Below are 83238 nucleotides of genomic sequence, written 5' to 3'. Positions count from 1 at the left end.
TTTTTCCCAAGACTCTCCATTACGCATTAGTATACTGTCTAACACTTTTCCTATTTTGGCATAATCATATTGCAAGCTCGTTTTGTCATGATCCTTTGTTGTTTTGTTTAAGAATGCAGCCGTAATGGAATTATGGTTATTAATTAAAAAATCTCCACCAAAATATAACATCTTTGCATCGTCATGGCGATCTTCATCTTGTCTTTTATTTAGCAGATGAGTGGTTCCAGCGTCCATATTAGCTTGATTAGAAGTATAAAGGCCGTCATAATCAGAGTAGCGAAGGCCAAAAGTAGAAAACAAATTAATTCTGGCTGATTTATAGTTTAAACTTGGCGTAACCCTTGTTTCATTGGGTATGCCGCCAACTAAACTTAACTGTCCGTTTAACCCCGATTTTTTATTCTTCTTTAAGATGATGTTGATGATCCCCGCAGAGCCAGCGGCATCATAACGAGATGAAGGATTGGTAATGACCTCCACGCGCTCTATTTGGTCTGCAGGCAACTGGTCTAAGGCATTTCCTTGAGTAAGTCCAGAACGCCTACCATCAATCAGAATTAAAACATTACTGTTTCCCCGTAAACTTACACCCCCAGAAGGACTTACGCTTACCGATGGTACACCATTCAGTAAATCTAAGGAAGACCCTGCTTTTGATAAAACATCCCTTCCAACCTGAAACACTTTTTTATCTAGCTTTAAACTAATGGAGGGTTGTTCGCCACTTATTATAATTTCTTTTAGTAATGTAGCATCAGGCTGAAGATTAACAATTCCCAATTTAATGGACATGGCCGAATTGGCCAAGGGCTTAACCAAGGTTTGATAGCCTACTAATGAAAACTCTATTGTTAGACTATCTGTTGAAACAAATTCTAATTTAAATATGCCCTTTTCATCTGTAATTGTTGCTGCCAACAATCTGTTTTTTACATCTTTTAGGCGAACAGTTACGTAGGTAATTGGCGCTGCTGAAGATTGTTCTTGCACCGTTCCATATACAGATCTTGTTGGCGACGTGTTTACTGGTTGAGCTTTTCCGGTTGAATAACTAAACAGGATGCTGATGAGTATAAAAAGACGTTTCATGACACAAGTTTAATTGGCATTGGGTATCAAATGAGAGAAAACCATGTCAACTGCTCTATTTCCTTTTGAAATGCATTTTTCTCGTTGACGTATATACTATATTTGGGGAATGAGAAATTGTTTTTTTCTTTTTGTAATGCTGTGCTGTCTTTCTTCATGTAAGCCAGATATTAGCTTTAAAGATTACCCGCCAGTGTATAAAATAGGCGATGACCAAACATGGGTAAGAAACGATTTTAATGATACGGGCTGGACAGCTGAGCGGGGCAATACCAACAGCCATATCTTCTGGGTAAGAGCAAAATTAGATTTGATAAAAAGGCCAGAAGCACAACTGGGCTTAAAAATAGAGGGTTTCGGCGCCTTTGATGTTTATTGGGATGGAAAATATATAGGAAGCAATGGGCAGGTGATTGGTAAAAATAGACCAGAGATTCCAGGCAGTTCGACAAGTTATTTTGGCATTCCAGATTCATTGGCACAAATAGGGAGTCATTTAGTAGCACTTCGAGCCTCTCAAGCTCATTTGCCTAAAGTTCATCGCATTATAAATGTTGACCTAAGCAGTTATGAAAGTTTACTCAGACAACCCTTAATTGTCACGTCATTTATGAATTTAATGGCTGGTGCTTTTTTAATTGCGGCCATCTATTATCTTTTTTTATATGTAAATAGTAAGGTCAAGCAATTTACGGTTTTAATTTTTGCCGTCATTTGTTTTCTATTTTTTGCATTGCTCATTCTGGAATATATTAAGTTTTATGTAAAGATACCTTACACACATTTCTTCTTACGGTTGGAATTGATAGGTTGGCTGACTTTTTCGCTGGCCATGTTGGTGCCTTTATATTTTACTATTCAGTTTAAGTTTAAGCGGAAGAAAATATTGATGGGCTTACTTTTTGTTTCATTAGGGGCTATCTACATTTTTAACTTTGGCCATTATGATATCACAGCTATTTATTATAGTCTAGCCATGTGGGGCTTTTCTTTGGTAATCGTTTTTAATGCCATCTATCAGAAAGAAAAGGGGGGCATAATTGTACTAATAGGTTTGCTTTTGGGCATACTGATCAATCAATATCTATTCTATGATTTTAGCCTGTTTATCAGTTTTTGCCTTATTGTGTTGTGTATGCTCTATCTACATACCATTCAAATGAAAGTGATAGAAGAAGAATACCAATCCTCGCTGTTGCTATCTTCTAAATTGAAAATGGAATTGATCAAGAAGAATATTCAACCCCATTTTATAAAAAACACACTTACTTCTTTAATAGATTGGGTAGAAGAATCGCCCAAAGAAGGGGCGGCATTTATTCAGGCATTAGCGGATGAATTTGATATCATAAATAGCATATCAGAACAGGCGTTGATCCCAATTAAACAGGAAATCGAGCTTTGCAAAAAGCATTTGTCTGTCATGCAATTTCGTAAAGAGATCAACTACCAATGGGAAGAAGGTGGTATCGATGAGCATGAGCTTATTCCTCCTGCATTATTGCTTACCATTTTAGAAAATGGAATTACCCATAGTGCGCCACTTGCAGATGGAAGTTTTAAATTTAAATTATCATTTTCTTCGACAGTCGGCTATAAGCAATATACTTTTGAAACTTTTGCCGAAAATAGAATTAAAATTAAATCAAGAAATGGTGGTAATGGATTTATTTACATTAAGGCCAGGCTAACAGAAAGTTATGGGGATAATTGGATGTTTAAATCAAATGAAAATACTCAGGGCTGGATTTCGATCATTAGAATTTATACAAAATGAGGGTATTGATCATTGAAGATGAAGCTCGAATAGCAAAGAGGTTACAGCGTATGGCCGCTAGTTTTTTTGAGCAGACCTCTATAATTTATATTTGTGATTCTGTTCAAAAGGGAATGACTTATATAGAAGAGCACCAGATTGATCTTTTGTTATTGGATTTAAATTTAAATGGCGAAAATGGATTTGATATCTTGGAATCTGTAGTTTCAGAATCATTTCATACGATTATTGTTTCCGCTTATACCGATAAAGCAATTATGGCTTTTGAATATGGGGTGTTGGATTTTGTACCTAAGCCATTTGATGAGCATCGTCTAGGCCAGGCCTTTAAAAGGCTAAACAGCAACCTGAAAAGAACTGATGAACCGGTTAAATTTTTAGCGGTTAAAAAAGCGGGAAGCATTAAGTTGATTGCTATAGAGGATTTGCTTTACATTAAAGGGGCTGGAATATATAGCGAATTGCATTTGAGAAATGGGAATAGGGAGCTGCATGATAAATCGTTGGAAACATTAGCCCAATTATTACCCACATCTTTTGAGCGTATTCACAAATCTTATCTGGTGTCTTTAGCGTTGGCAGAAAAAATAATTATCCAAACGGGAAGTAAGTATGGGTTGCTAATCAAGAATGGCGAGCTACTACCAATTGGCAGAGCTAAATATAAAGAGCTAAAGCATAAGGTAATTTAGCCTAAAATAAAAAAGGCGGTAACCAGCCGCCTTTAACTATTAACTAAAACTAAACTAAAACTTTTTATTTGATGTTCTTCTTTGCCAGGATGAAATAGCCCGCAATGAAAAGTACAAGCCCATAGGTTAAGCTGACCCACACTTCTTGGGTAAATATTGGTAAATCTTCAGGGCGGGCACCTTTGCTTGCCGCTGTCATTCTTAAAGCTAATGTGGGGGCGCTATAAGGAATGAGATAAGCATATTTCCAACCTACATTTGCGGTAATGATCCCCATAATGGTTCCCACAAATCCAATTCCCATTGGTTTTAGAAAATCTGACCAGACAAGGCTAAGTATAAACTGTAAGGACAAAATACCTAAAGATGCCAAGAATAGCTTGCTATAGAATTTGGTCAATATGATGGCCGGATTGTAATCATTGAAAGTATATTTTGGAACTAATGCCTGCAATAAATAGCCCGTAGAATAGGTCAGCAAGGCAAAGAGTAGAATGCAGATCAACAATAGCATGGTGGCATAAAGATACTTTGCCGCATAAATGGAAAATTTATTTAGGGGCTGGGAAAAAAGTGTTTTCCAGGTGTCGTTTTTATGCTCGATGTTGTTAACAGAAAAAGCCATGAACATTACGTAGAAAGGCAATATCAACATACCCATTACGCCAAGTGCAGCACTGCTATATCGAAACCAAAGCATCATGCCCGCATAGTTGTATTTTAATATTTTTTCGGAACTGGTATAATAGCCAAAGGCAATAAGCCCACAGATAATCAATGGCACAATAACAGCGGCCCAGAAAGCTAAGGTTTTGCGAGATTTGTAGAATTCTGAAATAAAGGATATATATAAGGAACGCATGGTTGATGGTTTGGAATTGCTACTTAATGATTAATTTTTAGAGGTGATGTCCAAGAACAAGTGTTCCAAATCTTTTCTCTCTATACCTATACTGTAAACAGTTAGTCCATTTTGTACCAGTAAGGTGTTGATTTGCCCTACGTCAGCCTTGTTCTTATAGCTTATATAAATGGTATGTCCAGTTTCTTTTAAAATTTCTGCACCATGGATACTTAAGATATGTTGGGCTGCTTCAATTTTATCTGTTTCTATTTTTACGATTGGTTTGCTCAGGTCGTGCAGTTCGTTAATGGTTCCTTGAAATAATAGCTGCCCTTTGTTGATAATCCCTACATGTGTGGCTGTTCTTTCTATCTCGGCCAATAAATGGCTGGATACCAGAATGGTTTTGTGGTGTTTGGTAGCCAATTCGATCATCAGATTCCTAATTTCTATAATTCCATTAGGGTCTAGGCCATTTGTGGGCTCGTCCAACAAGAGGAGCTCGGGATCTGAAATTAATGAAAGTGCAATCCCTAAACGCTGTTTCATACCCAATGAATATTTGCCGGCTTTTTTGTTGGCGGCCTCACTTAATCCAACTAAGCTGAGCATTTCAGCTACCTTACCCTTGTTAATGCCCAAGAGCAGGCATCGGTTGGTTAGGTTTTCTTTTCCAGATAAATGGCCATAGATGGCTGGTTGTTCTACCAGAGAGCCCATTTTACTCAAGCTGGCTATTCGATGGCTATTAATCTCCTTGCCAAATATAAATACGGTATCTGCTGGTGATTTTAAGAGATTCAATAAAATCTTTATGGTCGTTGTTTTTCCGGCACCATTAGGCCCCAAAAAACCATAAATACTTCCTTTTGGAACCTGTAATGATAAATCTTTTACCACTACCTGTGAACCAAAATGATAATTTAGTCCTACCGTTTCTATGGCAAATTGGCTCATCCTATTTTAGAATTACCGTAGCAGCCTTAACAATTGTGTTGGCAGTGGTCGCAGTAGTTTTTGCGCTAATCTCTTTTTCTTCAGAATTATTGATGTTAATGGTGAATGCAAATAACATTACCATAAATATTGGGAATAATAAAAGTAAAAATGGCGATACGTTGGTTAACTTTTTCATGACTTTATAGTTTTATTATTAGTGGTTCTTTTAATTTGTCTGTTACCTGTTTTTGTTTTGTTGAACAAATAGAATAATTATCGGAAACCTGTGAAAATGTTTTAGACCAAGCGTAAAATATTATAGATAAACGGTAAAAAGCGCTAGTTTTATGAATCATTGGGCTAAATTGCCCTTTGGTAGAAAAAAAATGCCTGTTGGTCGAAAGGAGTTGTGCTAAAGTGCCTTTAATGGCTACTTTGGTTGATTGTTTTTCGTTGGTATATACCTTGAAATCATAAAATAACAAGAAACGCTCGGCCATAAAGCCATTTATAAATGACAAGACATCATCATAATGAGAGATAAGAGTAAGGCATCGATTATACTAAACGCCATTTTTTGGGGGATCATTGTTGTTATTATAGCTATTGCACTGTTTTTTTCAAAAGAAAAACATACCGCAAAAGATTATATCATCACTTTTGGGGTGTTAGGGATCTTAAATGTCTCTACATTTTATATCAACTATGTGCTGTTGATCCCTGAACTCATTAAGAAACGTAAGAAATATTGGATATATGTCTTTTCTTTTATATTTCTTATTATAGTGGTAGCTGCTATTAAGACAGCAATAGCAGTTTTAAATCCAGAAGAGACCTTGGTCTATCGTTCCAATGGAAAGCGGGAGACCATGAGCTTATACATTTATGTTATAAACTGTGTATTTAGCGCTGGTTTTTTTCTGGTTTCCAGCTGCATTATCCACTTTACGGTCGATTGGTTCTCTAATGAGCGCATACAGCGTAATCTGGAAAGTGAAAAGAAAGATATGGAGCTGCAATTTCTGAAGTCGCAACTTAATCCACATTTTTTATTTAACTCCTTAAATAACATCTATTCGCTGGCTTATCAGAAATCAGATAAAACAGCAGATGCCATATTGAAACTTTCTGAAATAATGAGATACATGATATATGAGAGTAATGACAGTTGGGTGAGCTTGGATAAAGAGGTAGAGTATGTACAGAGTTACGTAGAGTTACAAAAGCTGAGGTTTAAGGATGGAGCAGCCGTTGAAATTAGCATCAATGGAGAAATAGATGGACAAAAGATCGTGCCCCTCATATTGATTTCATTTGTAGAGAATGCTTTTAAGCATGGGGTAGCCAATGACCATAATGACCCGATCAGGATCAATATCATCGCCAACCAGAAAATCCTGCATTTCAGTGTAAGCAATAAAAAAAGTACAAATAATAAAGATGCAATAGGAGGAGTAGGCCTGAACAATGTAGAGCGTAGATTACAATTACTATATCCCGATCGTTATAAATTAAATATTGTAAATTCGGCTACGCATTATACCACAGAACTAATGTTAGATTTATGATTTTAAAATGTATTGCCGTTGATGATGAGCCTTTAGCGCTCGATATTATTGCTGACTATGTGGCCAAGGTGCCCTTCTTGCAATTGGTAAAACGTACAGAAAGCGCTATTGAGGCCATGCAATTGGTGCAGGAAGGAAATATCGATCTGGTATTTCTCGACATACAGATGCCGGAACTGACAGGGATACAATTTTTAAAGATTGCCGGTAATAAGGCGAGTTATATCCTAACAACAGCCTATTCCCAATATGCCCTGGAAAGTTATGACCTTAATGTCTCCGATTACCTATTGAAGCCTATTGCTTTTGATCGTTTTTACAAGGCGGTAGAAAAGGTGCGTAACCAACATCAAAAACAAGAATTAGCAGTAGTTGCCCCCGTACCAGAACCAGTTGCCGCACCTGTTACTACAGCAATACAAGATTTTATCTTTGTTAAGACAGAGCACAAAATTCAAAAGATTGAGCTCGATGATATTCTCTATATAGAGGGACTAAAAGATTACATTTCCATATTTACCAAAAATGAAAGGGTAATTACGCTTCAAAATATGAAGAAAATGGAAGAGACCCTACCTAAGGGTGATTTTATTAGGGTGCATAAATCCTACATTATAGCCGTAGATAAAATAGAGAGTATCGAACGTAGTCGTATTACCATTGCCGGCAAAATCATCCCGGTAGGAGATACCTACAGAGATGCCTTCTTTAAACTTATCGATGCTAAAAACGTTTAGCATGCTTGTCATCTTGAGAACAAGGCGAAGAATCTATTTGGTTTAGATGCCTCTTGTCTCGAAATGACAGCCGTTTTATTGCCCAATTTGTTTCTTAATTGCATTTTCTGCCTGTAGCACCAACTCTTCAGCATGGTGTTCACCGCTCTCTATAGGTGCTAAAACCGTCCACTTTATGGGCAGTAGCGTGCTTAAAGGATAAGCGCCATAACGTACAATTTTCCAAGAGTTCTCTATGGCCACTGGAACAATCAATGCATTGGGGACTATTTTGAGTAGGGTAGCAATTCCGCCTACTAGAAAAGGCTTCATTTTTCCATCTTTTGAACGTGTGCCTTCTGCGAAAATGACCGTACTCCAATTACTTTCTTTCATTCGTTTGCCCAATTTTATAATCTCTGAAATGGCTTGTTTGCTATCTTTTCGATCGATGTTGGCACCACCACCATACTTAAGGTTAAAAGAAATAGATGGTATACCTTTGGTCAGTTCTATTTTAGAAATGAACTTTGGATGATGTTGACGTAGAAACCAGATCAATGCAGGAATGTCGTACATGCTTTGGTGGTTGGCCACAAAAATAATAGGCCTGTCTTTTGGTAATTGATAAATGTTCTTGAAACTGGAACTGTTAAGTAACGTGAGTTGCGAATAGGTAAGGAAGAAATTGAGGACATCAACAGATGATTTATGGGCCGAATAGCCAAAAAATCTATAACAGACCCACTGTATGGGGTGAAAGATGCCTAAAAATAAGCCGAATACAAGATAAAATATAGGGGTTAAAATATAGCCAAAAAACTTTTTCATCAGGATATAATTTTTTTCTCAATGGTTGATGAAGCAATCGTGAGCAAATTTATTTTTAAGTGTATGCTCATGAAGGTCATCATTTTTTATATGGGGTGTACTTAAATAAATCTACGTATGCAAAGGTAGGAAGTTTTGCCTCTTTTATACTACCTGCCCATTTAACAGATTTAGTAGCCCATAAATTAAAGATAACCTGCATGGGCTTATGGGGTACGGCACTTGTAGTACGATGAATGAGCTGTCCATCTATTTCCCATTCTATTGAATCTGGTCTCCAGTGAATTACATAAGTATGGAAATCTTTGGAGCTATCAAATGATAAGCTAATTTCTTTGTCGTGGGAACGGCTATCCACCCAATGGTTTAGGGTAATTGTTTTGGGGTATTTACCGCTAATTTCAAAATCAATCTCGGTATTATGTGCTGCGTTAGGCCGGTATAAGAAAAAAGCGGTAATACAGCCTAAAGCATCCGATGCTTTTAACCGAGCTTCAAAACGCCCATAGAGAAACATTTTTTTTGTACGGAGTTCTGCACCGGTAAAGTCTTTTTCTTTATACCTTTTTGAGTGGAGCTCAAGTATCATGTTGCCGTTTGCCAAATTCACATTATGGTCTGAAAAATGGGCCATATTATTTTCGAAAGTATGGTTTTCTGCATACCAATTGCTATCGTAATGGTTATTGAAATCTTCGGTAAAGGCTCTTTTTTGTTTGAGGGGACTTTGTGTTCTGCAGGCCAAAAATAAAGCGGAAAAAATAAAAAGGAAACAAAAACGCATTTTTAAACCAGTCCTTTCTCTATCATAAGGTGTACTTTAAGAATAGCAGCTACACTTATGCTATCTGTAATTTCACCATCCATTACCATTTGGTAGGCTTTTGTGAAGGGGACTTTCATGAGCTGTAAGTCTTCGGTTTCTTCGGGTTCGGCTTCACCTTGTATTAAATCTTGTGCCAAATAAATGATGGCCAATTCGTCGCTCACCGAATTGGAGAGGTGCATTTTTTGTACTTCGGTAAGTTGATGAGCAATAAGGCCGGTTTCTTCAGCCAATTCTCGTTTGGCATTAAGTTCCAGATCGGTACCTATAGGTCCGCCACCTTCCGGGATTTCCCAGCTATAGGCTTTTAAAGGGTACCGGTATTGCCCAACCAACCAAGTGTTATGCATTTTGTCCAGAGGTAATATGCCAATGGCGATATTTTTGAAGTGTACTTCCCCGTAAATGCCCTTTCCTCCCGACGGGTTAATGACCTGATGTTCGGTTACGGTAATCCAATTGTTATTGTATTTTTCTTCGCTATTAAGGGTTTGCCAGGGGTTTTTGTGGATCATTGAAAGTGATATGTTTTACGATGCAAGTTAGGCATTTCTGCGAAATGTAAATTCCCTAGCTAAATATTTGTCTCTCAATGTTGTCTTAATTGCTGGAAGTAGTAGGTGGAGGAGGCACAGTAACTTTGTTCATTTTAACCTTAGTGAAACGGTAATTTAGGTTAAAGGTCACATTGTTGGTGTTGTTACTGCCATAGCTGTTTGAGAAGAAGTTAAGCCCCTCGTTATAAATGGAGTTTCTTCTGCTCCTAAAAGGATCATTAGCACTTATTCGAGCCGAAAGTGTATTCTTTAGAAATGATTTTCTTGCGCCAAAGCTAGTGCTTATAGAAGCTTGGTTTCGGCCCTGTGCCGTGACGTTATTGGCATAGTTAAGATTGGCCTCGAAAGCGGTTTTATAAGGTAACTGCATAGAAAAGCCGGCTCTTGAACGAATGCTTATACCATCTCTATTCAACGAGCTATTGAACGCCGAAGTATAATTGCTTTGTATAATGCTCAGGTTGCCATTGGCCGATATTTTTTTGGTCGGCCTGTAATTGCCAATGAACATGAACGCAAGGGAATAATTAGTGCCTACGTTGTTAAAGGTGCTTTCAGAAATACCATTCGGATTAACAAAACGATATCTTTCTATCACACCGCTGGCGCTTGAGTAGGAAATTCGGGGGGTAAATGACCATTGCTTACCGAATGCACCAAAGCTAATATCGACCTGATGGGTGTATGATGGAGCCAGATCTGGATTTCCGTAAGAAATGTTAAGGGTATCGGAATTGTTTACCTGAGGGTTTAAGGTGTTTTCTCTTGGGCGGTTAATTCTTACACTATATGAAGCGCCAATATTGTACCTTTTTCTGAAAAAGCGATTTACAGATAAAGAAGGAAAAAAGCTTATATACGGATCTACATTATAGGTCTCTCCCGTAGATAAGTCGAAATTTACATTGGTGTATTCACTACGTATGGCCACTTTTGTAGACCATCCGTTTTTACGATAGTTATAAGAGAGGTATCCGGCTAAAATATTTTCATTATAGAAAAACTTGTTGCTTAGCTTGGTATTGGTAACGTACTGTTGTGTTTTGTAATTAAAATTTTCTACCAATAAATCATTATCGTTTTTGCGATAGTTGTAAGCAATACCAAATTCTAAGCGGTCTCTTTTTTTGAAAGTGGGCTTATCATAATCAAGGTTAAAATTAATACCATGATTGCCTATTTCGTTATCGTTTTGTTGTAGGCTTGGATTTAGGTTCGTAGGAAAAGCATATGTTCTTTCGTAACTCCTCAGCGAGTTGCTGGAGTTGGTGTTAAGGGTAAAACCTGCGGTCAGTTTTCCTCCGGCAGTATCGGTGGTTAAGCTATAATCGGTATTAAATACAAAGTTGTTGCTACTGGCATCGCCCAGGTTGATCTGGTTGCGTAAACGCTTGGTAATTTCTTCTTGGTTAATATAGTAAAAATCGTTGCCCGACCAACTGTCGCTACCATTCACATTATAACTGGTATTAATGCGGATATTTTGTTTTTTACTGATATCCCAATCTAGTGCAGCCCTAAAATTGCCCCCATTACTTTCATTTCGGGCATTGTTAAATTGGTTGTAATAAAAAGTGGTATCGGGGAAGAAATTGGTTCTATAGCTTTCGTTATTGCTTTTGCCAATGTTGGTCCTATAGGCACCCCCACCGGTAATGCTATAGTTTTTTCCACGATAAGAAGCATTGGCATTGGTATTGGTGTTGCCCTGTAAGCCTGCAGCAATGCCTACGTTACCATTAAAGCCCACCTTAAAGCCTTTTTTCATGACAATGTTGATAATGCCCTCTCCATCTGCAGAGTACTTGGCGGGCGGGTTGGTCATCACTTCTATTTTTTCGATGGCATCAGAAGGGAGCACGTTTAAAAGATCGGCAATATTGGAAGTCATATAGTCTGATGGTTTGCCATCTATAAAAACCCTTGTACTCCTTTTGCCAGATATGGTAGTATTGCCGTCAATATCAACTTCAACCATGGGTACGTTTCTCAGCACATCGGTAGCTGTACTTCCTTCGGCCAATATACTGGAGCCCACATTGTAGGTAATGACATCGGCACCCACTTCAATAACTGGTTTTTCGGCAGTGATCACTACTTCATTAAGATTGTTTTGTTCTGCGGCCAGTTTTAAGGTTCCCACATTTTTGTCGAGGTCCTTGGCGGTGATGATCACCTCATTTACATACGTAGTGCCAAACCCTACGTAACTTACCTTTACTTTGTAGATTCCGCTTTTTAAGTTGGTGAATTTAAAGAAGCCATTCTCATCTGTTTGGAAAGTGAATAAAGGTTGTTCTGCTCCTGCTTCAAAAATAGCAACAACAGCAAAAGGAATGGGAAGTCCCCCTACTTCTTCGGTTACTTTTCCTCTAATAATGCCTTTTTCTATCGTTTGAGCTTGGGCGGAAAAGTTGATAAGTATAACATGCAAGGCTAAGATGAGTATATTCTTCAACGTTTGTTTTGGTCTAAGGATCAAGGTAATATATGCAAGATATTAAGAAACAGCATAAAATTCAACTTTATGCTCCTATTTGGTTATACTATAAACCTAAAGATAGCATGTAAACATTATCAAACAAGAGTGATTATTAGCTAGTTCTTATAGCATCTTGCCATGCAAATAGATAGGTAATGTTGTTGTTTTGCATACTTGCTATTTCAAAGTGATCTTTTTTCGTGTTTTTGATATGAAAAATCCCATAAGGTTTAATTTTCTTACGGGATTTTTTTCTTTTCTTTAAAAATTTTTAAATGTTGTATCGAAACTTTTAAAACGTTTCTTCGTCAGGTCTCGGACCTTCCTGATTAGCTTTTTTATTTTTCTTCTGGCTGAAGTCTGATTTTCCGAAACGATAAGAGAAAGTTAAGGAACCCATATTGCCAGCCCTAGCTCTACTAAAGTCTATAGAAGAACCTGTATTTTCAAATTCCATCTGGAATTTACGGGTGTTGAATAGGTTTCTAATGTTGAAGCTTAAACTGGCTTTTTTGTTCATCAAGTCCATTTTAGCCCCTGCATCAAAACCGTACATGGCCTTAAAGGTACCTTGCGCAGTTACTTCATTTGAACGATAATCGGCTCTTAGTTGTAAGGTAAGGTTATAAGGTAATGAAATGTTATTGGTAAGGTTTGCATTGTAGCTCACCCCTTCATTATCAAAGGTTCCAAGACTTGGTACTCCTGCAATCTTTCGGTGATATAAGTTGAAATTGGTCGTGAAATTCCATTTCTTCACTACATCAAATTTTCCAATTAGCTCAATACCGCTGTTTTTAGCATTCGTGAGGTTTTGTGGTATGGTTAGGCTAATTCCATCTTCAAGTTGATACCTTATACGTTGGATTACATCATTGGTTTTACGGAAGTATACTGAAGAGACCAACGAGAATTTTTTGAAAAATCTGCTGTAGCTAAACTCAAAAGCGTGCACATCTTCAGGTAGTAGATTAACGTTACCCATGCGGTAGTTGTATGGATCTGAAACGTCTAAGAAAGGATTAGTGTCCCAACCACGGGGACGATTAACCCGGCGGCTGTAGCTTAATTGAATTTGTTGTTCGTTTTTAAGCTTTTGCGTTAGGAAAATACTCGGATACAAACGGGTATAAGCAACTCTTCCAGGTGTATAACTGATGTTTCTGTTCATGTCGTAAGCACCCATTTGTGTTTCTAATGCAGCATCTTCGCCCCTTAGACCTATTTGATAGCCAAAGTTTTTAATTTGATTTTGATAGTTGACATAAAGGGCATGTACATAATCTTCACTGTTAAAATCATTACTTAAGGTACGGCTAAATTCGTACACATTGTTAATGAGCGAGTCGGCAACGGTACTGCTATTTGAATTGCGGAACTGACTTCTATAACCAGCTTCTATGCGTGAATTTGCATTTAGTGGCAAAGTATAATCCAGCTGCACGTTGTAATTTTTGTTGTCGCTAGGTCTGTTGGTCCGTTGTTGAAATAATAGGGGAGAAATAGAAGCCCCATTTTCGAAGTATTTGCTCGTGTTGAATAGCTGATATGAATTATTGCTTCCTTGGGCATAGCTTGCATTAAAAGAAAGCTCTTCTCCCTTTTTCTTGAATTTTTGGAGAAAATCTAAACTCAGGTCATAATTGTTGCCTTTACGATCCCTGTTGTTAACCCTATTAGATAGGTTTACGGGAGAATAGGATTTACTGTATTCGTTAATACTTAAGTTTTCATCTTCTGTGTTATCTCTAGAATTGAAGCCTCCCGAAAGACTTACCGTGCTTTTATCAGTAACATTATAGTCTATACCCACTTTTGCATTGTGGCCCTTTTCTAATTCGTTAGAAATGTTGTTTTGGTTTATATACCCAACACCTTTGAACTCGTTGTCATAAGAAGTGTTGTTGTAGCCACTACCAGGTCTGTTCCCATAACGATAGCTGTAATTTGCATAAAGGTTAATGTTTTTGTTTTGAAAGGCAAGATTGGTCGAAGCATTGTAGTTGTCTCTGTTCCCTGCGGTTAGTGCTACATTGCCGTTAAGACCCAGTTTTTTATTTTTCTTTAGGATGATGTTAATAATGCCCGATTGTCCTTCGGCATCATATTTGGAGGAGGGATTGGTAATTACCTCAATACTCTCTATGGAGCTTGCTGGGATAGAAGCAAGAATTTGGGCTACATCGCCGCCACCAATGAGTGATTGTTTGCCATCAATTAATACCCTTGCGTTCGAACCCCTCAACGACACATTTCCGTCCATGTCTGTTTGTACTGAAGGTACATTTTGTAGAACATCTGTGGCAGAACCACCTTCGCTTACTACACTTTGGTCTACCGAGAAAACTTTCTTGTCAATGCCCAGTTGCATGGTAGGTCTTTGAGCCGTAACATTAACTTCATTAAGCAGGTTTCCTTTGCCCGTTTTCATTTTGATGGTACCCAAGTTTATGTTTTTAACGGAATTGGTAATGGCTACAGAATCCCTGACCATGGTTTGGTAGCCTACATAGCTGGCCTTAAACGTATATATGCCATTAGCTAGGTTGGGAATGGCAAAATTTCCTTCTAAATCTGATTGAACAATTCTAACGGTTGCTTTTGTTTTTCTGTCGGTTAGTACGGCAGAAGCGTAAGGTATGGTTTCATTGGTTTGTGCATCGATAATTTTTCCACTGATTTTTCCACTGTTATTTGTTTGACCATAAATTTTTACAGTTATCATACAAATAACAAGTGCTAATAAAAGAACTTTGTATTTAATCCTATCCATTTAATTCGGTTTTATTTATGTGGGCACAAATCTCGTGAATTAAGGCTTTAAAAGATAGGCGTAACCATTTTATTACAGCGGTTTTATGCTCAATTACAGTAATATTTTTGATAAAGAAGCAGTAGCTTATGATAGCTATAGAAATTTGGTAGATGAGCTTTTGGCTCAAGGAAAAACTACCGGTCCAGACAATTCTGAAGCGATGTTACATTACACCAAAATGAATGTACAGCGTATGAACAGGGTAGACAAAACCACCGTGCTAAGCGATGAGTTGTTGAGTACCCTAAACAATTTAAAGGGAAAATATAATTTGTTGGTCATTACCGAGGGTTGGTGCGGTGATGCGGCCCAGATTGTGCCGGTAATTAACAAAGTGGTATTGGCTGCACCTGATCAATTTACATTGAAGTTGACGCTACGGGATAAGAATCTTCCATTGATTGATGCACACCTAACCAATGGCGGAAGAGCTATTCCGGTTTTGTTGATTTTGGATGAAGAAGGAAAGCTGTTATTGCCCAAGTGGGGGCCAAGGCCAGCTATTTTACAAAGTCTTTTGGCAGATTGGAAAAAAGAAGGTGTTGAAATGCCAGAGTTGGCAGAAAAACTTCACGGTTGGTATGCCAAAGACAAAACCCTAACGACCCAGCAAGAACTTAACGATTTGTTGAAGCAGTTACGTTAATAGTACGTCATTTCGAACGCTAGAGAGAAATCTATCCGACAGCTGTACTAATAGCACAGATTTCTCCTCATGCTTCGTCGAAATGACGGCAGGGCAATTATTTCAGTCGTTCAATAATCTCTGCTAAAACTAACTTCTGCTGCTCACCACTTGCCATATTCTTTAAGGTGAGCTGGCCACTCTGAATTTCTTCCTCTCCAATTAATATAACATAGGGGATATTTTTGGCATCTGCATAGCTCATTTGCTTTTTCAGCTTAGCTGATGTTGGGTAAAGTTCGGAAGATATATGGGCATTTCTCAATGCTTGGAGGATGGGCAAAGCATATAATTCGGCATTTTCATCAAAATTACTGATCAATACTGTGGTACCTTGTGCTGCCGATGAAGGAAATAGATTAAGTTCTTCCAGCACATCATAAATTCTGTCTGCTCCAAAAGAAATGCCTACACCTGTTAAATCTTTTAGGCCAAACATGCCGGTTAAATCATCATAACGGCCACCACCACCAATGCTGCCCATGGCAACTTCATTGGTTTTTACCTCGAAAATACAGCCGGTATAGTAGTTTAGCCCACGGGCTAAGGTAATGTCTAGTTCGATAGCTGTTTTAAGTTGTGGGTTGTGGGTGGTGAGTTTGGATACATAATCAAATACAGTTTCGATTTCTGAAATGCCTTTTAGACCAATTTCAGAATTGGCTAAAACAGACTTCAAACTTTCCAACTTTTCATTGTTAGCACCTTCCAATAAAATAACAGGCTTCAATTTATCGATATCGGCTTCCGTAAATCCACGCGCTAAGAGTTCTTTGGTTACCCCCTCAAAACCGATCTTATCTAACTTGTCAATAGCAACGGTCATATCTACAATCAGCTCAGGTTTGCCAATAATTTCGGCAATACCGCTTAATATTTTGCGGTTATTGATCTTAATGTCGAAGTCTTTTAAACCTAAGTTGGTTAAAGCTTCATGGTAGATTAAAATAAACTCTGCTTCGTTTAATAGGGAAGGGGAGCCTACCACATCGGCGTCGCATTGGTAAAACTCTCTATAGCGTCCTTTCTGCGGTCTATCTGCACGCCAAACAGGTTGCACTTGGAAACGCTTGAATGGAAAAGATATTTCGCTTTGGTGCATGACCACATAGCGGGCAAAAGGTACGGTTAAGTCGTAGCGAAGTGCTTTTTCTGATAATTTAGAAATTGCAAGCTGCGAGTTGCGGGCGGTAAGGAGTGTTTCGTCAACTTTAGCTAAATAATCGCCAGAATTAAGGATTTTAAAAATCAGTTTATCACCCTCGTCGCCATATTTACCAGTTAGGGTTTGCAGGTTTTCCATGCTGGGTGTTTGTATTTCTGCATAACCATATTTGCGGAAAACAGTTTTGATGGTGTCGAAAATATAGTTGCGTTTCACCATTTCCTGTGGTGAAAAATCTCTTGTTCCTTTGGGTAAGCTTGGCTTGGTAATTGACATGTGGCAAAAGTAGTTAATTAAGGCGAAAGGTAAAAGGTATAAGACTTAAGGTTGGGCTGTCATGTATGGGGAATTTGCTCGTCATTTAGATATGGTTCTCGGCGTATTTAGAAATCTGGCAAATCGCAGTCTCTCTTCTTTAGATTTCTCTTCCTTACAGCCATCAAAATGATGTGCATAAGGGTTAATTTTCGAAGGTGGGCCATTATCTTTCCAAGACTTACGAAGTTTCAAAAACTTCGTAAGTCTTCAGTCCTATTATTTTAATCGAGCTGATTGCTATTTCTTTACTAAAAGGCTTAATAGCTTCTCCATGAGGGAATATTTGCAGGCTTTTGTTATTTAAACTCGATTGGAGTGGAAATACTTTTGCTTGAGATTGCTTCGTTCCTCGCAATAACGAACATGGCAAAAGATTGAAACGAAAAGCGGGACTGGCATGAATAGTAGTAACAAGATTGCTTTTTTTAAAAAAGAAAAGGCTCCCAATTTGGAAGCCTTTTGAATATTATCGCTTGTCATTCTGAACGAAGTGAAGAATCTGATTAGATTTCTCGTCGCTACGCTTCCCTCGAAATGACAGCGAGGGGAATGACAGTTGTTTGATTATGCCAACAACCTAATTGGTTCTTCTAACAAACCTTTTAAAGTTTGCAAGAAAGCTGCACCAGTTGCACCATCTACTACACGGTGGTCGCAGCCTAAGGTTAACTTCATTACATTTCCTGGTACTACTGCGCCATTTTTAACTACTGGTACTGCTTGTATGGCACCTACAGATAGAATTGCACCATCTGGCGAATTGATGATCGAGGTAAACTCATCGATACCAAACATACCTAAGTTAGATACGGTGAAAGTTGAACCTTCCCAATCTGAAGGTTGTAGTTTTTTAGCTTTTGCTTTAGCACCGTACTCTTTAACCTCAGCAGAAATATGAGATAAAGATTTACCGTCAGCAAAACGAACAACTGGTACTAATAAACCATCTTCAACTGCCATGGCTACACCAATATTGGTGTGTTCATTAAAACGGATTTTATCGCCTTGCCATGAGGAGTTAACCGCCGGATGTTGTTTTAAAGCAACAGCCACTGCTTTGATTACGATATCGTTGAAAGAAACTTTTACCGGAGCTACTGCATTGATTGCCGTACGGGCTGTCATTGCATTGTCCATGTCGATACTGATGGTTAGGTAAAAATGTGGTGCAGTAAACAAGCTTTCGCCTAAACGCTTGGCAATTACCTTACGCATTTGCGAAACGGGTTTCTCTGTATATTTCTCTTGGCCAACATAGGTTGGGATCACTGGGGCAGCAGCTTTTTCGGATGAAGCCGCTGGAGCATCAGTTTTAGCAGGTGCAGCGGAAGGGGTAAAGTTTTCGATATCTTTTTTAATGATACGACCACCTTCTGCACTACCAGCAACCTGTGCCAAGTCAATTCCTTTTTCCTTTGCAATTTTCTTAGCCAAAGGCGATGCAATGATACGGCCACCGTTTGAATTAGAAACAACCTGAGCTTTTTCTTCTTCTTTTGGCGCTTCTTCTTTCGTTGATGATTGTTCACTTTGGTCTTTAGTCTTTTGACTTTCAGCTTTAGACTCAGCACCACCAGCTAAAATGCCAGACACGTCTGTGCCTTCTGGACCAACAATGGCAATAATACCATTTACTTTGGCAGCTTGGCCTTTTTCAACACCAATATGTAATAAAGTACCAGTTGCATAGCCCATTACTTCCATGGTGGCCTTATCGGTTTCTACGTCTGCAAGTACATCATCGTCTTTTACTTTATCGCCTACTTTTTTATGCCATTCGGCAATAACACCTTCAGTCATGGTATCACTTAGCAAAGGCATACGAATAACCGTAATACCCTTTGCAGAAAGTTCTGCTTCGCTTAAGCCGCCACCTTGTGCAGCTTCTGCTTTAGTTTCTTCTTTTGGAGCTTCGGCAGCTTTTGGGCTTTCGGATTGCTGACTTCCAGTTTCTGCAGCTAAAGCAGCTTTGTAGTCTTCGCCTTCCTTACCAATAACGGCCATTGGCGCATCGATAGGTACGGCTTGTCCTTCTTCAATGCCAATATATAACAAAGTCCCATCCCAATAGGACTCCATGTCCATCGTCGCCTTGTCTGTTTCAACTTCTGCTAAAACATCTCCGCTTTTAACTTTATCGCCTACCTTTTTGTGCCACTTCGCCAAAACCCCTTCGGTCATGGTGTCGCTCATTTTAGGCATCTTAATTACTTCAGCCATTTATATATCTTTATTTGAATGCTTGTCTTTTGCTCTCTTGTCATCCTGAACTTGTTTCAGGGTCTGTTTAGCTGATGCTGAAATAAATTTGCTTTGCAGCTACTTCGTGGTCAGCATGACGTGAGTGCTTAAAATTAAAAATTAAATTTGTTGAAAAGGATAATCTTTTTGAACGTAAATATCGGTGAACAATTCTTCAGGTTCTGGCCATGGAGATTCTTCTGCGAATTTTACGGAAGCATCTACAATCCCTTTTACTTTTTCTTCGATTTCGGTAATCCAAGCTTCGTCGGCATATTTTTCTTTAAGGATAACTTCTCTTACTTGCTCAATTGGATCTTTAGCTTTATACTCTTCCAATTCTTCTTTAGTACGGTATTTTGCAGGGTCAGACATGGAGTGTCCACGGTAACGATAGGTCCTCATTTCTAAGAACGTTGGGCCTTCGCCAGCACGGGCACGTTGAATGGCTTCGTCCATGGCATTGTGTACTGCTACAGGGTCCATACCGTCTACAGGGGCACAAGGCATATCGAAACCTAAACCAATTTTATAAATGTCGGTCATGTTGGTGGTACGCTCTACCGAAGTCCCCATGGCATAACCATTGTTTTCGCAAATAAAAACTACAGGTAATTTCCATAGCATGGCCATGTTAAATGATTCGTTCAAAGCACCTTGACGCACAGCACCGTCGCCCATGTAACAAATATTTACATTTTTGGTGCCTTTATATTTTTCGGCAAAAGCAATACCAGCACCTAAAGGCATTTGCCCTCCTACAATACCATGTCCTCCGTAGAAATTATGCTCTTTACTGAAAATGTGCATAGAACCGCCCTTGCCTTTTGAGCAGCCAGTTGCTTTTCCGTACATCTCGGCCATGATACTGTCGGCACTCATACCTAACGCTAAACCATGAGCGTGATCTCTATAAGAAGTAAGCATTGAATCACCAGGGCCCATTGCAGAAATTGCCCCTGCGACTACGGCTTCCTGACCAATGTATAAATGACAAAATCCCCTGATCTTTTGCTGACCATAAAGTTGCCCAGTCTTCTCTTCGAACTTGCGCATTAGCAACATCGACTCAAACCACTTCAAATAGGTATCTTTATTAATTTCTACTGCACTCATGTTTTGATGTTATAATTTTATTTACGAGAGCAAATCTAATTTATTTTCTTGTATTTTTTTGTATTGGAATATGTAAAAACATCATGAGGTAAGCATTAAACCAACAGACTTATTGGTTTTTATACCGTTTTTTGAAATGGTAAATTTTACACGGTCTATTTGGTGGTGTGTTTAAGGATGCTGATTTTAAATAAAACAGAAATATAATTTTGTTTTACTACACTTTGCCCTAATTTTTTATTTGTAGGTGAAATAATTATTATTTTGATAAATTCTTTTCATTCATGAAGATAGTTGTTCAAATAAATTCTGGAATCGGAATATTTTTGTTTAAAACTATCGACCAAACACTTAACTTCGGCTCTGTTTGGCGAGGTTAGAAATAGGCAGTTTGAATCCACCTTGGATTCCTCATTTGTGAGCTTGTTGTGGTCTTGGTCAACTTTATAGACCTCGTATAAAACAAGTGCAGAGCCATTTGCATAGATTTCTTCTGAAAAGAGAATCAAATAGGTTCGATCATGTAACCATTTATTTTGCTTTTCGGTGCAGCTAGAAAACAAGAGTATAATTAAAAAAATAATGAATTTGAACATAATTGCGTTAAGTTTTAACTTAAAGCTAGGCAATAATAATTTAAAATTAGGCATTTGTGCCTAAATAATATTTAAGCTTCTATCCCACATTTGGCTATGTCAATGGAGTCAGATGATATCAAACAGCTAGAAGCTTTCGGAAGTAACCTAAGAGCAATTAGAAAGGAAAAGCAGCTCACCATGGAGGCACTTGCTAATTTAGCAGAAATTGAACTCTCTCAAATTTATAGGATTGAAACAGGAAAAATCAATCCCAAGCTGACTACCCTGATAAAAATTGCGAACGCATTAGGGATAAGTCCACGGGAATTTTTTAAGTAGTTTATCCAAGGATAATTGGTTTTGGGCTGTTGAAAAAAATAAAAAGCTGGCTTTTTGGTGTGTTATGCCCTTAATTGTAAGTGAATTAAATTTTTAACATGTTAATATTTGGATAAGCCAGTACGATACTTTAATTTTGCTACCCTAACAATAAGCCCGTAGTGGTGTACGTTAAGTGTAAGTGTTGTTTACCCAAACTTAATAGTATAACTATGATTAAAAAGTTTTTGTTTTCTGCTTTAATTATTCTCTCTACTTTTTCGGCAACATTTGCCCAAAGTAAAACCAAAGAAGCTAGCAAAGTAGAAGACCCTGACAATTTAGCCTCGCAATATTTTTCGCAAGTAATGGGCGTTGCGGTAAATGCAACTTCAAATTTAAAGCTTTATAAATTCATATACGAGTGGATAGGCACTCCTTATCGTTTTGGTGGCAACACTAGAAAAGGAATTGATTGTTCTGCATTTACAAAAGCAATTTACGATAAGGTTTTTAATACCGATATTCTTCGTAATTCTCGTGATATTTTCAGTATGGTTAATCCTTTGTCTAAAGATGAGCTGAAAGAAGGAGATTTGGTTTTCTTTAAAATAAAGAGTCGCAGTATTTCCCATGTAGGGGTCTATTTAGGCGAGAATAGATTTGCTCATGCATCGAGTACCAGAGGTGTTGTAATCAGTAATTTGAATGAGCCTTATTATAGTAGGTATTTCTATAAGGGTGGTAGAATTCTGGAACCTGGAGATCAGGGATTTATTGAAGAATAATTTTGATAAAAGATTAAGAAACAAAGAATATAAGATATAATCCTTTCCGGTTTCGGAAAGGATTTTTTTTGGAATATGATGAGGAAAATTTTAGGACTGATAGGATGTATTGCGGTGACCTATCTCTTGCTAAGCTGCCAGAATAAACCTATTGAAGCTAAACAGGCAGTTAAAACCGATACAGCGAAAGTAAGGAAATTAAAAGATACGCTCCATATTGTAGCTGTTGGCGATATGATGCTTGGGTCTGCTTTTCCAAGCCAATTGACCCTTCCTCCAGATGATGCCATCAATAGCTTTAAGGCTGTTGATGCCTTTTTAAAGGGCGATATCGTTTTTGGGAATTTGGAGGGATGTTTTTTGAATACGGGAAAATCGGATAAATGTAAAGGGATAAATCCAAATAACTGCTACGCCTTTAGGATGCCCGATCGTTATGCTGGAATATTTAAGTCGAGCGGTTTCAATGTGCTGAGCGTTGCCAATAACCATGTAGGAGATTTCAACCATAAAGGAAGAAAAAATACCACCAAGGTATTGGATTCCCTTCAGATCCATTATGCAGGCCAGCTTGAAAAACCATTTGATATTTTTGAAGTTGATAGTATTAAATATGCCTTTTGTGCATTCGCACCTAATGAGAATACTGTAGACATTAGGGATATTGAAAATGCTAAAACATTGGTGGCCAAATTAAAAAAGCAGGCAGATATTGTAATCGTATCATTTCATGGTGGAGGTGAAGGGGCCAAATTTGAGCATGTCACCCGTAGAACAGAAATCTTCTACAAAGAGAATAGAGGTAATGTGTATGCTTTTGCCCATGCGGTAATCGATGCAGGTGCAGATGTGGTATTGGGCCATGGTCCACACGTTACGAGAGCTGTTGAAGTTTATAAAAATAAGTTTATTGCCTATAGCCTTGGTAATTTTTGTACCTACGGTATGTTTAGCTTAAAAGGGCCAAATGGCATTGCGCCTTTGCTGCAGCTCAAGATAAATGCCAAAGGCGATTTCCTGTATGCCGATGTAGTTTCTGTAAAGCAGGATAAGATTAATCGCTTAACTTTGGATGATACTCATGCCGCCTTTCAGAAAATTAAGTCACTTACAGATACAGATTTTAAGGGGCACAGGTTGAAGTTCGAGAACAATAGAATATCCTTAAATGAAGAATAAACTTACCTTACATTATGTGATTGGAATTACCGCGTTTGCAATTGCGCTGTACGCTTTGTATTTGCTTTATCTAAATCCAGAGCGTACTAAATCTCTAATCATTACCATTATTGGTTGCACCTTGGTTGGCGTTGGACAAATGTTGATTATTAGACGGAAAAGTTCGAAGGATAATTAAGATGGGTACGGGTTAATTTTGCATGTCTCAGGCCCCTGGCTAATCCTCTTCGTTCTACTAAAATTGACCTTGGCTTATTCGGGATGAACAAATTAGTCTATTTTTTACGTTTAACAGAACAGGAGGCAATTTGTACCGATTTGTCGGTAGTAGTGGATTTTATTTAAAAGTTTGTATAGTTTTAAAGGTATAGATGAGCTTCGCTATCGCTACGGCTTTGCATACTTTTTTCATCTACAGGAAACCTAAGTATACCGAAAGCATGAATACCTTAGAGGGAAATGGATTAACCATGAATAAAAGTTTGTCTGCAAAGCGATAGACTATATATAGTAGTATAAAGCTGATATTTTTTGAGCCTGATCGTAATCTTTAAACGTATTTTTATCCAGAAAATTCACGTTAAGTAACTTAGGCTTCGTCTTTGGTATTTTTGATCAATCCGATGCCTGACATGAAAAAAATAATGCCAATAACACCGACGACAATAAGTTCTCTAGTTCCAGTGCTGTGGTTTAGAAATCCCCAACCACAATAAATTAAGCCAATGATGCCGAGAATGGTTAAAATAGTGCCAAAAATTCGTTTTACGTTCATATTAATAGATTATATCCATTTAATAACAGTACATATTATTTTTTGTTTTGATGTTGAAATAACATAAGGAATCTGTTTGGTAAAGAATGTAGTATTAGTGGGTTAATGGTTATTTTTTAGTATTATTGGCTATCAAACCCAAATGATATGGATTATATAGGCTATGGCGTACTTGTATTTGCGCTAATCATTCTTTTCAGTTCTTTTGTAACCGTTAAACAAGGCACTATTGCAGTGATCACTGTTTTTGGTAAATATCGTAGACAACTTCGTCCGGGACTGAGCTTAAAAATTCCCTTGATAGAGCAGATTCACTCCAGAATTTCCATACAGAACCGTTCGGTAGAGCTATCTTTTCAGGCAGTAACGCAAGATCAGGCCAATGTTTACTTTAAGGCCATGTTGCTCTATTCTGTTTTGAACCATGATGAAGAGACGATTAAAAATGTAGCCTTTAAGTTTGTGGATGCCAATAATTTAATGCAGGCGCTGATACGTACTATCGAGGGGTCTATACGTGCTTATGTGGCTACACAAAAACAGGCCAATGTATTGGCACAGCGTAATGAGATTGTTGAACATGTAAAGCATCAAATAGATCAGGTATTGGAAAGCTGGGGCTATCATTTACAGGATCTTCAATTAAATGATATCACTTTTGATGAAGAAATTATGCGTTCAATGAGCAGGGTAGTGGCTTCTAACAATTTAAAGGCCGCAGCCGAAAATGAAGGACAAGCCTTGCTAATTACTAAAACTAAAGGCGCCGAGGCTGATGGGAATGCCATTAAGATCGCTGCTACTGCAGAACGTGAAGCAGCTCAGCTACGCGGACAGGGTATTGCCTTATTTAGGGAAGAAGTGGCTAAGGGGATGACCAATGCCGCCCATGAAATGCAACAAGCAAATCTAGATACTTCGGTTATCTTATTTACCATGTGGACAGAGGCGATCAAACAATTTGCTGAATATAGCGAAGGCAACGTAATTTTCCTAGATGGAAGTACTGAGGGTATGAACAATACCATGAAGCAAATGATGGCCATGCAACAGAGCAGCGCTAATCAAATCGCGGCAGATAAAAAATAAGTTCTTTAGTCGGTTAACTGTTTAAAATGGTTAATCGACTAATCTATAACCCGCAATAGTTAACAGCTATTAAAGGTCTATCCTTAAGTTGATGGTTTCTGTGGCCTTAGTTTCTTCCCCATTAGGTGAAATATTATAGGCCCTGATGATAAACTGATCGGAATTGATAATCTCAAGGTCGGTGCGCCAGCTCCATATTTCTGGCATTTCGCTGGTTCCATATTGGCCGGTAACAGAAAAACCATTACTGGTTTCTTTGCCCTCGGCAAACATAATGCCTGTGCCCATGTGAAAACTATCTAGCCAACTGCATACACACTTGTCGTTTTCAAGGTCATAGCCCCATACCATAAGCCCTTCAAAGGTCTTCCCATTTAAGGTGCCCCTGTATTCATATCGGATAAAGCGACCGTTGAGCAAGCTATATATTCTACCTTGCATAGGCGATTCATCGGCCAAAACATCTTTTTCGAACCAAGTACGGGTACTGCCATCCCAAGTACCCACCAAGTTGGCCAATCTTGAGTGTGGTCCACTTTCTTTTGAATTTTCGAATTTACTTTTGCCCATTATTTCCAAGATACATAATTTATTTAGATTTACATTTTATATCATATAAATGAAACCAAAGAAAAGACATTGTGTTTTAATAGCCTGCATTTTTTTAGGATGCCATGCTAAGCCAACTAAAGAAAAAACAACGGTGCCAACCATCTATAACAACGATGAAATTGGATGGCAAATTGAAATTCCGTTAGGTTATCAATTAAGGCATAATGATAACATCAAGCGTAGCGATGAAAAAGGAAGAGATGCTATTGGGCAGGTATATGAGGGGGAAATAAATACAAAGCAACTGCGGCATTTGGTCAGCTTCCAAAAAAACCAGCTTAATTTGATGGATTCTACCATTGAACCTTACAAGGAAAGCTATAAAGGGGAATATGCTGCAAGTAATAAGCTTACCCAAAAACTGATTTATGATACCTATAGCAAACAGAAAATAAAAATAGATACCTCATCGGCGGTTGAAACGATAGGGAAGCATCAGTTTAATGTATTTTATATTAAGATTTATGGCCCAAATGGAGATGGATTTATGAACCAGATAATGTATAGCACTTTGTTGAAAGGATATGATTTTGGGGTAAATATTACCTATAATAATGATAATGACAAGGAGCTGCTTTTGAATGTACTAAAACAATCTAAATTTGTAGATTAAACAACAAAAAATGTCGTCACACCATATTGTAAGAGAAAAGCAGGAACCAGCACTTTATATACATGAACTGGACAACTTTGAAGAGGAGTTTTTGGGCCAGTTGCTCGAGTGGAGCCCAACCTTGGTTGTTGCAGCTACAGCGTACGAAAAAGTAGTCTCTTTAGGCTTAAAGGTAGATGTAGTTATTGGAGAAGTTAAGGGTGTTCCATTGCAAGAAAATACAAAGCTTGTGGAAGGGCAATTGGATGGCTTGGCTACTGCATTAAACTACTTGATGAAGGAAAAGTATCCTGCCGTAAACGTCATTAGTAAAATAAAATCTTTTGATGACCTTACCTGCTATTTGCCCGATATGAACCTGGTGCTGTTCACCGAAAAAAGTAAACATTATGCCGTTAAAAATGGCTTTAGCGTATGGAAGCCAGCCGGTACCATGCTCTTGATCGATGTGATCGCCTATTTTGAAGCTGATAACTTGATGCAACAGGAAACGGGAGAATTTCTGGTAGTAGAAGATGGGCTAGTGTCATTCCATTTTCAGGTGCCCTATTTGTTTATTGGGGAGCTGCTATAGAAGTGCTTAGATGTTGGTATCATAGCGTATCGAGTAACAAGTAACAAGTACAGCATAACAAGTATTAAGAAGGGGATCTATGTATCAATACCCAACCAACTTATAATTAAAATGATTTATATAAGAAAAGCAAAAGAAGAAGATCTGCCTATCATAAGGCAATTGGCTGAACAAACCTGGCCATCGGCCTATAGCGATATTATTTCCCAAGAACAGATCGTTTTTATGTTGGAGAAAATGTATAATAAAGGAGAGCTTTTAGGGCAATTACTTCATGGACATACTTTTTTAATAGCCTCCGAATTAAAAAAAGATGTGGGATTTGCAGGTTTTTCCATAATTGACCACGAAAACCATATTTATAAGTTGCATAAGCTTTATGTGCTTCCTGAAATGCATGGTAAACGTATAGGTAAAATATTGATGAACGAGGTACTTGACTTGGTGAGAAAGGAAGGGGGGCAGTATCTTCAGCTAAATGTAAACCGAGACAATAAAGCACAGCACTTTTATGAAAAAGCTGGCTTTAAGATAAAAGAAACCGTTGACCTTGATATTGGTAATGGCTTCTATATGAATGATTATGTAATGGAGAAATATTTGAGCGAAGAATGAAAAAGGTAGCATTGCTTGCACTCTTAATTTGTAGTTTATTTGCTAAAGCGCAGCTGCACATAAATCCAGGAGTCGATACCACAGACATAAGAAATAAAAAGGTACTCGCGTTTTATAGCAGTTATATTAACGACTTTAAAAGTAAAACTAAATTGCCTGATTACAAGAAATATTGGAGTGAACAGGACTGTAAAAATTATAAAAATCCTGATCCTTCGGTGTATGGTATTGGTGGCGATTATCCGACATATTTGATGGCGGAAAGTAAAACGATTTATTATTTAAAACCCTTAAAAGATGGGGTTTTCAATATTAAAATGTTAGGGTCTTGGACTGATAGCCTGAAAAATAATGCCGTCATGTACATGACGAATCAATTCATAAAAGTTGTTGATGACCATCAAATTTATTTTATTCAACCTATTGATTTTTATAAGAAAGATTGGAACAAACAGGTGTTCGGACAGGTAACTTACTACTTTCCCAAATATCATCAGTTCAATAGAAAAAAATCGCAACTTTTAAGACAACAGATTAAAGATTTAGAAAAACAATGGAGCTTGCCCCCTAAATCAATTACCTACTTTTTTGCGGATACCTATGATGAAATACAGCAACTTAGAGGATTTGATTTTACAATTGGAATGGGTAACGCTGATAAACCTATGGGTATTTCAAATCAGGCTGACAATACTGTGTTTTGCGCAGGTAATGGCGAGAATTACTTTCATGAAGTGGTGCATGTTTACCTGAATCCGCTACATCCTAATTCGCCGCTTAATGAGGGTTTGGCGGTGTTTTATGGCGGTAGTCTAGGTAGAGATCTTTCTTGGCACACTAAAAGGTTACAAGACTATTTGCAATTACATTCAGAGATAGATCTTTCCAAACTTCAAGATTTCTATTACATGGATAATTATACCAATCCAAATAGTACGATACAAGGTATTTTATGTAACGCTATTTACAAAAGGGATGGTTTTCAAGGGTTAAAAAAACTGATGACTTATACTTCGTTAAATGATATTTTTGAGAAAGAATTTAAAATCGATTTGAAAAATCTCAATCAAGAACTTCGTAAACTAATCGAGCTACAATAAAAAACCGTTAACCTTCAATTGGTAATGGTTTCTGTAGAAATGATGATGTGGTGGAGAAAGTTTTATAAATGCTAAGTTATGCTCTGTTCATTCTTCTTTTGTGTTCTTAAGCTGCTTGGTACGAAAGAAATGGGGGAGTGTTTTTACTGGAGAATTCTTTAATCAACATTGTTGAAAAGAATTAGGACATTTTCTAAAAACAAGTCATCTTAGCTTTTAGGTAGATTATCCGTATCTGCAAACATTATTTACGTCATCTATGTAATTTTTTGAGATAGGAATGATTTCATCGTTGACCACTAGACCTTTAATGTTAAATTTAGCTATTTTGTTTTTATTTACCACAAAGGCCCTATGGGTTTGAATAAAGATGCTCGTAGGGAGTATTGCCAATATTTGTTTGATGGTAGACCGATTTCTGTACACTTTTTTTTCGGAGAAAAATAGGAGATAATTTCTTTCGGCCTCTATATAATCAATGTTCTCTATAGGTAGGTATACATTATACCCACCATCCTTTACCAAAACTGAAAACTTGTGCTTTTCTTGTTGACGAGATTGGTGAATAGCAAGCTCTATAGATGTTAATAGATCAGTGTTTTTAAATGGTTTGGTAATGTAGCAGTAAGGTATGGTGGCTATAGCCTTTGTTACAATCTCAGTGTTATCATAAGCTGTGAGATAAATAAAAGGAATCATATACTTTTGCTTAAGCTCTTCTGCGAGGTTTATCCCGTCCCTCTCTTCTTTGCCCAAGTTAATGTCCAAGATAGCAAGATCTAATTTTTCCTTTTCTAATAAGGAAAGTGCTTCGCGACTATTTTTAGCTTCTAGTATCTTATACCCGTTCTCAAGAAGCAATTTTTTTGTCAATCTTCTGTTTAAAAAATCGTCTTCTACCAATAAAATAGAAATCTCTTTCATTCGTTATTGTTTTAAAAATAGATAGTTAATTCAAATCCTCTGGTCTGTTTCGTTATTGTTGTGCCATCAAGCTGGTCTATCAGCCCTTTTATAATTTCTATTCCTAAGCCTTTAGGCGCTATTAAGTTAAAGTCAAAACCGATTCCATTGTCTGCATAGAAAAGCTTATTTTTTTTGGTGCTTTCATCTTTTAAAATTACAACATTTATATTGCCAATATTTTGCTTTATAAAGGCATGTTTGATGCTGTTACTGATTAATTCAACAACTATTAAACCAATTGGAAGTGCTTTTTCTAAGGATATTTCTTCTATTTCACATTGTATTTCCAGGTTGATTTTCTTTTTACCGTTCTCATAGGAATTTTTAACCAATTCTGAAAGTTCATTAATGTACCTGCGCAAATCTATATAGTTGACACGATCAGAAGTATTGAGCTTTTTATGAAGCAAAGCCATAGAATGGATGCGATTTTGGTTCCCTCTGATCAATTCTTCGATATTGTTGAAATCAATAGATTCTTTCTGTATTTCTAAAATACTGATAACATGCTGCAAATTGTTTTTTACCCTGTGCTGTAGTTCCGATAGTAATACCTGTTTTTGTTCTAAGGTTTTAACCAATTCTTTTACCTGTTTACTGATAACCTTGTTTTGAATGTTGATTTTTTTATTTTTTCTTAGTAGTAAAACAGAAACCAAGACAATCATTACAAGTAAAATGACAATGAAAATCAATTGTTGGTTTTTATTCTTTATAACAGTCTCTTTTTTGTCGTTCTGATACTGTTCGGTAATTTTTTTTATTGCTGCTGCTTCCATTCTGCCGAGTTCCTTCACATAGGTATCGTGATATTTCTTTAAATAATGGTAAGCGGAGTCCTTGTGTCCCAAAGTATCGAATAACCGGTATCGTATCCTTAGAAAATGATCTGCTTCGGGTAATGAATTTGTATTAAAAACCCATGATGCAGAATCGCTGTATAAAAGGGCCTTTTCAGCTTCTTTATGATGCAGATAAGTAGAGGCGATATTGTTATACATGGCTGCAGCACCTTCGTAATCTCGTTTATGCAGAAAGTCATTTGCGGCGAGTGAAGAATATTTAACGGCTTCCAAATAATTATCTCGCGATAAAAGGCCGCCAAGCAACAAACAGGCATCCGTACGCTCTCTTTTGTTCTTATATCTTATGGCGTAATCCAACCCTTTATACGCATAATATATTGCAGAATCTATTTCTTTTACAAATCGATAATAAGAAGATAAACGAATACAATAGACACTATATACGTTTTCTAGATGGTGAGTTTTATAAAGTTCCTTAGCCCTGTTCAGATAATTTTTACACAGTTCAAAGTCATTCGAATGTTCATACATGGTAGCAGCCATTAAGCAGGCTTGATACTCTTTTTCAGGTAAATGGTATTCATTGGCCCGGGCCATGATGTCAAATGAAATTTCAAGGGCTTTGTTTGTTTTTCTTTTTCGAGCAAAGATATAAGCTTTATAGAGTAGAAGCTTAAGTTTGGTATCCTTATCATCTTTCTTTGTATGGCTTTTCGACAGCGAATTATATAGGAGGTCTGTCTCTTTTTCTCCCTCGGTAAAATTATTATAGAAAATAAGGCTATCTATCCTATCAATCTTTTTTTTGAGTGATATGGCATCTTGAGCGGCCGAAAAATGGCCGGAAATAAGTACAAACAATAGGAAAGCGTATTTCAGCACATGCAATTTGGTTAAATATTTTCAGCACCGAGACAAAAAACTAATGATAAATATATGCTTCGTTGAGCTATTATATGCTTTTTTTATGATAAAAATTGGGTTGGCCTTTTAAAAAAGCCAACCCGAAGTTTTAATATGCTTAAGCTAACTATTTTAGTTTACAGGAACAAGATACCACAACTGTCCGCTTACATTTTGATTGTTATCCATAAATGCGTTTCCGCCATAGGCACCTTTAACCTGATTACCTTCTAAAGAATGTTCATTGCCTTTGAACATGGTTTTTAAACGATAATAGCCATTTCCAGCATCTTCGAGTTTCCACAGTTGGCCATTTACATTTTTACAATCATCCATAAATGCAGCACCGTTTTTAGCCTTTCCTTTCACTTCATTTCCCTCTAAACATTTTTTATCTCCATGCAGTTTGGTTTGCAAACGATAATATCCGTTTCCAGCGGGTACAAACTTCCACTGTTGACCTGTTGCACCTTTTTGGGTCGACATAAAAGCAGCCCCGTTCATTGTTTTGCTATCTGCCCCATTACATTCTAAGGCTTCACCATCACCTCTGAATTGTGTTTTCAGCAAATAATAACCTTTATAGTTGGGGTCAAATTTCACACCTTTGGTTTGTCCGAATGTTTGGAAAGTTCCGGCTACCATTAGTGCCAACAGCGCAATTTTGATTTTTTTCATTTTCTTTTTTTTTATTATTGCCTACTCTGGTTAGTATTTTCGGCTTCCTACTTTTGGGTTTTTATGCAAATGTATATACCCATATTATGGTAAAATAATTGTTGGGATAAAAGCATATTTTTTGGGATAAAAATCTATAAGCAGATATATTTCAGGTGTGTGGCAAAATTTACACTTGTTTTGTGATGTTGAATGAAATGAATTAAAGGGAGTTTTGGCTCTTGTGACTAGGCTAATTGTAAAGCGCTAGCAGAACCCCTTTTTTTTGCTAAAAATGGAGTGCCACTGCCCAGTATGAAGGTAGGAAAGATTGTGAAGAGGGAATAAATAGTTTTTTTGGAAATCGGTATATTTCGGTATATTAATAAAGCACAAACTCATGTTAGTTTATTAATAAAGAAGGAATAGTTTATTTGGGGTAGCATAAACTCTATCTTCTGGAGATACATAGAAAGAATATGGATAAAAAAGGTGCTCGGACACGTGAGAAAGAAAGCGAGGTAAACTAAGACAACAAGATGTAGCACTTTGATGAAAAGGCTGCCTTTCAAATAAAAAACCGTTAACCTTCAATTGGTAACGGTTTCTATATGAACGATGATGTGATGGAGAAGAAGGTACCCCCTTTCCTTGGGGCATCCTTGAAGAGAACTAAATTAATTTCTAATCATTACTTGTTTTTTGATCAATTCTTTCTCACCGTCAATTTTAATATGAATAAAATAATTATCAGATTTTAAATGGCGTGTATCTAAATTAAGCTTATAGCCATTACTTCTTCCTTTTAACAATAGCTTGCCACTAATATCATATAATGAAGCTTCATATTCTTTCATCGCTGATTTTTCTGATGTCGAAAGGCTTTTAAATTTCTCCGCATCTGGTTGGATATTTAAATAGCTGTTCGCTGGATTTGGGTAAATTACCATGCTACGCCACCAGCCACCACAATAGCGTTCAAAAGTAGCTGTTCCTGTTACTGTAAAGCCACATCCAAGATCTATTTCTACAGTTACCTCGCTAAAGCCACAAGGTGGACTAGAATTGAAATAATGTTCGCTGCCAGATTCTGCGAGTGAGCCGTTTAAATACCATCTAACAGCGGTATAACTATAATTATAAGGATGTACTGAGGCACTTAAGGGCTCACTTCCATAAGCAGGATTAACTGCAAAATGAATTTCTGGCTGGAAAGGGGCAAAATACTCTGATACATTAATTGAGCAGTCGCCGCCAACTACTTGTACACTACCTGCTGTTCCTGTAAACGAAATTTCGTTGCTCGTAGTGGTTAATGTTGATGATGTGCCATCAATCAAAAGATTGCCATCAACTGTCCAAGTGAATGTTCCTGTAGCGCCCTGAACAGTGGCTGTGCCACCACATTCGTTACTGTTATTGGGCGTAAGCGTAATTGTTATAGGACTTAGATTTTTGGTAACTGTGTAAGTGCGACAACTCAAGGTAACAGTTCCAGTGAGTGTACCATAGCCGTTAGAAGTTCGCTGTACTAGTACAGGGTTTGTTGTATTTGAGCCACTTATACTGTAAGTACCCGTTACACTCCAAGTAATCGTAGCACCTGTAGGTAAATTAACAAGGCTATAGTTTGCTGTGGTACAAATTTGTGAGGGTCCTGAGATTGAAGTTATATTCTTCTTATAGAAGTATTTGGTAGAACTTGGCAGATACGATGCCGGAACATCATTAATATTGTGTCTGTAAAGCCCCCAAGCCCCCCATTTTGAAGTACATTGGTAAGACGGCCCGGTAATTACAGCACTGTGGTCGCCAGCATAGGAAACCCTAAGCTCGAGTTCATTTGTATTAGTGGTTACCTGCGTATAACTGGCATCATTCCAAAAGGAATCGTCATCTGGCGTATTCAACCAAAAGGTAGCACCTCCATCTCTTTTTACCCAAGCGTAATTGTGACAATTGTAAGAACTTGTTGGTTCATCAAGTTTTACGACATTTGGGTGCTGTGCTTGTTGTTGACTATTTGCAGAATTGATTTGTGCTTGTGTAAGCGGGGGCGGATAAATGGGATATATTTGAGTGCAATTAGGCGTATATTGTTGAGGGAAGCATTTGATCGTAGCACCCAATATTAAAAAGAAGATAGCGGTATATGTTATTTTTTTCATCTTTACTTTTTTATGGTCATATAATTCTGCAATTCTCCTATAATTTTGTCTATTAGATCAAAATCCGCTATTAACATTTTTTCTACGAATAGTTTTTTCTTAGCATCATTTTCGATTCTAGCATCCTCTAAAGACTCTTTGTATTTATTTCCAACGAAAGAAGTAGTCATCTTCCCATAAAAACCAAAATAATCCGCATATTTCGCTTTATCTTCATATTTCTTCATTATTGTTTTCAGCACTTCAAAGCGTTTCTGTTTGTCAAATCTTTCAATTAATTGTTTTTGGGAAAGCAGTAATTCTAATGCGCATATATCAAAAGTATAACTACCTTTATCAGGTACATTGATGATCGTATTGATATCTTTGTTTTTGTAATATTCAAATAATATATCTTGCCCATCCGGTCGCTTAATAAATTCAGTAAGTCCATTAAATATTCCTATAATATTTTTGATCCCTTCATAGGGACTATTAGAAGCGGTATAACTACTTAATAAAGGGTATTTAAGACAGACTTGTAGTAGGGATCTTGTATCGATTTCTTTTAGGATATTTTCCGGGATTTGACAGGCATCGACTCTTTCTTGTGTAGATTTGAACATTTTCCATTCTTTACTGCCAGGTTTAACAGGGTAATCATAATCAATTAATTTTTGACCCCACGACTGGAAAAAAATAGATAAAGCAATTAAAAAGAAAATGAATTTTTTCATTGTTTATTGATTAGAAATAGTAAGAAGAATGGCGGAGAAAAAGAAAGAGAGCGGAGCGGCTAATTTTTATTTAATTGAAGTTAGTTTTTTTTATTAAAAAATCAAAAATTTGAATAAAAATCTATATTTCCATTCAATGTCATAGTGGTTTTAACCGCTAAATGTGCAACTAATATTGATGGTATTTGTGTATATAGGCACTTTATGTTTAATAAATTAACTTAAAATAAAAAAACCGTTAACCTTTAATTGGTAACGGTTTCTATGTGAAACGATGATGTGATAGAGAAAATTCTCCAGATCTGTTATCGTTAGAATATTTTCCCAAAAGGAGAGAAATCTAACGGGATGATTTTTAGATTTCTCCCTTTGTTTGAAAGGCCAATGTTAATGACCTCTAATCGGATCTTTTGGTTTGGCTACATTCGGATATTTGTAATTTTTCATTTCTTCCTGTAGTAGCTTAATGGTTCTGTCCAATTGGGGGTCTTTACCTTCCAATAGATCTTTAGGGGTTTGTTCAACAAAAATATCAGGAGCAACGCCTTCATTTTCTATGATCCATTTTCCTTTGGTATCATAAATACCAAAGTTTGGAGAAGTGATACGCCCGCCATCTAATAATGAAGGATAACCGCTAATGCCCACCAAAATGCCCATTGTTGTACGTCCTACCAACTTTCCTAAGCCTTTTTCCCTGAACATATAAGGCATCATGTCTCCTCCAGAGCCTGCGTTCTCATTAATCACCATCGCTTTTGGCCCATAAATACCATTGCCGGGCGTGGTGAAACTTTTACCATCTCTAATGGCCCAATAGCTCATGAGCTCGCGGCTTAATAGATCAATTACATAATCAGCTACCCAGCCACCACCATTGTTGCGTTCATCAATCAATAAAGCTTTTTTGTCCATCTGCGAGAAATAATAACGGTTAAAGTAAGTATAGCCGTCTGGACCTGTATTAGGCATGTACACGTATGCAATTTGGCCATTGCTTAATTCGTTTACCCTTTTCCTGTTTTTCTCTACCCATTCCATTCTTCTCAGTTCCATTTCTGCACTCGGGGTAATAGGTACCACCACCACCTCTCTTGCACCTTGTAAACTGGGCTTTGTGTTTACTTTTATGGCTACCTGTTTGCCAGCCTTAAAATCGAAAAGACTATAGATAGAGGTTTCGGCATTTACGGGAATACCATTTATGGCTACAATATAGTCGCCTTCTTTAATATTTAAGCCTGGCTCTGCTAATGGCGCTTTAAAGCTCGGATTCCAGTCTAAGCGATTAAAAATCTTTTCGATTTTATAAAAACCATTTTCAATTTGATAATCTGCTCCTAACATTCCCACTGTAACGGAAGTAGCAGAAGGTTCGTCGCCAGGGTAAATGTAGTTGTGGCCAACCACCATTTCGCCCATCATTTCGTTAAGTAGGTAAGCCAGGTCAGATCTATGGTTCACATAGGGCAGAAATTTTTCATACTTGGTTTTTACGGCAGGCCAATCGGCGCCATGCATGTTTTCGGCATAGAAATATTCCTTTTCCATTTGCCATACCTCATTGAACATCTGTTTCCATTCGGCTGTTGGATCTACCAATAGCTTGATACCTTCTAGCTTAATTTTGCCGGTTTCTGGAGTAGCGGGTTTTTGAGCAGCAGGTACTACGAAATAGCTTCCGCGAGAAGCATAAGTCATGTTTTTGCCATCGGCACTCACACCAACACCATACACGCCCTGTACCAGGCTGGTAATTTCCATTTTGCTAAGGTTGAGCGTATTTAACTCACCATTACGTATGAATAATAAATGGCCTTCTACACCACCGTCAATACCTGATAAACCACCTGCTGGAATTGGCAATGAAATGATGCGGTTGCTCAGGTCATCCAAATCAATCTCAATTGGTTTCTTGGTCTCTACTGGTTTAGCGGGTTCGGCAGCAGCTTTAGAGTCTTTCGTAGCTTTTTTGTCGTCTTTTTTCGGTTCCTCTTTCTTTGCGGGAATAGGTTCTTCTGTCACTTTTTCCTCATCACTTTCAGTTTTGTACAATGAAGGTGTTTTCTTTGAAAGGATTAGTGCATATACATTGTAATTCACCGGACGTTGATAAGCCGACATGTGCAGGCCACTATTGGTTAGGCCTACATCGGTACTGGCCATAAAGAAAAGATACTTGCCGTCTTTGCTAAAAGTAGGATAAACGGCGTTACTCATTCCATCGGTTACCTGAGTATGTGTTTGTTTGTCTAAATTGTATAGAAATACGGCACTAACCGAGTTAGGTAAGGTAGCTACATAAGAAATCCATTTTGAGTCTGGTGACCAACTAGGTAATAGCTGATTGTAGGTTCTGGCCGTATGTGAACCCAATTTATCTTGTTTAACCAACACAGGCTTTTTAGTGTTAATGTCGATGTAAAACAAGTTCAAATGGCTGTCACTATAGAATAGTTTTTTGCTGTCTGGCGACCATGTTGGCTGAAAATAGAAATGGGAATCGCCCAGATCGATGTATTCGGGCTCAGCTTTGGTCGCTTGATTTAGCAACACCAACTGGTATTTGCCATTTTTATCAGACAGATAGGAGATATATTTTCCATCTGGCGACCAGCTTGGGTATTTTTCATAACTGCCGGGCGAATTAGAAAGATTACGGGCATCTCCTTTTTCTTTAGGGACAGAAAAAATCTCTCCTCTACTTTCAAACAAAAGCCTTACGCCTTTAGGCGAGATATCAAAACTCCGGATATCGCTGGCCAAATCTATATACCTGCTGCGCTTGTAGGGGGCATCGGCCTGTACCAAGATTTTTAAGGTGGTGATTTTGTTGTTTGCTATATCAAAAAGATGGATACGGCCTCCTTGTTCGAAGGTTAGCGTATTTTTGTCGCTAGTTAAAGATTTGATGTCAAAATCTTTAAAGTTGGTCAATTTTTCAACTTTTTTAGATTTTACATCGTAGCTATAAAGATTAAGGGTTAGGTCTTTGTCGTTCAGATAGTAAACCTTATTGCCCACCCATTGAGGTTTCACATTGTTTGCGCCATCTCCCGGAATAGTCTCAATGTTCTTGGTTTGAGTGTCAAAAATCCATATTTGTGGCATGCCACCACCACGGTAACGTTTAAATGCTACGTTTAAACGATCTGATGGATCTGTATTTTTAATGTATGCCCAATAACGCTTGTCTGCTGAAGGTGAACCTTGGGTAGCTTCGGGCATTGGCAGTGGCTGCTCACTGGTACCATCAATTTTAATGCGATGTAATCGGGGGCTCAATGCATAGTTAAAATCACGGGTAGAGGTAAAATAAACCTCATTGTTATTCAGCCAGCCTTTTACCAGGTCTGCACTGGGATGATAGGTTACTCTTTTAGGCTCGCCTCCCTCTACCGGGATCACATACACGTCCGTGTTGCCATCGTAATTTCCCGTGAATGCAATTTGTTTGCCATCCGGAGAAAATATTGGACTCTGTTCTACAGCTGGATTTACGGTCAGTCTTCTGGAGTTGCTCCCATCTCTATTGGCGATCCATATATCACCTCCATATACGAAGGCTATATTTTTATCGCTAACAGTTGGACTTCGTAATAATAAGGTTTCTACATTTTGGGCAAAAGAGGCTGTCGTACTCGCAAAAGCCAATAGCGCCCCACCCATGAGAGATCTATTAATCGATTTATACTTCATGTTGTATTTTTTATTGATTTAACTTGGGAATTCGGTTTGGTGTATCAGTACCATTGATGATGCTTACTGCACTTTTGGCAATAGCTTTAATGGTAGAAAGGATATTATCAACATCTAGGCTGCTATATTCATCTTTTACGGTGTGATAAAGCTTATCTGTATCAATTTGATCGGTACTTATGGTGTGCGCAGGTACGCCCAATGCGGCTAAAGTTGCATTGTCACTTCTGTAAAAAAGGTTCTGTTGTGTATAGGGGTCTGGATGGAAGGTAAATTCGGTACCTTCTAGGTTCTTCTGTAAGATCTTGCCCAAGTCAGATTTTTCGTAGCCTGTAATAAAGGCGGTATTTTTACCAAATTTGCTATCCTTGCCAATCATCTCAATGTTGAACATGGCAACTACTTCATCTGGGTTTAATTTTTGGGAGAAATAGCGAGAACCGAACATGCCCATTTCTTCTCCAGTAAAGGCCACAAAGATGAGGGTACGCTCATTTTTGTTCAGTTTTTTATAATACTTGGCCAGTGCAATTACGGCAGAGGTTCCAGAGGCATCATCATCAGCGCCATTCATAATGCTATCGCCCTCCACCGGTTTAACAATGCCCATATGGTCATAATGTCCTGAGAAAATAACCAATTCCTTTGCTTTAGATTTTCCAGGAATGATCCCTGCAACATTAAATAGAGGCATTTTGGTAATGGTGTTTTTTAACGTTACATTAAAACTGTTCGCTATGGTATCTTTATCTAGTACAAAAACAGCTGCAGCGGGTTTTTCAGCATTTAGGTCCTTTTCGTCAACAATAGCGCCTTTACCTAGGGATGATTTTAAGCGATTGAAAATATCGACAAATTTAATGTCTACCAATACCAACTGTTTTTTATTACTTTTGACCAATGCCCTATATTGAGTAACAAAATCCTTGTCGGGATTAAGTTTAATCCAACCATCACTATTGCTTTTATCGAAACTTAAGCTCTCGGTATTGTTGCCTATTACCAATAGGTTCTCCTGGCTAACGGGTTGCCCATCAATGCTTACACTGGTTAAGGTAGGTTTTACCTGATATTTGTGAAAAGTTTGTCGATAGCCAGTTTGCCCATTTAGTGGTTTTAATCCAATTGCCGCAAATTCTTTTTCAATAAAAGTAGCTGCTTTCTCAATACCAGGGGTGAAGGTTCTACGTCCCTCCATATCGTCGGCGCTAAGGGTTTTGATTAAGTGGTCTACATAATCTTTGGTAATGATTTTATCAACAGTCTGTGCAGCTGCAATACTTGTGACAGAGGCGAAAAACAAAGTATAAAGTGTTTTCTTCATGTTTTATATAATAAGTTAAGTTAATTGTGCTATTTAACCTGGCTATTCAGCCAGTTATCCCTAAAACTTTTCATCAATGGTGTTAGGGCTTCACCTGTACTTTCTATCGCTACCAATTCCAAATTAGGGTTTTCTATAAAAGTTAATTTGGCTGTTTTCTCTATTCCTCTTCGACTGTAAACGATTTCAATTGTTTCACCCGGGTTGTGTTTTTCTGTAATTTTATCGAAGTCATCTATCGCCTTTATCTCTATACCATCTGCCTTTAATAAAATATCTCCAATGTCCAGGCCAGCCAGATAAGCTGGGGAACCCACTAAAGTAGCGGGAACGACAACTTTTCCATTGTTTATGGTTAGTCGACGTATATCACTAAAGGCTTTTCCTGGTGATGCTTTGCGCAATATTAGGCCTGCATTTAATAATAGGGACGTATAATTCTCCTTTTTGGTTGCATAAACAAAATCATTGAAGAACTGGTGGGCAAAATTTTGGTTTTTGGTTAATGAGGCTAAGGTCTTTTCAAGATCTGGAATGGTATAGGCAATTTCGGTTTTGCCGTATGCTTTCCAAAGTGCCCGCATATAATCGTCAAGCGTAAGCTTGAAATCTGTCCTCAATCTTAAGTCTAAAGCCAGGGCCACAGCTGCCCCATAGGTGTAATATGAAGTAAAGATATTGGGTTGGTTGGTTTGGTCTATAGCAACGCCTGCATCGGCAAAAACAGCATATTGACTGGACTGTATTGGGGAGAAATATTTTGCACCTGGAGCGTTGGTTACCGCGTTGATTAAACCATTAAAGTTTTGCAATATGTTTTCAAGTGTTCTAAAATTGGCCCTTTTTAAGGTCAGGTTACCATAATACTGTGTAAACCCTTCGGCTATCCAAAGGGCTTCACTGATATTCGATTGCGTAAAATCAAAGGGTTCCAAAGACTTTGGACGAAGGCGTTCTACGTTCCAGGCATGGAAAAATTCATGAGAGAAAGTGCCCAATAAATTACTTTCATAGCCTAGTATTCTTGGGGTACGCTGTACAATTACGGTCGAGTTTCTATGTTCCATTCCGTCGCCTGCATAATCTGGATGTACGTCGTGTAAAAAATAGTAATGGTTATTGTCGAAATGTGGCAGTTCGCCCCAGATTGCCTTTTGTTCTTCCACTACTTTTTTGATCATATTTGCGTAGTTATCAACGGTTGACTGTTCATCATCGGAATGAGCGATCAGATGGATGGTTTGTACTTTTCCATCGGGATTTTTTACCTCCCAGCTACTTGTTTTGTGGGCGGAAATCTCAATTGGACTATCCATGAAATATTGAAAATCCTTTGCATAATAACTTCCATTGGGTAAAGGCTTCAGCTGTGTAGCTACTTTCCAGTTATTGTTGGCATAGTTAAATTTGACCGTTCTGGGTCTTTTGTCCATCCCTACGGGAAAAGCAAAAGTAGCTGGTATATTCATGTGTGCATGCGTTTCGTCAAAACCGGCATAAGTGCCATCAACCCAATTGCCAAAAAGGGTATAGGTAATTTTAACAAAGGCGCTTGGTTTTACGATCTCATAAATATCACCTGATAATTGTTTTATTAACAGGGCTTTCCCTTGAGAATCAAAAGCTTTTAAATGATAGACATTTTTGCCGAATTCATGAGTGGCGTATCTTCCCGGAGAAGAGCGGCTAAATCTAACTTTTAAAGGGACAGTAGTAGGTACAGCTGGAATTGATAGGGCGATTTGCGCTTCATGATGCACCAGATTTGGGAAGCTCACTTCATAACTTATTTCTTTTTGGGCTTTTAAAGTAAATGAGGCCATGATCATCCCCACCACTATAACAAATTTCTTCATCGGAATTGGATTTAGTTTTTGAATTTAGGCATAGCCGCGGAATAACACAAATTGTGAGCATATTATTACGATGGAGAGTGTTGAGCTAAGTTAGATGGACCATTAATCTGGCATCATGTATCTTTTTTCTTGAGCTAAATTAGGGTGGTGTTAAAGGACTTCAGTTTTTAATATATAAGATACCCTTATAAGAGTCCTTTTTATCAAACTCAGGCCCTCTCTCCGCATGATCTGATAAGATAACGATCTTCGCTTTTGGCTTTTGTGCTAAAATCAGCTGTACGATGGAGATCCCAATTTCATCTGCTTCATTTAGATTTTCTATAAAAGATTCTTTAAAACCCTTATCAAAGTAAGCACTATGGAAAGTTAAAAAATGATGTACACTTAGATTTTTAGCTTTCTGGTTCAGTGTTTTTTTAATGGATATTATATTCTGATTAGCAATTTCATGGATACCTTTATTATTAGAGCTTTTACCAGAAGGAAAAAAATATAGCATAAAACGATCAGTTAGAGAAAAAAAGTAAATGGTAAAATCGCTGCCTCTCCCAAATATTTTTTTTAACTGATTATTTTCTTTGTCTATTATAAAAGAACTAAACTTTAATTGGTATTCATACTTGGCTGCAAAGTTATTTAAATACCTACCGGGAAGTAGTTGTTGCATTTGTTCAATATCTTTGGTTTTATAAGCTGTTTTTTGATCAAATACAGCTCCAGAAAAAATGTTGGGTAATGATTGCGCCGTATTTATATATTTTGACAGGGACCTGTGTTCCTGAAATCCATTTTCCCCTAAGTAGGCTAACAATCTCGACTCGCAATTAAAATATTTTTTAAGTACTTCCTTTGAGGAAAAAGCATCTAATATAATGATATATATATCCTTATTGGCATCTTTGTCATTTACAATGGTCGAAATTGGAGGTGGGTTTTTGCCATATTTAAATAGGAATGACGTTGAATAATAGCCAACCATTAATGAACAGCAAAAAACAATGTTTGTAATTAATATGAGACCGCCTATTTTGATTAGATTTTTAATATTTGTGAAGAGTACGATCAAGAAAATACCCAAGATGATTAACGCTTTAATACTTTTGTCGTTAATGGGGTATAATAAGGAGTTGAGGAGGGGGTTAACAAGGATAAAGAGAAACAGGAACCTAAATCGAATAAGAAAGGAACTCGTAAAAAAGGATATTAAGCTAATTAACAATAATACCCCAATGGTTATGGTCTGGTTAAGGTAGTACTGTTCTACCCAAAAACCGATATAAAGCGAGATAAATATGCTATAAACTAGAGACCATATGTCTACTTTTCTTTTAAGTGGTTTTGAGACACAAAAATAATTCTCTAGTTTCGATAACTTGTTTTGTATCAATAATTTCATAATGTTTGTTTAGGCTTTCCACAAAATATGATCTCGTTAGGGAATAAGCATAATTTGGATTTTTTATGAGTTGGTGTCGAGGATCTTCAGCGTCAATAAACTCTATTAAGAGATAAGATCCTGACTTGGCAGAATCGCTGAAAAAGGAGATTACATCATCGAAAGATAAATTGTCTTGATGAATTAAATGGTGTATCAAACCCAGACACAATTGAAAATCACAAATAGATTTTAATCTTGATTTTAGGGAAAGTCGCTCCCCATCAAAACCCAAGTGTGGACTTAGATTTAAAACATCTGTATAAACGGGAATTATATTTTCATTTTTACAATCCTGATAGAGCTGATTTACGGCGTTATAGTCGCTTTCAATGCTGATGACTGTGGCATTTTTAAACTCCGCTAAAAAAAGCTTGGAAAATTTTCCATCGTTTGCGCCCCAATCCGTAGCATATGATATCGGGTGCTTAATCGACGAGTTTTTCAAGAGCTTTTTTATTGACGACACTTTTTTGTCTACATACCCATCTTTTAATACCGTTTGCGAATAATAATCATCCCATTTTGTTTTATCCTTTGGTAGAGAAAAGCTGATAATATGGTTTTTTAATAGATAAAGGTTGTTTTTTATCAACCGATGATTAATTGTTAATTTATTTTCTGAAGTATTTTTTAACTGCCTTATGGCCGATTTTTTATAAAAGGTATAATGGATATTAAATCCTGGATTTAAATAATTCCGCCAATTAAAGTTATACTTGAAAATCCACTGTTTATCAAAGAAAAGTTTAATGAGGTCAGTTGTATAGATGTTCTTGTTTTCTGTAAGGTAGAGCAGGGGGAAATAAAACTCTACAAGGAACTGACGATAGCCTTTCCATCCTTGAGTAGCGTCGTATTTTTCTATCGAGCCTAAATCGAAATGTTTAAAGGAATTGTTGCCGTTATAACAGATGTTATAGGGGGTAGCATCTTTTAAACTTATGTTTTTTTCTAAAAGAAAGGTTAAAAGGTTAATGTAAAAGAGAGAGAAATCTTTAAGAAGACCAAATGGCAATTCGTAAGGATAAATTATAAAAGGAAATTTTTCTACTTCGAATAGATGATCTTGTCCAGCCAATTCAAAGCTTTTAATGGTTGGAAATTCCTTTAGGTCATTTTTTTCTAAAAGCTCAATGCCTATCTCAGGTACAGCCCTTACTATTTTTCCATCAACTTCATAAACACTGTATTCGGGATCTTTTCTAGACGATTTAATCCGTAGCTTACTTAGCTTCATTGTCGTTTTTTTTCTTTTTGGTAAAGAAGCCTACCACATAGTTCTTAAGAATGTAATAAGAACCTGCTATTCCTGCCAATATCTGGGCTATTATAGCGCCATTGCCAGGGTCAAGGTATAAAAGAATGTGTGACAGAATCATTAAAAATAGCTATATAGATATCAAATATATCATTAATATCAAACATAAATAATATTTAATGCAATCAATTTGGAGAACATAGATAAATGAGATAGCCTAATAGTATCTCATCATGCAATGCCTTAATTTAATGTTAAAAGTTGCTTCGTTAAGGCAAAACGAGCGCATCAATCATTATGATGCAGCTGTTCTATTTTTTTTGCCACTGTAGTTTGTATACGAGTTTCCTGGATCTGATCGGCAACACTGATCTCGAAATCACGATCTTTATCTGATAAATGGTTTTGCACAGCCTCGGAATTTTCAACAGCGTGATCATAAGACCCACGTGCACTCATTAATTTTACAAAAACAGGGAGGCACTCAAAAAATACGAATAATAAGCCTATAAAGGTAACCGCTAATGAAGTATTGAAATCTTTACTTCCATCAGGGTTAAAGCTTAACTGGCCCAATGCCCAGTTTCTGTCGGCAAAACCGGCAATATTACTCAAGCTGTCTAATTGTTTAGAGGTAAAAAGTTTTTCGGTCATTAACCCATCAAATTGCTTCCTGCCGTCTACAAATTTTTCTAATTGCCTAATGTCGGCAGTTAAAGTATCCAGATTTTGTTCACGTTGCTTTAGTTCAGCTTCTTTACGTTTGGCAAATGGCCCATATCCCATAACGCCCGAAGTTTCTGTCGTCTTATTGCCAAAAATCTCATAATTCAACTTTTGCCGATCATTTTTGATGGCCTTGGCCAAGGAGTCTCTTTGGGACTTTAAGTCGTTCAGCTTAGTGAGCTCGATTGTGTATTTTTTGTCGAACGATTTGTTCAGCGTGTCTATTTTTGCCCTCTGGCCATTTAAATAGCTGAATTTCAATCGCTCTTTTATCTCTTTGTCAAATATTTTTAGCTCTAAAGGACGAGAAATCACTATGCCGATCATAATGGCGAGAAGGATACGTGGTGTGGCCTGTAAAATCTGCTTATTACTACTGGCATTTTTATTAATACTGGACACAATATAGCGGTCCATGTTAAATATGGCTAAGCCCCATATTAGTCCAAAAAATAGGGCAAATAACCCAGCAAAATCTCCTCCCTTGAAAACAAAATACATAGCGTAGCCACCAGAAAGTGCTGCAAATAGGCCGGTAAAGAAAATCGTAGCCCCAATGCCAATATATTTATTGTGCTCTGTTGAATGCTTTTCTAAAGTAGATAGGTGAGCACCAGAACAAAACCAAAAAAAACGAGATACTCGGTTCATTTTTTCAACCCAAATTTAAATGATCAATAATTAAACGATCGGTAAGTTCAATTGTTACAAAAGTCTGGTAAATAAAAAATTGGGAGACTGACAAAGTGTTCAAAAAGTAAAAAATATGATGAAGATTTGATGAGAAATAAATATAAAAACCATAATTTGTACCTTTGAAAAAAACTCAGTTATAATGAAAGAGATTACAGTACAAGAATTAAAACAAAAAATAGATAATAAAGAAGACTTCCAACTAATTGATGTTAGAGAGACTTTTGAGTATGAAACCTCTAACCTGGATGGAGAGAATATTCCATTAGGGGGGATTTTAATAGAAGCAGATAAGATTGCCAGAGATAAACCGGTAATTGTTCAGTGCAGAAGTGGCAAGCGTAGTGCTGCTGCAATTATGCAGTTGGAGCAGGTCCATGGTTTTGATAATTTATATAACTTAAAGGGAGGAATTTTAGCTTGGCAAGAAGCTTTTGATCCTAACATGCCAGTTTACTAATGAAGCAAAAAATATTTATCAACGCTTTCTATAATTTGGCGTTAATATTATCAATTTTTGGAATAATGTGGGGCTATGATAATAAAAGCCCATTAATTTCTATTTTCTTTGTTGCTGTTTTTGCTGCATTTCTTTATTTTAAGATAAAGTTAATGAAGGATTTAAAGAAAGAATTTAAGAAAAAGCCTTAATAAATCTTAATTAAAATGAAAAGCCCAGACCTATATAGGTCTGGGCTTTTTTATGGTAAAATTGCATTAGGCTGGTTCTGCTATTCAAATAAATTGTCTTTTGCACCAGTTAATCCTAATCCGGGCAAGTGATTTAATACATACTTCCCATCTTTCATTTTGGGGGCATCGAATGGGTTATTCTTGGTCAACCAAGGGCCATCTAAATCAGCCCAATCACAAAGCGGAGCTAAAGCTGCTCCCGCTAACGTTGCAATAGAGGTTTCACTCATGCAGCCTATTAGAATCTTCATGCCGAAGCTTCGGGCCTTTAAAATGGTTTGATGTGCTTCATACATGCCGGTACTTTTCATCAATTTAATGTTAATGCCATGATAAGCTCCCTTCAGTTGATCCATGTCGGCTAAACGCTGCATGGCTTCGTCGGCCAAAATTGGAATAGGGCTACGGTGGGTTAGCCATGCATTACCATCTAAGTTATTTTTGTCCATCGGCTGCTCAATTAAAACTACACCTTGGTCATGGAGCCAATAGATAAGATCAATAGCTTTTTTCTTTTCGTTCCAACCTTGATTGGCATCTACATATAAGGGAACGTCTGTAATGCTTCTTATCGTTTGTATAATCTCTTTATCGTTATCCCTGCCCAGTTTCACCTTAATTACCTTGAAACCTTTGGCATCGGCTAACTTTTCTTTAATCACTTCTGGTGTGTCAATACCTATGGTATAGGAGGTAACGGGCATTTTATGAGGGTCGGCCCCGAATATTTCATAGCAAGATTTGTTCAGTAATTGTCCATTCAAATCGTTAAGTGCAATATCAATGGCCGCCTTTATTGCAGGGTGCCCAGTAGCCAGGCTATCTAAATATTGATTGATTTCTGCAAAATTGAAAGGGGATTTTAAGCGGTTCCAATCTACCTTATCCAAAAAGGCGTGTGCGGTCTCATAGCTCTCGCCCATGTAGGGTACCATACTGGCTTCGCCATAGCCTACATAACCTTCATGAGTGATTTTTAAAAGTAATAAGGGGGTACTTGTTCTTGTAAATTTAGAAATGGAAAAAAGATGTTTTAATTCCAGTTCAAACTCTTTGCAACTAATTTTCATTTGAAATCGTCTAAATAATTAAAAAGGTTCGATAGCCTTACATTATATTTGTTAACGCAAAAAACTATAACCATGAAAACTAGCTCAAGAATACGGTATTTTCTTTATTTATCCATATTAATTGTTGGTTGTACCACGGGAAAGAATGCTTTGCAAAAAGGAGATTATGATGCTTCGGTAAGCAAAGCTGTAGACAGGCTAAAAAGTGCTCCAAAAAATTCAGAAGCGATGGAAGTTCTACCGGTTGCTTATGATCTTGCATTGAAGACACATTTGCGAAAAATTGAGGAGGCTAAACTTTCTGCCGATGCCTTGAGGTGGGAAACAATCATGTATAGTTATCAGAAAATTAACCAATTAAGCGAAGAGATCAATAGCTGTCCAAGCTGTCTGAACCTGGTGCCCAATCCGCAGAAATTCATCAAGGAATATGAAGATGCACGTTATCAATCGGCCGAGGCCCGCTACCTGCTTGGAGAAAGGTTGTTAAGAGAAAATAACAGACAGAGTGCCAAGACCGCTTATAGCCATTTCCTAAAGTCGCAAAGTTTCTATCCAAGTCTTAAGGGAATAAAAGAGAAAGTGGAGGAAGCCTATTGGGCTGCGGTACTGAAAGTAGTGGTGCAACCTGCCATCATCAATAGCAATACCTATAGATTGAGCAATCAGTATTTTCAACAACAAATCACCAATTATTTAGCCACATACAGACAAAACTCTTTTGTGCGCTTTTATACCGAGCAAGAAGCCGTAACACAGAACATTAGGGCAGATCAATTGATTGAACTTCATTTTGATGATTTTATAGTGGGCCAAACTTATGTGAAGGAAAGGGTAGAAAAGCTGAAAAGAGATAGCGTGGTTATTGGTGAGGGACGGGCCGGAAAGGTTTACGGAACGGTAAGGGCTACGCTTAGTATTTTTGAAAAGAAAGTGGCTTCCTCTGGTCTATTAAATTTTGCCGTAGTCGATCTGGCTACCAATAAACTCCTACGTAATCAGAAGTTAGCAGGTACCTATGTGTGGCAGGATAATTGGGCAAGTTTTAAAGGAGATGAAAGGGCATTAGATAAACAGCAGTTGGCATTGACCAGAAAAAGGGAAATAATGCCGCCACCCCCAGCTAATTTATTTGTAGAGTTTACCAAACCTATTTATGCACAATTGGTAGATCATATTACTTCGTTTTATAGTCGGTACTAGAAGACTTACGAAGTTTCTGAACGGCGAAGCCCTCAACTTTACCGTAAAAAATAACAACTAAACAAAAGTTAAACTTCGTAAGTCTATGATTTTGAATGATGAAGTATTGAATGATTGAACAAACTAACAAAGAGTGCTTTCTGTTAGTGGGCAATTAATCAGTTAAACAATTTCAACAGTTAACCATCTTTAAATCAATATGACAATAAAACAATTACTCAGTTGGCAATTATTGTTAATATTGCATCAATGAATCATAGTCTTTACAATCCTTTTAAAAGTTTCGATTTTAGAAACGATAAATGTTTTTTAAGCGGTAATCCAACATCGCCTTTAGCCATACGTGTATTGCCAGATTGGCTAATAAATATGGCTGGGCTTACCGGTGAGGAGCAGATCAAACTATTGGATGAGAGCATTAGGAGTTATAAAAGTTTAATGGTTCCAGTTAATGCAGATCTCTATGCAGAAATGATTTTACCACTAGAACAAAAAATCGAATCTGCTTTTGAATTAGGTTATAAAGGCATATCGGCTTTGTCGGAGGTAGATCTTTTTCATTGGATTGGCAAGATGATGTATAGCTTCCTGTATATCGAAATGCAAGGGGCTATTCGTTTAAAACAGCTAAGTGGAGATGGTATGAATATGTCTCAAGGCCTGATGCATAAGTTTGGCAATCTGCACTTGATGTTACAGGGCATTTTTAGAGAAATAGCGTTCGAAGAATTTAAACCTTGGTCTATTGTGGTGGTTCCGCTAGAAAATGAGGAAACGGGTTTTAGCTTTAGAGACGAGATTAATACTTTAATATTCTCTTTAAAGTTTAAGGACTTCGGTATCGTGGCTTGTTTGCAAGACAATGGCATGAATAAAAGATACCATCAACAACTGTTAGAGCTTATTCAGGATAAGCCCTTAACCGACCAACAATTTGAAGAATTAGCCGCGCGTTTCTTCTACTCTGCTTATTTGTTTAATCGCTTGCCAGAATACAATGTAATCGAAGCAAATAATGTGGCGTACATCGATCCAATGCCATTAAGAGGAATACAGAATAAGCCTATCTTCGACGAATGGCAGCATAAAACCTATGGCCAGGTCCTTGAAAATTTTTGGAAACCCTACGAGCTCACCTTATTCGAAATCATCAAAGACCCAAGGGCACCACTGAGTTTTTTTGAGCCGTCTTTATTGCCAGATGCTGGCTAGTTGTCCAATAAAATGAGGCATAATACCAGGCACCAAAATCACCGTTAGAATCAATCCCGTTAATGCCCCAAAAAAATGAGCATCATGATTAATGTTGTCCATTGATCTTTTGGACATGTACATGCAATAGAATAGGTATAGGACGCCAAATATAATGGCAGGCATTGGAATGAACATGACGCCTATCAAACTTAGCGGTTGAAATAGGATATAGCTGAAAAGTACTGCACTTATCGCTCCAGAAGCTCCCAAACTATTGTATCCAAAATGGTCTTTATGCCTAAATACGGTTGGTATGTCACTTAATACGAGCCCTAAAAAATAAAGAAGGCCAAATTGCCAATGCCCTATCATCCTTTCCAACTGGAAGGCAAAAAAGAAGAAGGTGAACATGTTAAAGAACAAGTGCATCCAATCTGCGTGGATCAGTCCACTGGTAATAAAAGTGTATAGCTTATTCCCCTTAGCTACACTATAGGGATGTAGCATGAATTTGCCGAATAGCTGATGATCATTGAAAGCATATATGCTGGTGACTATGGTAAAAAGAAAGATAATCGAGGCTACGGGAGCTGTATTAAAAGATTCCATTATATTATTTTATAGCTAGTTGAATGTTTTTTTCTAGCCTACCAATTGGGTAGCGCATAAAAGTGGGCTCAAAATAGGCAGAATTTCTGTAAATAAAGTCTAATTGGGCATAAGCATTTTTAGCTAAGTCTGAGTTTCTGGCCTTTTCTTCCTCCAGTTTTTGTTTGAGTGATGGTTCTTGTTTAAGCAGTTGGGCAGCGGTATCCTCGAAAATGTAAGAAGAGAAATGCTCTTTCTGGCCCAGAATAGAATCGAAAAAGTTCCAGCTAAAGAAAGAGTCGGGAGCTTGTGGCTCAAGGGTTTCTACAATATACCTGTTGCTTTTCTGATTTACATAAACTACGGCATCGCCCTCATAACATTGCAGCATTTGGGTTGTTTTATTGACTTTAACTGCTGAATGTAAATAGTGTCCTTCGAAAGGTTTTTGAGCGGTTTTCATATCAGCGATATCATACATTTCCAATTCAAGCTTGGTATCGCTTTTTAGCTCGTTAACGGTTACATTATTTAGTTTTAAGAGTTGTATCACCTTGCCCCAAGCTTTAGGAATAATATAGGCAATAGGCTTATTTACGGTTAATGCAGGTACAAAGTTATTCCATTGTTTAATGGTCTTCGTGTAAGGTTCATTTCTGTCGTAATACAATCTATCTATTCCGCTTACTTCACTAGGTTTGTACTTGGCAGTGTAACCTTTAAACTCAATCTCGTCAGCACTTTCTTGGCTTAGTTTCCAGTCCAATACAAATTCTATTTGTGCTGCTATGGTTTCATCGGCTTTGCGTTTGTTTTCGCCAATAAGTTTGGCATCGCGTTCTACAATTGCAATGTAGGTTTCGAGTAATTTGTATGTCGATTCTACACGTTGATCATAGGCTTTTAGCATATGTGTTTCGGGCATAAAACCTATGGTGTTATGCAAGGCGGCATATCCGGTACTGTATCTGGGACTTTCTAAAAATCCAATAATGCCTTGGTCTGGGGTTTCCTTGGCCGAATTTACATAGGGAATAAGCTCAAACCCTTTTGCTTTCATTTCCTGATAAAGATGGGGCAACATCTTTTGGGTGAGGTACTTGGAAAGTATAGGGTTTAACTTGTCCTTTTGTGTAGGAATTAGGGTCATGGTGTACTGGTAGTCGGCGCCGTTACTGGTGTGTGTATCTACAAAAATTTCGGGCTGCCAGGCATTAAAAATTTCTTGAAAACTCGCCGAGTTTTTAGAGTCCGTCTTGATGAAATCCCTATTCAGGTCATAGTTTTTACTGTTGCCTCTAAAGCCATAGGCCAGGGGGCCATTTTGGTTCGCTCTTGAGGTAGAGCTACGGTTAAAGCTTCCGTCTATATTGTAGAGGGGAATTATGCAGATGACCATATTTTCTGGCAATCTTTTTTGATGGAGGAGGTCTCTTACCAACATCATACTCGCATCTATGCCTTCAGGTTCCCCAGGATGTATGCCATTATTGATGAGCAGGATTCTTTTATCAGCCTGTCTTATTTTTTTAGGATTAAACTCCCCGTCTTTGGCTAATACCAAAAGATGCAAAGGCTTCCCAAAATCAGTATTTCCATAAGTTAGCCATTTAGCTTGCCTAGGGAACGCTTTAACTAAGTGCTCATAAAAGTTAATGGTTTCGTTGTACGTTGCCGTCTCTTTTTTATTGCTCCGTTCATACGGGGTGATTTGGCCAAATGTTGTCATTGCATTAAAAACAATAAGGGAAATGATAAAAACCTTCATCTTTATAGATTATAAAGTAAAAATAGTTTTTGTTTTAGGAAATTTGCCCTATATATTGAAAATGTTGGAAAACTTGACCATTAGGCCAAGACCAAAATTTAGATGCTTAAAAAGAAGATGGAAGTAAAGATAAGCTACCTAAGGTTTTTACTCGTTAGGCCAACAGATCCAAAGGTATATTTAAATCCAACAGATAGAAAATTATATAAGTCTGGGCTACTGTTTTTGAATATGGTTTTAGGATCGTTATAACCGTCTAAACCTTCACCAAAGACAAAGTTGGTCTGATAGTTTAAATTAATCATATAGCGGATTTCGCCCCAACCATCAGGAAAATAAAAATCGATACCTACGTTAATAGGAAGAACAATGTTGGTGCTTTTGTCATCGCCAGGGAAGGTGTAAATACTCCCATTTGGATTTATTTTTGTCCTTACAATGGAGTTCATGTTATTTTGGATCATTCCAATTCCAGTACCTAAGTAGAAGCCTTTGGTATAGTTTAGAAACTCATTATAGTAAAAATTGGTGAATTCTCCTGCCCTGAATTTTGTATTTAGGGCAAATGACATAAAACCATTGGTGAATTCTCTGCTATGTGGGTCGGTTATTCTATTCCCTCCTTTAACCAGTCCGGTTTGTAGTTCTAGTCCAGCGGTAATAAAAGGCGTAAAATAATAGTCTAAATTCGCATAGCCGGCCATTGAATAAGCACCTTTTTGTACATCTGTGAAAGAGTAAGTACCGCCAAAACCGCCACCAGCGCTTAATTTATAAAAATTTGATTGGGCAAAAGTTGACGAGATAAAAAGGGCAAGTAAACAAGCTAAGTAGTATCGTTTCAAGTTGTTATAAATTAAGTACTTTGTATACAAAAGTATAATCTTTATTCAAAAAAATAAATAATATCTTTGAATTTATGCAAAAAATAAAAATTAGTTCTACTTCCCTTACCGATAGGTTTGTTAAATATGTTAAAATAGATACTCAATCGGATTCGGCCTCTCCAACTACACCCTCAACAGCGAAGCAAAAAGACTTGGGCAAAGTATTGGTAGAAGAGTTATTGGAAATAGGAATTTCCGATGCACATTTAGATCAACATGGCTATGTTTATGCCACCATTCCATCTACTACGGAAAAACAGGTTCCTGTTTTATGCTTTTGTTCCCATATGGATACTTCGCCCGACTGTAGCGGGGCAAATGTGAAACCGATTATACACAAGAATTATCAGGGAGAAGATCTTGTCCTGCCTGATGATCAGAGTGTCATACTGAGATTAGCTGAACATAAGGATTTGAAAAATCAGATGGGCAACGATATTATTACGGCTAGCGGCACCACTTTGCTGGGGGCAGATAATAAGGCAGGGGTAGCTGAAATTATGGAAGCGGCAGCTTATCTAATGCAAAATCAGCAAATCAAACATGGTGTCATTAAGATTTTGTTTACACCAGATGAGGAAATTGGTAGGGGTGTAGATAAAGTAGACCTGGAGAAATTAGGTGCCGATGTAGGATATACTATTGATGGCGAGACTTTAGGCTCTATTGAAGATGAAACATTTTCTGCCGATGGGGCCAAACTCATTATTAAGGGGGTAAGTGCCCATCCTGGATTTGCAAAAGGACAGATGGAAAGTGCGATTAAAATTTTGGCAGCTATCATCGCTCAATTACCCAAAGACACATTGACTCCAGAAAGCACAAGTCTAAAAGAAGGCTTTATCCATCCAGTGGGAATGGGGGGCAACGTAGAGCAAGCAGAAGCAAGCTTTATCCTTCGTGATTTTGATGACGATTTACTGAAAACACACGGCGAAAAACTAGAGGAGGTGGTCAAAAGAGTGATGGCCGCCTACCCAAATTCTACCTACACATTGAGCATTAAGGAGCAGTACAGGAATATGAAGCAGGTACTAGACCAACATCCAGATATTATTAATAATGGCATAGAAGCGATTAAAAGAGCGGGTGTTACACCGTTGAGACAAAGCATAAGAGGAGGAACGGACGGTTCCCGCTTATCTTTCATGGGTTTGCCTTGCCCGAATATTTTTGCGGGTGAACATGCTTTCCACGGCAAACAAGAATGGGTTTCGGTACAGGACATGGTTAAAGCGGTAGAAACTATTGTACATTTAGCACAGGTTTGGGAGGAAAGAGCCTAAAATCACTCTCAACATTGTCACACTGAGCTTGTCGAAGTGTTTTAGCACATGACTAACAGGGTTTCGACAGGCTCAGCCCGACAAATATTATTTTGTCGTTTATGATAAAGTAAGTTGTGCCAAATATTGGTCTTGTTCATCCACATAAACAACCTTACAATTCCAGCCATATTCCCTACTTAATTGGCGTAGGGTAGCCGGATCAATATATAGCCAATTGAACCAGCTTCCCTTTTGTTTTTTATACTCATAACAAAATTTGATCTCTCCAAAATACTGATGTTGAGGCATAGGCAGATCCTCATAAAGATAAGAGATGTCTGAACTGTCAAAAATAATTTGACCCTTTGGATGGATGAGGTCTTTAGTCTTTTCCAGAAAGTTTTTGAAGCCCTGTATTGTTCCGGTTAAACCAATTCCATTCATCATGAACAGTAAGGTGTCATACTTTTGCTCCACCTTAAAAAAATCTTGTACTACAGCGTTTTTGACCCCCCTGTCTTTCATAATTTGAACAGCAATAGGAGAGATATCTATAGCCGTAACATCCATGCCCTTTTTATCCAAAATTAAGGCATGGCTACCTACTCCGGCACCAACATCTAAGATTTTACCTTTACATAGGTTGAGCGCTTTTAGCTCTATTTCGGGCATATCCTTCTCGTTCCTGAAAAAAACGTCGGTTGGCATTTCTTCAGGTTCGTCATAAGAGTTATGTAGCCACAAAATATCCGTTTTGCCGGTTTTGTGAAAATCTAAAAGGGCGTTTCCATAAATATCCATATGCAAAGATACCTAAACGCCCTTTTATTAAGCTTTCAATTTATCCGCTTTTTCTTTTACCATATCGGCAACATTCGCCAGTTTATCTTTTGATTTGTCGAAGAGATCGCAAAACCAATCATTTATCTTGCTTTTCATGTCACTATTTTTGTCTGATGATAATACTATCGCCACTACGGCTCCTAAAGCTACTCCAGCTAGTACGCCACTCAATATTTTTGTTTGCTTTGTCATAATTAAAATTCTTTATTATTAAAAACGATGCACGGCATAGATTGTTTTAGCCTTTTTGTTAAATCTTAGGATGTAGACTTACGAAGTTTCAAAAACTTCATAAGTCTACTACGCTCCAATCGAAATGACGGGATATGAACGACACTGCTTAAAACAAAAATCCCCAAGCCTAATTAAAGATTTGGGGATTTTTCTTATCATAATCTGAAATTTATACTTCTTCTTCGCTGATGAATTTTGCACTAAAATAATCTCTATTCATACGAGCGATGTTTTCAAGTGAGATCCCTTTTGGACATTCGGCTTCACAAGCTCCAGTATTGGTACAGTTACCAAAACCTTCTTCATCCATTTGGGCCACCATACTTTGTACCCTGCGGTAACGTTCTGGCTGACCCTGCGGCAATAAAGCCAATTGAGATATTTTTGCCGAAACGAAAAGCATTGCCGAAGCATTTTTACAAGTTGCTACACAGGCACCGCATCCAATACAAGCAGCAGCTTCGAAAGCAGCATCAGCTTTAGCTTTTGGAATAGGCAAGTTGTTCGCATCTTGCGCATTACCTGTGTTAACCGATACGAAACCACCTGCAGCAATTACGCGGTCAAAAGCAGAACGGTCTACCGCTAAATCCTTAATTACCGGAAATGCTTTTGCTCTCCAAGGCTCCACCACAATGGTATCGCCATCTTTGAAAGAACGCATGTGCAATTGACAGGTAGTTACCAAGTCTTTAGGTCCGTGCGGCTGTCCGTTGATGAACATTGAGCACATCCCGCAGATACCTTCCCTACAGTCGTGGTCAAATACTACGGGCTCTTCGCCCTTGTTAATTAATTGTTCGTTTAAAACATCAAACATCTCCAAGAAAGACATGTCTGGAGAAATATCAGAAAGCTTATAATCAACTAATTTACCTGTTGAATTTTTGTTTTTTTGACGCCAAACTTGTAGCGTTAAATTCATATTTCCTGTACTCATCTTGTTCAGATTTGAGTAGTTAGTAGTTAGTAATTAGTTTTAGAAAATGTAGTCTAAATACTGAATACTGCCCATCTAAATACTATTTATAATTTCTTTGTGCTACTTTAATATTTTCGTAGTTCAACTCTTCTTTGTGTAGTTCGAAAGTGCTTTCGCCTTTGTATTCCCAAGCCGCTACGTATGCAAAATTCACATCGTCACGTTTTGCTTCACCTTCTTCAGTTTGGTGTTCCTCTCTAAAGTGACCGCCACAACTTTCTTCCCTATTAAGGGCATCGATGCACATCAATTCACCTAGTTCGATAAAATCGGCAACACGGTGCGCTTTTTCCAATTCTGGATTGAATTCATCGGCAGAACCAGGTACTTTTACATCAGCCCAGAACTCTCTACGTAAATCCTGAATTTCTTTAATTGCTTCAGTTAAACCTTCTCTGTTACGGGCCATACCACATTTTTCCCACATGATGTGGCCTAATCTTTTGTGGAAATGATCTACAGATTTTGTTCCGTTGATACTTAAGAATTTATCTATGGTTGCCCTTACATTGTTTTCGGCTTCCACAAATGCAGGATGATCTGTAGGGATGGCCTTAGTAGAAATATCTTTAGATAAATAAGAACCGATAGTATAAGGTAGTACGAAATAACCGTCTGCCAAACCTTGCATGAGTGCCGAAGCACCTAGGCGGTTAGCCCCGTGATCAGAGAAATTGGCTTCTCCGGTACAGTACAACCCAGGAATGGTCGTCATCAAATCATAATCAACCCATAAGCCGCCCATGGTATAGTGTACCGCTGGGTAAATACGCATTGGCGTTTCATAAGGGTTTTCGCCCGTAATCTGCGCATACATATCGAATAGGTTACCGTATTTCTCTTTAATTACAGCGGTACCTAAACGCATGCAGGTTTCTTTATCTGGGTTATGGTTACCAGCTTTCGAGGCCTCTATTTTGCCATAACGCTCTGTGTTTGCTTTAAAATCTAAGTATACAGCCAATTTAGAAGCACCTACACCATAACCAGCATCGCAACGCTCTTTAGCGGCACGAGAGGCTACATCACGTGGTACCAAGTTACCGAAAGCAGGGTAACGACGCTCTAAGTAGTAATCTCTTTCGTCTTCTGGAATGTCCGAAGGTTTACGAGGGTCATCTTTCTTTTTAGGCACCCAGATACGTCCGTCGTTACGTAGCGACTCCGACATCAAGGTCAATTTAGATTGGTGATCTCCAGAAACGGGAATACAAGTAGGGTGGATTTGCGTGTAGCAAGGGTTACCGAAGAATGCGCCTTTTTTGTGCACTTTCCAAGCTGCTGTCACGTTACTTCCCATGGCGTTGGTCGATAAATAGAATACGTTTCCATAACCACCGGTACCTAATACTACTGCGTGGCCGAAATGGCGCTCTAATTCACCGGTAATTAAGTTACGTGCAATGATACCACGAGCTTTACCATCAATTATTACCACATCAAGCATTTCGTGGCGGGTGTACATTTCTACCTTGCCCATACCGATCTGACGCTCTAAAGCGCTGTAGGCACCTAATAATAATTGTTGTCCCGTTTGTCCGGCAGCGTAGAAAGTACGTTGTACCTGTGTACCACCAAAAGAACGGTTATCCAACAAACCGCCATATTCGCGAGCCAAAGGAACGCCTTGGGCTACACACTGGTCAATAATATTGGCACTTACTTCTGCTAAACGGTGTACGTTTGCTTCGCGTGCCCTATAGTCACCACCTTTAATGGTGTCGTAAAATAAACGGTAAGTGCTATCTCCATCATTTTGATAGTTTTTGGCAGCGTTGATACCACCTTGAGCTGCAATAGAGTGCGCTCTACGAGGCGAATCCTGAAAGCAGAAACATTTTACCTTGTAGCCCATTTCTGCAAGGGTAGCCGCTGCAGAGGCACCAGCTAAACCAGAACCCACTACAATTACTTCGATGCTTCTTTTGTTCGCTGGATTAACCAACGGAACAGAAGATTTATATTTAGTCCACTTTTGGGTTAATTCTCCCGCAGGGATATTTGAATTTAATTTCGACATTTACTTAATCTTTTTAATTAAACGTTTCGGTTTAGCTAATCCAACCTAAATAGATTGATATTGGCATCAATGCAAAAATGATCGGTACGATAATGGAGAACCAGACACCTATTGTCTTTACAACTGGGGTCCATTTTTTATGATTCCAGCCCATCGTTTGAAATGACGATTGAAAACCATGTAACAAGTGATAGCCCAAAGAGATTACCCCGAGAACATAAATGACCACTACCCAAAGTTCTTGGAAAATCATCACAATGTTCTGAAAGGTGTTGTGTTCCTGATGCGTGTAAACGGCCACTTTAGTTGGCCACCAGAAATGGTAAAGGTGTAGAATTAAGAACATTAAGATCAATGTGCCTAATAAACCCATGCTGCGAGAATACCACTTGCTATTGGCCGAAGCCTTGTTGTAGGCATATTTCTGTGGTCTTGCAGCATTGTTTTGTGCGGTAAGTGTAATCGCCTGAACAATGTGCAGGATAATTCCAGCGAATAACCCAACCTCCATAATGCGGATCACAATGTTATGTCCCATAAAATCGGCTGCCACATTAAAAGTTTCCCCACCGTCATTTAAAAAAATTAGTGCATTTATAGATACGTGAACAATGAGGAACGAAATTAGGAATAAGCCCGTTAGCCCCATTACAAACTTTCTACCTATAGATGATGTAAAAGCTTTACTTAAACTACTCATTAGATTGTTTATTTATAATTCTAGTGTGCAAAAGTATCTAAAATATGAAAACTTATAGGGAATAAAACTTACAAAAAAACGACAAAACGACAATTTAGAAACATTCTAAGTTAGACTGGTGTCTTGGCAACGTTTGCGCTTGTGGTTTAGGGTTTTAAATTTGAAAATGTAATTCCGAGTTTCACCGCAGAGGGTAGTCCTGCTGTACGCTTTTATACTTTTGCGAAAGTAAGTGCTGATGGAAACTTCTTAAGTTTCAAAACTTAAGAAGTTTAATCTGGAGTAACAAAAAAATATCCGCTGGCATCAGGTTGATGTAACATCGGCTTGTGCTCACAAATTTACGCTTTTAGTTAGCCGTAAATAGCTTTGGCTATTGGTATATAGAGGGGCTGTGCAAAAAATAAATCTGCTAGAATGATAAGTAGGTTTGCTTTTAGCTGCAATTAAAGGTACTTTTATGCTGTTATTTTAATTATATATCATTGGATTTTAGAGATTTTGGATTTAATGCCGAGCTTTTAGAAGGCTTGTTGGCTATGGGCTTCAAAAGTGCAACGCCTATTCAGCAGCAAGCTATTCCGTTAATTGTAGCCAATAAAGATTTGATTGCTTGCGCTCAAACAGGTACAGGTAAGACAGGGGCGTATCTGTTACCTATTATGAATATGCTTACCGGAAAGCACGAAAGGCACAACAATGTATTGATTTTGGCGCCTACAAGAGAACTGGCCCAACAAATAGATTTGCAAGTAGAGGCACTTTCTTATTTCACAAATATTAGTTCTCTAACCGTTTATGGTGGGGGCGATGGTGTAGCCTATGAGCAACAAAAAAGATCAATGAGAGAGGGAGTGGACATTATTATTGCCACGCCAGGGAGATTGATTTCCCATTTAGCTTCTGGCGCTTTAAAAATGGACAAGCTTGAACATTTGGTATTAGATGAAGCAGATAGGATGTTGGACATGGGTTTTTATGATGATATCATGAAAATAGTGGGTTATTTGCCAAAAGAACGTCAAACCGTTATGTTTTCGGCTACCATGCCGCCAAAAATTAGAAAGTTGGCGGGCAGTCTGTTAAAAGACCCTGAACAAATTAATATTTCTATTTCTAAGCCCGCAGAAGGAATTAGCCAACAGGTTTATTTCATTCACGATGAACAAAAAGTGCCATTACTTACAGATATTTTAAAGTCGGCAACCTACAATCGCATTATTGTATTTGCTGGCCGTAAAGAAAAGGTAAAGGAGCTGGGTAAAGTTTTTAAAAAACTTGGCTTAAAAGCCTCGGCCTTTCATAGCGATCTAGAGCAGAAAGAACGTGAAGCCATCATGCTCGATTTTAAGAATGACAAGCTTAACGTACTGATTGGTACCGATGTGTTAAGTAGAGGTATAGATGTAACTGGTATTGATCTGGTTATTAATTACGATGCCCCGCAAGATCCTGAAGATTATATACACCGTATTGGTAGAACTGCAAGAGCGGCTACTACGGGTACGGCCATAACCTTGGTGAATGGAAAAGACAAACGTCGTTTAGCAAACATAGAAAAGCTAATTGAGCGTCAGATAGATAGGATGCCTTTGCCCGAGCATTTAGGTGAAGCGCCAAAAGAAGAACCACAAGGAGAACGGAAACCATATAAGAAAAAGAAATTTTTTAAGAAAAAACCTAAAGCTAATCAGCAGCAGGCAGCTCCCGCAAAAGCAGAATAAAATTTATTGTCGTAGGACTTGATGCTTTAAGGTTGTTTTGTCGTACCTCATCGCAAAGACGATAATAGGTGTGTCATTGCGAGCTTTGCGATGCAATCTCAGCAATCACAGGTATGTCTATAAAAACTTCGAAAATGTCATAGAGGAAAAAAATCTTTATTTAGTAACTATTTTCCTGATTGAGATACTTTATTTTTCTTTTATTTTGTTTGGTTATGCTGTATTTTCTATGCTATTTTTCGGAGCAGGAGGGAATAGCTTCATGTACTCAAAAGTTAATGGAATTATTTTTTTGTCGCTTTTGATTGTTCCTCCTTCGCTTTTAAATATCTACTTTTATAGAAAATCAAAAAAGTCTAAGAGACAAGTTAATTTCCTGATTGTTCAGGTGGCGATGTTTCTCCTATTCTTTTTTGCCTGGCATATGATTGGCTGGGATTTCTATTTTTGATATTATCTTTAAGCTATGCAAAATCTCCCTCCTTTGGCCGAAAGAATGCGTCCTCAAAATTTAGACGAATATGTGGGGCAAAAACATTTGGTAGGTGCTACAGCGGTTTTGCGCAAGGCCATAGAAAGTGGTCAATTGCCATCCATGATTTTTTGGGGACCACCAGGTGTTGGCAAAACGACCTTGGCCTATATTATTTCCCAAAGTTTAGACAGGCCATTTTTTAACCTCAGTGCAATCAATTCTGGAGTAAAGGATATTCGGGAGGTTATTGATAAAGCTGCCGCGTTAAAAGATAGTTTTATGGGGCTGCCCATCCTGTTCATTGACGAGATACACCGTTTTAGCAAATCGCAGCAAGATAGTTTATTGGGTGCTGTGGAACGTGGGTTGGTTACCTTGATTGGGGCTACTACAGAAAATCCGAGCTTTGAGGTCATCTCCGCTTTGCTTTCGCGATGTCAGGTTTATATTCTTCAAAACCTAACCGAAGAAGAGCTGGTATCTTTATTGCAAACGGCCATTAAAAAGGACGAGATCTTGGCCAAAAAGCAAATCAAAATCAAAGAACATGAAGCCCTAATCCGTTTATCCGGCGGTGATGCCCGCAAGTTGCTCAATGTTTTGGAGATTGCCGTTAATGGCATTGGAGGGAATAAAATAGAGCTTACCAATGAAAATGTATTGGCACATGCACAGCAAAATTTGGCTTTATATGATAAGGCCGGTGAGCAGCATTACGATATTATTTCGGCATTCATCAAATCCATTAGGGGAAGTGACCCAAATGCGGCAGTGTATTGGCTGGCTAGAATGATAGAAGGAGGTGAAGACCCATTGTTCATTGCCAGAAGATTGGTCATTCTTTCATCGGAAGATATTGGCAATGCCAACCCGAATGCTTTATTGTTGGCCAACAATTGTTTTGCAGCGGTGAATGTGATCGGTTATCCCGAAGCTCGAATTATCTTATCGCAATGCGTAACTTACCTAGCCTCATCTGTTAAGAGCAATGCGGCATATGAAGCTATAAATAAAGCACAGGCATTGGTGAAACAAACGGGTAATTTACCCGTCCCGTTACATATCCGTAATGCGCCAACCAAATTAATGAAGAATATAGGTTATGGCAAGGACTATCAATACTCACATAGTTATGAAGGTAATTTTTCTGAACAGGAATATATGCCAGAAACCTTGAGCGGAACCAAGTTGTACGATCCGGGCAAAAATCCAGCAGAGGAAAAACTAAGAGAGAAATTGAAACAGAACTGGAAAAATAAATACAATTATTAATGATAGATAAGCAAGTAAATGAAGGGTTGTTTGGTACGGAGCAAGCTTATTTCTTATACATTTTAATTTATTGCAGAAATTAAATTATTATCCTATAATTGTTGGCAATGCATTTTCTATAATGCCTAATCTTATAAACACAAACATACATGAAGAAACAAATTATCGTTAAAGCTACCTCGCTTATTTTAGCTGGCAGTATCTTGCTGGCTAGCTGCGCTAGCAGAACATTAATCAAGTCTAATCCCAGCGGCGCAAAAGTCTATCTAAACGGAGAAGCTGTAGGTACAACACCTTACACTCACGAAGACACAAAAATTATCGGTAGCGTTACAACGGTTAAGTTAGAGAAAGAAGGGTATGAACCTTTTAATACATCTTTTGCCAGAAATGAAAAAGCAGATGCCGGAGCAATTGTTGGAGGTGTTTTTCTTTTATTCCCATTCTTATGGACCATGAAATATAAGCCAGAACGTTCTTATGACTTGGTTCAAATCTCAAACGGGACAAAACCAACCGCTAAAGATCAATCGAAGCAAGCAGAGAATAAATCGAAAGAAGAGAAACTTCGCGAACTAAAAAAGCTTTTTGAAGACAAATTGATTTCTCAAGAGGAGTATGATTTGGGAAGGAAAAAAATTCTTTCGGAGGGCGAAAACTAATCACTTGGTTACTTTTAAATGGTTTTCTTGGCCTGGTTTATAATTTAATCGTTAGGTTCTTTATTTGATTAGTGCTTTAATGCTACAATTTACAAAACGTTAATACCTTACATAATGATATCAATTTTTTTATCACATCAATGGAAATCATTTTGGCGAAGTCGAAATAAAGCAGGCAGCATAGTGGCCCAACTGGTATTAGGCTTTTTCATGCTTTATTTTCTGGCCGTTGCCATAGGCATTGGTTTTTGGATGGCGAACATTATCGAGAAGATTTCTCCTGGCGTAGACCCGATCGTTATTTTTAACGGATTTATCCTGTACTATTTTTTATTCGACCTGGCTATTCGAATACAAATGCAAGAGCTGCCAACGCTTAGTATAGTTCCTTATCTGCATTTAAATATCTCGAGAAAAACCATTGTAAATTTCCTTAATGTCAAATCGCTTTTTAGTATATTTAATATACTTCCCTTATTTATTTTTATACCCTTTAGCTTATTGAACATTACACAGAGTTTGGGAGGCATAGTGGCACTTTCTTATGTGGCCGCTATCTTGGGCCTTACTATGTTCAATAATTTTTTTATACTCTTCATCAAGCGAAAATCCATTAACAACATTGCTTATTTTGGTGTTGGTATGGTCTTGATACTGGGCTTGGCAGTATTGGATTATTATAAGGTAATATCTATTAGGGATTTCTCAAATAGAATCTTTCAGTTGCTAGCAGAATATCCATATTTCGCTTTGGTGTTTGTTGCCGCCGCTGTGGTTGTCTTTAAGATAAACTCTTCGTTTTTGCGTACAAACCTTTACACGGAAGAACTAAGCACAAAAGACGATAAGAAAGTGAGCACAGATTACCCTTTCCTAAATACTTTTGGAAAAGTGGGAGAATTGGCTGCTTTGGAACTTAAATTGATTTTGAGGCATAAACGTTCCAGAAGCTCTATTGTTATGGGCTTTTTGTTTTTGGCATATGGGTTATTGTTTTACAAGGAAACCTTGATCGTTAATAATGAATTTGGAAAAATGCTCTTTGCTGCTGTTTTCATGACAGGCATTACGATTATAACGTATGGACAGTTCATGTTTGCATGGCAAAGTGCACATTTTGATGGATTGTTGGTGAATAAAATAGATTTTAAAAATTTTATAAAGGCCAAGTTTCTGTTGTTTACCATTGGAAGTACCTTGATCACGATATTGGCTAGCTTCTATGCTTTTATCAGTTACAAGCTCTTGCTCCTTCATTTGGTGGCCTATCTTTATAATATTGGATTTGGAACAGTACTCGTATTGTTTTTTGCAACCAATAATTACAAACGCTTGGATATTACACAGAGTGCAAGTTTTAACTGGCAGGGTACGGGGGCTACGCAATGGATCTTGGGCTTTCCCTTTTTATTACTGCCTATACTTATATACCTTCCTTTCGGCATATTGAACAAGCCATTCTGGGGGCTGGCCACCATTGGGCTTTTTGGCCTGATTACCCTGCTTTTGCGCAACTACTGGATATCGCTCATTGTTAAAAGATTTGAAAAACAACGTTATAAAATAGCCGAAGGCTTTAGAGAATAAGTTATGATAGAAGTTAAAAATTTAATAAAAAGCTACGGTGGACGTACGGTAGTAGATATAGATAGGTTAAATATTAGAGCGGGTGAAACCATTGGTTTGGTGGGGAATAATGGAGCTGGTAAAACAACATTTTTTAGGATGTTGCTCGACCTCATCAGGCCTGATGGTGGAGAAATCCTATCTAAGGATATCAACGTAGCTAAAAGTACACAATGGAAAGATTATACGGCATCTTACTTAGATGAAGGTTTTTTGATCGATTACCTGACCCCTGAGGAATATTTTATTTTTATTGGAAGCCTGAATGGTTTGAGTGCAGCCCATGTGGGCGACTACCTGAAACAGTATGAAGAATTCTTCAATGGAGAGATCATAAATCGTGGTAAATACATAAGGGATTTTTCTAAAGGAAATCAAAATAAAGTTGGCATTGCAGCCGCTTTGATGCAAAAACCTGAATTATTGGTTTTGGACGAACCATTTGCCAATTTAGATCCTACCACACAAATTAGGCTAAAATCATTAATAAAGACTTTAAAAAATACACAGCGTTTAACTACGCTGATTTCGAGCCATGATTTGAATCATGTAACAGATGTTTGTGATAGGATTATCTTGTTGGAAAAAGGAAAAGTGATCAAAGATTTCCATACGGATGAGAACTCCCTAAAAGAACTGGAAGCCTATTTTTCGGAATAATTGTATAAAATTATGGTCAGTTACACACCTCAAATTGGGTATAAATATGGGCTCTTTTTTTTAAAACCTTATGGTGGCCAAATTTGTTAAACTATAGTTGAGCCTTTTTAATGGTTGTGATAGGTATTTTTTTAATTTATCATTAATTTGGCATTACCTTTGAATGACAATTGAAAATAAAGTATAATTAACGAATAAAAAAATGATGACTTCAAAAATTAGAACAGCGACTGTAGCAATAGCTTTATCAGTAGGATTAATGGTTTTTCAAAGCTGTGATAGCTTAACCAAAACTCAAAAAGGAGCGGGTATTGGAGCTGCTGCTGGTGGTGTTTTAGGTGCTATAATAGGAAAAAAAGCAGGTAACACTGCAGTGGGTGCTGTAATTGGTGCAGCAGTAGGTGGAACGGCGGGAGGTTTTATCGGTAAGAGAATGGATAAGCAAGCTGCAGAGATCCAGACGGCCATACCAGGAGCAGAAGTTATTCGTGAAGGTGAAGGTATCATTGTAAGATTTGATAGTGGTATTCTTTTCGATTTTAATAAATCTGAACTGAAAGATGCGGCTAAAAAGAACATCCAATCTTTGGCTGCTTCTTTAAATCAATACCCAGGTACCGATGTAAAAGTGATCGGTCATACCGATAACATAGGTACTGCTGCTGTTAATCAAACCATGTCGGAAAAAAGAGCGGCAGCTGTTAAAGCTTATGCCGTTTCTCAAGGCGTACCATCATCTCGTTTGGTGACAGAAGGTAAAGGATTTTCTGAGCCAATTGCAGATAATGCGACAGAACAAGGAAGGGCTGCTAACCGTAGGGTAGAGATTGTGATCGTGGCTAATGACCAATTGAAAAAAGAAGCTGCTGAAAAAGCAGGATAAGTTATCGTTTGATCTACTTATAAAAACATAAAGAAAGCCCCATGATCAATTGATCATGGGGCTTCTTTTCTATTGTGCCACTGCTACTTCATAGCATGAGGTTATTCGTAAATATCATCAAAATAACCAATGGCCAATGATTTTAAAAGCATTTCTTGTTCTAATGAAGCATAAGCTGGAATTTGCTTAACCAATTTCCAATGTGGCCACCCGTCCTGATCGAGTGCTTCTAGTTCATAAAAGCCCATTTCACTCAACAACCTGCAAGTGGCAATATGCATAAGCTCTTCCTTCTGTCTCTTACTGAATTTTCCAGGGCCTTTACCTAGTTCCTGAACACCAATGAGAAACAATATCACCTTCAGGTCCGGAGCTTCAGAGTCGAATTCTTGTGCTATTTTTTCTTGTAGTTGTTTCCATCTAATATTTATTTCGGCTGGTTTCATGATGCAAATATACAGATTTAACATAGAGCAGATCGAATTGTGATTTGCCTAGCGCTATGCCCCATGCCCTCTGCTCTATGTTTTAATTTCCTTAGCTTTGTACAATGAGATCAAAAATCAATGTAGGCTTATTGGCTTATGGCATGTCTGGAAAAGTGTTTCATGCACCGTTTGTTCATTTAAATGATGGATTTAATTTTGTAGCAGTTACCGAGCGGCACACCAAGCAGGCTGCTATAGATTATCCGGGCATAATTAGCTATAATACCATAGATGAATTGATTGCAAACGATGATATTGACCTGATCATTATCAATACGCCTAACTATACCCACTACGAGTATGCTAAAAAGTGCTTGATGGCAGGTAAACATATTTTGGTAGAGAAACCTTTTACCGCAACAGTAGCTCAGGCAACAGCATTATTTGAGCTAGCTAGAAAGGTTGGGAAAAAAGCTCTGGTCTATCAGAATAGACGGTTTGATAGTGGTTTCAAAATCACCAAAGAAGTTATAGCCAGCGGAAAACTGGGCAAGCTGACCGAAATTTATTTCCGCTTCGACAGGTATAGAAATGAAATAGGACCAAAATCTTTTAAAGAAGATAACGCTTTCGAAGCTAGTGGACTACAGTATGACCTGGGGCCTCATTTATTGGATCAAGCTATAGCCTTGTTTGGTAAACCAGAAAAATTCTATAAAGTGCTTGCCTGTAATAGGCAACATAGTAAGGTAGATGATTATTTTTTCATCCACCTTGCGTATCCGAACCAGTTAAACGTGTATTTAACTGCTACACTTTTGGCCGCAGATATTCCTCCGGCTTTCGTGATAAATGGTGCTTTGGGTGCTTTCTCTAAAAATCATGGAGATATACAGGAAGAACAGCTTTTAAAGGGCATAAAACCTACTGATATTGGTTACGGTATAGAACTAGAAAGTGATTCGGGTAGGTTGACCCAGGTAAATGCCGATGGCAGTAGGGCACACTCTTTGCTGATATCACCTCAAGGTAATTATGGTGAGCTATTTGAGGCTGTTTATCAAACGATTGTCTTCGATCAGCCTTATCCGATAACGGAGGAAGATATTATTGCCCAATTGGAAATATTGGAAAGCAGGTAAGACTTGCTTTATATACGCTTATAGGCATCTGCCCACTTACAAAAAAGCCGATGCGTGGTTACAGGAAAAGCCACATCAAGAGTATGATGCCTATGCTACTACTCTTGCAGTAGGGAAACATGAAATTGAAGGCTATCAACCATTATGGCAGAACTTTTAGTCAAAAAGCAGCATATATAGTTGAGGAAAGGAAGTAGGTCTCTTTTAACCATCACGCATCATTGCGAGGCATGAAGCAATTGGTACAATAATAGCCACCAAAATTTTTGCCTTGAAGCAACACTACGGTACGTCCATTTGATTTTTGAGCTAGGCTTCACATCCATATAGGCCATCCGCAGCTCCTAGCCTTCGGCCTGTATGGCAACATACTTTGCCGGAAAGGCATATCTTACCTGTTCTAGCGGATGGATAAGGTGTCGGTTTTTTGAGCGAATAAGTGGTTACTATATAGGAAAACAAGAACAAAAAGAAATAAACGGTTCATGATGAATAAACGTTAAGACAACAAATTAGTTTAAATTTATCATTATTTATACTTTTGGGCAACCAAATGAACTCAATATGACCGTTTATGAAATAGGCGTTAATAGGCTAACTATTGCTGCTATACAAGAAATTATTCAATCTAAACAAACTATAGCACTTTCGGCAGCAGCTACGGAAAGAATTATCAAATGCCGCAATTACCTTTATGAAAAACTAAGTAGAACTGAGGAGCCGATTTACGGCATCAATACTGGTTTTGGCTATTTGCAAAATGTAAAGGTTGAAGCAGATAAACTAACGCAGTTACAGCACAACCTGCTGTTATCTCACGCTTGTGGTACGGGAGAAGAAGTGCCAAAATCTATCATTAGGCTCATGCTTTTACTAAAGATACAATCCTTAAGTTATGGGCATTCAGCTATCGCACTAGCTACGGTGCAAAGGTTGATAGATTTTTATAATCTTGATATTTTACCCGTAGTATATACACAAGGTTCTTTAGGGGCTTCTGGTGATTTGGCTCCCTTGGCGCATCTGGCTTTGCCCTTGATTGGAGAAGGAGAGGTTTGGTATAAGGGAGATAAGTTAAGTACGGCCCATCTGTACTTAAAATTAGATTGGAAAGCTTTGACATTGCAAAGCAAAGAAGGCCTGGCCCTAATTAATGGTACGCAGTTTATGAGTGCCTATGGCGTACATTGTTTGTTAAAATCCCGGCACTTACTGGACTGGGCCGATGCCATTGCGGCAATTGCCATCGATGCATTTGACTGCCGTATGGACCCATTTTTAAATCTTAGCCATGTTATTCGTCCACACAAAGGGCAATTGCAAACGGCAGAAAATATTAAAAACTGGTTGCAAGGAAGCGAATTGATTATGCAGGCAGGCAAGCAGACGCAAGATCCCTATTCATTCCGTTGCGTGCCACAAGTTCATGGCGCAAGTAAGGATAGTATCCACTATATCCAATCTGTTTTTGAAACGGAAATCAACTCCGTTACCGACAATCCTAATGTTTTTCCTGATGAAGACCTGATCATTTCTGCCGGAAATTTCCATGGGCAACCTTTGGCCTTAACCTTAGATTTTCTTTGCATTGCATTGGCCGAAATTGGCTCCATTTCAGAAAGAAGAACTTTTCAGTTGATTTCGGGCACAAAAGGCTTACCCCCATTTTTGATAAAAAATGCTGGTTTAAATTCTGGATTGATGATTACGCAATATACCGCTGCTTCTATAGCCAGTGAAAATAAGCAGTTGTGCACGCCTGCATCGGTAGATAGCATAGTCAGTAGCAACGGACAAGAAGACCATGTGAGCATGGGTGCTAATGCAGCTACCAAATGCTTGCGGGTGGTAGAAAATGTGGAGCGTATTTTGGCCATAGAATTGATTACCGCCACCCAAGCTTTGGAATTGAGAAGACCCTTGAAATCGTCTCCCAAAATTGAAGCCCTGTTGGGGAACTTTAGAAAAGTGGTCAGTTTTAATGATGCCGATAGATTGTTGGCAAATGATATAAAATCTGCTGTTCAATTTATGAATAGAGCCCAACCCAATTAACAAGATTGGCAAATAATTATAATGACTAGGATAATAAAAATCATAAGGTTGTAGATTTATAGTAGTAAATCAGTTTGATAAGGTAGACTTTATTGTCATTCCGAGTTTACGAGGAATCTGTTGAAACTATATCAAACTCTTCGTTGCACTCAGAATGACAAGTGGGATATTGTATATTCTATCTCAACATTTGCTTTAAGTTGATTGCGGGCATTTGTACCATGGTCTGATCGGATAGCGCTCCTGTTGCGCTCTTAATTTTAATGTCCTCAAATTTCACCATGGCTTTGTCTGTTGTATGCAGGGTCAAATTTTGTATGCTATATTCCTTTTCTCCACGATGATCTCCTTTTATGGTGATGGCTGTTTTACCGGCCGTCTCGATATTCAAATCCTGGTAGGAGGCCCACTCACTTAAAAAATTTGTATTGGTAAGTTTAAGGGTTAAAAATTTGGCGATTTCTTTCTCCATATTGATGTTATTTCCATCTTCGGCAGTGATACTTAATCTAGTAATTGCAGAAGCACTGTTAAACGATACATCTTTCACTTTTTTAAGAATGACCGACAAAGAATCTGTTTTAGCATTTAGTTCTATACCGCTTGCGTTGGCCACATTTAAAGCTTTTGCAGTTGGGGTGTAAATGAACAAGCTGATATAATCATTTCTGCCTTTTTTATCAAGGAGTTCAATTTGCAATTGCCCTTGTGGATCAATATCAAATTTAATGAAGTTTTTATCGTCTTTATTTATTTTAACGCCAAACTTATTGTCCTTTATCAAACGGATATAGAAGCGCACTTCTTTTCCGTTGGCAATGTTAATGGCACTAAACTTATTTAAAGATATCGGGTCCATATTTTCTGATACCGCAGCGAAGCTGTCATTTTGTTTGGCAAGTTCAGACCAATCTTTTGCGCCTGTATAAAATGCCTTAGAAACATACACCATACTCAAAATGGGTACGATAATAAGTGCAGCAGCAAAAGCAATTAATAATTTATTACTGGTTTTCATGAGTTCAAGTATTAAAAATTTTCTTTAACAAAAGTGTTGTATCGAGTTTGCAATTCTTCAAAATCGATGTTCAATAAATAGATGTTCCTAAAAACTGGTGGCAATTCTTCATCCATAAATTGAGCTTTTCGGTAACTTTTAATGTTCGCAATTGCCTCATCGGCTACAAAAAAGCCTATACCTCTCTTGTTGTTGATGATGTTTTTGTTTTGTAGTAGCTCATAGGTCCGCATTACTGTATTTGGGTTTACCTCTAGTGCTACAGCCAATTCCCTAACCGATGGGATTTTATGATCAGATTGCCATTTTTCCAATAGAATATGTTCGCAAACATACTCGGCAATCTGAAGATATATTGCTTTATTATCTCTAAATTCCATGTTTCTCGTAGTTAAATTTAAACCTCTTTTTCTTTTAGGCGGACGTAGGTAATGACCCAAACAACAAGCGTAAGTGCAGATAGAATGGCAAATATTAACCATTCCATGCTATTTTTACCATTATTGCCAGTGTTGTTAATCGGCATTTTTCCGGCCAATAGTTTTTCTGTTGCTTTTACTACAATATAAGACCAAATCCCAGAAAATATCATCACCGAAATGGCCGTTTTGATATAATGAAACCTATTAAAATAGATGGAACCTAATAAAAATATACTGGTAACTGTAAATGGTACAATATAAAGTGGGGCAAAAGCACTAACCTTATTTTTAGTAAAGAAATAAGCAATGGGTTCTGTATGATCACTGCTTACGGTTTTGAACTGAGCTTGGATATAGGTAATAAATGCCCAATCAGTAACAGAAAATAACAGTATAAAGCTTAGTATAGATAAGATCGAGGTAAAGAAAACTCCCGTTAAAAACTTTTCAAAAGTTGATGCGGGTATCATTAAGTCAATTACGGCTTTGGATTTTTGCCCTAAATGTGCAAAATAGGAACTTGCAATAACGCTAATGAAAAGGAAACCAAAACCAATGAAAAGAGGTTCTCTAAAATTAAGACGTCGGGCAGAAATTGGGCCTTCTAAAGGGAATAATGTAAAACCGTAGAAGGCAACAAAAACGCCGACTGCCACCACTAAAGTAATCAGGAAAATTTTTCCAAATTCTAACCATTGCCTTTTAAGCAACAAGTTAAATCTATGTAGGTTAAAAGTATTGTTCATGTCTGTTTAGTTAAAAATGGGTTTCAGTTTATTTTTTTCTGCCAAAACGGCATTGAAAAGCAGTTCCATATCTAGCTTGCTATCTTCTTGATGATAATTGGCCAAAACGGCGTGGTAACCTGCCAAAGAAGGTTCGGCATAAATCACAGTTTCATCAATTTCTTTTAAGCGTTTGAAGCAAAGTTTATTCGTAATCTCCTCCACCGATGCTTTTAGGGCAATTTTGTTTTCATCTAACATAATAACGGTATCGATAAGATTATCCAAATCACGTACTTGATGGGTAGAGATAATGATGCACCTATCTTCGGTTAAGGCCGATGCCATGATTTTGCGGAACTGCGCTTTCGAAGGAATATCCAAACCATTAGTGGGTTCGTCCATGATTACCAATTTGGCATTTGTAGCCAAGCCAAAGGAGATAATTACTTTTTTCTTCTGCCCATAACTCATGTCAATCAGTTTCTGCGCAACAGGGATGTCAAACTCTTTCAATAAGTCTGCAAAATACTGATGGTTAAAATTTGGATAGAAAGGGGCATTGGCTTTTACATAACTATCTATTTTAATGGCGGGCAAATGAAATTCTTCTGGTATAAAACAGAGCTGTTGTAGCATCGCAGGTTGTCTGTCAGCTGGATCGAAGCCCAGTACATCAATTTTTCCGCTCTGCGCATATACCAAACCAGCTAGGTTTTTCAACAAGGTGGATTTTCCTGCACCATTCTTGCCCAATAGTCCATAGATATGACCATTGCTTAATTGCATGCTGATATTCTTAAAAAGAACCCTATGCTTGCTATAGCTAAAATTTAGATTGTCTATCTTTATCATATTAGTGTATTAGTTAAATAATACACTAAAGTAGTGCTAATATTTTAACTTCCAAATTTTTGTAGAAGTTTTTTAAAAATGATTTTAATGAGAATGGACTGGGATGAATAAGAAAAGCCCTTCATGTATATATGAAGGGCTTTTTTACTGCAGCATTTTTTTATTCGTCATTCCCGCATAGGCGGGCATCTTAACACGTAATATTTTGCTTTTTTCGCTTTAGGATACCCAATCAAGTTAGGGATGACGAATAAATTCTTTAAGACTTACGAAGTTTAACTTTTGTTAGTTGTTGTTTTTTATGGTAAAGTTGAGGGCTTCGCCGTTTGAAAACTTCGTAAGTCTACTACGCTCCAATCGAAATGACGTTTAGGAAAGGTTACAACGGCACACTTATGCCGAAACTTACATTACGTCCTGGATTATAAATGCCAGCTAATTTGTAACGGCTTAAATGATTGTAATAAAGTTTGTTGGTTAGGTTTTGGCCTGTAACCCAAATATTCAATTTTCCTTTTTTGGTTTTAAAAGAGGTGCCAATACCGGCATCCAATAAGGTATACCCATCTGTTTCTGTTTCAAAGCTGTCAAATCTATCTTGCTTAAAAACATTGGTGAGCCCTACTTTGATGAAACTATCGTTTAAACCTTTAATGCTAGGTTCAAAACGCATCTCATTATTTAAACTTGCTGCCGGGATGAAGGGTAATGGGGAATTGGTGGCCTGATTGGTTCCCCTTACATAAGCAAATGTGTTTTCGAAGTGCAAGGCTTTAATTAAATGAAAATCGACAGAGGCCTCTCCTCCAATAAGCTTGGCATCTGTTTGTAAGAAACGATATACGGGCAGTACTTCCGTATTGCCATCATGATCTGTGGCAGTGATGGTTTCGTTATTTTGATTGCTCAAATAGATGTAATCGTAAATCTTATTGCTGTAGGCATTTAATCCAAGCGTAACATTCTCGGCACGGTATTCAAGTCCCAAGTCAAACTGTAGACTGGTTTCCTGTTTAAGGTTACTGTTGCCGATCTCGTACCTAAAAGTTCCTTCGTGCTTGCCATTGGCACCTAGCTCAGCAATATTTGGCGCCCTAAAGCCAGAACCTATATTTCCTTTTAGATTTAAATCTTTGGCCACTTCAAAAGCAAAACCTAATGATCCAGAAAGATTGGAGAATTTATTGTCAAAAGCAGTGAAGATCTCATGGCTATGATCTCCGTGATCTTCGAATAAATCTTTACCTTCTATTTTCTTGTAATCATAACGAAGTCCTGCATTGATGGCCCCATTTTTAAAATTTCTTTTTAGGTAGGCAAAGGCACCTATGTTGTTGCTATTGTAGTCGGGTACCAAAAACTCTTCTCCGCTATTTTTATTGGTTTGATACATGCCCTGTATGCCAATAGTAGGTTCCCATATCCCGTTGTTTGCAAAAGAGTATTTTACATCATAAGTGAAAGAGTTTAAACCTAAATTTAGGCCAGGTTCATCTTTGCTCTCTTCAAATTCTTTTCGAATGTTCCGTTGAAAAGCGAAAGTAGATTTTAGTTGACTACCATTAATCAGTATGTTACTGTTTAAAGCTGCACGATAATGATTGATGTTTTGGTAAGGTAATTCCAATTTTCTAGGCCTGGCATCGCTGTTGCTGATTACATTGCCCTCTTCATCCAGATAATCGCCATTGGCATCGGGACCTTCTTCTACCAGGCCAATATTAGTATTGAATCTCGATAAGCTTAAATGCGTATATCCCCAAGTCTTGTTAAGCCCCAACATGGCGCTTACATTGGTCTCATTAAAGCCAGCGTTCGGCACAATTTTATCTTTATAGCCGAAACCGTATGCATTTTTATAAGATACCCGACCACGATACACAAATCCATTGGTGTTGCCTTGCAGCATTAATGAAGAGGCTGTTAGCCCGCCGTTTGTGCCGTAATTGGTGGTGAAGTTTCCATTGAAATCGCCAGGAGCTGGAACCAGGTCATCAATAATATTGATGACCCCACCAAGTGCGTCAGATCCGTATAGCAAACTTGCAGGGCCTTTTAATACTTCTATTCTTGCGGCAGAAAACTGATCAACTTGTATGCCGTGTTCATCTCCCCATTGCTGGCCTTCTTCCCGGGCACCATCAACTATGGTCAAAACTCTATTATAGCCAAGCCCCCTAATGGTGGGTTTAGATATCGCTCCGCCAGTAGTTACTTGTGAAATACCAGGTACTTTTGCAATGGCATCTACCAAATTGGTCCCGCCAGATTGCGCAATTTTATCGCGGTTTACACTCACCACAGCCAAGCTATTGGTTTTGTTGTTGGCGCTATAAGGGGTACCTGTAATGACTACTTCTGCACTTTCGATTACAGAAGGCTCTAAGGCCAAGGTTATTTCCTTGTCTGCTGCCAGATCAATTAGCTTTGAAGTGGTTTTATAACCGATAAAACGTACTTCTAATAGGAACTTTCCTTTAGCAGGCAAATTGTTAAAAGTAAACTCTCCTTTGCTATCGGTAACAATAGTGGCTTTTAGGTCAGATATATATAGTGTAGCGCCTACTAGGGGCTCCCTGGTGCTGGCGTCCACCACCTTTCCCTTAATGGCCGCTAGCGCATTTGCGAAGGTGTTTACGGATAAAAATATAGATAATACAACTAATAAAAGATGTAGTTTTTTCATAAAAATAATGAATAAGAAAATAGGAAAAACCTATGTTTCAATTAGCATGATACAATAATTAAACAGATAGACCTTAATTTAAAATCAATTACCTATACCTACATGGATGGGATAAATGCACATAAATTAAGCTGAAAATATAATTATGGTAAAGCAGGGGGACCACGTAGGGAAGTGGTAATGAGTTCGGTAAATAGGCTTCCAACGAGTGGAAATATACTTTCTACCAACTTGCTGTTTAAGTGTACAAGGTAGGTGTAGAAATCTGCTGTAAAGTTTTTTTCGAAGTGGGCTTTACAGATGAGACAGTTCTCCGTCTCTGTTTTAACATGAACTTTGTGCGTACAGTTCTTTTCTACAACCGGAGGTGTATCTTCATGATGATGCAAAGCATTCCATGGCGTAATGGCCAGCGAAAAAACGCCTAGCATTACGATGGCAAAAAGCTGCTTTAGAAAACGGTACTTCTTTTTTTGCATCACTTGCAAAATTAAGCAAATAATAATTATTCATTACATTTGAAATTGTAACATCCTTCATGTAATTGTAAAATAAACACCAGATATATGGACTTGAGAATAAGCCAAACCCCTATTGGAAATACCTTAACCTGTAAGGGTTGGGTGCAGGAAGCTGCTTTGAGAATGTTGTTGAATAATCTTGATCCAGCGGTAGCTGAAAGGCCAACTGACCTTATTGTGTATGGCGGACGTGGAAAAGCAGCCCGCAATATGGCCGCTCTGGAGCTTATCATCAAGGCACTAAAGAATTTGGAAGAAGACGAAACCCTGCTTATCCAGTCGGGCAAGCCAGTGGGAATTTTACCTACACATAAAGATGCACCAAGAGTATTGATCTCTAATTCACAATTGGTGCCGAAATGGGCTACACAGCAGCATTTTGATGAGCTAGAAGATAAAGGTTTGATGATGTACGGACAGATGACAGCTGGTTCCTGGATCTATATAGGCTCTCAAGGTATAGTGCAGGGCACCTATGAAACTTATGCCGCACTGGCAAAAAAGCACTTTAATGGAAACTTAACAGGAACCTTAAATGTAACTGCCGGATTGGGCGGTATGGGCGGTGCACAACCGTTGGCCATTACCATGAATCAAGGGGTTTGCTTAGCGGCGGATGTAGAAGAATGGCGTATCCAAAAAAGATTGGAAACTAGGTATATCGATGAGATTTCCTATAACATAGATGAAGCTATAGACAGGGCCTTGCAATATAAGAAAGCGCAAAAGGCCATTTCTATCGGTGTGGTGTGTAATGCTGTTGAGCTGTTGCAGAGATTAATCGATAGAAATATTACACCAGATACGCTTACCGATCAAACATCGGCACACGACCCTTTAATTGGTTATTTTCCCGAAGGACTAACCGTAGCAGCGGCAACAGACTTGCGGACCAAAAATCCAGAAGAATATGTGAAACTTTCTTATGCTACCATGGCCAAACATGTGAGGCAAATGCTGGAACTGCAAAAGCGAGGAGCTGTGACCTTCGATTATGGAAATAACCTGCGAGGCAGGGCTTTGGAAGTAGGGGTTAAAAATGCTTTCGATTTCCCAGGATTTGTACCTGCCTACATTCGTCCCTTGTTCTGTGAAGGGAAGGGTCCTTTTCGCTGGGCTGCACTAAGTGGCGACCCACAGGATATTTATGAAACAGACCGGGTAATATTAGAATTGTTCCCAGAAAATGCCAGCTTAAAAAGATGGATTACCATGGCACAGGAACGTATCGCTTTTCAGGGCTTGCCAGCACGCATATGCTGGTTGGGACAAGGGGAAAGAGAAAAGGCAGGCTTAGCCTTTAACCAATTGGTAGCGAACGGTCGGGTAAAAGCGCCTATTGTTATTGGCAGGGATCATTTAGATACTGGTTCGGTGGCTTCCCCTAATCGGGAAACTGAAGCAATGTTGGATGGTTCTGATGCCGTAGCCGATTGGCCTATTCTAAATGCCTTGATCAATACAGCGGGTGGCGCAAGCTGGGTATCGCTACATCATGGTGGTGGGGTTGGTATAGGTTATTCTATCCATGCTGGAATGGTGATCGTAGCCGATGGTACTGAAGATGCTGCTAAACGATTGAAACGGGTATTGCACAATGACCCTGCCATGGGCGTAATACGTCATGCCGATGCAGGATATGATATTGCAAAAGACACCTTAAGGAAGCATAGGCTAGGCTTGGCATTTTAATCGAAAAAGTATGTTTATTAAAATAATACGCAATGGCTTACCACCTCAAAAACCTAGGGACAGCTAAGTGTCTGAGATGCTTAAAGAATTAGAGAAAGCTTGCTTTTTTTAGCTATGGCCGTGTTATGTTTTCTGCTGGTTGGCACTTTGCCATCCCTAGAAGAACAGGCCTTGTCTCGCTCGAAAATAACCTATAAATTACTTTACCATATAAATTTAAACAGGTACTAAATACCGAGCTTGTATCTGATAAAGAGAAGGTGGTTTGGTAAAATTAAATTCATTGTTTTTAGGTATAATTGATTTCTAAAATATCATTATATTCGACCCCATGCAACACCATAATTTCGACGTAGATATCGTCATCCCTTCATCAAAACAAAAAGTAAAGATCACTGCCGAAGCTATAGAGGTAAACCAAACCCGTATTGCCTGTGCAGATGTAGCTGCGGTAAAGTATGGCGTATCGTTAATTGGTTCTGTAAAAAAACCAATTAAGAAGAAGTATACTATTGATGTAAAGTCTAAAGAGGGCAAAGCCATAAGCGTGCAATTTGAAAGTAGTAAAGTTGGAGAACTATTGGAAGAAGACCATACCTATTATTATGTAATGTCTGGCTTGTGGCAATATGTGAAAAAACATTTGGTAAATGAGTTTATCGAAAAACTTAATGAGCAAGAAAAAATAGAAGTGGGTGTGGCCAAATTTGACTTTAAAGGTTTTGAAATGTTGTACAAAACTTGGTTTTGGGGCAAGACTAAAACGGTAATAGTACCTTGGAGCCAAATCAAATATTTTTTAGACAAAGGTGTGTTGCATATCCAAGATATGTATGATAAGAAAAAGAAAGTAGCGGTAAGTTTGCACAACGATTGGAATGCGGTAGTACTAAATACCTTGTTGCATTATCTTTCTCAAGAACATAGAAAAGAAAAGCTCGAAAAAGGAGAAAAAATATAAACTGAAGCCTCGCTATTTAGTGGGGCTTTTTTGTATGAGTAAAACTTCTTCTATGGTTTTGTCTGCGTAGTAATTCTCTACCTCTTTTGACCAACGTATTTTCGTCTGGCTATATTTTTTGGATAACAGAAGAGCGCTATCAGCTTGAAATGGCTTAAGTTTAACCACTAATACATTTGGCCTTATTCTCCGATCAAATTTTTCAAAAGTGGATACCTCTTTTTCAAGGGTAAAGCTAATGGTGGCAATACTATCGTTAGGCGATGGATCACAACCTCCTTTAAACTTATAGCCTTGACTAACATGGTAACTAAAGACCGGAAGTTCTAATTCTTTCAAAAGAAACCCTAGCCGTCGGTCGGTATAATAGTGCTTTCTTTGCTCAAAATTATATTCCAGATAATGGAGGGTATCATTTTTAAATTGACTGAAAGACTTATAAGCAGGTGCTTTTAGGTAAATGGTTGTAGTCTTTATGGATTTTGTGATTTGACGCCTTTTCTCTATAGGATTCGGCGTACAGCTAAAAAGAAGTAATGAAATATAAATCAGTAATATCATCTTCATAATTTTACGATGTACGTTTTGCGGCATTTCCATAAATACTGTAAGTTGGAAATAGTGTCACTACTGCTTAAACTAATTAAAAATAAGGATAAAACAACAAAGACCGCATCCACGGTCTTTTGTTCTTAATTAACTATTAACCTTGTTAGAACCTAAACATGGTTTCTCTACCGCCAACTTTTCCTCCAAAATTTTGGATGTTGTAAGTGAGGGTAAACAAGCCATGTCTGCCTAAGTTATTGGTCCTAACATCTCTTAAAGTGTTTTCAGTAATGTATAAATATCTTCGGGTATTGGTATTTAGGATATCGTTGATGGCACATTTTAACTGTAATCGGTCATTTTTCATGAATAGGAAAGTGATGGCCGCATTCCAGATCTGAATGTTATTGTTCATGCCGCCTACTGTTTGGGTATTATGTTGTAAACGATAGGTGCTTTCCCAAACCACCTTCTTGGGAAAACGGATAATCAATTCCGAGTCGCTACTGTGCGTTTGGTAATTGATATCGGTAAAGAAGCTGTCGGAATAGGTACTTTTGCTAAACGCAATGCTATACGATTCGCTAAGCTCTATTTTGTCATTTAAGTTAATCCTCCCTCCCAATCTGGGACCTATCGTATAATTGTTAGTAAAGCTTTTAACATCATTTACCATAACTACGCCCCTATTATAATTAGACCAGAAGCCTGTATTGACTGTAAATTGACGCTTGGTGCTCTTAAAATCTTTAGACAAGTTGCCATTAGCGTGGAACTGCCAAATGCCATCTTGGTTAATAGGCGTAGTAGTTTGCCTGCCGGGTGTGCTGGTGAGTGGACCATCTACCCATCTTTGCATGATTACGCCATCATTTTGTATACTGCCCCCCAAATAAGCGTTGTAGCTCAAAGTTCTCTTGGTATCATATTTATAGATATTCAAATTAATTTGGTGTGTTTTTGACGGGCGTAGATTAGGATTTCCATTTTGGATATATAAAGGATTGGTGTTGTTGGCCACGGGTTGTATATACCTAATGTCGGGTTCTCTGAAAGATGGGGTATAGCTGATATTTAAATCCTTATATCTAATATTAAGTTGTGGGGCAAAGAATTTAAAATGCTGTCCGAAATTATTGTTATTGTCGAATTTATTCTCCAGGTCAATGGTGTTAAAAACTACCCCCGGTTGAATGTTTAGATTTTTGTTTACTTTCCACCTTAAGCTAGCCCTGTTGTTGGTCTTATATCCATTTTGTATTACCGTTTCGGTAAGGGAAGGTACCGCAATATCATAGGCCTGGTTGCCTGGGTTCTTGTAGAACGTAGCTAAGGCATTTTCGTTGTCGATATAGTTACTGCTGGTCGCAATGTTTAAGCTCAACACCTTGTTTAGTGGCTCGGTATAATTGCCATTAAAGTTGATGCTGAAATTATTGACATTATTATCCCTTAGTTGATCTAAAGCTGAACTAGATGCAGGATTGTAATAATTATTCTCTGCAATGTTATAATTATCGGTGAGGTTGGTTCTCTTGCTTACATTTAGGGTAAAGTTTGCCGAGCGCCCAGTTTTTTTGAAATCCTTCCAAAGGCTAGATGACAAGTTGTATTGCGTATCGTTGCCCTTTAACCTGGAAAGGTTATTGCCGTCGTTTACTGGCTGGCCGGCAGCATTTGTACTATTTGTATTGGAATTGCCTTTATTATTGGAAATACCAATGGATACATTGGGCTCTATGGTCAATTTGGTCAAACTGTCGAGCTTAGCTTCTATCCTGGCGCCTATATTATGGCTGTAGCTTCTGTTGGTCTGTATGGAGTTGGAATTAGTAAATAATTTATTGCTACCTAAGGTTTGTTCTACATCAGTTAATTGGTTTAAGAAATTATCGCTATAGCCCAGAAAATATTTCCCATTGATTTTTGTTCCTTTTTTGGTAAGCGTATTAAAGTTGGCACCGGCACCAGCCGATTTTTGTATACCTCCAGACATGGCACCTCCAAATGAAATGCCGTTCAGTGCAAATCCCCCTTCGCTGTTTACCATCATAGAGTTTACGCCGTTTCTAGAAAAGCCACCAATTCGCATCACATCGCTAATGTTAAATCCGGGTTTGTTTACGTTATTGCCATAACCTAAAATGCTCACTTGGGTTGTATCTCTAAAGAAGTTCATAATGCCACCAGCTTCAAACAGCTCTCTCGGCCCTCCGCCAGCATAGATTTTTCCGAAGGCCCCACTTTTTATGGCCTTCTTCAGTTTAAGGTTAATAATCTGTGGCACATTACCAGCTACAATATCTGGGTCTCTACGCTTAGCTTCTATGTCATCTGTTACCTGTACCTTATCGATAATATTGGCAGGTAGATTTTTTGTGGCAATCTGTTGATCGCCGCCAAAGAATTCCTTTCCATCTACCAAGATCTTGCTTACCGCTTTTCCATTTACCATAATACCGCCTTCACTGTCTATAGAAACGCCGGGCAGTTTTTTTAACAGGTCTTCTACTACGGCACTGGGTAAGGTTTTGAAAGATTCGGCATTGAACTCGATGGTATCTTTTCTTACAATAATAGGAGGGCGTTCAGACTGGATCACCACCTCATTAAGGTTATTGGTTTTTTCTGAAAGATAAAGATTGCCTAAATTTAAATTGGGCTGGCTCGTACTGAGCGTAATTTCCTTTCTATAGATGTTGTACATCCAAGCGTTAATTACTAAGCGATATTTTGTTCCAATTTCAAGATTGTTGATTTTGAACACCCCTTTGTCATCGGAGAGTTTATAGGTATGAAGTACAGTATCGGTACCTTTAAAAACAGAAATGGTAGCAAAATTTAGCGTTGTTTTTTTATTGGTGCTATCTAATAAAGTGCCGGTTAAGCTACCTTTTTGCGCAAAAGACAGTTGGTAGAGCAGTAGAAAAGAGAGTAATAATAGAAGCTTCTTCATGGTTTAGTTTTCTTCAAAGACGCAAGGGATAGCATAATGTTGCTTAAAACTAATAAATTAGTTTAAACTAAAACAATAGTTTTTGTTTTTTAGTGCTATCCCAATAGTTTTATCTTGTGTTTGCTAAACTACGAAATATTTCGTATATTTAAATATTAGATTTGTTTTTTATACATTTTTCACTATACTACAGCAAAATTTTGCTGCTCACTTCTTTATCTATGGTGATGTAGCCAGGGTATTTGATCAATCCTCCTGCTACTTTAATGGATGGGCGTATCTTCAGGGTAACCAATCCTTTTTTTTCATTGCCGTTGGTAGCCCCACTAATAAAAGCGCCTATATCATCCAACATTTT

Annotated in this window: 75 protein-coding genes (1 of these 75 running past the window's edge); 30 read left to right on the top strand and 45 right to left on the bottom strand. The window is 37.9% G+C overall.

Annotated elements, in window-relative coordinates; translation table 11 throughout:
- Positions 1-1092 (bottom strand): TonB-dependent receptor plug domain-containing protein (locus JHD79_RS00880; RefSeq protein WP_199117195.1); only part of this gene is annotated, 1092 nt, incomplete at its 3' end.
- 109 nt (positions 1093-1201) lie between these two features.
- On the opposite strand from JHD79_RS00880, the gene JHD79_RS00875 reads away from it, so the two are divergent.
- The gene (locus JHD79_RS00875) at positions 1202-2869 is read left to right on the top strand and encodes a histidine kinase (RefSeq protein ID WP_199117194.1); all 1668 of its coding nucleotides are present in this window, start codon (positions 1202-1204) and stop codon (positions 2867-2869) included.
- The gene (locus JHD79_RS00870; protein ID WP_199117193.1) at positions 2866-3561 is read left to right on the top strand and encodes a LytTR family DNA-binding domain-containing protein; all 696 of its coding nucleotides are present in this window, start codon (positions 2866-2868) and stop codon (positions 3559-3561) included. The genes JHD79_RS00875 and JHD79_RS00870 overlap by 4 nt, the downstream gene beginning before the upstream one ends.
- Before the next feature lie 64 nt (positions 3562-3625).
- Here JHD79_RS00870 and JHD79_RS00865 read toward each other — a convergent pair whose 3' ends face one another.
- From JHD79_RS00865 to JHD79_RS00855, 3 genes are read right to left on the bottom strand one after another with little or no spacing between them, the layout of a single operon-like run.
- Positions 3626-4423, bottom strand: coding sequence for an ABC transporter permease (locus JHD79_RS00865; RefSeq protein ID WP_199117192.1), 798 nt, complete (start codon positions 4421-4423; stop codon positions 3626-3628).
- Positions 4424-4453: 30 nt separating this feature from the next.
- Positions 4454-5362 carry an ABC transporter ATP-binding protein gene (locus JHD79_RS00860; RefSeq protein WP_199117191.1) on the bottom strand — a complete coding sequence of 303 codons (909 nt, stop codon included), beginning with the start codon at positions 5360-5362 and terminating at the stop codon, positions 4454-4456.
- A 1-nt stretch (position 5363) separates the two neighbouring features.
- On the bottom strand, positions 5364-5540 hold the full coding sequence (locus JHD79_RS00855) for a hypothetical protein (RefSeq protein WP_199117190.1): 177 nt from the start codon (positions 5538-5540) through the stop codon (positions 5364-5366).
- A gap of 337 nt (positions 5541-5877) precedes the next feature.
- On the opposite strand from JHD79_RS00855, the gene JHD79_RS00850 reads away from it, so the two are divergent.
- Positions 5878-6912 (top strand): sensor histidine kinase, encoded by a 1035-nt coding sequence (locus JHD79_RS00850; RefSeq protein ID WP_199117189.1) that lies wholly within the window; start codon positions 5878-5880, stop codon positions 6910-6912.
- Positions 6909-7649 carry a LytTR family DNA-binding domain-containing protein gene (locus JHD79_RS00845; RefSeq protein WP_199117188.1) on the top strand — a complete coding sequence of 247 codons (741 nt, stop codon included), beginning with the start codon at positions 6909-6911 and terminating at the stop codon, positions 7647-7649. The genes JHD79_RS00850 and JHD79_RS00845 overlap by 4 nt, the downstream gene beginning before the upstream one ends.
- Positions 7650-7724: 75 nt before the next feature.
- Here JHD79_RS00845 and JHD79_RS00840 read toward each other — a convergent pair whose 3' ends face one another.
- The 5 genes from JHD79_RS00840 to JHD79_RS00820 form a co-directional block, all read right to left on the bottom strand.
- A complete protein-coding gene (locus JHD79_RS00840) occupies positions 7725-8459 on the bottom strand; it encodes a 1-acyl-sn-glycerol-3-phosphate acyltransferase (RefSeq protein WP_199117187.1) in 735 nt (244 codons plus the stop codon).
- 79 nt (positions 8460-8538) lie between these two features.
- Positions 8539-9243 (bottom strand): family 16 glycosylhydrolase, encoded by a 705-nt coding sequence (locus JHD79_RS00835; protein ID WP_199117186.1) that lies wholly within the window; start codon positions 9241-9243, stop codon positions 8539-8541.
- 2 nt (positions 9244-9245) lie between these two features.
- Positions 9246-9800, bottom strand: coding sequence for an NUDIX hydrolase (locus JHD79_RS00830; protein WP_199117185.1), 555 nt, complete (start codon positions 9798-9800; stop codon positions 9246-9248).
- Between the two features lie 85 nt (positions 9801-9885).
- The gene (locus JHD79_RS00825; protein ID WP_199117184.1) at positions 9886-12300 is read right to left on the bottom strand and encodes an outer membrane beta-barrel protein; all 2415 of its coding nucleotides are present in this window, start codon (positions 12298-12300) and stop codon (positions 9886-9888) included.
- Positions 12301-12616: 316 nt separating this feature from the next.
- Entirely contained in the window at positions 12617-15049 is a 2433-nt protein-coding gene (locus JHD79_RS00820) for a TonB-dependent receptor domain-containing protein (RefSeq protein WP_233164502.1), read from the bottom strand.
- Positions 15050-15182: 133 nt separating this feature from the next.
- On the opposite strand from JHD79_RS00820, the gene JHD79_RS00815 reads away from it, so the two are divergent.
- Positions 15183-15785 carry a thioredoxin family protein gene (locus JHD79_RS00815; protein WP_199117182.1) on the top strand — a complete coding sequence of 201 codons (603 nt, stop codon included), beginning with the start codon at positions 15183-15185 and terminating at the stop codon, positions 15783-15785.
- 97 nt (positions 15786-15882) lie between these two features.
- Here JHD79_RS00815 and hisS read toward each other — a convergent pair whose 3' ends face one another.
- From hisS to pdhA, 3 genes are all read right to left on the bottom strand, one after another.
- Positions 15883-17265 (bottom strand): histidine--tRNA ligase, encoded by a 1383-nt coding sequence (hisS, locus tag JHD79_RS00810; RefSeq protein ID WP_199117181.1) that lies wholly within the window; start codon positions 17263-17265, stop codon positions 15883-15885.
- A gap of 606 nt (positions 17266-17871) precedes the next feature.
- Entirely contained in the window at positions 17872-19527 is a 1656-nt protein-coding gene (locus JHD79_RS00805; protein WP_199117180.1) for a pyruvate dehydrogenase complex dihydrolipoamide acetyltransferase, read from the bottom strand.
- 141 nt (positions 19528-19668) lie between these two features.
- On the bottom strand, positions 19669-20664 hold the full coding sequence (pdhA, locus tag JHD79_RS00800; protein WP_199117179.1) for a pyruvate dehydrogenase (acetyl-transferring) E1 component subunit alpha: 996 nt from the start codon (positions 20662-20664) through the stop codon (positions 19669-19671).
- Between the two features lie 692 nt (positions 20665-21356).
- Here pdhA and JHD79_RS00795 point away from each other — a divergent pair.
- From JHD79_RS00795 to JHD79_RS22925, 5 genes are all read left to right on the top strand, one after another.
- Positions 21357-21581 carry a helix-turn-helix domain-containing protein gene (locus tag JHD79_RS00795; protein ID WP_199117178.1) on the top strand — a complete coding sequence of 75 codons (225 nt, stop codon included), beginning with the start codon at positions 21357-21359 and terminating at the stop codon, positions 21579-21581.
- 212 nt (positions 21582-21793) lie between these two features.
- Positions 21794-22348, top strand: a complete 555-nt coding sequence (locus tag JHD79_RS00790) for a C40 family peptidase (RefSeq protein ID WP_199117177.1) — start codon at positions 21794-21796, stop codon at positions 22346-22348.
- Between the two features lie 75 nt (positions 22349-22423).
- Positions 22424-23527, top strand: coding sequence for a CapA family protein (locus JHD79_RS00785; protein WP_233164501.1), 1104 nt, complete (start codon positions 22424-22426; stop codon positions 23525-23527).
- Entirely contained in the window at positions 23517-23705 is a 189-nt protein-coding gene (locus tag JHD79_RS00780; RefSeq protein ID WP_199117176.1) for a hypothetical protein, read from the top strand. The genes JHD79_RS00785 and JHD79_RS00780 overlap by 11 nt, the downstream gene beginning before the upstream one ends.
- Before the next feature lie 193 nt (positions 23706-23898).
- Complete coding sequence (locus JHD79_RS22925; protein WP_255533701.1) at positions 23899-24027, top strand: hypothetical protein; 129 nt, start codon at positions 23899-23901, stop codon at positions 24025-24027.
- A gap of 89 nt (positions 24028-24116) precedes the next feature.
- On the opposite strand, the gene JHD79_RS00775 is transcribed toward JHD79_RS22925, so the two are convergent.
- Positions 24117-24302 carry a hypothetical protein gene (locus tag JHD79_RS00775; RefSeq protein ID WP_199117175.1) on the bottom strand — a complete coding sequence of 62 codons (186 nt, stop codon included), beginning with the start codon at positions 24300-24302 and terminating at the stop codon, positions 24117-24119.
- Between the two features lie 147 nt (positions 24303-24449).
- Between JHD79_RS00775 and JHD79_RS00770 the strand changes: the two genes are divergently transcribed.
- Positions 24450-25391, top strand: a complete 942-nt coding sequence (locus tag JHD79_RS00770) for an SPFH domain-containing protein (protein WP_199117174.1) — start codon at positions 24450-24452, stop codon at positions 25389-25391.
- A gap of 69 nt (positions 25392-25460) precedes the next feature.
- Here the strand turns inward: JHD79_RS00770 and JHD79_RS00765 are convergent, their stop codons facing one another.
- Positions 25461-25961: a DUF1579 domain-containing protein gene (locus JHD79_RS00765; RefSeq protein WP_199117173.1), complete on the bottom strand. Its 501-nt coding sequence runs from the start codon at positions 25959-25961 to the stop codon at positions 25461-25463.
- 49 nt (positions 25962-26010) lie between these two features.
- Between JHD79_RS00765 and JHD79_RS00760 the strand changes: the two genes are divergently transcribed.
- The 4 genes from JHD79_RS00760 (at position 26011) to JHD79_RS00745 (ending at position 28905) form a co-directional block, all read left to right on the top strand.
- The gene (locus JHD79_RS00760; protein ID WP_199117172.1) at positions 26011-26616 is read left to right on the top strand and encodes a hypothetical protein; all 606 of its coding nucleotides are present in this window, start codon (positions 26011-26013) and stop codon (positions 26614-26616) included.
- Positions 26617-26626: 10 nt separating this feature from the next.
- Positions 26627-27190, top strand: coding sequence for a thiamine pyrophosphokinase (locus JHD79_RS00755; protein ID WP_199117171.1), 564 nt, complete (start codon positions 26627-26629; stop codon positions 27188-27190).
- Positions 27191-27301: 111 nt separating this feature from the next.
- On the top strand, positions 27302-27805 hold the full coding sequence (locus JHD79_RS00750) for a GNAT family N-acetyltransferase (protein WP_199117170.1): 504 nt from the start codon (positions 27302-27304) through the stop codon (positions 27803-27805).
- A complete protein-coding gene (locus tag JHD79_RS00745) occupies positions 27802-28905 on the top strand; it encodes a hypothetical protein (RefSeq protein ID WP_199117169.1) in 1104 nt (367 codons plus the stop codon). Before JHD79_RS00750 ends, JHD79_RS00745 begins: the two co-directional genes overlap by 4 nt.
- Positions 28906-29130: 225 nt before the next feature.
- Here the strand turns inward: JHD79_RS00745 and JHD79_RS00740 are convergent, their stop codons facing one another.
- The 12 genes from JHD79_RS00740 to JHD79_RS00685 form a co-directional block, all read right to left on the bottom strand.
- Complete coding sequence (locus JHD79_RS00740; protein WP_199117168.1) at positions 29131-29829, bottom strand: LytTR family DNA-binding domain-containing protein; 699 nt, start codon at positions 29827-29829, stop codon at positions 29131-29133.
- A gap of 11 nt (positions 29830-29840) precedes the next feature.
- Positions 29841-31559 (bottom strand): sensor histidine kinase, encoded by a 1719-nt coding sequence (locus JHD79_RS00735; RefSeq protein WP_199117167.1) that lies wholly within the window; start codon positions 31557-31559, stop codon positions 29841-29843.
- Between the two features lie 153 nt (positions 31560-31712).
- Entirely contained in the window at positions 31713-32258 is a 546-nt protein-coding gene (locus JHD79_RS00730; RefSeq protein WP_199117166.1) for an RICIN domain-containing protein, read from the bottom strand.
- 656 nt (positions 32259-32914) lie between these two features.
- Positions 32915-34405: a T9SS type A sorting domain-containing protein gene (locus JHD79_RS00725; protein WP_199117165.1), complete on the bottom strand. Its 1491-nt coding sequence runs from the start codon at positions 34403-34405 to the stop codon at positions 32915-32917.
- Positions 34406-34407: 2 nt separating this feature from the next.
- On the bottom strand, positions 34408-35121 hold the full coding sequence (locus JHD79_RS00720) for a hypothetical protein (protein ID WP_199117164.1): 714 nt from the start codon (positions 35119-35121) through the stop codon (positions 34408-34410).
- A gap of 387 nt (positions 35122-35508) precedes the next feature.
- Positions 35509-38820 carry a S41 family peptidase gene (locus tag JHD79_RS00715; protein ID WP_199117163.1) on the bottom strand — a complete coding sequence of 1104 codons (3312 nt, stop codon included), beginning with the start codon at positions 38818-38820 and terminating at the stop codon, positions 35509-35511.
- A 10-nt stretch (positions 38821-38830) separates the two neighbouring features.
- On the bottom strand, positions 38831-40144 hold the full coding sequence (locus JHD79_RS00710; RefSeq protein ID WP_199117162.1) for a M20/M25/M40 family metallo-hydrolase: 1314 nt from the start codon (positions 40142-40144) through the stop codon (positions 38831-38833).
- A 29-nt stretch (positions 40145-40173) separates the two neighbouring features.
- A complete protein-coding gene (locus tag JHD79_RS00705) occupies positions 40174-42000 on the bottom strand; it encodes a M61 family metallopeptidase (RefSeq protein WP_199117161.1) in 1827 nt (608 codons plus the stop codon).
- Between the two features lie 160 nt (positions 42001-42160).
- On the bottom strand, positions 42161-42982 hold the full coding sequence (locus JHD79_RS00700; RefSeq protein WP_199117160.1) for a hypothetical protein: 822 nt from the start codon (positions 42980-42982) through the stop codon (positions 42161-42163).
- A 349-nt stretch (positions 42983-43331) separates the two neighbouring features.
- The gene (locus tag JHD79_RS00695; protein ID WP_199117159.1) at positions 43332-44678 is read right to left on the bottom strand and encodes a hypothetical protein; all 1347 of its coding nucleotides are present in this window, start codon (positions 44676-44678) and stop codon (positions 43332-43334) included.
- Complete coding sequence (locus JHD79_RS00690; protein WP_199117158.1) at positions 44665-44820, bottom strand: hypothetical protein; 156 nt, start codon at positions 44818-44820, stop codon at positions 44665-44667. Before JHD79_RS00690 ends, JHD79_RS00695 begins: the two co-directional genes overlap by 14 nt.
- A gap of 167 nt (positions 44821-44987) precedes the next feature.
- Positions 44988-46076: a DUF4407 domain-containing protein gene (locus tag JHD79_RS00685; protein WP_199117157.1), complete on the bottom strand. Its 1089-nt coding sequence runs from the start codon at positions 46074-46076 to the stop codon at positions 44988-44990.
- Positions 46077-46260: 184 nt separating this feature from the next.
- Here JHD79_RS00685 and JHD79_RS00680 point away from each other — a divergent pair, with 184 nt between their 5' ends.
- Together JHD79_RS00680 and JHD79_RS00675 are read left to right on the top strand one after the other, a co-directional pair.
- Positions 46261-46578 (top strand): rhodanese-like domain-containing protein, encoded by a 318-nt coding sequence (locus tag JHD79_RS00680; protein WP_199117156.1) that lies wholly within the window; start codon positions 46261-46263, stop codon positions 46576-46578.
- The gene (locus JHD79_RS00675; RefSeq protein WP_199117155.1) at positions 46578-46769 is read left to right on the top strand and encodes a DUF6358 family protein; all 192 of its coding nucleotides are present in this window, start codon (positions 46578-46580) and stop codon (positions 46767-46769) included. The genes JHD79_RS00680 and JHD79_RS00675 overlap by 1 nt, the downstream gene beginning before the upstream one ends.
- An 80-nt stretch (positions 46770-46849) precedes the next feature.
- On the opposite strand, the gene JHD79_RS00670 is transcribed toward JHD79_RS00675, so the two are convergent.
- Positions 46850-47881, bottom strand: coding sequence for a dipeptide epimerase (locus tag JHD79_RS00670; protein ID WP_199117154.1), 1032 nt, complete (start codon positions 47879-47881; stop codon positions 46850-46852).
- Positions 47882-47953: 72 nt separating this feature from the next.
- On the opposite strand from JHD79_RS00670, the gene JHD79_RS00665 reads away from it, so the two are divergent.
- Together JHD79_RS00665 and JHD79_RS00660 are read left to right on the top strand one after the other, a co-directional pair.
- Positions 47954-49084 carry a hypothetical protein gene (locus JHD79_RS00665; protein ID WP_199117153.1) on the top strand — a complete coding sequence of 377 codons (1131 nt, stop codon included), beginning with the start codon at positions 47954-47956 and terminating at the stop codon, positions 49082-49084.
- A 249-nt stretch (positions 49085-49333) separates the two neighbouring features.
- The gene (locus JHD79_RS00660; protein WP_199117152.1) at positions 49334-50296 is read left to right on the top strand and encodes a hypothetical protein; all 963 of its coding nucleotides are present in this window, start codon (positions 49334-49336) and stop codon (positions 50294-50296) included.
- Here JHD79_RS00660 and JHD79_RS00655 read toward each other — a convergent pair.
- The 3 genes from JHD79_RS00655 to JHD79_RS00645 form a co-directional block, all read right to left on the bottom strand.
- Positions 50276-50887: a rhomboid family intramembrane serine protease gene (locus tag JHD79_RS00655; protein ID WP_199117151.1), complete on the bottom strand. Its 612-nt coding sequence runs from the start codon at positions 50885-50887 to the stop codon at positions 50276-50278. The genes JHD79_RS00660 and JHD79_RS00655 overlap by 21 nt on opposite strands.
- Before the next feature lie 4 nt (positions 50888-50891).
- Entirely contained in the window at positions 50892-52634 is a 1743-nt protein-coding gene (locus tag JHD79_RS00650) for a M14 family metallopeptidase (RefSeq protein ID WP_199117150.1), read from the bottom strand.
- Positions 52635-52768: 134 nt separating this feature from the next.
- On the bottom strand, positions 52769-53479 hold the full coding sequence (locus JHD79_RS00645; RefSeq protein WP_199117149.1) for a hypothetical protein: 711 nt from the start codon (positions 53477-53479) through the stop codon (positions 52769-52771).
- 74 nt (positions 53480-53553) lie between these two features.
- Between JHD79_RS00645 and pepT the strand changes: the two genes are divergently transcribed.
- The gene (pepT, locus tag JHD79_RS00640; protein ID WP_199117148.1) at positions 53554-54807 is read left to right on the top strand and encodes a peptidase T; all 1254 of its coding nucleotides are present in this window, start codon (positions 53554-53556) and stop codon (positions 54805-54807) included.
- A 99-nt stretch (positions 54808-54906) separates the two neighbouring features.
- Here the strand turns inward: pepT and JHD79_RS00635 are convergent, their stop codons facing one another.
- From JHD79_RS00635 to JHD79_RS00615, 5 genes are all read right to left on the bottom strand, one after another.
- Positions 54907-55590: a bifunctional 2-polyprenyl-6-hydroxyphenol methylase/3-demethylubiquinol 3-O-methyltransferase UbiG gene (locus JHD79_RS00635; RefSeq protein ID WP_199117147.1), complete on the bottom strand. Its 684-nt coding sequence runs from the start codon at positions 55588-55590 to the stop codon at positions 54907-54909.
- A gap of 27 nt (positions 55591-55617) precedes the next feature.
- Complete coding sequence (locus tag JHD79_RS00630; protein ID WP_199117146.1) at positions 55618-55824, bottom strand: YtxH domain-containing protein; 207 nt, start codon at positions 55822-55824, stop codon at positions 55618-55620.
- Between the two features lie 211 nt (positions 55825-56035).
- Entirely contained in the window at positions 56036-56806 is a 771-nt protein-coding gene (locus tag JHD79_RS00625) for a succinate dehydrogenase/fumarate reductase iron-sulfur subunit (protein ID WP_199117145.1), read from the bottom strand.
- Positions 56807-56888: 82 nt separating this feature from the next.
- The gene (locus JHD79_RS00620; protein WP_199117144.1) at positions 56889-58868 is read right to left on the bottom strand and encodes a fumarate reductase/succinate dehydrogenase flavoprotein subunit; all 1980 of its coding nucleotides are present in this window, start codon (positions 58866-58868) and stop codon (positions 56889-56891) included.
- 31 nt (positions 58869-58899) lie between these two features.
- Positions 58900-59568 carry a succinate dehydrogenase cytochrome b subunit gene (locus JHD79_RS00615; RefSeq protein ID WP_199117143.1) on the bottom strand — a complete coding sequence of 223 codons (669 nt, stop codon included), beginning with the start codon at positions 59566-59568 and terminating at the stop codon, positions 58900-58902.
- Between the two features lie 485 nt (positions 59569-60053).
- Here JHD79_RS00615 and JHD79_RS00610 point away from each other — a divergent pair, with 485 nt between their 5' ends.
- The 6 genes from JHD79_RS00610 (at position 60054) to JHD79_RS00585 (ending at position 66870) form a co-directional block, all read left to right on the top strand.
- Positions 60054-61292: a DEAD/DEAH box helicase gene (locus JHD79_RS00610; RefSeq protein WP_199117142.1), complete on the top strand. Its 1239-nt coding sequence runs from the start codon at positions 60054-60056 to the stop codon at positions 61290-61292.
- A gap of 466 nt (positions 61293-61758) precedes the next feature.
- Positions 61759-63039, top strand: a complete 1281-nt coding sequence (locus tag JHD79_RS00605) for a replication-associated recombination protein A (protein ID WP_199117141.1) — start codon at positions 61759-61761, stop codon at positions 63037-63039.
- Positions 63040-63188: 149 nt separating this feature from the next.
- Positions 63189-63701: a PEGA domain-containing protein gene (locus JHD79_RS00600; RefSeq protein WP_199117140.1), complete on the top strand. Its 513-nt coding sequence runs from the start codon at positions 63189-63191 to the stop codon at positions 63699-63701.
- Positions 63702-63815: 114 nt separating this feature from the next.
- Complete coding sequence (locus tag JHD79_RS00595; RefSeq protein ID WP_199117139.1) at positions 63816-65288, top strand: DUF5687 family protein; 1473 nt, start codon at positions 63816-63818, stop codon at positions 65286-65288.
- Between the two features lie 3 nt (positions 65289-65291).
- A complete protein-coding gene (locus tag JHD79_RS00590; protein WP_199117138.1) occupies positions 65292-65987 on the top strand; it encodes an ABC transporter ATP-binding protein in 696 nt (231 codons plus the stop codon).
- A 202-nt stretch (positions 65988-66189) separates the two neighbouring features.
- The gene (locus JHD79_RS00585) at positions 66190-66870 is read left to right on the top strand and encodes an OmpA family protein (protein ID WP_199117137.1); all 681 of its coding nucleotides are present in this window, start codon (positions 66190-66192) and stop codon (positions 66868-66870) included.
- Between the two features lie 101 nt (positions 66871-66971).
- On the opposite strand, the gene JHD79_RS00580 is transcribed toward JHD79_RS00585, so the two are convergent.
- A complete protein-coding gene (locus JHD79_RS00580) occupies positions 66972-67316 on the bottom strand; it encodes a hypothetical protein (RefSeq protein ID WP_199117136.1) in 345 nt (114 codons plus the stop codon).
- Between the two features lie 104 nt (positions 67317-67420).
- Here JHD79_RS00580 and JHD79_RS00575 point away from each other — a divergent pair, with 104 nt between their 5' ends.
- Positions 67421-68440 carry a Gfo/Idh/MocA family oxidoreductase gene (locus JHD79_RS00575; protein ID WP_199117135.1) on the top strand — a complete coding sequence of 340 codons (1020 nt, stop codon included), beginning with the start codon at positions 67421-67423 and terminating at the stop codon, positions 68438-68440.
- Positions 68441-69004: 564 nt separating this feature from the next.
- On the top strand, positions 69005-70495 hold the full coding sequence (gene hutH, locus JHD79_RS00570) for a histidine ammonia-lyase (RefSeq protein WP_199117134.1): 1491 nt from the start codon (positions 69005-69007) through the stop codon (positions 70493-70495).
- Between the two features lie 178 nt (positions 70496-70673).
- On the opposite strand, the gene JHD79_RS00565 is transcribed toward hutH, so the two are convergent.
- The 6 genes from JHD79_RS00565 to JHD79_RS00540 all read right to left on the bottom strand — a co-directional run bounded on the left by JHD79_RS00565 (position 70674) and on the right by JHD79_RS00540 (position 76680).
- Complete coding sequence (locus JHD79_RS00565) at positions 70674-71513, bottom strand: hypothetical protein (RefSeq protein WP_199117133.1); 840 nt, start codon at positions 71511-71513, stop codon at positions 70674-70676.
- A gap of 11 nt (positions 71514-71524) precedes the next feature.
- Positions 71525-71893, bottom strand: coding sequence for a GntR family transcriptional regulator (locus tag JHD79_RS00560; protein WP_199117132.1), 369 nt, complete (start codon positions 71891-71893; stop codon positions 71525-71527).
- Between the two features lie 17 nt (positions 71894-71910).
- On the bottom strand, positions 71911-72681 hold the full coding sequence (locus JHD79_RS00555; protein WP_199117131.1) for a hypothetical protein: 771 nt from the start codon (positions 72679-72681) through the stop codon (positions 71911-71913).
- A 6-nt stretch (positions 72682-72687) separates the two neighbouring features.
- A complete protein-coding gene (locus tag JHD79_RS00550; RefSeq protein ID WP_199117130.1) occupies positions 72688-73515 on the bottom strand; it encodes an ATP-binding cassette domain-containing protein in 828 nt (275 codons plus the stop codon).
- Between the two features lie 379 nt (positions 73516-73894).
- The gene (locus tag JHD79_RS00545) at positions 73895-76201 is read right to left on the bottom strand and encodes a TonB-dependent receptor (RefSeq protein WP_199117129.1); all 2307 of its coding nucleotides are present in this window, start codon (positions 76199-76201) and stop codon (positions 73895-73897) included.
- Positions 76202-76344: 143 nt separating this feature from the next.
- Positions 76345-76680 (bottom strand): hypothetical protein, encoded by a 336-nt coding sequence (locus tag JHD79_RS00540; RefSeq protein WP_199117128.1) that lies wholly within the window; start codon positions 76678-76680, stop codon positions 76345-76347.
- A gap of 87 nt (positions 76681-76767) precedes the next feature.
- Here JHD79_RS00540 and hutU point away from each other — a divergent pair, with 87 nt between their 5' ends.
- Both hutU and JHD79_RS00530 read left to right on the top strand, forming a co-directional pair.
- A complete protein-coding gene (hutU, locus tag JHD79_RS00535) occupies positions 76768-78414 on the top strand; it encodes a urocanate hydratase (protein WP_199117127.1) in 1647 nt (548 codons plus the stop codon).
- Between the two features lie 331 nt (positions 78415-78745).
- The gene (locus JHD79_RS00530; protein ID WP_199117126.1) at positions 78746-79375 is read left to right on the top strand and encodes a hypothetical protein; all 630 of its coding nucleotides are present in this window, start codon (positions 78746-78748) and stop codon (positions 79373-79375) included.
- 12 nt (positions 79376-79387) lie between these two features.
- Here the strand turns inward: JHD79_RS00530 and JHD79_RS00525 are convergent, their stop codons facing one another.
- The 3 genes from JHD79_RS00525 to JHD79_RS00515 form a co-directional block, all read right to left on the bottom strand.
- Positions 79388-79942, bottom strand: coding sequence for a hypothetical protein (locus JHD79_RS00525; RefSeq protein ID WP_199117125.1), 555 nt, complete (start codon positions 79940-79942; stop codon positions 79388-79390).
- 145 nt (positions 79943-80087) lie between these two features.
- Positions 80088-82880, bottom strand: a complete 2793-nt coding sequence (locus JHD79_RS00520) for an outer membrane beta-barrel protein (RefSeq protein ID WP_199117124.1) — start codon at positions 82878-82880, stop codon at positions 80088-80090.
- Positions 82881-83067: 187 nt separating this feature from the next.
- Positions 83068-83238, bottom strand: partial view of an LEA type 2 family protein gene (locus JHD79_RS00515; RefSeq protein ID WP_199117123.1) — the final stretch only. 429 nt of this gene lie beyond the right edge of the window; only the last 171 of its 600 coding nucleotides appear in the window; its start codon lies off the right edge, out of view; the stop codon is at positions 83068-83070.

It is taken from the genome of Pedobacter sp. ASV28 (assembly GCF_016428855.1).
Classification (GTDB): domain Bacteria; phylum Bacteroidota; class Bacteroidia; order Sphingobacteriales; family Sphingobacteriaceae; genus Pedobacter.
The sequence above is the reverse complement of the archived record's forward strand: the minus strand, read 5'-3'. Positions and strand labels throughout refer to the sequence as shown.

Bases quoted from the DNA above. Each gene is read 5' to 3' on its own strand.
- JHD79_RS00875 (WP_199117194.1), top strand. From the start codon at position 1,202: ATGAGAAATTGTTTTTTTCTTTTTGTAATGCTGTGCTGTCTTTCTTCA.
- JHD79_RS00870 (WP_199117193.1), top strand. From the start codon at position 2,866: ATGAGGGTATTGATCATTGAAGATGAAGCTCGAATAGCAAAGAGGTTA.
- JHD79_RS00865 (WP_199117192.1), bottom strand. From the start codon at position 4,423: ATGCGTTCCTTATATATATCCTTTATTTCAGAATTCTACAAATCTCGC.
- JHD79_RS00860 (WP_199117191.1), bottom strand. From the start codon at position 5,362: ATGAGCCAATTTGCCATAGAAACGGTAGGACTAAATTATCATTTTGGT.
- JHD79_RS00855 (WP_199117190.1), bottom strand. From the start codon at position 5,540: ATGAAAAAGTTAACCAACGTATCGCCATTTTTACTTTTATTATTCCCA.
- JHD79_RS00850 (WP_199117189.1), top strand. From the start codon at position 5,878: ATGAGAGATAAGAGTAAGGCATCGATTATACTAAACGCCATTTTTTGG.
- JHD79_RS00845 (WP_199117188.1), top strand. From the start codon at position 6,909: ATGATTTTAAAATGTATTGCCGTTGATGATGAGCCTTTAGCGCTCGAT.
- JHD79_RS00840 (WP_199117187.1), bottom strand. From the start codon at position 8,459: ATGAAAAAGTTTTTTGGCTATATTTTAACCCCTATATTTTATCTTGTA.
- JHD79_RS00835 (WP_199117186.1), bottom strand. From the start codon at position 9,243: ATGCGTTTTTGTTTCCTTTTTATTTTTTCCGCTTTATTTTTGGCCTGC.
- JHD79_RS00830 (WP_199117185.1), bottom strand. From the start codon at position 9,800: ATGATCCACAAAAACCCCTGGCAAACCCTTAATAGCGAAGAAAAATAC.
- JHD79_RS00820 (WP_233164502.1), bottom strand. From the start codon at position 15,049: ATGATAACTGTAAAAATTTATGGTCAAACAAATAACAGTGGAAAAATC.
- JHD79_RS00815 (WP_199117182.1), top strand. From the start codon at position 15,183: ATGCTCAATTACAGTAATATTTTTGATAAAGAAGCAGTAGCTTATGAT.
- hisS (WP_199117181.1), bottom strand. From the start codon at position 17,265: ATGTCAATTACCAAGCCAAGCTTACCCAAAGGAACAAGAGATTTTTCA.
- JHD79_RS00805 (WP_199117180.1), bottom strand. From the start codon at position 19,527: ATGGCTGAAGTAATTAAGATGCCTAAAATGAGCGACACCATGACCGAA.
- pdhA (WP_199117179.1), bottom strand. From the start codon at position 20,664: ATGAGTGCAGTAGAAATTAATAAAGATACCTATTTGAAGTGGTTTGAG.
- JHD79_RS00795 (WP_199117178.1), top strand. From the start codon at position 21,357: ATGTCAATGGAGTCAGATGATATCAAACAGCTAGAAGCTTTCGGAAGT.
- JHD79_RS00790 (WP_199117177.1), top strand. From the start codon at position 21,794: ATGATTAAAAAGTTTTTGTTTTCTGCTTTAATTATTCTCTCTACTTTT.
- JHD79_RS00785 (WP_233164501.1), top strand. From the start codon at position 22,424: ATGATGAGGAAAATTTTAGGACTGATAGGATGTATTGCGGTGACCTAT.
- JHD79_RS00780 (WP_199117176.1), top strand. From the start codon at position 23,517: ATGAAGAATAAACTTACCTTACATTATGTGATTGGAATTACCGCGTTT.
- JHD79_RS22925 (WP_255533701.1), top strand. From the start codon at position 23,899: ATGAGCTTCGCTATCGCTACGGCTTTGCATACTTTTTTCATCTACAGG.
- JHD79_RS00775 (WP_199117175.1), bottom strand. From the start codon at position 24,302: ATGAACGTAAAACGAATTTTTGGCACTATTTTAACCATTCTCGGCATC.
- JHD79_RS00770 (WP_199117174.1), top strand. From the start codon at position 24,450: ATGGATTATATAGGCTATGGCGTACTTGTATTTGCGCTAATCATTCTT.
- JHD79_RS00765 (WP_199117173.1), bottom strand. From the start codon at position 25,961: ATGGGCAAAAGTAAATTCGAAAATTCAAAAGAAAGTGGACCACACTCA.
- JHD79_RS00760 (WP_199117172.1), top strand. From the start codon at position 26,011: ATGAAACCAAAGAAAAGACATTGTGTTTTAATAGCCTGCATTTTTTTA.
- JHD79_RS00755 (WP_199117171.1), top strand. From the start codon at position 26,627: ATGTCGTCACACCATATTGTAAGAGAAAAGCAGGAACCAGCACTTTAT.
- JHD79_RS00750 (WP_199117170.1), top strand. From the start codon at position 27,302: ATGATTTATATAAGAAAAGCAAAAGAAGAAGATCTGCCTATCATAAGG.
- JHD79_RS00745 (WP_199117169.1), top strand. From the start codon at position 27,802: ATGAAAAAGGTAGCATTGCTTGCACTCTTAATTTGTAGTTTATTTGCT.
- JHD79_RS00740 (WP_199117168.1), bottom strand. From the start codon at position 29,829: ATGAAAGAGATTTCTATTTTATTGGTAGAAGACGATTTTTTAAACAGA.
- JHD79_RS00730 (WP_199117166.1), bottom strand. From the start codon at position 32,258: ATGAAAAAAATCAAAATTGCGCTGTTGGCACTAATGGTAGCCGGAACT.
- JHD79_RS00725 (WP_199117165.1), bottom strand. From the start codon at position 34,405: ATGAAAAAAATAACATATACCGCTATCTTCTTTTTAATATTGGGTGCT.
- JHD79_RS00720 (WP_199117164.1), bottom strand. From the start codon at position 35,121: ATGAAAAAATTCATTTTCTTTTTAATTGCTTTATCTATTTTTTTCCAG.
- JHD79_RS00715 (WP_199117163.1), bottom strand. From the start codon at position 38,820: ATGAAGTATAAATCGATTAATAGATCTCTCATGGGTGGGGCGCTATTG.
- JHD79_RS00710 (WP_199117162.1), bottom strand. From the start codon at position 40,144: ATGAAGAAAACACTTTATACTTTGTTTTTCGCCTCTGTCACAAGTATT.
- JHD79_RS00705 (WP_199117161.1), bottom strand. From the start codon at position 42,000: ATGAAGAAATTTGTTATAGTGGTGGGGATGATCATGGCCTCATTTACT.
- JHD79_RS00700 (WP_199117160.1), bottom strand. From the start codon at position 42,982: ATGGTTGGCTATTATTCAACGTCATTCCTATTTAAATATGGCAAAAAC.
- JHD79_RS00695 (WP_199117159.1), bottom strand. From the start codon at position 44,678: ATGAAGCTAAGTAAGCTACGGATTAAATCGTCTAGAAAAGATCCCGAA.
- JHD79_RS00690 (WP_199117158.1), bottom strand. From the start codon at position 44,820: ATGATTCTGTCACACATTCTTTTATACCTTGACCCTGGCAATGGCGCT.
- JHD79_RS00685 (WP_199117157.1), bottom strand. From the start codon at position 46,076: ATGAACCGAGTATCTCGTTTTTTTTGGTTTTGTTCTGGTGCTCACCTA.
- JHD79_RS00680 (WP_199117156.1), top strand. From the start codon at position 46,261: ATGAAAGAGATTACAGTACAAGAATTAAAACAAAAAATAGATAATAAA.
- JHD79_RS00675 (WP_199117155.1), top strand. From the start codon at position 46,578: ATGAAGCAAAAAATATTTATCAACGCTTTCTATAATTTGGCGTTAATA.
- JHD79_RS00670 (WP_199117154.1), bottom strand. From the start codon at position 47,881: ATGAAAATTAGTTGCAAAGAGTTTGAACTGGAATTAAAACATCTTTTT.
- JHD79_RS00665 (WP_199117153.1), top strand. From the start codon at position 47,954: ATGAAAACTAGCTCAAGAATACGGTATTTTCTTTATTTATCCATATTA.
- JHD79_RS00660 (WP_199117152.1), top strand. From the start codon at position 49,334: ATGAATCATAGTCTTTACAATCCTTTTAAAAGTTTCGATTTTAGAAAC.
- JHD79_RS00655 (WP_199117151.1), bottom strand. From the start codon at position 50,887: ATGGAATCTTTTAATACAGCTCCCGTAGCCTCGATTATCTTTCTTTTT.
- JHD79_RS00650 (WP_199117150.1), bottom strand. From the start codon at position 52,634: ATGAAGGTTTTTATCATTTCCCTTATTGTTTTTAATGCAATGACAACA.
- pepT (WP_199117148.1), top strand. From the start codon at position 53,554: ATGCAAAAAATAAAAATTAGTTCTACTTCCCTTACCGATAGGTTTGTT.
- JHD79_RS00635 (WP_199117147.1), bottom strand. From the start codon at position 55,590: ATGGATATTTATGGAAACGCCCTTTTAGATTTTCACAAAACCGGCAAA.
- JHD79_RS00630 (WP_199117146.1), bottom strand. From the start codon at position 55,824: ATGACAAAGCAAACAAAAATATTGAGTGGCGTACTAGCTGGAGTAGCT.
- JHD79_RS00625 (WP_199117145.1), bottom strand. From the start codon at position 56,806: ATGAGTACAGGAAATATGAATTTAACGCTACAAGTTTGGCGTCAAAAA.
- JHD79_RS00620 (WP_199117144.1), bottom strand. From the start codon at position 58,868: ATGTCGAAATTAAATTCAAATATCCCTGCGGGAGAATTAACCCAAAAG.
- JHD79_RS00615 (WP_199117143.1), bottom strand. From the start codon at position 59,568: ATGAGTAGTTTAAGTAAAGCTTTTACATCATCTATAGGTAGAAAGTTT.
- JHD79_RS00605 (WP_199117141.1), top strand. From the start codon at position 61,759: ATGCAAAATCTCCCTCCTTTGGCCGAAAGAATGCGTCCTCAAAATTTA.
- JHD79_RS00600 (WP_199117140.1), top strand. From the start codon at position 63,189: ATGAAGAAACAAATTATCGTTAAAGCTACCTCGCTTATTTTAGCTGGC.
- JHD79_RS00595 (WP_199117139.1), top strand. From the start codon at position 63,816: ATGATATCAATTTTTTTATCACATCAATGGAAATCATTTTGGCGAAGT.
- JHD79_RS00590 (WP_199117138.1), top strand. From the start codon at position 65,292: ATGATAGAAGTTAAAAATTTAATAAAAAGCTACGGTGGACGTACGGTA.
- JHD79_RS00585 (WP_199117137.1), top strand. From the start codon at position 66,190: ATGATGACTTCAAAAATTAGAACAGCGACTGTAGCAATAGCTTTATCA.
- JHD79_RS00580 (WP_199117136.1), bottom strand. From the start codon at position 67,316: ATGAAACCAGCCGAAATAAATATTAGATGGAAACAACTACAAGAAAAA.
- JHD79_RS00575 (WP_199117135.1), top strand. From the start codon at position 67,421: ATGAGATCAAAAATCAATGTAGGCTTATTGGCTTATGGCATGTCTGGA.
- hutH (WP_199117134.1), top strand. From the start codon at position 69,005: ATGACCGTTTATGAAATAGGCGTTAATAGGCTAACTATTGCTGCTATA.
- JHD79_RS00565 (WP_199117133.1), bottom strand. From the start codon at position 71,513: ATGAAAACCAGTAATAAATTATTAATTGCTTTTGCTGCTGCACTTATT.
- JHD79_RS00560 (WP_199117132.1), bottom strand. From the start codon at position 71,893: ATGGAATTTAGAGATAATAAAGCAATATATCTTCAGATTGCCGAGTAT.
- JHD79_RS00555 (WP_199117131.1), bottom strand. From the start codon at position 72,681: ATGAACAATACTTTTAACCTACATAGATTTAACTTGTTGCTTAAAAGG.
- JHD79_RS00550 (WP_199117130.1), bottom strand. From the start codon at position 73,515: ATGATAAAGATAGACAATCTAAATTTTAGCTATAGCAAGCATAGGGTT.
- JHD79_RS00545 (WP_199117129.1), bottom strand. From the start codon at position 76,201: ATGAAAAAACTACATCTTTTATTAGTTGTATTATCTATATTTTTATCC.
- JHD79_RS00540 (WP_199117128.1), bottom strand. From the start codon at position 76,680: ATGCAAAAAAAGAAGTACCGTTTTCTAAAGCAGCTTTTTGCCATCGTA.
- hutU (WP_199117127.1), top strand. From the start codon at position 76,768: ATGGACTTGAGAATAAGCCAAACCCCTATTGGAAATACCTTAACCTGT.
- JHD79_RS00530 (WP_199117126.1), top strand. From the start codon at position 78,746: ATGCAACACCATAATTTCGACGTAGATATCGTCATCCCTTCATCAAAA.
- JHD79_RS00525 (WP_199117125.1), bottom strand. From the start codon at position 79,942: ATGAAGATGATATTACTGATTTATATTTCATTACTTCTTTTTAGCTGT.
- JHD79_RS00520 (WP_199117124.1), bottom strand. From the start codon at position 82,880: ATGAAGAAGCTTCTATTATTACTCTCTTTTCTACTGCTCTACCAACTG.